General features: G+C 35.4%; 110 protein-coding genes, 2 tRNA genes, 1 other RNA gene, 1 riboswitch and 1 other annotated feature. Of the genes, 24 read left to right on the forward strand and 89 right to left on the reverse strand.

What is annotated here, in order from left to right:
* The first annotated feature begins 103 nt into the window (after positions 1 to 103).
* Positions 104 to 1,522: a DUF4368 domain-containing protein gene (locus JOD07_RS15815; protein WP_204613349.1), complete on the forward strand. Its 1,419-nt coding sequence runs from the start codon at positions 104 to 106 to the stop codon at positions 1,520 to 1,522.
* 92 nt (positions 1,523 to 1,614) lie between these two features.
* On the opposite strand, the gene JOD07_RS07590 is transcribed toward JOD07_RS15815, so the two are convergent.
* The 3 genes from JOD07_RS07590 to helD all read right to left on the reverse strand — a co-directional run bounded on the left by JOD07_RS07590 (position 1,615) and on the right by helD (position 7,915).
* Positions 1,615 to 2,844 carry an MFS transporter gene (locus JOD07_RS07590; protein ID WP_158740369.1) on the reverse strand — a complete coding sequence of 410 codons (1,230 nt, stop codon included), beginning with the start codon at positions 2,842 to 2,844 and terminating at the stop codon, positions 1,615 to 1,617.
* A 408-nt stretch (positions 2,845 to 3,252) separates the two neighbouring features.
* Positions 3,253 to 5,256, reverse strand: a complete 2,004-nt coding sequence (locus JOD07_RS07595) for a methyl-accepting chemotaxis protein (RefSeq protein ID WP_204613221.1) — start codon at positions 5,254 to 5,256, stop codon at positions 3,253 to 3,255.
* 388 nt (positions 5,257 to 5,644) lie between these two features.
* Positions 5,645 to 7,915 carry an RNA polymerase recycling motor HelD gene (gene helD / locus JOD07_RS07600; protein ID WP_204613223.1) on the reverse strand — a complete coding sequence of 757 codons (2,271 nt, stop codon included), beginning with the start codon at positions 7,913 to 7,915 and terminating at the stop codon, positions 5,645 to 5,647.
* A gap of 419 nt (positions 7,916 to 8,334) precedes the next feature.
* On the opposite strand from helD, the gene JOD07_RS07605 reads away from it, so the two are divergent.
* Entirely contained in the window at positions 8,335 to 8,775 is a 441-nt protein-coding gene (locus JOD07_RS07605) for a GNAT family N-acetyltransferase (protein ID WP_204613225.1), read from the forward strand.
* A 20-nt stretch (positions 8,776 to 8,795) separates the two neighbouring features.
* Here the strand turns inward: JOD07_RS07605 and sdaAA are convergent, their stop codons facing one another.
* The 4 genes from sdaAA to JOD07_RS07625 form a co-directional block, all read right to left on the reverse strand.
* A complete protein-coding gene (gene sdaAA / locus JOD07_RS07610; protein ID WP_204613227.1) occupies positions 8,796 to 9,704 on the reverse strand; it encodes an L-serine ammonia-lyase, iron-sulfur-dependent, subunit alpha in 909 nt (302 codons plus the stop codon).
* A 12-nt stretch (positions 9,705 to 9,716) separates the two neighbouring features.
* Positions 9,717 to 10,394: an L-serine ammonia-lyase, iron-sulfur-dependent subunit beta gene (sdaAB, locus tag JOD07_RS07615; protein WP_204613230.1), complete on the reverse strand. Its 678-nt coding sequence runs from the start codon at positions 10,392 to 10,394 to the stop codon at positions 9,717 to 9,719.
* Between the two features lie 137 nt (positions 10,395 to 10,531).
* The gene (locus JOD07_RS07620) at positions 10,532 to 10,690 is read right to left on the reverse strand and encodes a hypothetical protein (protein ID WP_204613232.1); all 159 of its coding nucleotides are present in this window, start codon (positions 10,688 to 10,690) and stop codon (positions 10,532 to 10,534) included.
* A 78-nt stretch (positions 10,691 to 10,768) separates the two neighbouring features.
* On the reverse strand, positions 10,769 to 11,380 hold the full coding sequence (locus JOD07_RS07625) for a hypothetical protein (RefSeq protein WP_204613233.1): 612 nt from the start codon (positions 11,378 to 11,380) through the stop codon (positions 10,769 to 10,771).
* A 235-nt stretch (positions 11,381 to 11,615) separates the two neighbouring features.
* Positions 11,616 to 11,851 (forward strand) — a binding site (T-box leader).
* A gap of 48 nt (positions 11,852 to 11,899) precedes the next feature.
* On the opposite strand from JOD07_RS07625, the gene JOD07_RS07630 reads away from it, so the two are divergent.
* Positions 11,900 to 13,117: an aminotransferase class I/II-fold pyridoxal phosphate-dependent enzyme gene (locus tag JOD07_RS07630; RefSeq protein WP_204613241.1), complete on the forward strand. Its 1,218-nt coding sequence runs from the start codon at positions 11,900 to 11,902 to the stop codon at positions 13,115 to 13,117.
* 184 nt (positions 13,118 to 13,301) lie between these two features.
* Here the strand turns inward: JOD07_RS07630 and JOD07_RS07635 are convergent, their stop codons facing one another.
* Both JOD07_RS07635 and JOD07_RS07640 read right to left on the reverse strand, forming a co-directional pair.
* Positions 13,302 to 13,961, reverse strand: a complete 660-nt coding sequence (locus JOD07_RS07635) for a YczE/YyaS/YitT family protein (protein WP_330636196.1) — start codon at positions 13,959 to 13,961, stop codon at positions 13,302 to 13,304.
* Positions 13,962 to 14,037: 76 nt separating this feature from the next.
* Positions 14,038 to 14,355, reverse strand: coding sequence for a glutaredoxin family protein (locus JOD07_RS07640; protein ID WP_158740361.1), 318 nt, complete (start codon positions 14,353 to 14,355; stop codon positions 14,038 to 14,040).
* Positions 14,356 to 14,609: 254 nt separating this feature from the next.
* Between JOD07_RS07640 and ahpC the strand changes: the two genes are divergently transcribed.
* The 3 genes from ahpC (at position 14,610) to JOD07_RS07655 (ending at position 17,520) form a co-directional block, all read left to right on the forward strand.
* Positions 14,610 to 15,173, forward strand: a complete 564-nt coding sequence (ahpC, locus tag JOD07_RS07645; RefSeq protein WP_158740360.1) for an alkyl hydroperoxide reductase subunit C — start codon at positions 14,610 to 14,612, stop codon at positions 15,171 to 15,173.
* Between the two features lie 15 nt (positions 15,174 to 15,188).
* Complete coding sequence (gene ahpF, locus JOD07_RS07650; protein ID WP_204613243.1) at positions 15,189 to 16,718, forward strand: alkyl hydroperoxide reductase subunit F; 1,530 nt, start codon at positions 15,189 to 15,191, stop codon at positions 16,716 to 16,718.
* A gap of 205 nt (positions 16,719 to 16,923) precedes the next feature.
* Positions 16,924 to 17,520, forward strand: a complete 597-nt coding sequence (locus JOD07_RS07655; RefSeq protein WP_204613245.1) for a methyltransferase family protein — start codon at positions 16,924 to 16,926, stop codon at positions 17,518 to 17,520.
* Between the two features lie 100 nt (positions 17,521 to 17,620).
* Here the strand turns inward: JOD07_RS07655 and JOD07_RS07660 are convergent, their stop codons facing one another.
* The 5 genes from JOD07_RS07660 to JOD07_RS07680 form a co-directional block, all read right to left on the reverse strand.
* On the reverse strand, positions 17,621 to 18,433 hold the full coding sequence (locus tag JOD07_RS07660) for an ABC transporter ATP-binding protein (protein ID WP_204613247.1): 813 nt from the start codon (positions 18,431 to 18,433) through the stop codon (positions 17,621 to 17,623).
* The gene (locus tag JOD07_RS07665) at positions 18,430 to 19,467 is read right to left on the reverse strand and encodes a FecCD family ABC transporter permease (protein ID WP_158740356.1); all 1,038 of its coding nucleotides are present in this window, start codon (positions 19,465 to 19,467) and stop codon (positions 18,430 to 18,432) included. The genes JOD07_RS07660 and JOD07_RS07665 overlap by 4 nt, the downstream gene beginning before the upstream one ends.
* Complete coding sequence (locus tag JOD07_RS07670; RefSeq protein ID WP_158740355.1) at positions 19,464 to 20,462, reverse strand: FecCD family ABC transporter permease; 999 nt, start codon at positions 20,460 to 20,462, stop codon at positions 19,464 to 19,466. The genes JOD07_RS07665 and JOD07_RS07670 overlap by 4 nt, the downstream gene beginning before the upstream one ends.
* Positions 20,459 to 21,502: an iron-siderophore ABC transporter substrate-binding protein gene (locus JOD07_RS07675; RefSeq protein WP_204613249.1), complete on the reverse strand. Its 1,044-nt coding sequence runs from the start codon at positions 21,500 to 21,502 to the stop codon at positions 20,459 to 20,461. Before JOD07_RS07675 ends, JOD07_RS07670 begins: the two co-directional genes overlap by 4 nt.
* Positions 21,503 to 21,738: 236 nt before the next feature.
* Positions 21,739 to 22,968 carry a mechanosensitive ion channel family protein gene (locus tag JOD07_RS07680; RefSeq protein ID WP_204613251.1) on the reverse strand — a complete coding sequence of 410 codons (1,230 nt, stop codon included), beginning with the start codon at positions 22,966 to 22,968 and terminating at the stop codon, positions 21,739 to 21,741.
* Between the two features lie 120 nt (positions 22,969 to 23,088).
* Here JOD07_RS07680 and JOD07_RS07685 point away from each other — a divergent pair, with 120 nt between their 5' ends.
* Positions 23,089 to 23,829, forward strand: a complete 741-nt coding sequence (locus JOD07_RS07685; RefSeq protein ID WP_243429279.1) for a VCBS repeat-containing protein — start codon at positions 23,089 to 23,091, stop codon at positions 23,827 to 23,829.
* Between the two features lie 84 nt (positions 23,830 to 23,913).
* On the opposite strand, the gene JOD07_RS07690 is transcribed toward JOD07_RS07685, so the two are convergent.
* The 3 genes from JOD07_RS07690 to JOD07_RS07700 form a co-directional block, all read right to left on the reverse strand.
* Complete coding sequence (locus JOD07_RS07690) at positions 23,914 to 24,657, reverse strand: SDR family oxidoreductase (protein ID WP_158740352.1); 744 nt, start codon at positions 24,655 to 24,657, stop codon at positions 23,914 to 23,916.
* Between the two features lie 129 nt (positions 24,658 to 24,786).
* Positions 24,787 to 25,551: a MerR family transcriptional regulator gene (locus tag JOD07_RS07695; RefSeq protein WP_158740351.1), complete on the reverse strand. Its 765-nt coding sequence runs from the start codon at positions 25,549 to 25,551 to the stop codon at positions 24,787 to 24,789.
* Positions 25,552 to 25,611: 60 nt separating this feature from the next.
* Positions 25,612 to 25,986, reverse strand: a complete 375-nt coding sequence (locus tag JOD07_RS07700) for a zinc ribbon domain-containing protein (RefSeq protein WP_158740350.1) — start codon at positions 25,984 to 25,986, stop codon at positions 25,612 to 25,614.
* A gap of 194 nt (positions 25,987 to 26,180) precedes the next feature.
* Here JOD07_RS07700 and JOD07_RS07705 point away from each other — a divergent pair, with 194 nt between their 5' ends.
* From JOD07_RS07705 to JOD07_RS07715, 3 genes are all read left to right on the forward strand, one after another.
* Positions 26,181 to 26,537: an encapsulin-associated ferritin-like protein gene (locus tag JOD07_RS07705; protein ID WP_158740349.1), complete on the forward strand. Its 357-nt coding sequence runs from the start codon at positions 26,181 to 26,183 to the stop codon at positions 26,535 to 26,537.
* A gap of 33 nt (positions 26,538 to 26,570) precedes the next feature.
* Positions 26,571 to 27,365, forward strand: a complete 795-nt coding sequence (locus tag JOD07_RS07710) for a family 1 encapsulin nanocompartment shell protein (RefSeq protein WP_158740348.1) — start codon at positions 26,571 to 26,573, stop codon at positions 27,363 to 27,365.
* 135 nt (positions 27,366 to 27,500) lie between these two features.
* The gene (locus JOD07_RS07715; RefSeq protein WP_158740347.1) at positions 27,501 to 28,457 is read left to right on the forward strand and encodes a D-2-hydroxyacid dehydrogenase; all 957 of its coding nucleotides are present in this window, start codon (positions 27,501 to 27,503) and stop codon (positions 28,455 to 28,457) included.
* A 98-nt stretch (positions 28,458 to 28,555) separates the two neighbouring features.
* Here the strand turns inward: JOD07_RS07715 and JOD07_RS07720 are convergent, their stop codons facing one another.
* On the reverse strand, positions 28,556 to 29,746 hold the full coding sequence (locus JOD07_RS07720; RefSeq protein WP_158740346.1) for a pyridoxal phosphate-dependent aminotransferase: 1,191 nt from the start codon (positions 29,744 to 29,746) through the stop codon (positions 28,556 to 28,558).
* 230 nt (positions 29,747 to 29,976) lie between these two features.
* On the opposite strand from JOD07_RS07720, the gene JOD07_RS07725 reads away from it, so the two are divergent.
* Entirely contained in the window at positions 29,977 to 30,174 is a 198-nt protein-coding gene (locus JOD07_RS07725) for a YjfB family protein (RefSeq protein WP_158740345.1), read from the forward strand.
* Positions 30,175 to 30,206: 32 nt separating this feature from the next.
* On the opposite strand, the gene JOD07_RS07730 is transcribed toward JOD07_RS07725, so the two are convergent.
* The 8 genes from JOD07_RS07730 to JOD07_RS07765 form a co-directional block, all read right to left on the reverse strand.
* Positions 30,207 to 30,878 (reverse strand): DUF6873 family GME fold protein, encoded by a 672-nt coding sequence (locus tag JOD07_RS07730; protein ID WP_204613253.1) that lies wholly within the window; start codon positions 30,876 to 30,878, stop codon positions 30,207 to 30,209.
* Positions 30,853 to 31,911: an elongator complex protein 3 gene (locus tag JOD07_RS07735; RefSeq protein WP_204613261.1), complete on the reverse strand. Its 1,059-nt coding sequence runs from the start codon at positions 31,909 to 31,911 to the stop codon at positions 30,853 to 30,855. The genes JOD07_RS07730 and JOD07_RS07735 overlap by 26 nt, the downstream gene beginning before the upstream one ends.
* Positions 31,912 to 32,071: 160 nt before the next feature.
* The gene (locus tag JOD07_RS07740; RefSeq protein WP_204613262.1) at positions 32,072 to 32,575 is read right to left on the reverse strand and encodes a VanZ family protein; all 504 of its coding nucleotides are present in this window, start codon (positions 32,573 to 32,575) and stop codon (positions 32,072 to 32,074) included.
* 13 nt (positions 32,576 to 32,588) lie between these two features.
* Positions 32,589 to 33,236: an acetyltransferase gene (locus JOD07_RS07745; RefSeq protein ID WP_204613263.1), complete on the reverse strand. Its 648-nt coding sequence runs from the start codon at positions 33,234 to 33,236 to the stop codon at positions 32,589 to 32,591.
* Complete coding sequence (locus tag JOD07_RS07750) at positions 33,233 to 33,832, reverse strand: sugar transferase (protein ID WP_158740340.1); 600 nt, start codon at positions 33,830 to 33,832, stop codon at positions 33,233 to 33,235. The genes JOD07_RS07745 and JOD07_RS07750 overlap by 4 nt, the downstream gene beginning before the upstream one ends.
* Before the next feature lie 35 nt (positions 33,833 to 33,867).
* Positions 33,868 to 34,974, reverse strand: coding sequence for a DegT/DnrJ/EryC1/StrS family aminotransferase (locus JOD07_RS07755; protein ID WP_158740339.1), 1,107 nt, complete (start codon positions 34,972 to 34,974; stop codon positions 33,868 to 33,870).
* Positions 34,975 to 35,014: 40 nt separating this feature from the next.
* Positions 35,015 to 35,542, reverse strand: a complete 528-nt coding sequence (locus tag JOD07_RS07760; RefSeq protein ID WP_158740338.1) for a winged helix-turn-helix transcriptional regulator — start codon at positions 35,540 to 35,542, stop codon at positions 35,015 to 35,017.
* Between the two features lie 156 nt (positions 35,543 to 35,698).
* Entirely contained in the window at positions 35,699 to 38,194 is a 2,496-nt protein-coding gene (locus JOD07_RS07765) for a SpoIID/LytB domain-containing protein (protein ID WP_204613264.1), read from the reverse strand.
* Positions 38,195 to 38,399: 205 nt separating this feature from the next.
* Here JOD07_RS07765 and JOD07_RS07770 point away from each other — a divergent pair, with 205 nt between their 5' ends.
* A complete protein-coding gene (locus JOD07_RS07770) occupies positions 38,400 to 39,998 on the forward strand; it encodes a FapA family protein (RefSeq protein ID WP_158740336.1) in 1,599 nt (532 codons plus the stop codon).
* Positions 39,999 to 40,037: 39 nt separating this feature from the next.
* On the forward strand, positions 40,038 to 41,969 hold the full coding sequence (locus tag JOD07_RS07775; RefSeq protein WP_204613265.1) for a GAF domain-containing protein: 1,932 nt from the start codon (positions 40,038 to 40,040) through the stop codon (positions 41,967 to 41,969).
* Positions 41,970 to 42,089: 120 nt separating this feature from the next.
* Here JOD07_RS07775 and ssrS read toward each other — a convergent pair.
* The 14 genes from ssrS to JOD07_RS07845 form a co-directional block, all read right to left on the reverse strand.
* Positions 42,090 to 42,283, reverse strand: a non-coding RNA gene (gene ssrS, locus JOD07_RS07780) — 6S RNA.
* A gap of 88 nt (positions 42,284 to 42,371) precedes the next feature.
* Positions 42,372 to 43,460: an HD-GYP domain-containing protein gene (locus JOD07_RS07785; RefSeq protein ID WP_158740334.1), complete on the reverse strand. Its 1,089-nt coding sequence runs from the start codon at positions 43,458 to 43,460 to the stop codon at positions 42,372 to 42,374.
* A gap of 23 nt (positions 43,461 to 43,483) precedes the next feature.
* The gene (gene lspA, locus JOD07_RS07790) at positions 43,484 to 43,939 is read right to left on the reverse strand and encodes a signal peptidase II (RefSeq protein ID WP_158740333.1); all 456 of its coding nucleotides are present in this window, start codon (positions 43,937 to 43,939) and stop codon (positions 43,484 to 43,486) included.
* 5 nt (positions 43,940 to 43,944) lie between these two features.
* Positions 43,945 to 44,553, reverse strand: a complete 609-nt coding sequence (locus JOD07_RS07795) for a V-type ATP synthase subunit D (protein ID WP_158740332.1) — start codon at positions 44,551 to 44,553, stop codon at positions 43,945 to 43,947.
* Between the two features lie 48 nt (positions 44,554 to 44,601).
* Positions 44,602 to 45,975, reverse strand: coding sequence for a V-type ATP synthase subunit B (locus JOD07_RS07800; protein ID WP_158740331.1), 1,374 nt, complete (start codon positions 45,973 to 45,975; stop codon positions 44,602 to 44,604).
* A gap of 58 nt (positions 45,976 to 46,033) precedes the next feature.
* The gene (locus tag JOD07_RS07805) at positions 46,034 to 47,809 is read right to left on the reverse strand and encodes a V-type ATP synthase subunit A (RefSeq protein WP_158740330.1); all 1,776 of its coding nucleotides are present in this window, start codon (positions 47,807 to 47,809) and stop codon (positions 46,034 to 46,036) included.
* Positions 47,806 to 48,444, reverse strand: coding sequence for a V-type ATP synthase subunit E family protein (locus JOD07_RS07810; RefSeq protein ID WP_158740329.1), 639 nt, complete (start codon positions 48,442 to 48,444; stop codon positions 47,806 to 47,808). The genes JOD07_RS07805 and JOD07_RS07810 overlap by 4 nt, the downstream gene beginning before the upstream one ends.
* Before the next feature lie 10 nt (positions 48,445 to 48,454).
* Positions 48,455 to 48,763: a V-type ATP synthase subunit F gene (locus tag JOD07_RS07815; protein WP_158740328.1), complete on the reverse strand. Its 309-nt coding sequence runs from the start codon at positions 48,761 to 48,763 to the stop codon at positions 48,455 to 48,457.
* Between the two features lies 1 nt (position 48,764).
* Positions 48,765 to 49,199, reverse strand: a complete 435-nt coding sequence (locus JOD07_RS07820; protein ID WP_158740327.1) for an ATP synthase subunit C — start codon at positions 49,197 to 49,199, stop codon at positions 48,765 to 48,767.
* Positions 49,200 to 49,216: 17 nt separating this feature from the next.
* Positions 49,217 to 51,223 carry a V-type ATP synthase subunit I gene (locus tag JOD07_RS07825; RefSeq protein ID WP_158740326.1) on the reverse strand — a complete coding sequence of 669 codons (2,007 nt, stop codon included), beginning with the start codon at positions 51,221 to 51,223 and terminating at the stop codon, positions 49,217 to 49,219.
* Positions 51,224 to 51,244: 21 nt separating this feature from the next.
* Positions 51,245 to 52,285, reverse strand: a complete 1,041-nt coding sequence (locus JOD07_RS07830; RefSeq protein ID WP_158740325.1) for a V-type ATPase subunit — start codon at positions 52,283 to 52,285, stop codon at positions 51,245 to 51,247.
* Between the two features lie 13 nt (positions 52,286 to 52,298).
* Complete coding sequence (locus tag JOD07_RS07835) at positions 52,299 to 52,613, reverse strand: hypothetical protein (protein ID WP_158740324.1); 315 nt, start codon at positions 52,611 to 52,613, stop codon at positions 52,299 to 52,301.
* Positions 52,614 to 52,698: 85 nt separating this feature from the next.
* Positions 52,699 to 53,655, reverse strand: coding sequence for an inorganic phosphate transporter (locus JOD07_RS07840; RefSeq protein ID WP_204613266.1), 957 nt, complete (start codon positions 53,653 to 53,655; stop codon positions 52,699 to 52,701).
* The gene (locus tag JOD07_RS07845; protein WP_158740322.1) at positions 53,652 to 54,305 is read right to left on the reverse strand and encodes a DUF47 domain-containing protein; all 654 of its coding nucleotides are present in this window, start codon (positions 54,303 to 54,305) and stop codon (positions 53,652 to 53,654) included. Before JOD07_RS07845 ends, JOD07_RS07840 begins: the two co-directional genes overlap by 4 nt.
* Positions 54,306 to 54,523: 218 nt before the next feature.
* On the opposite strand from JOD07_RS07845, the gene fba reads away from it, so the two are divergent.
* Complete coding sequence (gene fba, locus JOD07_RS07850; protein WP_204613268.1) at positions 54,524 to 55,465, forward strand: class II fructose-1,6-bisphosphate aldolase; 942 nt, start codon at positions 54,524 to 54,526, stop codon at positions 55,463 to 55,465.
* A gap of 49 nt (positions 55,466 to 55,514) precedes the next feature.
* Here the strand turns inward: fba and JOD07_RS07855 are convergent, their stop codons facing one another.
* The 4 genes from JOD07_RS07855 to JOD07_RS07870 form a co-directional block, all read right to left on the reverse strand.
* A complete protein-coding gene (locus JOD07_RS07855; RefSeq protein WP_158740320.1) occupies positions 55,515 to 56,018 on the reverse strand; it encodes an SEC-C metal-binding domain-containing protein in 504 nt (167 codons plus the stop codon).
* Positions 56,019 to 56,051: 33 nt separating this feature from the next.
* The gene (locus tag JOD07_RS07860) at positions 56,052 to 56,561 is read right to left on the reverse strand and encodes a flavin reductase family protein (RefSeq protein ID WP_204613270.1); all 510 of its coding nucleotides are present in this window, start codon (positions 56,559 to 56,561) and stop codon (positions 56,052 to 56,054) included.
* Positions 56,562 to 56,659: 98 nt separating this feature from the next.
* Complete coding sequence (locus tag JOD07_RS15405; RefSeq protein ID WP_243429280.1) at positions 56,660 to 57,865, reverse strand: ATP-binding protein; 1,206 nt, start codon at positions 57,863 to 57,865, stop codon at positions 56,660 to 56,662.
* Between the two features lie 71 nt (positions 57,866 to 57,936).
* A complete protein-coding gene (locus JOD07_RS07870; protein WP_158740318.1) occupies positions 57,937 to 58,662 on the reverse strand; it encodes a folate family ECF transporter S component in 726 nt (241 codons plus the stop codon).
* A gap of 79 nt (positions 58,663 to 58,741) precedes the next feature.
* A riboswitch (THF riboswitch) is annotated at positions 58,742 to 58,835 on the reverse strand.
* A 174-nt stretch (positions 58,836 to 59,009) separates the two neighbouring features.
* On the opposite strand from JOD07_RS07870, the gene JOD07_RS07875 reads away from it, so the two are divergent.
* The 7 genes from JOD07_RS07875 (at position 59,010) to JOD07_RS07905 (ending at position 65,393) form a co-directional block, all read left to right on the forward strand.
* A complete protein-coding gene (locus JOD07_RS07875; RefSeq protein WP_158740317.1) occupies positions 59,010 to 59,549 on the forward strand; it encodes a helix-turn-helix domain-containing protein in 540 nt (179 codons plus the stop codon).
* A 30-nt stretch (positions 59,550 to 59,579) separates the two neighbouring features.
* A complete protein-coding gene (gene potA / locus JOD07_RS07880; RefSeq protein WP_158740316.1) occupies positions 59,580 to 60,623 on the forward strand; it encodes a spermidine/putrescine ABC transporter ATP-binding protein in 1,044 nt (347 codons plus the stop codon).
* Positions 60,623 to 61,453 carry an ABC transporter permease gene (locus tag JOD07_RS07885; protein WP_158740315.1) on the forward strand — a complete coding sequence of 277 codons (831 nt, stop codon included), beginning with the start codon at positions 60,623 to 60,625 and terminating at the stop codon, positions 61,451 to 61,453. The genes potA and JOD07_RS07885 overlap by 1 nt, the downstream gene beginning before the upstream one ends.
* Positions 61,447 to 62,223 carry an ABC transporter permease gene (locus tag JOD07_RS07890; RefSeq protein WP_204613272.1) on the forward strand — a complete coding sequence of 259 codons (777 nt, stop codon included), beginning with the start codon at positions 61,447 to 61,449 and terminating at the stop codon, positions 62,221 to 62,223. The genes JOD07_RS07885 and JOD07_RS07890 overlap by 7 nt, the downstream gene beginning before the upstream one ends.
* A 14-nt stretch (positions 62,224 to 62,237) precedes the next feature.
* Positions 62,238 to 63,278 carry an ABC transporter substrate-binding protein gene (locus JOD07_RS07895; RefSeq protein ID WP_204613274.1) on the forward strand — a complete coding sequence of 347 codons (1,041 nt, stop codon included), beginning with the start codon at positions 62,238 to 62,240 and terminating at the stop codon, positions 63,276 to 63,278.
* 170 nt (positions 63,279 to 63,448) lie between these two features.
* Positions 63,449 to 64,708, forward strand: coding sequence for a peptidoglycan-binding protein (locus JOD07_RS07900; protein WP_204613289.1), 1,260 nt, complete (start codon positions 63,449 to 63,451; stop codon positions 64,706 to 64,708).
* A 124-nt stretch (positions 64,709 to 64,832) separates the two neighbouring features.
* Entirely contained in the window at positions 64,833 to 65,393 is a 561-nt protein-coding gene (locus JOD07_RS07905) for a hemerythrin domain-containing protein (protein ID WP_204613291.1), read from the forward strand.
* Between the two features lie 92 nt (positions 65,394 to 65,485).
* On the opposite strand, the gene JOD07_RS07910 is transcribed toward JOD07_RS07905, so the two are convergent.
* Positions 65,486 to 66,478, reverse strand: a complete 993-nt coding sequence (locus JOD07_RS07910) for an asparaginase (RefSeq protein WP_204613292.1) — start codon at positions 66,476 to 66,478, stop codon at positions 65,486 to 65,488.
* 196 nt (positions 66,479 to 66,674) lie between these two features.
* Between JOD07_RS07910 and rbr the strand changes: the two genes are divergently transcribed.
* Entirely contained in the window at positions 66,675 to 67,265 is a 591-nt protein-coding gene (gene rbr, locus JOD07_RS07915; RefSeq protein WP_204613293.1) for a rubrerythrin, read from the forward strand.
* Between the two features lie 340 nt (positions 67,266 to 67,605).
* Here rbr and JOD07_RS07920 read toward each other — a convergent pair whose 3' ends face one another.
* From JOD07_RS07920 to JOD07_RS07935, 4 genes are all read right to left on the reverse strand, one after another.
* Positions 67,606 to 68,319 (reverse strand): GntR family transcriptional regulator, encoded by a 714-nt coding sequence (locus JOD07_RS07920; RefSeq protein ID WP_158740308.1) that lies wholly within the window; start codon positions 68,317 to 68,319, stop codon positions 67,606 to 67,608.
* Positions 68,320 to 68,451: 132 nt separating this feature from the next.
* A complete protein-coding gene (locus JOD07_RS07925) occupies positions 68,452 to 69,732 on the reverse strand; it encodes a TRAP transporter large permease (RefSeq protein WP_204613294.1) in 1,281 nt (426 codons plus the stop codon).
* A complete protein-coding gene (locus JOD07_RS07930; protein ID WP_204613295.1) occupies positions 69,726 to 70,226 on the reverse strand; it encodes a TRAP transporter small permease in 501 nt (166 codons plus the stop codon). Before JOD07_RS07930 ends, JOD07_RS07925 begins: the two co-directional genes overlap by 7 nt.
* A 109-nt stretch (positions 70,227 to 70,335) precedes the next feature.
* Positions 70,336 to 71,361 carry a C4-dicarboxylate TRAP transporter substrate-binding protein gene (locus tag JOD07_RS07935; RefSeq protein ID WP_204613296.1) on the reverse strand — a complete coding sequence of 342 codons (1,026 nt, stop codon included), beginning with the start codon at positions 71,359 to 71,361 and terminating at the stop codon, positions 70,336 to 70,338.
* 299 nt (positions 71,362 to 71,660) lie between these two features.
* Between JOD07_RS07935 and uxuA the strand changes: the two genes are divergently transcribed.
* The gene (gene uxuA, locus JOD07_RS07940) at positions 71,661 to 72,740 is read left to right on the forward strand and encodes a mannonate dehydratase (RefSeq protein ID WP_158740304.1); all 1,080 of its coding nucleotides are present in this window, start codon (positions 71,661 to 71,663) and stop codon (positions 72,738 to 72,740) included.
* Position 72,741: 1 nt separating this feature from the next.
* On the forward strand, positions 72,742 to 74,358 hold the full coding sequence (locus tag JOD07_RS07945) for a mannitol dehydrogenase family protein (protein ID WP_158740303.1): 1,617 nt from the start codon (positions 72,742 to 72,744) through the stop codon (positions 74,356 to 74,358).
* A 97-nt stretch (positions 74,359 to 74,455) separates the two neighbouring features.
* Here the strand turns inward: JOD07_RS07945 and JOD07_RS15660 are convergent, their stop codons facing one another.
* The 40 genes from JOD07_RS15660 to JOD07_RS08145 form a co-directional block, all read right to left on the reverse strand.
* A complete protein-coding gene (locus JOD07_RS15660; RefSeq protein ID WP_204613297.1) occupies positions 74,456 to 77,977 on the reverse strand; it encodes a S8 family serine peptidase in 3,522 nt (1,173 codons plus the stop codon).
* A 65-nt stretch (positions 77,978 to 78,042) separates the two neighbouring features.
* Positions 78,043 to 78,879 carry an alpha/beta hydrolase gene (locus tag JOD07_RS07955; RefSeq protein WP_204613298.1) on the reverse strand — a complete coding sequence of 279 codons (837 nt, stop codon included), beginning with the start codon at positions 78,877 to 78,879 and terminating at the stop codon, positions 78,043 to 78,045.
* A 16-nt stretch (positions 78,880 to 78,895) separates the two neighbouring features.
* Positions 78,896 to 79,621 (reverse strand): 3'-5' exonuclease, encoded by a 726-nt coding sequence (locus tag JOD07_RS07960; RefSeq protein WP_204613299.1) that lies wholly within the window; start codon positions 79,619 to 79,621, stop codon positions 78,896 to 78,898.
* Positions 79,622 to 79,769: 148 nt separating this feature from the next.
* Positions 79,770 to 80,393 carry an aspartate/glutamate racemase family protein gene (locus JOD07_RS07965; RefSeq protein ID WP_207756876.1) on the reverse strand — a complete coding sequence of 208 codons (624 nt, stop codon included), beginning with the start codon at positions 80,391 to 80,393 and terminating at the stop codon, positions 79,770 to 79,772.
* A gap of 69 nt (positions 80,394 to 80,462) precedes the next feature.
* Positions 80,463 to 80,873 carry a cupin domain-containing protein gene (locus tag JOD07_RS07970; protein WP_158740299.1) on the reverse strand — a complete coding sequence of 137 codons (411 nt, stop codon included), beginning with the start codon at positions 80,871 to 80,873 and terminating at the stop codon, positions 80,463 to 80,465.
* A 26-nt stretch (positions 80,874 to 80,899) separates the two neighbouring features.
* The gene (locus JOD07_RS07975) at positions 80,900 to 82,282 is read right to left on the reverse strand and encodes an MATE family efflux transporter (RefSeq protein WP_158740298.1); all 1,383 of its coding nucleotides are present in this window, start codon (positions 82,280 to 82,282) and stop codon (positions 80,900 to 80,902) included.
* Between the two features lie 157 nt (positions 82,283 to 82,439).
* Positions 82,440 to 83,453, reverse strand: coding sequence for a PdxA family dehydrogenase (locus JOD07_RS07980; protein ID WP_204613304.1), 1,014 nt, complete (start codon positions 83,451 to 83,453; stop codon positions 82,440 to 82,442).
* Positions 83,454 to 83,619: 166 nt separating this feature from the next.
* Positions 83,620 to 84,609, reverse strand: coding sequence for a Bug family tripartite tricarboxylate transporter substrate binding protein (locus JOD07_RS07985; protein ID WP_204613305.1), 990 nt, complete (start codon positions 84,607 to 84,609; stop codon positions 83,620 to 83,622).
* A 65-nt stretch (positions 84,610 to 84,674) separates the two neighbouring features.
* Positions 84,675 to 86,195 (reverse strand): tripartite tricarboxylate transporter permease, encoded by a 1,521-nt coding sequence (locus JOD07_RS07990; protein ID WP_204613310.1) that lies wholly within the window; start codon positions 86,193 to 86,195, stop codon positions 84,675 to 84,677.
* Positions 86,196 to 86,213: 18 nt separating this feature from the next.
* On the reverse strand, positions 86,214 to 86,663 hold the full coding sequence (locus tag JOD07_RS07995) for a tripartite tricarboxylate transporter TctB family protein (protein WP_158740294.1): 450 nt from the start codon (positions 86,661 to 86,663) through the stop codon (positions 86,214 to 86,216).
* A 48-nt stretch (positions 86,664 to 86,711) separates the two neighbouring features.
* Positions 86,712 to 87,671: a D-2-hydroxyacid dehydrogenase gene (locus JOD07_RS08000; RefSeq protein ID WP_158740293.1), complete on the reverse strand. Its 960-nt coding sequence runs from the start codon at positions 87,669 to 87,671 to the stop codon at positions 86,712 to 86,714.
* Positions 87,672 to 87,698: 27 nt separating this feature from the next.
* Complete coding sequence (locus JOD07_RS08005; RefSeq protein WP_158740292.1) at positions 87,699 to 88,595, reverse strand: sugar phosphate isomerase/epimerase family protein; 897 nt, start codon at positions 88,593 to 88,595, stop codon at positions 87,699 to 87,701.
* A gap of 20 nt (positions 88,596 to 88,615) precedes the next feature.
* Complete coding sequence (locus JOD07_RS08010) at positions 88,616 to 89,551, reverse strand: transketolase family protein (RefSeq protein ID WP_204613312.1); 936 nt, start codon at positions 89,549 to 89,551, stop codon at positions 88,616 to 88,618.
* Positions 89,551 to 90,378 carry a transketolase gene (locus JOD07_RS08015; RefSeq protein ID WP_158740290.1) on the reverse strand — a complete coding sequence of 276 codons (828 nt, stop codon included), beginning with the start codon at positions 90,376 to 90,378 and terminating at the stop codon, positions 89,551 to 89,553. Before JOD07_RS08015 ends, JOD07_RS08010 begins: the two co-directional genes overlap by 1 nt.
* A 14-nt stretch (positions 90,379 to 90,392) precedes the next feature.
* Complete coding sequence (locus JOD07_RS08020) at positions 90,393 to 91,235, reverse strand: sugar phosphate isomerase/epimerase family protein (protein ID WP_158740289.1); 843 nt, start codon at positions 91,233 to 91,235, stop codon at positions 90,393 to 90,395.
* A 118-nt stretch (positions 91,236 to 91,353) separates the two neighbouring features.
* Positions 91,354 to 92,010, reverse strand: a complete 657-nt coding sequence (locus JOD07_RS08025) for a GntR family transcriptional regulator (RefSeq protein ID WP_204613314.1) — start codon at positions 92,008 to 92,010, stop codon at positions 91,354 to 91,356.
* Between the two features lie 373 nt (positions 92,011 to 92,383).
* Positions 92,384 to 93,013 (reverse strand): GntR family transcriptional regulator, encoded by a 630-nt coding sequence (locus JOD07_RS08030; RefSeq protein WP_204613316.1) that lies wholly within the window; start codon positions 93,011 to 93,013, stop codon positions 92,384 to 92,386.
* A 171-nt stretch (positions 93,014 to 93,184) separates the two neighbouring features.
* Entirely contained in the window at positions 93,185 to 94,258 is a 1,074-nt protein-coding gene (locus tag JOD07_RS08035) for a glycosyltransferase family 4 protein (RefSeq protein ID WP_330636207.1), read from the reverse strand.
* A gap of 93 nt (positions 94,259 to 94,351) precedes the next feature.
* Positions 94,352 to 95,266, reverse strand: coding sequence for a homoserine O-acetyltransferase MetA (metA, locus tag JOD07_RS08040; RefSeq protein ID WP_158740285.1), 915 nt, complete (start codon positions 95,264 to 95,266; stop codon positions 94,352 to 94,354).
* A 126-nt stretch (positions 95,267 to 95,392) separates the two neighbouring features.
* The gene (locus JOD07_RS08045) at positions 95,393 to 97,030 is read right to left on the reverse strand and encodes a TolB-like translocation protein (protein WP_204613319.1); all 1,638 of its coding nucleotides are present in this window, start codon (positions 97,028 to 97,030) and stop codon (positions 95,393 to 95,395) included.
* Between the two features lie 153 nt (positions 97,031 to 97,183).
* Complete coding sequence (locus JOD07_RS08050) at positions 97,184 to 97,450, reverse strand: hypothetical protein (RefSeq protein WP_204613321.1); 267 nt, start codon at positions 97,448 to 97,450, stop codon at positions 97,184 to 97,186.
* A 208-nt stretch (positions 97,451 to 97,658) separates the two neighbouring features.
* Entirely contained in the window at positions 97,659 to 97,943 is a 285-nt protein-coding gene (locus JOD07_RS08055) for a hypothetical protein (RefSeq protein ID WP_158740282.1), read from the reverse strand.
* A 255-nt stretch (positions 97,944 to 98,198) separates the two neighbouring features.
* Positions 98,199 to 98,272: transfer RNA gene (locus JOD07_RS08060), tRNA-Met, on the reverse strand.
* 10 nt (positions 98,273 to 98,282) lie between these two features.
* A tRNA-Gly gene (locus JOD07_RS08065) sits at positions 98,283 to 98,353 on the reverse strand.
* Between the two features lie 82 nt (positions 98,354 to 98,435).
* Positions 98,436 to 101,969: an SbcC/MukB-like Walker B domain-containing protein gene (locus JOD07_RS08070; protein ID WP_204613323.1), complete on the reverse strand. Its 3,534-nt coding sequence runs from the start codon at positions 101,967 to 101,969 to the stop codon at positions 98,436 to 98,438.
* Positions 101,950 to 103,173: an exonuclease SbcCD subunit D gene (locus JOD07_RS08075; RefSeq protein ID WP_158740280.1), complete on the reverse strand. Its 1,224-nt coding sequence runs from the start codon at positions 103,171 to 103,173 to the stop codon at positions 101,950 to 101,952. The genes JOD07_RS08070 and JOD07_RS08075 overlap by 20 nt, the downstream gene beginning before the upstream one ends.
* A gap of 75 nt (positions 103,174 to 103,248) precedes the next feature.
* The gene (locus JOD07_RS08080) at positions 103,249 to 103,977 is read right to left on the reverse strand and encodes an NAD-dependent protein deacylase (protein ID WP_158740279.1); all 729 of its coding nucleotides are present in this window, start codon (positions 103,975 to 103,977) and stop codon (positions 103,249 to 103,251) included.
* 181 nt (positions 103,978 to 104,158) lie between these two features.
* Positions 104,159 to 104,995, reverse strand: coding sequence for a response regulator transcription factor (locus tag JOD07_RS08085; RefSeq protein ID WP_204613325.1), 837 nt, complete (start codon positions 104,993 to 104,995; stop codon positions 104,159 to 104,161).
* Positions 104,988 to 106,709, reverse strand: a complete 1,722-nt coding sequence (locus tag JOD07_RS08090; RefSeq protein ID WP_204613327.1) for a sensor histidine kinase — start codon at positions 106,707 to 106,709, stop codon at positions 104,988 to 104,990. The genes JOD07_RS08085 and JOD07_RS08090 overlap by 8 nt, the downstream gene beginning before the upstream one ends.
* A 71-nt stretch (positions 106,710 to 106,780) precedes the next feature.
* Positions 106,781 to 108,436, reverse strand: coding sequence for an ABC transporter permease (locus tag JOD07_RS08095; RefSeq protein ID WP_204613329.1), 1,656 nt, complete (start codon positions 108,434 to 108,436; stop codon positions 106,781 to 106,783).
* The gene (locus JOD07_RS08100; protein ID WP_204613331.1) at positions 108,429 to 109,547 is read right to left on the reverse strand and encodes an ABC transporter ATP-binding protein; all 1,119 of its coding nucleotides are present in this window, start codon (positions 109,545 to 109,547) and stop codon (positions 108,429 to 108,431) included. The genes JOD07_RS08095 and JOD07_RS08100 overlap by 8 nt, the downstream gene beginning before the upstream one ends.
* Before the next feature lie 75 nt (positions 109,548 to 109,622).
* Complete coding sequence (locus JOD07_RS08105) at positions 109,623 to 110,591, reverse strand: ABC transporter substrate-binding protein (RefSeq protein WP_243429283.1); 969 nt, start codon at positions 110,589 to 110,591, stop codon at positions 109,623 to 109,625.
* A gap of 506 nt (positions 110,592 to 111,097) precedes the next feature.
* The gene (locus tag JOD07_RS08110; protein ID WP_204613335.1) at positions 111,098 to 111,259 is read right to left on the reverse strand and encodes a hypothetical protein; all 162 of its coding nucleotides are present in this window, start codon (positions 111,257 to 111,259) and stop codon (positions 111,098 to 111,100) included.
* On the reverse strand, positions 111,256 to 112,188 hold the full coding sequence (locus JOD07_RS08115; protein WP_204613337.1) for a hypothetical protein: 933 nt from the start codon (positions 112,186 to 112,188) through the stop codon (positions 111,256 to 111,258). The genes JOD07_RS08110 and JOD07_RS08115 overlap by 4 nt, the downstream gene beginning before the upstream one ends.
* Positions 112,189 to 112,280: 92 nt before the next feature.
* The gene (locus JOD07_RS08120; protein ID WP_204613339.1) at positions 112,281 to 112,697 is read right to left on the reverse strand and encodes a hypothetical protein; all 417 of its coding nucleotides are present in this window, start codon (positions 112,695 to 112,697) and stop codon (positions 112,281 to 112,283) included.
* A 29-nt stretch (positions 112,698 to 112,726) separates the two neighbouring features.
* The gene (locus JOD07_RS08125; protein WP_204613341.1) at positions 112,727 to 113,080 is read right to left on the reverse strand and encodes a hypothetical protein; all 354 of its coding nucleotides are present in this window, start codon (positions 113,078 to 113,080) and stop codon (positions 112,727 to 112,729) included.
* Between the two features lie 86 nt (positions 113,081 to 113,166).
* Positions 113,167 to 113,607, reverse strand: coding sequence for a hypothetical protein (locus JOD07_RS08130; RefSeq protein ID WP_204613343.1), 441 nt, complete (start codon positions 113,605 to 113,607; stop codon positions 113,167 to 113,169).
* Between the two features lie 119 nt (positions 113,608 to 113,726).
* Positions 113,727 to 113,939 (reverse strand): hypothetical protein, encoded by a 213-nt coding sequence (locus JOD07_RS08135; RefSeq protein ID WP_204613345.1) that lies wholly within the window; start codon positions 113,937 to 113,939, stop codon positions 113,727 to 113,729.
* Between the two features lie 126 nt (positions 113,940 to 114,065).
* On the reverse strand, positions 114,066 to 114,284 hold the full coding sequence (locus JOD07_RS08140; RefSeq protein WP_204613347.1) for a hypothetical protein: 219 nt from the start codon (positions 114,282 to 114,284) through the stop codon (positions 114,066 to 114,068).
* A 236-nt stretch (positions 114,285 to 114,520) separates the two neighbouring features.
* The gene (locus JOD07_RS08145; protein ID WP_158740278.1) at positions 114,521 to 114,835 is read right to left on the reverse strand and encodes a hypothetical protein; all 315 of its coding nucleotides are present in this window, start codon (positions 114,833 to 114,835) and stop codon (positions 114,521 to 114,523) included.
* Between the last annotated feature and the right edge of the window lie 223 nt (positions 114,836 to 115,058).

Below are 115,058 nucleotides of genomic sequence, written 5' to 3' on the forward strand. Positions count from 1 at the left end.
AATACTTTTGCCCTTTTGCCATTGTAGACACTTCCTTCCCTTTTTATATTTTAAGGTGTTCGGCTTTTTGTGTCTACACTAATATACTAACACCAAAGGCAGGATTGGCACCATCATTGTCAAGGACATGAGCCGTCTCGGAAGAGATTATCTAAAGGTCGGCTACTATACCGAAGTGCTCTTTCCCGCATCCGACATTCGCTTCATAGCAATAAACAATAATGTTGACAGTGCCAATCAGCAGGACAGCGATTTTACTCCGTTTCTTAATATCATCAACGAATGGTATGCCAAGGATACGAGCAAGAAGATACGCGCCGTTTTTAAGTCGAAAGGGCAGTCCGGCAAACCACTCTGCACCAATCCGCCTTACGGTTATATCAAAGACCCGGAGGACAAGACACGCTGGATAGTCGATGAAGAAGCCGCCAAAGTGGTACGCGAGGCATTCCACTTGTGTATGCAAGGGTATGGTCCTTCGCAGATAGCCAAGGAATTCACCAAGCGCAGAATTATGAATCCAACGGCTCACGCCAGGAAAAACGGAATCAATATTCCGGACAACAGAGGCCATGACGATGATTATGTCTGGCGAGGCAGCACAATAGTTCATATGCTTTCAAGGCAGGAGTATTTGGGACATACGGTTAATTTCAAAACTTACCGCAAGTCCTATAAGCAGAAAAAGCAGATGAAAAATGACCCGTCGGAGTGGATGATCTTCAAGAATACCCACGAAGCTATTATAGAGGAATCTGTATTTGAAGTAGTGCAGAGAATCAGGGATGGTAGACGAAGGCTTACTCCGATGGGTGAAATGCCGCTTCTCTCCGGCATGATGTTCTGTGCAGATTGCGGGAACAAGCTGTATCAAGTGCGTGGGCGCGGTTGGGAACATGAAAAGGAGTATTTTGTTTGTGCTACCTATCGCAAGATAAAAGGTGGCTGTAGTTCTCATCAGATACGCAATGTGGTGGTTGAGGAACTGCTACTTGACGGTATCCGCCGCGTAACGGCTTTTGCCAGAAACTTTGAGGAAGAATTCGTGGAGATGGTAACTAAGAAAACAAGGTCAGAGCTTGACAAAAGTATGAGAGATAGCAAACGTGAATTGGAACAGGCACAGGCCCGCATCGCCAAGCTGGACGAGATTATCCAAAGACTCTATGAAGATAATATCGGGGGTAAGATATCCGACGAGCGATTCGCCAAGATGACCGCAAACTATGAAGCGGAGCAGCAGGCTCTTGAGAAGCGAGTAACGGAACTGAAATCCATTATGACAGAGGATAAGGAAAGCACTCTCAATGTTGACCACTTCCTCTCACTGGTAAGAAAGTATACGGACATTAAGGAACTCACAGCGGAAATTATCCGGGAATTCGTTGAAAAGATCTATGTTTACAAGGCAGAGTGCATTGATGGCAGGCGGGTACAGCGTATCAAAATTGTATGGAACTGCATTGGCGAGTTTGATCCACCGGTTTCTACATCCACCACAAAGAATGAAAAATCGGCATAGCCGGTAAATACATACCAAACTATGCCGATATTTTCCTGAATTGAAAATCCCTAAGACGCACCCTCAAAAGCCCGGTTTTTTTATTTTACTGCTTAATGAATCGAATCCGATCTTCTTATATTTTTCTGTGCATGGCTATATAGGATACCAACCAAAGCTAAAAGTATTCCAGATACAATCATAATAGACTCAACGGATATAATATCTGCCAGGGGACCAAAAAATAAGATTGCAATGGGCATGGCACTGGAAGAAATAATCTGAACAATGGAAAAGACCCGTCCCATCATAGCAGGCTGGGTATTTTCCTGTATAAAAACCGTTTCTGCCGTAGTAATAACAGGCATAAAGAAGCCAGAAACCCCTATAATGATTAAATATACTACAAAGTTGCCTGCTACCCCCAATAAAGCAAATGTTATCCCAAAAGCCACAAGGCACATGGCGATGGTACGAGTTTTATCTTTGAACTCTCCATACAATGAAACAAACACACCACCAATTATGGTTCCTACTGTCCAAACAATCTCATTGGCAGTAAGCCTCCATACATCGCCCCCAAAACTTCTTTCAATCATAAGTGGCGTCATTACCGCTGCCGGAGTAATTAAAAAGAATGAAAATAAATAGCAAATTATGATGCCTTTTAAAAACGGATTAGAAAATGTATAATGAATGCCTTCTTTTAGTTCTGTGAACACAGAAGTAGACGGATCCATTCTTTGAATTTTTTCTACTTTAATAAAACTAAAAATCAAGATCGCCAGAGCGGCCGTAGCCACATCTATCATAAAAGCCCATGCAATATCCACAGAATCTAATACTATGCCCCCTACTGCAGGTGCAAGCAATGTCAACAGAGAATTTAGCGTTTGGTTGATTCCCTGTACTTTCGTAAGCTTGTCCTTGCCCACAAGCTGAGGAAATACTGCGTTCACTGCTGGAGTCTGAATACCAGCTCCAATAGAACGAACTGCTGATACTGCAAGTAACAGTTCCATACGCCTAAAACCGGCCCAAAAAGCAATCGCCAGTCCAAGAGTGGACAAAGCAATAAAACCATCGGAAAGCATGATTAAGTATTTGCGATTATAACGATCTGCCCAGACTCCGCCCCATAAAGATACCACCACTTGGGGAAGCATAGAGCAAATGGTGGATAACATCAACCATATTCCAGAAGATGTTTCCAGAGTAATATACCAAATAATAGCAAAGGCAACAACGGAGGAACCAAATAATGATATATTTTGACTTAGCAAAAATAAAGCTGCTTTTTTGTTAAGCAATGAAGTTGCTTGTTGCTTATTCTCTTGATGCATAATTTTTATCCTTTCAAAAATACTAATATCTAGCCTCAAAAAACGGCAGTCACATAATCCTTGTCGGTTGATCATAAAAATTTTGTGTCATATAATATCATAAGAAAAACTAAAATTCAAGATCCTAACAATTCTATTTTTGATTACCTATAATTCAAATCAATCTCTAAAAGATCATATCCGTTAATTCTAATATATGGTAATACCCCAAACCATAATCGCCAATCAAACAGATGTTTTTTCTTTATCACCACCCATAATAAAAAATTCACCTTTATATACTATATACAAAGGCGAATTATATAAATTATTTAACTTTTTTCTCTTGCACCGGTTTACTTGTGATTGACACGTCTGTACTTCTTTCGGTCCAAAAAAATCTCATTTTTTTACAGATCCAATAATGACTTATAAATGTGCTTCTGTATTATTTTCAATATGAAATACAGATACCAAGTCCTGCAATTGCTTTGCACACATAAATAAATTTTCTGAACTGGATGCAACTTCCTGGCTTCCCGTTGATACTTGCCCGGATAATCTATCCACATCCTCTACTTTTGACAATACAGATACCGTTAAATCATTTACATGAACAACAGAATCTGTGACGGAAGCAATTGACTTTTCCTGTTCTTGGGTATGAGTGGCAATTTTTTCAATAGCATTCTTTGTTTCCTGTAATGCTAAGAAGATTTCTTTAAATAGCTTTCCGGTCTCTTTAATCAAAATCCTTCCTTTTTTAACTTCTTCTACTCCTTCATCGGTAACTCTTATTGTTCTCTCTGAAATCTGTTTTTCTTCCTGAATTAAAGTCTCAATAGATTTTGTAGCTTCTCTGCATTGGTCTGCAAGTTTTCGTATTTCTTCTGCTACCACAGCAAATCCTTTGCCTGATTCACCTGCTCTTGCAGCTTCAATGGCAGCATTGAGCGCCAATAAATTTGTTTGTTCTGCAATGTTATTAATCAGCTGAATGGTTTCCCCAACCTTCAAAGAAGACTCTGTAAGCACTGTAACATTATCTTTAATCTCATTCATCACTTCGCCAATATGATCCATTTCAACAATAGTATTTTCAACTTTTTCTTTTCCTCTTTCAGAGATTTCATATGTGTTTTCAGCCTGCTCATTTGTTTTTATTGCATTTTCTGCTACTGTAATAATAGATGCATTCATTTCCTCCATCAAACTCATAATTTCTTCGATAGAATGGGCTGTTGAACGCATGTCTTCTGTTAACTGCTCCACAGACTCAAATTGCTTTTCCACCGAATGGGACATTTGTTCAGAAATACTGCTTGTCTGTTTTGAAAGCTCATTAACCTGGTCTGAAGCAATTAAAATATTTGAGATGACATTACTCTGCATAGAAACCATTTTATTCAATGATCTTGCCAGTACCCCTATCTCATCTTTTTTTGAAAGATATTTTTCTTTAATTTTAACCCGATAATTTCCTTCTGCAATTTCATTGGTAACAGAAGCCATTTCACTCAGCGGATTACTGAGAACATTTGAAAAAAGTATGCTAAAAACAATTCCTGCAATTATTGCAACAAATATTATTGATAAATATATATTTTTCAAAGCATTAATTTCTCTTAAAAGAACTGTTTTCTCCAACGCCAAACCTAATACCCATCCAGTAGAAGGAATTTTTTTATAAAAAATTAACTTGGATGTTCCATTATCTTTATATTCGATAGAACCAGTTTCATTATTTAATAATTCTTGTGCATAAGTTTGCATTTTTTTATTATTTGATATATTCGTTGCAAGCAACACAGAATCAGGGTGGGCAATATATGTACCGTTTTTGTCCAATAAAAATCCGTAGCCGTTACCGTCTATTAAATCTATTTGATTAACCGTATCCGTAACCGTAGTGAGCAATATATCTCCAGCGACAGCGCCTTTAAAATTTCCATTCTTATCTTTTAGAGGTATACAAGGTGTTACAACATATTCACCTGTATCCGCATCTAAGTAAGGGTCGGTAAAAAGGAATCGATCCAATTCCTGAGCCTTAAGATACCATTCTCTTGTCCTTACATCATAATCACTCGGAGGAATCCAACCACTTCCAGCTATAAGTTCTCCATTAGAAAGTCCAGTATATATATCTATAATATCATCATCTAAAAGATGTGATTTTAAAAATTCAACTGAAATATTTTGAGCATCTAATAAATTAGTAGTATTCTCTGTAACAATTTCTATAACTTTTTGCTTCCCATTTAACCAACCTTCTATATTCTCAATATTTTTATCTAAAGTCACATTCATCAACTCATGGGCATTATTTATAATTCTCTGTTTACTGTTAAAATAACTGAACCATACAATGATGTTCAAAAAAACAGCGATAATACCTATCATACCAAGCATCAGTTTCCACTTAATTTTCATACTCACACCCCAATTATATTTTTCCTGATAAAAAATGTTTAATATACATTTTAATACAAAAATACAGTTGATTCAACACGATATTTCGACAGCATGTGAGTATGTATCAATCAAAAAAATCTAAATTATATAATCAAATAAAAGGATCAAAAAAATAAGAGCAATGGATCTCCTCCCAAACCATTGCTCTTAATAACTTTAGTACCTCAAAGCATTTTCGCTTCTGACTATACAGCTCCAGATATATCTATAATTTAAAAATAGTTCATCCAAAAAATAACTTAATTTCTATGTTATCAACAAAAGCAGATCGTTGCTTTGCATCAGAAATCACTTCTTTTGATTATTTCATAAAAGAAAGTTTTTAAAATGCCAAGAATTTATTTACTTAAGACAAAAATTCTGCCTCCTGAATCTCGACTTCTCTCAATAATGGAGTAAGTTTTCCCGTATAATAAATATGCAAAACATGAAGGGCTCTGGTGCACGCTGTATAAAGCAATAACCGTTCTTCTTCGCAATTATAATTCTCATTCCCTGCATTATAGATCAGAACCACATCAAATTCTAGTCCTTTTGCAAGATAAGAAGGTATGATTACTGCACCACTTATATATTCATCATCATCTTTCTGTATAACATGAACATCGGCTTTATCTTTCAGAAATTCATATACTTCCTTTGCTTCTTTTACTGTCCTTGTAATAATACCAATGGATTTATAACCTCTTTCTTTATAGTCTTCTATATCCTGAATAAGTCGTTTTCTGATCTCTTCTGTATCGAAAAATCCAATTACTTTAGGTTGATCTCCGCTTCTCTCTATCCATTCATGGGTAATGTTTTTATTAAGCAATCTGCTTGTAAACTGTGCAATCTCCATGGTAGATCTGTAGCTTTTCGTTAAGTCAATCCTGCAAGTGTCTTCTTTTGCAAATATATGGACTAGATTTTCATAATCTCCAACATTCATATAAGGATTAATGGATTGGTTTAAATCCCCTAATATGGTTATATTGGCAGATTTAAAAAGTTGATGAAAAATTTCATACTGCAGTGGTGTATAATCCTGCGCCTCATCAATGATCACATATTTTATGTCAGAGGTTTCAGGCAAATCTCCCAGTGCTCCTTTCAAATACAAAAGAGGGGGTTGGTCTTCATAATAAAGCACCTTCGCCTGCAAGTTTTCAAGAGTGTACTTCTTAATTTCATTCAGTTTAATGTCGGAGCCATGATCTATTAATCCTGCCGAAAAAAACTCCAGGTTTTCAAAAAGGTTTTTATAAATTTCTATTAAATCAAATGCTGTCATTTTATCAATTTCATCATATATTTCTTTCATTTCATCTTTTACAAGGGCTGTACTGCGTTTCATACTTTCGGCCTGGTTCATGGAAGAATCTGATTCATGCATTTCTTTTGAAAGAGTTTCTATAAGCTTCTTTTCATAAGGTTCTATAAGAAACAGAATTCTATTTTTTAATTTTTGAAGTCTTCTTTTTAATGGCAGATGAGCATAGTCTTTAAAAAATAATTCTTTCATGTCATCAGATGAAGCAATTAACTGTCCTTTAATTACGAGATCTTTAAATCTTCCATATTCTTTTTCTAAATGAAATACATAACGTTTTAATATATGAATAAATGTTACAGAGGACTTAAATTTAATATTGTTAATTCTTCTTCGATAAGCCTGTTTATTTTTAGCCTCCAAAATATATTCCATCATTTCAGAATAGCTTTCTTTTCTAAAATCATTTCCTAATGCTTTATTCATATACTGCCTAAAGGTAGTCTGAAGCATATTTTCCTCTCCAAGTTCTGGAAGCACATTAGAAATGTAATCATTAAAAACATCATTGGGAGAAAATATGACGATATTTTCTGGTTTAATTGTGTCTCGATGTTTGTATAAAAGATAGGCGACTCTATGAAGAGCAACAGATGTTTTACCACTTCCGGCAGGCCCTTGAACAATCAGATTCCTGTATTCTTCATTACGAATGACTTTATTCTGTTCTCTTTGAATCGTTGTTACAATCGTCTTCATTTTACTGTCCGTACTTTTGCCCAATAGAGCCTGTAAAATCTCATCGTCAATCTTAAGACTGCTGTCAAACATATACTCGATCTTTCCATTATGAATTTTATAATGCCTTTTTAAAGTAAGTTTCCCACGAATGATACCTTCCGGAGACTCATAACTGGCATCTCCAATTTCACATTCATAATACATGCTGGAAATAGGTGCTCTCCAATCGTACACCAAAAATTCATAGTCATCCGTTATAAGATTAGAAATGCCTATATAGCACATTTCAACATTTTCTTCCCCATCTTCAATGAAATCCATTCTTCCGAAATAAGGCGACAGCAAAATCTTCTCAAATTTATCTTCCTGTCTTTTTATAAACTCATGACTGCTTTTTTGTATTTTCATTGTATCAATCAACTGCATAAAATCTACAAGCTGATCAAGACCATTATCTTTGGCAACAGAACCTATATCTTGCCACATCTCTTTTTGAGTTTCGATGCCATCTCTTTTTAAACGCTCTTTTAAAGCACGATTTTCCTCTAACTGTCTTCGTGCCTCTTTCAGAACTTTTTGCAGACGTTCATTTTCAAATCTCCATTCCTCTTCGCTGATACTCATGGCATACTCACTCCTTTTATAAATTAAATAAGATTTTTAACAAAAGCCTATTGACATTGCTGTTTTAATAATGTATAATTAAGATGTGATATTTTAATCTAAATTTAAGGTAGCAAAGTCTTATTTATATTATCATTTCTACTTTATTATGTCAATATCAAAGACATTTGTCTTAAGACAAATGTCTTTTTTATTACATAAGAAATTCCTCCGGATTTCCTATGCAATAAAAACTTTCGGGCAGAATGGAAACTTTCGCGTATTGTATTTTGTCGGCTTTGACGACCGCACTCGGCGCCAGAGTTTCGTGAGTAAAACTTTTTCTTGTATTCAAAATATGCATATTTATAGCCAGATTACTTCATATATACTGGTTTCAATATATTTACTCAAGTAATTCAAGAAAGGACTGAGAATCCATGAAAGCAAAAAGAATAACGGATCATACGGACTTTCAAAAAGCACTGCAAATCAGAAAAGAAATTTTTGTTCAGGAGCAAGGGGTCCCTATAGAAGATGAATTTGATGAATATGACACCCTGGATGGACAGTGTGAACATGTTCTGGTCTATTATAACGAAGAACCAGTCGGAACCGGAAGAATCAGGATCATCGACAGTTTTGCCAAGGCAGAAAGAATATGCGTCTTAAAACCCTACCGCAAGCTTGGTTTAGGCAAAATTATTCTGAATACACTAGAAGAAATTGCCAAAGAAAAAGGAATTGTTCAGATTCGATTGCATGGTCAGACTCAGGCTGAAAGTTTTTATAAAAAACTTGGATACAGAACTTTGTCAGATGTATTTATAGAAGCCAATATTCCTCATGTATTAATGGTTAAGGATTTATCTACAAAATAGGAATAATCCTATGGATATTCCTATTTTGTAACTGTTTTGTCTGATTCAATTTTTTCAAATATTTCTTTTTGAATTCTTATTCCCGTAGGCGTAGCAGCCAATCCTCCCTGTGCAGTTTCTTTCAAAGAACAGGGTAATGCTCTTCCTACCTTATACATAGCCTCTATCACTTCATCAAATGGAATAATACTTTTTATACCTGCAAGAGCCATGTCTGCAGAAATTAAGGCATTGGCTACTCCGATGGCATTGCGTTTCATACATGGAGCTTCCACTAAACCTGCAATGGGGTCACAAACCATGCCCAATATATTTTTTATAGCCATGGAAGCTGCATGCAACGCCTCTTCGGGAGTGCCTCCTAACATCTCTACGATTGCCGCTGCTGCCATAGCTGCTGCAGAACCTGTTTCTGCCTGGCAACCCCCTTCAGCTCCTGATACAGTTGCATTTTTTGTAATGATGTATCCAACTGCTCCGGCGGCAAACAATCCATGAATCATTTCCTCTTCTCCAAGCTTAAAGTCTTCTCCTACTGTTATTATAGCTCCCGGCAATATCCCACTGGCTCCGGCAGTAGGAGCAGCAACAATCAATCCCATAGAAGCATTGACTTCCAGGACTGCCATGGCACTGGCCACTGCTTTATTTACTTGCTTCCCACAGACAGTCTTTGTCGTCTCATATCTGCTTTTTAGTTTTTTGGCATCCCCACCGATTAATCCGCTGACAGATTTTATATCCTTGGTCAATCCTTTTTCAATAGCATCTTTCATAGTCTTCAAACTATCTTTCATTGCTTCAATAATCTCATCTCTGGTTTTCCCTGATAGATACATTTCTCGTTCTATCATAACTTCGGATATTTTTTTACTATTGGCATTACATATTTGAATTAATTCAGTTCCATTGCGAAAATCTTTGCTCATCCGCTCGTCCTCCTACAAAGCTTCTACCATATAAACGCTCATAATTTTATCTTTTAGTCCACAGATTTCATCCACAATCTTTTCAGAAACCACGTGGTCTGTTTCAATGATCATAAATGCATCTTCGCCTTTATGCTGTCTGAATACATTCATGGATGCAATATTAATATTGTGATGACTCATAATCTTTGTGACTTCAGCAATCACTCCGGGACGATCTATGTGTCTGATCACTAAAGTAGGATATTCAGCACTAAATTCAACATCCAAACCATTAATCTGAATGATTTTTATACTTCCTCCCCCAATGGATGAGCCTACAAGTTCAGAATGTTTCCCATCATTATATTCCAGCACAATTTTCACGGTGTTAGGATGGACATCTCCCAAATCCGTTTCAATAAATGAATATTCCATTCCCTGCTCTTTTGCAATCTCCATGGATCGGCTGATATTTTCATCATTGGGCTGCAGGCCTAAAACTCCGGCAATTAATGCGCGATCCGTACCATGCCCTCTATATGTAGACGCAAAGGAACCATGAAGATAAAAACTTACTTTCTTTATCTTATCTCTGCTGATTTTTCTTGCCACCCTTCCAATCCTTGCAGCCCCTGCTGTATGTGAACTGGAAGGGCCAATCATTTTAGGGCCAATGATATCAAAAACACTGTATATTTTATTGTTCATTCTCAATCCTCCGACATAAAAAATGATCGCTTGTGTAAATTTATGAAAAACCAATTTCTATTATCTGTAGTATAACATTCACATATTCTTTTTCACAAGGAGAAAGCATCTTTACATATCTGAATATCTCTAATTAATCAACAAGTCTTTTTCAGAATATCAACTTTTCCTATAACTTTTAAAAATAAAATGATATTTCTCATATCTATATATGCTAATAACAGCTGCCTGTCACCAAATAAAATAACATTACTTTTTCCATTTAAATAATCTTTAAAAAACTGCCTGTCATTCATATTTCAGATTTGCTTTAAAGAAATATAAATGACAGGCAGTATCAAATTGTTGCTTTTATCTGGCTGAAATTATCTTTTTTAGTTTGAAGTTTTTATTTTACGTCTTGCAAGTAAAAATCCGCCTATTACAATAATACCACCACCATAGATTGCTAAAGACTTTACTTGTTTTTCCTTTTGCACATCATCTTCATTTACCATTGTCGCTTGGGTCTCTAAAACGGTTGAGTCAGCTGCATTGGAATCATAGAGTTCAGCCAATTCACCTTCTACCACTTTAACCTGTTCTTTTCCAAATATACTGTAAAGATACTGCGCATTTTCCTCAGTGTAAGGAGTAATACCTATTTCAACATACTCTTCTGTAGGAACTGTGTGGCTAACTGTGAAGCCTTTTTCTTCAATATCCTTCATATAGTCTCCAAAAAGATATTGATCAATTTCCTTTTGCTTATTCAATATATCTTCAGTGATCGCAGGTTCTTCTGCCATATGTGAGACGGCTGCGTCCGGGGCATCTTCTTCCATGATCTGAATAAATACATCTCCCTCTGCTTCTTCCATTTTTACTGTATCAACAGGCAGAGATTTCTGCATTGGTTCCACACTTTGGTCGTTTGCAAAAACTGCTCCTGAGAACACTACTGTAAAACTTAATCCTAATATAATATTTTTAATGAATTTACTCATTTATAATTCCTCCCGGTTATTTTTTATAATCATTACAGAATCGCAAGTATCTCCTCAGGTACCATCAAGAAATACATCAATTCTTATTTCCTGTTTCAATTCATTAGACGCGTTTTTCAGGATTTTCGTTGCAGATAAGATAGAGAAAAAAATGGAAATTAAATAATTTTTCATATCCTACTTATAAATACCTTATTGACAAAATTTATCCTCTGTGCTATGCTATGAAAAATGTTAAAAGGCTATGAAAAGAAGTAGTAAGTATTGATGAAATTTCAGAGAGAAGATGGATGGTGCGAATCTTCATGTAGTCAATACTGAAGCAGTCTTGGAGCTTTGAACCGAACGGCTTATGGGCTAAGTAGACTTCAACGGTTTCCCCCGTTACAGGGAGACAGTATGTTAGTACTGGTAGAGTGCAGAGTTATTCTGAATTTAGGTGGTAACGCGGATTATATATTCGCCCTAAGCATATTTATGCTTAGGGCGTTTTTTAATATAAAAAAAGGTGGGGTAAGTATGAGGATATTTGAAAAATCAACGAAGCTTAATAATGTATGTTACGATATCAGAGGTCCTGTAATGGACGAAGCAAATAGAATGATTGCAGAGGGGATCAACATTCTTAAACTGAATATTGGTAATCCTGCACCCTTTGGATTTCAGGCTCCCAGTATACTACTGGAGAAAATGTCAGAAAACTTAAGCAAAACGGAAGGTTATTCAGATTCAAAAGGTATTCTTTCTGCAAGAGAAGCTATTGTGAAATACTGCAAAAAGAAAGGGATACCAAATGTTACCGTTGATGATGTCTATACCGGAAATGGTGTAAGTGAACTGATTACTCTGTCCTTGCAAGGCCTTCTAAATTATGGGGATGAGATCTTGGTCCCTGCGCCGGATTATCCTCTATGGACTGCTTCTGTTACCCTTGCCGGAGGGAAAGCAGTACATTATATATGTGACGAAAAAGCAAACTGGTATCCTGATATTAAAGATATTAAGAGTAAAATCTCCGACAGAACCAAAGGAATTGTAATCATAAATCCAAATAATCCAACTGGTTCTTTATATCCAAAAGAACTTCTGGAGGAAATTGTAGAAATAGCACGCCAAAACGATCTAGTCCTGTTTGCAGATGAAATATATGACAGACTGGTTATGGATGGGTTAGAACATGTATCTGTTGCATCCCTGGCTGAGGACCTTTTAACCGTAACGTTCAACGGTTTGTCAAAATCTCATCTCATAGCAGGCTATCGATGCGGCTGGATGTGCTTATCCGGAGACAAGTCAAATGCCAAAGGCTACATTGAAGGCATTAATTTACTGTCCTCTATGCGCCTCTGCTCCAACGTACCTGCTCAGTCCATTATTGATATTGCCTTGGAACTTGAAGAAGAAACCAAAGAACTTCTAAGACCTGGCGGAAGAATCTATGAACAAAGGGAATTCATATATAATGCTATCAATAATATACCAGGACTTAGTGCAGTGAAACCTCAAGCAGCTTTTTATATATTCCCTAAGATTGATACAGAAAGACTTCATATTGTGGATGACGAACGTTTCGTTCTTGATTTTCTAAAAGACAAAAAGATTCTACTTACCCATGGAGGAGGTTTCCACTGGGAAAAACCAGATCATTTCAGAATTGTTTATTTGCCGGAGATCTCTCAACTAAAAATGGCAACCGATGCACTGGCAGATTTTATGTCTTATTATACACAGGAATAGTTTATAAAAAGTATTTAAGCATGTATTCTTGGAATAATCCTATCTATAAAGAAGTTCACTCTAAAAAGATGAAGGTTAATAGTCAGATCAGCAAAAAGGCAAGGCGTTTTTTCGCCTTGCCTTTTTGATCAGTATAAATACGAATTACAAAAGCAATTCATTATAAGAGAACTCTCTTAAAATATTATTGGTTCTTGCTATACAAACTCATAAAATATTTTCTTGTGGCATTTAGGGTTTCATGTTTCACTGAAGTTGCATCAAACTTCATGATGACAAAAACAGTCTGTATACAAAACCCGATTCCAAAAGCCGCAAGTACTGTTCCGAGTCCTACAGGCCCTCCTAATAACCAACCTATCAAAACAACAGTCCCTTCCAGAAAGCCGCGGCATAAACCTACCGGAAGCCCAGTTTTTCGCTGCAAAGCAACCATAAGACTATCTCTGGGTCCTGCTCCAAATCCTGAAGCGATGTAGAAATAAGAACCAAAAGAAATAATAAAAAGACCTGTGATTATCATAATGATCCCCATAATCAATCCGTTTACTTCAGGAATAAAGGAAAGCATTAATAACAAATCCATAAAAACGCCAATCAATATCATATTTAGTATGGTACCTAATCCAATTTTTTCTCCCATCCATACTGCACACAAGCAAATGATAAGGCCCACAAGAATAGAAACAGTGCCAATCGTTAAACCTATGGTTTTTCCCAATCCATAATGAAAAACTTCCCATGGAGCAAATCCCAGATTCGCTTTCATAGAAACTACAATTCCTAAAGCATATAAAAAAAGGCCTAACAGCAATTTCATCAATCTTTTCAAATAATGAGGCACATTTTATCCCCCCTAATTCTGCAAACCCTTGATATCCAAATCACCCATTCAAGTTTAATGATATTTTCGTATTTTGTCAGCAATTGCCCTTTCCATCAATTGAGCATGCAATTACTCCTGATTCTGCATCAGAGCTCTTTATATCAAGATACTCCTCTATTTCAAAAGTTTTCGTCCCATCTTCCAAAATAAAAAATGGAATACCGATCTTTCCCTTTTCTTTAATTGGAATAAATATTTCTTCATGATCTCTGTAAGCTAAGAATTCTTTTAATAATGCCGTATTTTTTGTGATGTTTCTGTAGTCTAATTCTATATTTGGATATTTTTCCAGCTGAGCTTTGGCTCTTACACAGCCCGGACAAATCTCAGCACCATACATAATAAGTTTCATAATTTTTCCCCTTCCTTCTTGTATTCTTTCGTTGAAATAAGCACAACACATTAAGTGCTTTTTACATTATACCATATTTCTCACAAACTTTTGGGGATAAAAATTTTTATAAAAAATTTACTATATATTTCTTGACAAATAAAATTTTCCATATATAATTATAACTAAGTAATAATTATTATTACTTAGTTATAATTCAACTTACATATTCAATTCATAATAATTTAAAATAAATTTTTAGGAGGTAATGTATTATGTCATTAATTGGAACTGAAGTAAAACCATTTAAAGCTCAAGCTTATCACAATGGAAAATTCATCGAAGTAACTGAAGCAGATTTTAAAGGAAAATGGAGTGTAGTTTTCTTCTACCCCGCTGACTTTACATTTGTATGTCCGACAGAATTAGAAGACTTGCAAAACAATTATGAAACCTTAAAATCTCTAGGCGTTGAAGTTTACGCTGTATCAACAGACACTCATTATACTCATAAAGCATGGCATGACAGTTCAGAAACTATTAAGAAAATTACTTATGTGATGATCGGCGATCCTTCCCATACTCTATCCAGAAACTTTGATGTTCTCATCGAAGCAGATGGGCTTGCAGATCGCGGAACTTTCATCATTGACCCAGATGGGGTTATTCAGGCAGTAGAAATTAATGCTGGTAATATAGGCCGTGATGCTAATGTTCTTATTAATAAAATCAAAGCTGCTCAATACGTAAGAAATAATCCAGATGAAGTTTGCCCTGCTAAATGGAAAGAAGGAGCTGCAACACTTAAACCAAGTCTTGATTTAGTAGGAAAAATCTAAAAAAAGAGGCGGATTATGATATTAGATTCAGATATAAAAGCACAATTAACTCAATATCTTCAATTAATGGAAAATGATATACTGATTAAAGTCAGTGCAGGGCCTGACGATGTATCCAAAGACATGTTAGCCCTTATAAACGAAATTTCTCACATCTCTCCCAAAATTAAAGTTGAGGAAGCTAAGCTGGGACGAACTCCCAGCTTTAGCGTCAACCGCATTGGAGAAGATACAGGGATCATCTTTGCAGGAATCCCTTTAGGGCATGAATTCACTTCTTTAGTATTAGCACTGCTGCAGGTCAGTGGAAGACCTCCAAAAGTGGATGAAAATTTAATCGATCAGATTAAAAATATTAAAGGGGAATACCACTTTGAAACCTATATCAGTTTAAGCTGCCACAATTGTCCTGATGTTGTTCAGTCTCTTAATTTGATGAGTCTTTTAAATCCAAACATTACACACACCATGATTGATGGATCTGTGTTTAAAGAAGAAGTTGAAAGCAAAGACATTATGGCAGTTCCATCAGTTTTCCTAAATGGTGAGTTCTTCGGCGGCGGCCGAATGAGCCTGGAAACTATTTTGTCTAAGCTGGGTACTGAAGTAAATACTGCCAAATTAAACAATAAAGAGCCTTTCGATATGCTCATTATCGGAGGTGGCCCAGCTGGCGCCAGTGCAGCCATATACGGAGCCCGTAAAGGCATTCGTACAGGTATTGTTGCTGAGCGATTCGGTGGTCAGGTACAGGACACAATGGGTATTGAAAACTTTATAAGTGTAAAATACACAGAAGGTCCAAAACTGGCTGCAAGCCTCGAAGAACACGTTAAAAGCTACAATATCGATATTATAAATGGGCAAAAAGCTGTTGCTTTAAAAAAGAAAGAATTCGTAGAAGTTGAACTGGAAAGCGGCGCTGTTTTAAGAAGCAAAACTGTAATTCTTTCTACAGGGGCTCGTTGGAGAAATGTCGGAGTACCTGGAGAAATGGAATTCAAGAACAAAGGTGTAGCCTACTGCCCCCACTGTGATGGTCCTTTATACAAAGGAAAAAATGTTGCCGTAATTGGCGGGGGAAACTCAGGGATCGAAGCTGCAATTGATCTTGCAGGTATTGTAAACCATGTAACTGTTCTTGAATTCATGCCCACTCTAAAAGCCGATGCCGTTTTACAGGAATCTCTTTTCAACCTTCCTAATGTCACTATCCTTACAAACGTTCAAACAAAAGAAATCACCGGAACCAATAGAGTTGATGGTATTACTTATGTTGAACGGGACACAGGCATAGAAAAGCATCTCGATCTTCAGGGTGTTTTTGTTCAAATAGGTCTTGTACCTAATACAGATTGGCTCAGAGATATCGTTGAATGCAATAATTTTGGCGAAATTATCGTTGACGCCCACGGGGCCACAAACATCCCTGGAGTATTTGCTGCAGGAGACTGTACGAATACCTCCTATAAGCAAATTATAATTGCAATGGGCTCAGGTGCCACTGCTGCCCTGGGAGCCTTTGACTACTTAATACGAAATTGATTTCTATAAAAGAGAATTGCTATACTGCTTTCAGCAGGATGCAATTCTTTTTTTATTGATCAAATTTATAAAAATTTCTCATAAAATCTTGACACAGGAGAATATAATGGATTATAATTCAAGTAAATATATGAACATATATTCATATGTTTGTTGGGATACTGCTTCTGCTCTTCCAAAATCTTGTAACCAAGGAGGTATTTTTATGAATATGCTTCAGATCTTCGCCATAATAATACTTCTCATTTTTTATGGAGTAAGTATGATTAAGTTGATTGCACAAAGGCGAAAAGGAATCCAAACAATTCAACTGGGTATTGGCAGTAAAGACAAAAAAACATTATTGGTTGAGAAGTTGTTAAAATTTGCTTTTATTTTGATTGCACTCATAGAATTGGCAAGTATTCTGCTCAATACCAACAGCTTTTTTCCGGGAAACATAAGAATAGTAGGTCTAGCCCTGACGTTTACTGGAACTTTAGTATTTATTATAGCCATGCTAACAATGAGGGACAGCTGGAGAGCCGGAATACCTGCTGGAGACAAAACTGAGATAGTAACATCGGGAATCTATAGCATTAGCAGAAATCCTGCATTTTTCGGATTTGACCTCACATACATAGGTTTTTATTTGGCCTTTGACAATCTCCTGCTTCTAGTGGCTACCCTATTCGTTATAACTATAATACATCTGCAGATATTGGAAGAAGAAAAGTTTCTCACTTACAGATTCGGTGAAAAATATTTAGAATATAAAAAGCGTGTTGGAAGATACTTGAAATTGTCTCCATTTCGTTTATGAAAAGAGTACTGCATACATATATATAGCGCTCCCACTCAGAACAGCAAAAGTCTTGAATTATTACTCAATAATCCAAGACTTTGCTTAAATGATTATTTTACTAAGAAGCGTTTAATTTCACATGATGCCTTCCCTTTGGCACGACAAACGGAGAGCCTGAAACGGGATCTTTGATCACTGTGCAATCCAGATTGAAAACCTGCTTAATTAATTCTTCTGTTATAATTTCAGAAGGGGCTCCCTGTGCGATAAGTCTCCCTTTACGAAGGGCAAAAATATAATCAGCATAACGGGCTGAAAGATTAATGTCATGAAGAACCATGACGATTGTGGTTCCTCGTTTTCGATTTAAATCTGTTAACAGGTCAAGAATTTCAACTTGATAAGTGATGTCCAGGTATGTTGTAGGCTCATCTAAAAGAAGAATATCCGTCTGTTGGGCAAGCGCCATGGCAATCCATACTCTTTGCCGTTGTCCACCAGATAACTCATCTACACAACGATTCGCCAAATCTGTAATTCCCATAATTTCTAAAGCTTCTCCCACTGCTTCATAATCCTTGGCACTCAGTCCTTTTAAAAAAGACTGATACGGAAATCTGCCTCTTGCAACCAAATCAGCCACAGTTATACCTTCAGGTACAATCGGAGATTGAGGCAAAAGCCCTAAAGATTGTGCCAGCTGTTTAGGAGGAATTTCACCGATTCTTTTTCCGTCAAGAAGGATTTCGCCTGAGCTTGGTTTGATGAGTCGTGCAAGCGTCTTAAGTAAAGTCGATTTCCCACAGGCATTCGCACCTATGATCACACTAATTTTATTATCAGGAATCCTGACATCTATACCATCAATAATAATTTTTTTATCATATCCTGCAACGATATGATGCGCTTTTAAGGATTTTACGCCTTTCATGCTGCCCCTCCTGTTCGGTTCATACGAATGAGTAGTACGATTAAATACGGTGACCCTAAAATACCTGTAATAACCCCCACTGGAAATCGAGTATTAAAAGCAAACTGGCCAATGAGATCAGCGGCTAAAACTAAAATAGCACCTATAAACCCTGCCGGAAATTCATTGGGAGCACCCGTGCCTGCAAGCTTTGATGCAATGGGACCAGCCAAAAAAGCTACAAAGGAAATAGGTCCTGTAACTGCAGTAGCACAAGCTATTAAAACCACAGAGCTTGAAACCAGTAAAAGCCGTACCAGGTCAGTTCTGATACCCAAAGTGGTTGCAGATTGTTCCCCTAATTCTAGAATCCTAAGATGCCTGCCCAGTAAAATAATGATGAGGCCAAAAAAAATGAGAGCAAAAAAGAGTTTGGGAATATTGGTCATCTGTACTCCGTTAAGACTTCCACTAAGCCATCTGTAAGCAGCAGGAATATCATGTTGCGGAGCCTTAAGTAATAAAAAGGATATCACAGCATTAAGCATTGCCTGTATGCCTATCCCAATAAGTATTAATTTTCCTCCAGAAAATTTACCTATCTTAGAAAGCATATAAATCAAAAACGCAAAGAAAAGCCCGGAAATCGCAGCAACAATAGAAGCAACAGCCCCACTCATTTTTAATAAAAGTATGCAAACCATTGCTCCTACACTGGAACCAGATGTCACTCCTATGATATCGGGACTGGCTAAAGGATTTCGTAACATTGTTTGAAAGGTACTTCCCGCCATCCCAAAAGCTATCCCAGCAAAAAGTCCAGATAACATTCTGGGCAAGCGTAAAGTCCGTATGGCAAAAGAAGCTCCCTGAATCTGTTCCCCCATCAATACTTTTATCATAACAGGAATTGGATATATACTGTTCCCCATAATCAATATAGATATACATAGCGCTAAAGTCAGAACACCTAAACAAAGAGTCACGATCCTCCAACGATACTGCCTTCGTCTATATCCTACTTGAATACTGCTAAGGTTGTTTCTACCAATCATAACGCTCGCCCCTTCGCTCTCATAGCAATAATAATAAGTATTGGAGCCCCTATAAATGCTGTCACAATGCCCGCTTCCAATTCTCCTGGACTACCAATCAGTCTTCCAAAAACATCTGAAAGAGTCAATAGAATTGCTCCGCCTAAAGCCGACATAGGTACAATCCATCGCAAACTGGGACCGCAAATAAGACGCATAGTGTGGGGAACCATGAGACCTACAAAACCGATAGGACCTGCAAGAGCTGTGATCGCACCACAAAGAAGAACTCCGGATAATGCCCCTGTAAGTCTTACAATTCCAACGCGAACACCTAAACCGGTTGCCATCTCATCTCCCATTGCAAGCACATCCAATGCAGGTGTAGAGATCAATCCCAAAAATAATCCAATCAAAAGAATTGGCAATACAGAAATAATTCCTTCCCATGTAGCACCGCTGATGCTTCCGATCTGCCAGAAACGAACAGCATTCATCACTTGCTCTCTGGGCATAATAATTGCATTGACCAATGAGGATAAAGCTGCACTGGTAGCCGCACCAGCCAGAGCAAGTTTAATAGGTGTCGCACCCCCAGGACCCATGGAACCTATTCCATAGACAAATATTGCTGTTATTACAGCACCAAGCAGAGCAAGAAGTATATATTCCTCTGGAGAACTAATCCCAAGAAAAGCAATGCCTCCCACTACAAACAATGACGCTCCAGTATTAACACCCAAAATACTTGGATCTGCGATTGGATTGCGGGTAATAGCCTGCATAAGGGCACCGGATATCCCCAGTGATCCTCCGGCTATGAGCCCCAAAACAGTCCTTGGAATCCGTTCATGAACCACAATCTCATTGATTGATGTCATCCGGGAATGTATTAAGGTATCCCATACTTCATGAAAACTGACAAATCGGGCACCAAATGATAAAGATATTAAAACACATAATAGCAAACTAAATAAACTGATCATCATCAACAGGATTTTATTATAAAGCTTCATTCTACTTGATCAGCTGCCTCTCCAATAACCTTAAGGTATTCATCGATTGTTGCAGGAATGGAAAGTGCACTGGGTGTAGCAGATGCAGCCAAAGGTGAACCATCTTCAATCAATACTACAGAACCTCTTTTAATCGCTGGAAGACTTCCCAGCAATGGATCTGCTTTAATTTCTTCTAGCAATTTGTCATTGCCGTAGGTAATGATCACCTCAACATCTTCAAGCAAATCCACATTTTCTGAACTCAATTCAATGTAAAAACTATTGGTTTCTTGAGCTAACTTTTTAATGCTCTCTGGCAATGCCATACCTAAATCCAAAAGATACGCTGTACGAGGATCGTTAGGATGATATATGTAAAACTTCCCTAAATCTAACGGATCAAAAGCAAAGAAAGCTACTTTTTTACCTTTTATGCTCGGATATTTATTAACTTTTTCTTTTATCAGAATTTCTAAATCCTGAACCAATTTTTGACCTTCAGCTTGCATGCCGATACTAGTTGCATTGATTGTAATCTGTGCTCGCCAAAAAGTTTGCCATGGATACTCTGGATATGCCACAACAGGGGCTATTTGACTTAATAAATCGTATTCTTCCTGAGTAATTCCTGAGTAAGCTGCAAGAATCACATCAGGCTGAATATCACTGATTGCTTCGTAATCCAAGCCATCTGTATCCTTAAAAACAACAGGTTCTTCAACACCCAATTCTTTAAACTTGTCTAAAGTCCAAGGCAAAAGATTATTACCATCAAGAACTCCATAATTTGCCTCTGAAACACCTACTGGAACAACGCCCAATGCCAAAGGTACATCTTGATTCCCCCATGCAATGGTGGCAACCCGTTCCGGTTTACTTGCTATAACCGTTTCTCCAAAAGCATGTTGAATAACTATGGGATAATCAGTAGAAACTTCTGACTGCTGAGTATTTTCTTCTGGAACAGGTAGTGCAGTTTCTGAGCTTCCGCATCCTGTTAATACAACACTAAGTAAAAATATAATCATAAAAATTGATTTAGCCTTCTGATAACACATATTCCTTCTTCCTTTCTTGTAGATAAAATCATAAACCACTTAGTTTTATTGTTTGTGTTGATAATGATTATCGTTATTATACTATAATAATAATCATTGTCTGTCAACTGTTATAGTATAATCCAATCTAAAATCCCTATGACTCCCTTCCTAGCTTTGGAGAATTAAGCAAAAAAACGTGCAAGCTGCACGTTTTTCTTTCAATTTTAATTCAGCGATAAAAGTACCAAATTACATCAGACAGCATGGCTGACATCATATCCCGAGGGTTTTTGATAAATTCTTAAATCAAATTCAGGTACAACAGCCAGCAAATGTTCAAATATATCTGATTGAATTCGTTCATAGTCTGACCATGCAATTTCATTTGTGAATGCATATATTTCAACAGGCAATCCATTTTCACCCGGAGGAAGCTGCCTTACAACCTGCGTCATATCTTTACTTACTTTGGGATGATTTTTTAAATAATTTTCTATATAGATTCTAAAGATCCCTATATTTGTTAAGTGACTTCCTTCCGTAATATACGAATGATCTCCGTTATAGTCCTTATGATATTCCGTAATTTCCTTTCTTTTATCCTTAATATATTTATGAATATGAGGAATATTCTCCAGTCTGCTTAACAAAGCTTCATCACAGAGTTTTATACTCGTCACATCAATATGAATCGCTCTTTTAATTCTTCTTCCCCCTGATTCCATCATTCCCCGCCAGTTTTTAAATGATTCCTGCATAAATGCATGGGTTGGAATATATGTAATGGTCTTATCAGAATTTTGTATCTTCACAGTATGAAGTGTTATTTCCAGAACATTCCCATCAGCTCCGTATTTGGGCATTTCGATCCAATCCCCTATTTGCAGCATGTTATTGGATGTAAGTTGTATGCTGGCGACAAGTCCCAAAATAGAGTTTTGAAAGATGAGCATTACCACTGCTGTGGCTGCTCCAATGCCACTTAGTAAAATCCACGGTGACCTGTCAATGAATACACTGATCACCACTATAATGCCTACGGTATAGGAAAGAATGTTAACGACCTGAAGATATCCCTTGATAGGCCTTATTTTAGAGATTTCAAACTTAGAATAAATATCATTTACCCCATCTAAAAGTCCATCAACGGCTAATAGGAGAAAAAAAATCATGCTGGAATAAGCGATTCGCTGGATCCATTCTGTATATGGAGGAAATAATGGAGCAAATGCGTGTATAATTCCGATGGGTATAATACGCACCAATCGGTCAAAAATCCTTCTCTCTGTAAAAACAGTATGCCAGTTAGCTTTACTTTTCTCAGCGTATGACTCCAAAACCCTGAACAGGATTTTACGAACAACTGAGGCTGCAGTCAAACTAATGACCATAACGGCCGTAAGGGTTATGATATTGGATAAAAAGGGTGCTAAATTTTCATTCACTCCATAATTTATCATCAAACTTTTAACTTTTTCAATCAAATATGAATCCCTCCCGGAAACAAAAGTTATCACTCCAATATTAAATATATCCTTTCAGAAATCAATTAGAACACTGAAACATATATATTAATATAGATAAAATGATTTGGAGGAATAATCATGTTTATGAATCCCTATCCCTATTCTAGAACAGATGCCAATCCCCCTCATATTGTGTCTTCAGCCCAGGGGGATGTAACCGGGGATGGAATACCGGATACGGTTTATCTCACAGGGATAAGAACCGAAGACAGTCCTTTTATCCAAAAAATTACGCTTGTCATACGGGATGGTCGAACCGGCAGGATAACTTCTGTTCCACTTAAATCTGATGCAGGCTATAATCCTTCAATTTTTTTGGGGGATTTTACCGGGAACAGAGTGAAGGACATCTTAATCAGTATTGCATCGGGAGGCAGCGGAGGCATTATGTATTATTACATTTACTCCGATATTGGAAATATGCCTAAACTGCTCTTTGATTATGAAGTCTTCAATGAAAGCTATAAATATGAGATAATTTACCGAGACCAATATAAAGTCGATGTAATCAATCTCACAAATCAACTCAAATACATCATAGATATCTCTAATAAAGGAAAGGATTATTTACAGGAGATATATAATGCAGACGGCACCTTAAAAGAGCCCATAGAAGGATTTGTCAGTCCCTTAAGCGGCCTTTATCCAATTGATTATGATTCCAATGGTGTGTATGAACTTCTGGGATTTCAGAGAATTTCAGGAAGATTTGCTGCTGATGCTTTAGGTTATATTCAAACCTCATTGGAATGGGACAAAGAAAAATTCAGATTCAGAGATCAATTTGCAGCCATCTATGGATTCCCATATAATCAATAATACACACGTATTAAAAAGCCATCTTCTGTGATCACAGAAGATGGCTTTTTAATATGTAGAAATATAAAAACAGACACCTATTTATTAATCGTTCACTCTATAATACCAATTCCAGTCCCCATGATAAATCATTCTTTTATTCATTCCACCATCTACAGTAATGGTTTCTCCTGTAATGAAATCCTGCTCGCATAAAAAGAGAACCATATTTGAAATATCTTTTGGTGTTCCGATCTTTCCTGCTGGTATGGCAGCACGATCTTCACAGCTGAAATTTTGCTCGCCGGTGACATTGATCCAACCTGGCGCAATGCAATTCACAAGTACATTGGGAGCCAGAGACATTGCCAAAGCATGCGTCAGGGCAACTATTCCGCCTTTCACACTGGTATATGCTTCTGTATCAGGCTCGGATTGAAATGCTCTGGAAGATGCTATGTTAATGATTCTCCCTTTGTTTTTTATCAATTCATCTTTGCATAAACGACTTAGTTCATAGGGGGCTTTTAATCCAATAGATAACATGTAGTCAAACTCTTCATAACTTAATGAGGATAAAATACCTTTGCTGCCACGACAAGCATTATTAACCACGACATCGATTCTTCCCATTTTTTCCATTGCAAATTCAACAAACTCTTTTAAAGTCAGGGGATTCGCAATATCGCCATGGAAAAAGAAAAGTTCTGAGTGCTCTTTTGCAAATTCAGCTGATCGCTTTTCGTCTATGTCTATAAAACATACTTTATCCCCTGCCTGGATAAAATCCTCACAGATCTGTTTTCCTATACCATGGCCGCCTCCGGTAACAATAATTCCTCGCTTCATCGTATTCTCCTTTCATGCGCACAGTATAAACATGCACTTTGGTTTGAATAGCTGCGTATATGATTATTAATTTTTCATTAGTGAGAATGGGTGAGTGCCTATTCACCCACCCTTGTTATTTTTATTATATTATTTTTCTTTACCTGTGTAAATCAAAATCGCATCTTTTAAAAACTCTGCCATTCCTGGCTGTTCCTTATCATAATATGCTTTAAATCGCTCATCGCACACATACATCTGTGCTACACCTGCATGAGCTTCTTTGTTATAGGTTCCCCATGCCAAAGTAATCCATTGGCGATGTAGGTCAGCTGCTTTTTGCGCCGTTTCTCCTCCTGGATCTCCAGTGGCCATGGCTTCTTTTAAAGTGTCAAACATTTCCCTCTCTAAATCTTGGAATTTATCGTATTGATCCCGGGTCATATTTTTAAATTGCTGGTTAGATTTTTCTACTTGTTCATCCCCATATTTTTCTCTTATTTCTTTACCGTATTTTCTTTCATTTTCATCTATGAGTTTCTGTTTAAATCCTTCAAATTTCTCTTTGTCAGACATTACAATTCTCCCTTCTTGTGCTGCAATGGTTTTCTCAACATTGCTAATCAATAAATCCAGTTGCTTTCTTTTCTCGAGGAGTTTTTGACGATGTTCTATCAGTGCCGCAGTAGCATTAAACGTAGGAGACGATAAAATCTCCTTGATCTGCTCCAGACTTACCCCTAATTCTCTGTAAAATAGTATTTGCTGCAATCTGTCAACTTCCTCCTGACCATAAATACGGTATCCAGATGCATTGATTCTTGCCGGCTTAAGAATCCCTATTTCATCATAATATCTCAGGGTTCTGGTGCTTACACCTGCTAATTTCCCAAGCTTTTGCACTGTATATTCCATCCTGCTACCTCCTCACACCATGAGCATACACCTTAACGTAACGTCAATGTCAATAACTTTTTATTTTAAAGAATTTCCGCAATAGGGACAAAAACGATAGCGGGGATCAACTGTCGTACCACAGTAATGACATATATTGGACATATCCGTATCCCCTAACGATTTCAGATCGCTGGATTTAAGTTCCACCAATTCGCCCCCCTCTATTCTTTTTCCTAAGTCAGAATTGATTTCAAATATTTTTTGACAACAGGCTGTTTTTACATAATAACGAATATTCCACTTAAATAAGGGAATAAAAAATATATGGAAATAATCATAAACCTTAATCAAACGGTAACTGCCTAAAGCTTCACATGAGGGGCAAATAATATTGCGCCTGTCTGATATTTCTTGCTGTTTTTGCTCAATACCAAATACACCAATAAAAAACATATACTCATCTCCCTTTTAAAATCATATCTCAATAACTATTTTAAAATGCTTTAAATATCATTTGAATTAATTTAATTTCACTACTCATTATTCTATCATTAAATTCTATAAACATAAATCAAGCATATGAATAATTCATATCATTTTACATACAATATTCAAGATTAAAAGATTTAAGTAAGGAGGATTGTAACATGGATTATCATGAACCGGTAGAATTGCTTGATGAAAAAGCCAGAGATATTGCCAGAGTGCTTCATAGTTTACAAGAAGAAGTGGAAGCAGTGAATTGGTATCATCAAAGGGTTTCAGCTACCCGAGATCCTCAGGTCAAAGCAATTTTGGCCCATAATCGTGACGAAGAAATCGAGCATGCAGTAATGGCAATCGAGTGGCTTAGAAGAAATCTTCCTGCATGGGATAAAGAACTTCGTACATACTTATTTACGGAAGGCCCAATTACAAATATTGAAGAAGAAGGAAACGAAGATCATTCCTCTATAAGTAAAACCACTTCATCTTATTTATCCATTGGAAATATGAAGAAATAATGATTCTACAGGTATTTAAAGGAGGTTGTCCCTATGGATATTCTAAAGAGAAGTTTAGCTCCCCTGACGGACGAAGCTTGGAAAGAAATAGAAACAAGAGCTCAAGAAGTCTTTGAATCCTATCTGTCTGCCAGAAAATTCATCCATGTAGAAGGCCCTTTAGGCTGGAATTACACCGTTCTTGCTGAAGGACGTTTAACCAATATAGAAGGAAAAGATGGAGAAGTTTATACAGGAATCTATGAAGCTAAACCTCTCATCGAAACAAGAATTAATTTTGAACTGAGCAGATGGGAAATGGATAATCTCATCCGGGGAGCAAAAGACATCGATTTGTCTCCTCTTGAAGAAGCAGCCAGAAAATCTGCACTATTCGAAGAAAATGTATTATACAACGGTCATGCTTCGGCCAATATTCAGGGTTTGCAAAATGCCTCGTCTCATAAACCTCTTCCTTTTGGAAACAATGGTTCGGAAATTATGGATGCCATTACCGAAGGAATGTTGCTTTTAAAACGTTCTTTTACCAAAAAACCTTATACCCTGGTCGTTGGGAAAGAAGCTTTAAAGAGAATTCAAAGAGAAATACAAGGGGATTCCTTAAATAAACGCATCACTGAATTACTGGGAGGCGACATTGTATATAGTGAAGTCGCGGATGGAGCCCTTTTAGTACCTTATGACCATGAAGATTTAGAAATGACCATAGGAAGGGATTTTTCCATCGGTTACGAAACCGCTGATGAAAAAAGAGTTCAGCTCTTTATAACCGAATCTTTTACTTTCAGAATTCTGGATCCCGACCTCATTGTTAAATTTACAATTTAACTATATATCTCTGTATAAAAGTCCTACATAAACCTTTAGCTTATGTAGGACTTTCTTGATATTGACCAAAAAATGTTATAATATGAATCTATAATATTTTATGATCCAATTAAACCATTTGCACGGGAGGCACTTATGAGTAAAATATGTATTTTAGATTCTAAAACGCTGGGAAACGATATTGATTTATCCCTGTTTAAAGAGTTTGGAACCCTCACTGTATATGACACAACTGCACCTCATGAAGTTGTAGACAGAATTGCAGACCAGGATATTATTATAACAAATAAAGTACGACTTCATTCAGAAAATCTGCCTGCTGCCAAAAATCTTAAATTAATCTGCATTACTGCTACTGGTACAAATAATGTAGATTTAAATTATACCAGAGAACATGGTATTGCCGTTACCAATGTTGCCGGATATTCTACAAACACCGTTGCTCAACATACCTTTGCAATGGCCTTTTACCTTATGGAACATTTACCTTATTACGATCAGTATGTAAAATCCGGAGACTACTGCAAAAGTGATATTTTCACCCATCTGGACAAACCTTTTCATGAACTAGAAGGAAAAACCTGGGGTATTATCGGCTTAGGTGCTATTGGTCAAAAAGTAGCCCAATTAGCCGATGCTTTTGGCTGTAATGTAATCTATTACTCTACATCAGGCAAAAATACTAACCCAAATTACAAACAGGTAGACTTGGATACCTTACTGAGTAACTCAGATATTGTTTCTATCCATGCGCCTTTAAATGAAAACACTAAAAATCTGATTACTTATGAAAAATTGTCCAAAATGAAAGCAAGCGCCATTTTATTAAATCTAGGCCGTGGCAGTATCGTAAATGAAGAAGACCTTGCCAGGGCATTAGATGCTCAACTTATTGCTGGTGCTGCCCTGGATGTGCTGGAACATGAACCTATGGAAGAGAATAACCCTCTCCTAAAAATTCAAAATAAAGACAGACTACTCATTACGCCCCATATTGCCTGGGCAAGTATAGAAGCAAGACGTCGACTCGTTCATGAAGTTGCAGAGAATATTCGCGCCTTCTTAAACGGCATAAATAGAAACCGAGTGTAAAAAACCTGCCTGACCGGGAAAATCGGTCAGGCAGGTTTTTCTTTAATTCCTGGAATATTGATCTTTATTAATGGATCACTACACGATCAAACCATTTATTATTTCATATTATACAATTTCGCCAGCTTACTAAAAGCAGGTAAGGAATTTTTGATTTTCTCATAAGAAATGCAATAAGACAATCGAATATGCCCAGGGCAGCCAAAAGTTGAACCAGGGACTAATAGTAAATTGAATTGCTTTGCATCTTCACAGAACTTCTTATCATCCTCAATAGGCGTTCTGGGAAACAAATAGAAAGCTCCTTCCGGTTTAATACACTTAAAGCCGATCTCAATTAAATGATTATACAGTAAGTCTCTGTTACGTTTGTATATATTTACATCTACTTCAGCATCAAGGCAGTCAGCAATGACTCTTTGGAACAGAGATGGGGCATTGACAAAGCCTAAAATTCTGTTGGCAACATTGAGTGCAGCCATTATATCTTCAAAATCATCCATCTTAGGATTCGCCACAATATACCCTATTCTCTCTCCCGGAAGAGACAGAGATTTACTATAAGAATAACCAATAAATGCATTTTTATAGTATTTTAAAATATACGGCACTTCTACGCCATCGTATACGATTTCTCTGTAAGGCTCATCTGAGATCAGATATATACTGATTCCTAACTCTTCTTCTTTTTCTGATAAAGTTTTTGCCAGTTCTTTAATCGCTTTCTCTGAGTATACAACACCTGTTGGATTATTAGGAGAATTGATGATTACTGCTTTTGTCTTGCTGGTTATTTTTTTCTTTAATTCTTCTATGTTTGGTTCAAAGGTATCAATATCCGGTGGAACAGTAACAAGCTTTCCGTCAAAATTATTAACATAGTTGTTATATTCCCCAAAGAAAGGTGCAAAAACGATGACTTCTTCTCCAGGATTTAAAAGAACTTTTAAAAGAATATTCAGTCCCCCTGCTGCACCACAGGTCATAACAATGCTCTCATAGGACAAATCTAAACCATGTTTTTTGTTAATAAACTCAGCAATCTTACTTCTCACATCTTCGTATCCGGAATTGTTCATATAACCGTGTACTAAATTTGGAGATTCTTCATTTAATATTTTCAGGATGGATGCTTTAATGTGCTCCGGTGGTTCTACATTAGGATTGCCCAAGCTAAAGTCAAATACATTTTCTTCTCCATGAATCTTTGCTAATCGCTTTCCTTCTTCAAACATTGCCCGAATAACAGAGCTGTTTGCTACTAAAGTTTTCATTTTATTGGATATCATTTTACGCTCTCCTTTATATTTCATTTATTTGAATAGGATAATGTTATAATTTCAAAAATATTTGAATTATATTTTACTACTTTAACGTGAGAAAATCAATTAAATATATTATGATTCTATAATCTTAGAATTTTTCTTATAGATAACCTATCATAAAATGTCGATATTCATTATAGAATGCTTTCCTTTGGATTTACTGCATTCATAACTCATTATAAAGGAGGCAGCTTATGGATATCGCAGCATTATCCTCTAACATGGCAATGCAGCAATTAGGATTAAAGGTTTCAGTGGCGGTTATGAATCTCGCAAAAGATCAAATAACGGCACAATCTCAGCAAATGGTTCAAATGCTCCAAACCAGTGCACCAGTAATGGAGCAGTCTGTTAATCCCCATATCGGCGGAAACATCGACATTAAGCTTTAATACAGAATAAGAGCTGAACCTCAAAACACGGTTCAGCTCTTATTTGCTTGAGAAAAAGTTAAAATAGAACCCACATCCATCAAAGGACGATCGGGAACATATGCAATATGCAATCCTTTAGCATAAATAAAACTTTTTATTTTTTCATAATCAGGATGTTTTGAAATGTCCCCGATAAAGTAGATGGTATCCTTTACTCTTCCTGCAGTACCACCAATAAAACCATATAATTGGCCGGGTAATGAAACAAAACCCGGTCGAATCAAACATACATCTATACCGTGGGGAACAACTGCTTTAGCAATCCCTGCATCCGATGTAATAAGACTTGAATCATCGATGGGAAGGGCTGAACATCGGGTATAACCTTGCCTGACATGAATTAAAATTTTCTTCTTTTTTTTCATATCTTCCAAAATAGCTGATGCGGTATAATTCAAATTATGAATAAAATATTTGCCCAACATTACTCCGTTAAAACTGACAGTATAAGGATATCGATGCCCCAGCTGATTTTCCAAAACTTCTATGGGCAAAGAAGAACTAATATGATCTTTTATACATTGGTACTGCTCAGCTGATATATATATTTTTTCATCTCCACAAAAAAGGAAGATATCAGGATGATGATTAATGCTTTCATAGACAGTGCCCAAAGAGTGAATTTCTATTACTTCATCATTCTGACGAAGAATGCTTTTCAAATGATCGTAAGTATTTGGGGATAGGAATATCATTTAGCTTTCTTCCCTCGCTTTCCAACAGTAGAGAACATCTTTCCCCGTTTGCTCGTTTAAATTGAATGGGTAACCCTTGTTTTTTTATATCATTCAGATATTTTCTCTTATGCCCGATCAAACTTTGATATATTCTCTGATTAGCATAAACAACGAGCGGTTTTTCTCCATTATCCTCATATACCTTTAAAATAAATTCATGCAGCATCTTTTCTTCTACCAATTGTCTAAATGCTGGATGATAAGGTCCTGCCACAATTCCTTTTCCGAGATCCACTTCTTCCGAAGCCTGAAGCCCTACACGAAGTACGGTAATTCCCGCTTCATAAAACAAAGGGAGAATTTGGCTTGTCCATTCTATTCCCTCATCTAAACTTAAGGGTTCATAAGTTCCCTGATGATACATGTTTTCCAGTTCTGTATCTTTCATAATGATTGTAGGGTAAATCCTGGTGGTATGAGGCTTTAAAGCTATAATTTTTTTAGCGGTTTGCAAGCTCTTTATCAGCGTATCTTTTGGCAAACCAATCATCATTTGAAGACCCAATTCTATGGAAGTATTCTTTATATAATGGACAGCTTTATATACATCTTCCGCTGTGTGATTTCTCTGACTGGCCTCCAATACTTCCGGATCAAGGGACTGAACGCCCAGTTCTATTGCTTTTACTGGATAATAGGATAAAAGCTTCAGAATGTGTTCATCAATATAATCCGGCCGAGTAGATAGCCTTATGCCATCCAGTTGGTATTTCCTTATATATTCTGTGGCCAATTTCAAATACTGCTTTTGAATTTCAGGATGAATTCCTGTAAAACTTCCTCCGAAAAATGCTATTTCAACAGTCTTATCTCCCTTAAAACCTTCTAAATAGCTTTCGATATGGTGTCGTATTTGCCTTTCATCAAATACATCTTTTACACCGGTTATTCTTTTTTGATTACAAAATACGCAGTCATTAGGACACCCTTGATGGGATACAAATATGGGAATAATCATTTTCTTTTCATATCTACCTCTGCATTTTAAAGTATGATAGGATTACAGAAAACAAATCACTCTGTACGAGTGAAATTATGAAAGGTTCTTTAGCAACTCAAGCATTTTATTTTATAGCAAAACGTAGGGTTGCTGTACCCTACGTTATATTTTATACTTCTTAACTTATCTCTACATTTAAATTGTAAATTCTGTTGATGAACTTATTTATAGATGGCACCTTTTCTATCAGAAGAAAAATAATAACCATAATCAGACATCCAATGAGAGCTCCCTTTCCATCTCTGATCACATCTTGGATCTGAGAGCCTCTGCCCGGAACAAATAATTGATGGATTTCATCAGTAATACCATAGATGACTGTTGCAATCCAGGACCATATTCCTGTCTTAATTGCCTTACCGACATATCCATAAAAAGAAGCATAGAATAGCATGCATAAACCTCCAAAAATAATGACATGAGCCATCTTTCGAATCCACATTTGCAAACTCATTGCCTCTATATTATCTGTATCCATTGCTTCTTCCTGAGAAATAATTTTAGTTTTATCCAACAGCCACGCAGAGTCTTTGCGAGACAAATCTCCAGGTCGTGACGACAAAAGAAATATAACTGCCATCCACAAAATTGTTAATATCCAAATGATTTTTCTAAGTCTCATAGGTAAACCTCTCTTATGATGAAATCTTTCTGGCAGGCACACCTACAGCAGTCACTCCACTTTCAACAGAATGAATTACCACAGCCCCTGCACCAATTACAGAATCCTTTTGTATGGTTAAACCTTGTTTAATAAAAGCTTTACTTCCTATTTCTACCTGTTCTTCTATGATAACATTTCCGGAGACATTTACATTCCAATAAAGGGTAGAATAATCGCCTATTGATGTATCATGGCCTATTCCACATTGAGGATTGATATGAACATAATTCCCAATAGTAATATTGGTTGTAAGAACACAATAAGGACTGATTAAAACCCCTTCTCCTATTTGAACCTCCGGAGAAATATATGCCATAGGATGAATAATATTGATTGGCTCAATATGGTATTCTTCCATCTTAAGTGCTAAACGTCTTTTAACACTGGGTTTGGCAACAGCACAAAATCCGTATAACTTTTCATCGGGTTCTGATAAAGAACTCAAATCATCAAAGTCTCCCAGAACAGGTACCCCAAAATATTCTATGCCTTTTTTTTCAGGATCACTGTCAACAAATCCTATGAGTTGATAAGTAGGATGGATCTGATTGATATCCTTTATATAACGTGCTACCTCTTTTCCCAGTCCTCCGGCACCGACAATTACCAGCTTTTTCACATCATTTCATCTCTTTCCCCGTAAACTCCTTCTGCCGTTAATACCACTTTAACGGTTTTAATCATAATCTTCAAATCTAACCATAAAGAATAGTTATTAACATATTCTATATCATACTCTATTCTCTTTGACCAGGGCAGGGAATTTCTACCGTTAACCTGGGCAAGTCCCGTGACTCCAGGCCGCATTTTAAGCCGCCCCATTTGGTACTCATTATACTTGTCCACTTGGTATCTTAAGGTAGGTCTTGGTCCTATAATACTCATATCCCCTTTTAAAATATTAATTAATTGGGGAAGCTCATCCAGACTGGTCTTTCTTAAAAATCTTCCTATTTTAGTGATTCTGGGATCATTTTCTTCTGTATAAATACCGCTTCCTATATGCTCTGCATTTTGCACCATAGTTCTGAATTTGTAAATCTTAAAATCTTTCCCATCTTTCCCTACACGGTCTTGTATAAAGAAAATTGGCCCCTTTGAGGTTAGTTTAATACCTAAAGCAATAATTAAGAATACGGGACTTACTGCAATGAGTAAAATAAAAGCAATTAGTTTATCCAGTCCATGTTTGATCATTATTTGGATTTCTCTCATAAGTACACCTCAAATTTCATATCTAGTATCCATTCTTATTTAAAGCTCTTTATGGTATCTACAACGTAGTCAATTTCTTCCCTTGTCAAATTAGTATAAAAGGGAATTGCAATACACTCATTGCCTGCTTTTTCCGTTACAGGAAAGTCTCCTGGTTTATACCCGAATTCTTCTTTATAGAAAGGTTGAAGATGAATAGGTGTAAAATAGGGTTTTGAGCTTATTCCATTTTCCTTTAAATAATCTATTAAATCATTCCTGATTTCTTCAGGAACACGGATAACGTATACAAACCAACTCATTCGGCTTACATCAGGATCAATGAAAGGTGCCCTAACCCATGGAATCTCTTTTAATCTTTCTGTATAGTAGCTGGCTGCTGTATTTCTTTTTTCTATGATTTCGTCAATTCTTTCCATTTGGGCAATGCCTAAAGCAGCATGTAGTTCGCTTAGACGATAATTGAATCCTAATCGTTCATGATAGAGCCATAGGCCTGTAATCGCTCTTCCCTGGCTTCTCATGCTCCTGCATAATTCGGCTACTTTATCATTATTGGTGACAATCATGCCTCCTTCTGCAGTTGTGATTTGCTTATTGGGATAAAATGCAAAAGCAGCAGCATCCGCACTGCTTCCGGCTTTAGTGTTTTGATAAATACTTCCAAGGGCTTCACAGGAATCTTCTATCACATAAAGATTGTGTTTATTGGCAATTTCTTTTACCCTACTTATATTCAAAGGTTGGCCAAAAACATCAACCACCAAAATGGCTTTCGTTTGATCAGTAATTTTTTCTTCTATCTGATCTATATCAATATTGAGGGTTTTTTCATCAATATCAACAAATACAGGCACTGCTTTTTCAAATAAAGCACAGTTAGCCGAAGCCACAAAACTAAAAGGGGTAGTGATGACTTCGTCCCCTTCTTTTATTCCTAATGATTTAATAATAAGATGAAGTGCACTGGTTCCGCTGTTCACCGCAACAGCATGCTTGACACCCACATAACCAGCGATCATTGACTCAAATTCTTCTATTTTCGGTCCAATGCTTAAAATTCCTGAACGGAGCACTTGATTCACATATTCAATTTCTTTATCTGTAATATCAGGTTTTGCTAGAGCTATTTGTCTTTTCAATTTTATCACTCTCAATAATTATCTTTTTTTAATCAAACTATCATAAATTACACAAAATATTAATATAAGGGATCTGATTTTCTTTTAGAATGACTTCACTTTCCTCATTCCAAATGAGTACAATAAAATCCTTTGTTTCCTTAATATAATCTATATTATTGATTAACTCATAGTGCATATCCAGGTTTCCTACAACATCACTCATAGTAATCCGAAGAACATTATATACTTCATCTTGATTTCCGTAAAGATATATGGTCTTTATTCCTTTATTCTTCTGCTTTTCCAAAATGACTTTGGATACTGCCTGTATACGGGTAATGGTTTCATAGGTTCTGACTATGTAGTGATAGGTTTTCGCTGTTTTTTCCTTTAAGCCTTCAGGCGTCAGTATGTACTTTAAAGTTCTGGCATTTAACTTTTCAATCTTTATAAGCCCTGTCTTGATCATCTTCTTTAACAGCAAGTTAACAGCACCCAAAGAAAGACCAGTTTTTTCTGCAATTTCTCTCTGGGTAATATGCTCATTTTCCTGAATATGAGTTAGTATTTCTAGTTCTTTTTCCATTTATAACGCTCCTTGTTCATCATTTGAACGGTTTTATTGTACTGCATTTTTAAAGCCCTTGTCAATGTAAATGTATACATAAATAAACACTACAATAAATAGCTATAATGAATCAGGGCGGACAATGCCCGCCCATATAAATAATCCATATGACATTTAATAAATTTTTGTAATTTCCGTTCCAGGATAATAATGCTGAAGAATCTGTTTATAGTTATATCCCTTATCCACCATCCCTTTTACACCATTCTGACTCATCCCTGCTCCATGGCCATTTCCTCCTCCATAGAAAGTATATCCTATGAGCTTTCCGTCTTTGCTATTGGGTTCGATTACGAAAAAAGCACTGGGCATAATACTGTAATCTTTCACTGTACTTCCATTGGATAAGTTGATAATAATGGGGTCTTTCCCTTCAATATACTGCTTTGGCTGCAGAAGAAAACGAATATTGTATTCCGTCAAAACTTTTATGGTTGCCTTAGACCCCACTAATACCATTTCCATAATATTGCCTCCCTGTCCCCTCTTTACAATGTCAATCTTCTTTAGGTTCCCGATATTTTCTACAGGACGGCTTCTAAAAATATTATTTTCATCCAATACTTTAATAAGCTTTGGATTGGCTTCATAACGCTGCTTTAAATGGGCATTTATTGAAGCACTAAGTTCTTCCAGGCTCATCGTAACATTCCACCTGAACCAGCCAAATTCCTTATCATAACCATCTATATTGCTTGCTTTAAAAAATCTTTTAGCATTCTCTTCTTTCGTGAGATCTCCGAAACTTTCGCCTTCAAATTGCTTTTTGGATATCATATAAGGTGGTGTATAACTGGGAAAAGATTTATCGTTATAATCTGCCCATACTTCCCCTGAATTGGCGGTATATCCGGAAGATGTTGAGAAAAAGTTGGCACTGATCACACTTCCATTATATTTGATCCCTTCATTTTGTGTGGCCTTAACTGCCTGTATGGAAATGTCGGTTTCAGGCGTGTTATTATATACCTGGCACTGAACAGAATCGTCTACATTGCCTCCATAGGAATGAAACCGATTGGAATAAAACTGGACATAAGCATAACTTCTCGCCGTCACCGCTTGTACTTTTGCTGCCTCCAATCCATGAGACGTTGGCATTTCACTGGGAATTACAGCATACAGATATTCTTCAACAGGTAATTCGTTTACAATGCTGTAACCCTGATCTAGTTTAACAATGTCTAAAGTGCCTCGGTATTTAGGATGTTGGCCGTTTCTCTGGATGGACAAGATCTTTAATTTTCCATTGCCTGATTGAGTCCTTATATTTACTCTGGGCGTTTTGTCCGATAATTTTTCTGCTACCTGCTTAATATTGAAACTTTCCCCGCTTTTGTAAATCTGCTCTTCATCGCCTATTTTAACGATAAAACTCTCATCACTTGTAACGCTCACTTCTTGATGAACTAGTCCTGTAAACCCTGTTTTATGAAGGGCTACTCTGATTTTATTAGGAACCGGTTTTTTCTCGATGATTGCGGCACATATTTTATTATTCTTTAAGATAAATCGTCCAAGATCTTCTCCTATAGTCAAATTACTCAAACTGCACCACTGGGGCTTTTCTCCTGCAATGCTGTATAATTTATAATCATTGGAGAGCTCTATGTTTCCTATCCCCTCTAATTCTATTTTTTTTGAATCTACTAAAAGGATTCTTCCCATAACAGTTTCTTCACAGGTTTGTAGATCAAGCAATGTTCCCCCTTGAACCTGTATATCTCCAATCTTTCCTTTTTCCCCACTGTAATCTTTAAAAGTTTTATAGGTTCGATGTACCCCTCCAACAAAAATAGTGATTTCGTCTTTTGATGTATCTGCGATATATGTATTCGTAATTACAGGATTTTCATCTTCAACCCGTAAAAATGCAAAAACTTCATTGTCTTTTATCAACACTCTTATTTGCTTGTCGATATAGGCATCCATAGGAAGTCCTGCAAATCCGTATATGCCTTTATCCGTGCCCATTTCCCATGCATCCAGCTCTGTACTGTTAGCAGGGGTGGCCACCAATACAAATTCTCTTTCTCTGATTCCATATGCCTCTTCTAAACTTTTTTCTCCGCTTAATTTGCTTAAAAGGCGCATATAAATATTTACCCAGTCATTGTAAGTGATATAACTTTTTTGTAATTCCTTGCTTAAATTCATCTTGACCTTAAACTTGCCTTTTGAAATTCTTTCCAGCAAGGTTTGAGCATTGGCATAGGTTAATGGTTCTAATGGATTAAACATCTTTCCGCTGCCATTCATGAATCCTTGAACTGTTACTGCATTAACATATATATCATACCAATCGCTCGGGGTTACATCTTCATATTGTATTTCCCTGTCCATGGTCTTAATATCTGCATAATCATTATAGGTTAAAGCGATCATTTTAGCTGCTAACGCTCTTGAAACAGGAATACTGGTATCTACTTTATAAAGGTCTGTTTCAGTCTTATCCGATGCTGTTTCATGGTTTTTTTGATCTAGTAAATTAGTCCCATCTGTTGCCTTTGGAATTTCTTCTTGAACGGCCATAGTATTCAAACAGCCGGATAAAAATATCACCATGGCTGTAAGAGTTACAAAAACTTTAATTTTTTCTGACGTATTCATAGATTTTTATCTCTCCTCTAATGCTTTTTTGGTGCTTTTTATACTAATATATGTACATACTCCCATAAATATCTTTCATAATTATATTTGCAATATTCTTACATTATGCATTTAAAATATCCACAATTCACACTTTTCGATATTTATTTATTATTCATTTTAGAGTATAATAAAGGAAAATAACATATCGCTGAGGGTGATACTAATGATTTATGAAATTTTATATTCTAATTCATATATTCAACTGATCCGAAAAGACGATGGCTTCTATATTGAATCCTTTAGGCAGGGTTACACATTGGACGAATTCAATCAGGTATTGATGGATTTTCCTCAAGTGAAAATTACCAATTTTTTAGCCTTAAAAAAGGCCATTACGAATGCACCGCAATATTTAATTAAATTTGGAGATGTACGGGATCGGGTAGAAGTTGAAATCAGCAGCGACCATTTAAAAGGATACATTACCCTTTATGTAAAAGAATCTGAATTGGTAGGGGCAGGACTGAAGCAAATCATATCAGAAATTTCTGAAGCCTTACAGAAAAAAGGGATCGTATATGGTATCAAGCAAGATGTTTTAATAATGGATTTAAAACCGAAAGTAAAAATACTCATTGCTGAGGGCAAGCTTCCTGTTAATGGCGAAAATTCTAAAATAAGGATGTATGAAATCAAAGAACCCAAGCCAGAAATTACAGAAGATGGTACAGTAAATCATTATGAACTAAACTTAATCAATAAAGTAAACAAAGGGGACTGGCTTGGAGAACGAATTGATGCAACTCCTGGAGAGCCTGGAAAATCTATTCTGGGAGAAATCATTCCTGCAAAACCAGGTAAGCAATTTCCTCTGTTATACGATAAACAGTCTGTTGAAGAAGTATATGATCCCGAAAAAGGTATTACAACTTTAATAGCCAAAAAAACAGGAGCTGTATTTTATCGTCAGGATGTCATATACGTATATGATTGTCTCGAAATTGAAGGAAATGTATCCTTTGATACAGGCAATATTAATTTTGATGGTTTTGTAAACATCAGAGGTTCTATTGATGACAATTTTTCAGTAGAAGCCAAAAATGATATTCAAGTATTGGGTGCAATGGGCGTTGGAAGCGTAGATAAAATTTACAGCAGAGACGGCTGTATCTATATCCGTGGTGGAATTGCCGGAAAAAATAAAGCTCGTCTTTATTGTAAACAAGATTTATATACCAAATTTGCTTCTGAATGTACTATTGAATGCGAAGAAACAGTACATATTGGATTTTATGCTATCAATTGTAATATTAAGGCAAAACAAGTTATTTTTGAATCAGCTCACAGTCGAATCATAGGTGGAAATATAGACGCAGAAATTAAAGTAATTGCCCATGAAGTAGGAAATCTCGCCGAAACTCCAACCAATATTACTGTACAGGGATTTAACAGAAAAGAATTAAAGGAAAAATTTGATGCAATCAATAAGTCTATTGAAGAAATCAACGAGCAACTGGTTGAATTTAAGCATAAAATTGCTGTTTATGCCGGAAGTGAAAAGTTAACTGAACAGCAGGAATTTGATTACAGAAAAATAACAAGACAGTTCCAAGAAGTTAAAGAAACACTTAGGCAGCTTCAAAGCGACCGAAAAAAATATCTTTCTTATCTTCGTACTAAAGGAGATGGAGAAATTTCTATAAGTGGCCGCATCCACGGAAATACAACTCTTACGATCAAAAAAATCAGTAAAAGAATTATGAACGACATAAGAGGACCGGTTACCTATTACCTCATGGATAACGAATTGATTTGCGAATAATTCACCGAGGGAATATTGTATCTTAGGGAGGAAATAGAAATGAATTATGAAGATGTTTTATCAAGGATTGATGAGCAAAAGAAAAGTAACAATATTACGAGCCAATTGTACCGTTATACAGGATTACTTCAAGCTATAGAATTCTTTTCTCAGAGATTTAGTGCCAGCCAAATCCTAGAATATACCTATGATTTTGTAACTGAACTTCTGATTGTAGATCAAATTGCAGTATTTTCAAAGCAAGAAGATCGATATGTATTAATTAAGTCCAAAGGATATAAGTTCAGTACTTATATTCTGCCTTTTGATGAAAGCTTTGATATGATTGCCAAATTCCATGGACATATAATGAATACAGAAGATATGGAGCGCTTCCTTCCCTCTGATCTTCTTAAAGTATTTCCATCCAATCTCTGTATTCCACTCATTATAGAAGACCAGTTATATGGTTTTATATTAGTAAACCGAATGAATAAAAAAGCGCTGTTTAACGAAGACGATTATATCATTGCAGAAGCATTAATGCAGCTCTCTAATACATCACTGTCCAATTATAAAAGTTATCAGGATCTTCATAATGCAAAAGCAGAGCTAGATGAAAAAATCTTTAATCTCTTTGCAATCAATCATTCTTCAAAAGTGCTTCTTAGTGAACTTAACTTATCTAATCTTTATACTCTTTCAATTGACGTCTTTTCTGAGTTGACCCAAAGTTCTGTTACGGCTTTTTTCCTGTATGATGAAATTTCAGAGTCATTCAAACTTAGAGCAATGAAAGATGCTTTTCACCCTTCTAAAATGCTCAATATTTCATTATACTTAACCCCAAATGCTGAAATTAAACCTTCCAAAACTATATTGGACATGCAGAATCCAGAGGACATAGATTATTTCAACAGCCTTTATCATAATGGATATGAAACAGTTCAAGCCCTTGACCCTCTATATATAGTTATGGTGACAAAGAATACAGAATTATTGGCCTTTGTAACACTAGGAAAAAATTTGGCAGACAGACCTTATCACAAAGGGATTTTTGAATTAATCGAAAGTTTATCTTCTTCCAGTTATATTGCCTTATCCAATGCCAAATACTTTAAACAAGCAAATGAGCAAAAGCAATTATTGCAGAAAAAATTCGACCGCCTTATGTCACTTAACAGCCTTATGAAAAACATTAATAGTGCCAAAACCATTGAAGAATTATCTCAACTGACACTCAATACTTTAGAGATTTCTTTTGGTATGAAGACAGGATTATTTGCATTATATAATCCAAAAAAGAATGCTTTTGAAGTTTTAAACTCCATTAATATAGACAACTGTCCTTCCGAATTTTCTCTTTCAGAAGATTTAAGCTGCCTCCTCGAAGGTGAGAATTTTATACTCAACAGTAAAGATGAAATCCCTCTCTATCTTCCTGCTGAACTGTCTAATACCTTGAGTGACGCATCTGGTTCCCTATTTGTACCCATTGTCATTGAAAATGTTGAAAATGAATTACTTGGCGTTATAGGCGTATTTGATTTTGCTGAAAGCATTATTGCAGAATCTGAAAATGTTCTTACTGTAAATAGCATTGCTAATCATATCGCTCCAGTGTTATACCACTTACATCAATTAAAAGAGCAAGTAGAACTGTTATGCCCGAATTATGAGAATATATTCATTAAATCTTTAGAAAAATACATCGAAGAAGCTGAAGAATTGTTTATGAATTTAGAGGTTATTCATATCCATTATCCTAAATTTTCCTTTACTCCAATTCGATTATCCGATAAAGCTTTGGAAAAGTTTAGTAAAGTGTATACCCTCACCAACAGCGATCTGTTTATCATAGATTTTGATTCATATACGGAAGAAGACTTAAAAAATATTATTTCTACTGAATCTGAAGCAGAGATAACGATATACAAATATAAGAAAGATTTCACATCAGTGAATGAGTTTATGAAATGCTTTGCAAAATAATGACCTAGTTCACAAGGGGACCCTCTCCTTGCTGAACCAGGTCATTTGATTTTTAAATAAAACAAGCCTTACAAAAACACAAAAAACACACCTGTACAACGCAGGTGTGTTTACTTCATCTCAAAACCCAAAATGTCGTTTCCCTGCATTTTGACGCCCTAGCTCAAGCTAGGTGGGTGTTCTCATTAGAATTTCTGCCTTCCTCCGCCCAAAAGGGAATTAACTTGAGGCCCGACATCCATTCTAGAATATTGAACTCCCTATCAATATCTGTAGGTTCAAAATAGCAGGTTCGTCGATCATTCCAGGAAATGAGATCGCTTAATTTATGATAATTATATCATATCCATATGAAAAATCAAGTGCCTATAATATCCATTTTAATTTTAAACTATAAAATAATTAAATAATTTCTTCAATAAACAAATCCTTTTCTTCACTCATATCGATTAAAGTATTATCTACCCGAACAATGGGACGAGAAAGGTGATGGGAATTAATAAAAACAATTTCTCCTTCTTCTCCGGTAGATAGTCTCACCCAACAATTCAAATAATTATAAGCAATGTTTTTCAAAAATTCCAGCAGAAATCTTGTATCCAACTTACCATAAGACTCTTGCTCAAAAGATTCGATAACTCTGAAAGGGCAAAACTTTTCTCTGTAAGATCGATTTGAAGTCATTGCATCGTAAATATCTGCTATTGACACAATTTTGGCATACTCATTAATTTGCTCGCCTTTTGCGCCTAAAGGATAACCCGATCCGTCAAATTTTTCATGATGCATCAGTACTGCCATTTTTATATTCTTGTCGATATTTTGCTTCTCTACCATTCTGAAGCCATAAACTGTATGTTTTTTTATTTCTTCAAACTCTTCAGGGGTTAATTTCCCAGGCTTATTCAATATTGCAGGATCAATTTTCGTTTTTCCGATATCATGTATTAACCCAGCTACAGTAATATTCTTAAGATCTTCTCCACTTAACCCAACCCATTGACCAAATATATTGCATAAAAGAGAAACATTAATAGAATGAGTATAAGTATAGTCATCGACCATTCTCAAGTTATGAAGAAAAGCAAACAGATCTCTTTTAGATTCCATTGTTGCCATCATATCTTCACTTATTGAAAACAATTCAGATATATTAATACTTTTACCTTCTCCTATGTCAACAATATGATTATGCAATTGGTTTACACCGTGATTATAAGATTTTTCAAAAGCTTTAAAGGTTTTTAACTTTCTAATACTCTGGCTTTTAAGAACTTCATGTTCATTTTTCCTTGCATACTCAATAGAAAATTCTTCAACAATGTGGACATAATCTATTCCATACATATGAAGCTTAGCAATATTCTTATCATTTAATACTGTTCCACTGGTTAATAGCCTTAACCCTACAGAATTAAAAACATCTTCTCCTAAAATCATACCAGGCTTTAAATCACTAACAGATACAATTTGAACTAGCTTTTCAGACATATTAATCCCCCAATTATTATAGTTTAATCAATAGGAGTTTTTTTAAAAAGGAGTAAAAACTGCAACAGTATTGCTCCAAAAATGATGAATAAATCTGCTATATTAAATATAGGACATTTTTTAAAATTGAAGTAAAAAAAATCGACCACATACCCCTTTTTAATTCTATCAATTAAATTACCTGCTCCTCCTCCTGCTATGAATGCAATAGCAATTTTAGTTAAAGTAAAGCCTTTATTCTTGATGATTTTTAATAAATATATTATAGCAAATAAAATAGTGGGAGCTGTAACTATTTTTATAAATCCAGAATGATTTTCAAATAAATTCAACGCAGCTCCTTTATTTTTATGAAGTGTTAATCTCATTATATTATTTAATATCGGCCTGGATTCTCCAGATTTTAGATTTTTTTCTGCGAGCTTTTTTGTCCATTGGTCAAGGATTATTATACTTATAAAAATAATTAGAAAAATCATGGAATTTATCCTTTCTTTAATCGCTTTAATCTGAAAAAGTCTTCTCTTTCTTTTTCCTCCAATACTTCCTGGATATATTTTACCTGTTCTTTATACTTAGGAATTTGAATACTCTCTAAAGCATTGGCTCTTTTGCTGGTTTTCTTTATTTCTTTTGCTAATCTGTAAATTGAATTTTCAATCTCTGTAAGCTCATAGATTAAATATTTAACTTCATTAAACCTGATCACAGCAAAATCAAGGGCAGAATTCGTGCGATAAAAACCATAAGAAGGCTCTACATCCTTTTTTACATATTTAATTGAAGGAATTTCTACTCCCATTACACTTTTAAGTAGAATCTCAAACTCTTCATCTTTTGGAATAGACAGAGCAATTTCTTCAACATTTTGAATTCCCAGTGTGATGTTTACTACTTGAAGCGCCTTATAAGCTTCTTCAAAAATAGTATTGATTTTCCCTTGGATTTCTTGCGCTTTATCCATCAGTTCCATCATTTCACGAATGAGAACATTTCTTTTCTTATCTAATAACTCAAATCCTTTCTGTGAAAGCTCTAGAGCACTTTTTGCTTTTATTAAATTGGATTTGGTCGGTGCGACGAGTACTGCCATCAAAATCACCCTTTTATAAATGTTTTCGGGCGAACAGTGTTCGCCCCTTTAATTTATATAAAATTTTTCTATTAACTTCGGATTAAGTCTGTCAAGTTCTTCCTTCGGAAGAATAGAGATTAATTTCCATCCGAGATTAAGTGTATCTTCTATAGAACGGTTTTCATCCATGCTTTGACTTAAGAATTCCTCTTCAAATCTTTGCCCAAACTCCAGATACTTTTTATCTATCTCTGACAAATCGTCTTCTCCGATAATTTGTGCCAACGCTCTGATATCCTGAACTTTTGAATAGGATGAGAATATTTGGTTTGCTAAATCTCCATGATCTTCTCTTGTATAGTCCTCACCAATTCCATCCTTCATAAGTCTGGACAAAGAAGGCAATACAGAAATAGGTGGATAAATATTACTTTGATACAGTTCTCTGCTTAATACAATTTGTCCTTCTGTAATATACCCCGTCAAGTCTGGAATGGGATGGGTAATATCATCATTCGGCATAGTCAGTATAGGAAGAAGTGTGATGGACCCTTCCGTTTCTTTTAACATGCCAGCCCTTTCATATATTGTAGCCAGGTCACTGTACAAATATCCAGGATACCCTTTTCTGCTGGGTACTTCCTCCCTTGCAGCTGAAAGTTCACGCAATGCCTCACAATAACTTGTCATGTCTGTCAAAATGACAAGAATATGCATACCACATTCAAAAGCCAAATATTCTGCTGCCGTTAAAGCACATCTGGGAGTAGAAATTCTCTCAATGATCGGATCATCTGCTAAGTTGAGATACATTACTACCCGCTCTAATACTCCTGATTCTTTAAAACTTCTGATGAAATAATCCGCATCATCATGACGAACCCCCATAGCACCAAATACAATAGCAAAATTTCCATCTTCCGCTCCTCTGATTTTTGCCTGCTTTACAATTTGAACAGCCAATTCATTATGGGGTAGTCCATTCCCGGAAAAAATAGGAAGTTTCTGCCCCCTGATCAGGGTCATTAAGGCATCTATTGCAGATATTCCTGTATTGATATAATCTCTCGGGTATTGTCTTGAAACTGGATTGATCGGCCTTCCATTTATATTGTAACGTTTATCAGAATAAATCGGAAAATCAGAGTCAATCGGATTACCCACTCCATTAAAAGTTCTCCCCAAAATATCCTTTGATAAAGGAATTTCCAATGGAGTTCCTGTAAACCTTACAGAAGTATTTTGGGTGGATAAGCCTGATGTTCCTTCGAAGACCTGAGCTACGATTTTATCATTATCAATTTTTACAACCTTACCTTTTCTATGGGTCTTACCATCTACTGTAATATCTATTATTTCTCCATAGGCAACATCTTCAACTTTTGAAAGTATAATCAGAGGACCTTCTATTTTATTCAAGCTAAGAAATTCTTTCCTCACATTATCCTCCTTTCCGCCAACTTCCGGCAAAGGTTTTCAATTCATCGTTAATATACATTTAGTCTTTATATTTGCTTTCTAATTGCTCATAATACTGATCAATTTTTTCTATAACATCATCAATTAAATCTATTTGATCATTGGGTACACTATATTTTATTTTAATGACTTCATCAAACAGTCTTTCTTTTCTTATTTGCGAAATTGGTATGCCTGACTTAACACATTTGTATGCGCGATCATATAAATGATTTATTGTCTTTATCATTTTGTACTGTTTTGCCAGTTCAACATATGTATCCTCCGGATGCAAAGCATTTTGCTGAAGAAAGCCTTTCTTAAGTACTTTTGCAATCTCAAGGATCAGTCTTTGATCGTCAGGAAGTACATCTTCACCTACCAGTTGTACAATTTCCATAAGCTTATTTTCTTCTTGTAAAATTTTTAACATTTTTGCTCTAAGTTCTATAATATCTTCACCGACATTCTCACGGTACCATTCCTCTAACATCTTTATGTAACCACTGTAACTGGTTAAATAGTTTATGGCCGGATAATGTCTTGCATATGCCAGCTTTTTATCCAGAGCCAAAAATGCGTTAACAAATCGCTTTGTATTTTCTGTTACCGGCTCAGAAAAATCTCCCCCTGGAGGAGATACAGCCCCTATAATCGTTACGGAAGCTTCTTCGCCATTAAACGTTTCAACCATCCCAGCCCGTTCATAGAATTCTGCTAGCCTTGAAGGAAGGTATGCTGGATATCCTTCTTCTGCTGGCATTTCTTCCAATCTTCCAGCTATTTCTCTTAAAGCTTCAGCCCATCTGGAAGTTGAATCTGCCATAATAGCAACATCATACCCCATATCTCTATAGTATTCAGCCATGGTAATTCCTGTATAAATACTGGCTTCTCTGGCTGCCACAGGCATATTGGAAGTATTGGCTATGAGAATTGTTCTTTCCATAATGGGTTTTCCAGTCCTTGGGTCAATGAGCTCTGGAAATTCCTCCAAAACAGCAGTCATTTCATTGCCCCGTTCGCCACATCCTATATACACAATGATATCAGCATCGGACCATTTGGCAAGCTGATGCTGAGTAACTGTCTTTCCTGTTCCAAATCCTCCGGGTACGGCAGCCGTACCTCCTTTTGCAATAGGAAAAAATATATCCAACACCCTTTGACCTGTCCTTAAAAGTTGTTTAATTGGTATTCTTCTGGCTGAAGGTCTTGGAGTTCTTACCGGCCACTCCTGAACCATTGTTAATTCATGGATTTTTCCATCATCATCTTCTAAAACGATTAAGCATTCCCGAATGGAATACGATCCATTTTCCTTCGCGGAAATCACTTTTCCACTTATGTTCGGAGGCACCATAATTTTATGGGTGATTACAAGGGTTTCTGGTACTTCTGCAAATACCTGACCTTGCTTTAAATAATCACCTTCTTTTACTAACATTTTTACATCCCATTTTTTCTCTTCGTCAATCGATAGAAGTCCTATACCTTCTGGAATAAAATTAGGAGAAATACTTTCTATAGTCTTTAAAGGCCTCTGAATTCCATCGAACATGTTTCCAATAAGTCCTGGCCCTAGTTTTACTGAAAGTGGCATTCCTGTGGAATTTATTTTCTCTCCGGCTTTTAGGCCTTCTGTTTCTTCATAAACCTGAATAGTCGCCTCATCTTTTTCTAAAGATATGATTTCTCCAATTAAACGTTTTTCTCCGATTGTAACCATTTCTCTTACTTTAAAAAAAGACATATTTTTAGCTTTTACTACAGGTCCATTGACAAGGGTTACAATTCCTTCTCTATCTGTTGTCAACCTATATCACCAACTTTTTCTAATTCTTCATACATTCTTTCCATAATAAAAGCTTTTTTATCCTCTAACAAAGAGGAAATAGAAGCATCATAGCGAATGGTTCCTTCCAAATTGGATACGATTATACCTCCGATCATCCCTTTGCTTCCTTCGAGATAGGAGATATTTTCTAAAGGAATGCCTCTGGCCATAGCTGCCTGTTGTATATAGTCCTGAAAAATTTTACGATCACGTTCCAATATTTCGATACGTAATCCTTTAATATCAGTCAATTCATTTAAAATAGCTTCAAAATTTTTTTTAAAAAACAAAACGTAAGCATCAGTACGAATAAACTCTTTTGCCTTATTTTTTTGCTCTTCAATTAAAAGCTCAAGCAGCTCTTCTTTTTTGGACAGTAATTTTTGCTTTGCTTCCATCTTAACTTTACTAAGCATTTCACTTTTCTTCTGTTCAATTTTTCTATCCATGTTTGAAGTGATCTGCTTAGATTTTTCAATGAGCTCTTTTCTGTATTCTTCAATCAATCTTGCATTTTTTTCTTCGATTTCTTTTATCTTTTTTTCGGATTCATTTAGTATGTCCTGATATACCAGTTTAGAAAATAAACTTAATTTCTCTTCTATGGTAACCATTTCGCTCACCTCATATGCCTATCCCAATGGATTCTTTAATATAACTCATAATTCTGTTATCGTTGTTTCTAAATCCATGGCGGTCGGGTATTTCGATCACAAGAGGATAATTGGGTTTCATTTTTAATTCCATGAGCTTTTCTTTTGCAATTTCCATGATTAATTCAGTAACAATAAGTATACCTATTTCTTTATCTTGCAACACTTTATCGATTTCTTTCAATATTTCATCTTTCTCATGAACAACAACCCCGCTGATTCCTGCAAGGCGCATGCCAACCCAAGTATCATGATTATCACTTATTACAAATGATTTCATATTATAACCTTCCTAAAATCATAATAGATATGATCAAACCATAAATTGCAATACCTTCTGCCAATCCAACAAAAATAAGAGTTTTCCCAAGAATTTTGGGATCTTCAGAAACAGCACCTAAAGCAGAAGAACCAACAGCACCTACTGCATAACCTGCTCCTATAGTAGCCATACCGGTACTTAGGGCAGCAGCAATGAATCCAAGACCAGACCCTGAATTAGCTCCCGATGCAGCAGCAGTTTCGGCAGCCATTATAATGTCCGGAACGAGCATTGTAATCGCCCCCAATAATACAGCAGCAAAAGATCCTGCACTAATACCAATAGATTTTTTCAATTGACTTTTTGATGTTTCCTTCTTCTTAAAATAGTCTATGCATCCTAAAATAACCGTAATTCCTGCAATAATACCTGCAATAATTAATAATAAATTCATGTTATCCCTCCTAAAAATTAATCGATAAATTGAATAGGTTTAAATTCAACACCTTCACCTTTGAAATATTTGCCAAATAATTCGTAATATTGAAGACGTAAGCCTTGAATAAATACAATTAACCCTTCCAGTCCTATAATAATGATATTGCCAATGATCATTATTATAATTCCGGCTACCCCTCCATTAGCCATTTCAGCCATTGTTTTAAATGCTAAAAACAATCCAACATGATTCAGAGCAAAAGCCCCCACTCTGATAAAAGAAATTGTATTACTTGCAAGGCTTAAAATAGTCTCTACAATATCAAATCCACTTTCTACATAGTAGCTTGAAACTTCTTCATGATAAAGTGGCAGTTTATTTTGAAGTTTATTGGCCAATGGTTCTCTGATGACCATAAGAATCATAGATATAACTATTAATGTAATCAATATCCCTCTTGGGATAATAATTGGAGCAAAGGCAATATCATAAACTATTAAAAGTAAGGCAATATAAAATACAAGACCAGCTAAACCGTTTCTTCCAAACAATCCATCCTGTATATTACCTTCTTTTAAGCAATTGATCATGCTGTATCCATATCCAAATAGAAGTAAAATCACTCCAAGAACAACTGCAGAAATAAGTATCAGATTCATATTTTCCATAGGATTTATAATAAGTTTTGTCATAATGCTTTCAGAGCCAAATACACTACGGACTATATGCGGAATCCATTCTTCATTTCCAAAGATACTTCCGTAGAAAAAGCCAAATATCGCAGAACTCATTCCAAGTTTCATAGCGATAGGACCAAAGAAAGAATCTTTTTGCTTCTTCGACAGAATGTATCCAGCAAGTACAAAAATCAGTCCTTGCCCCACATCTCCAAACATCGCTCCAAATGTAAGTAAATAAGTAATGGTTAAAAACACTGTAGGATCCAACTCCGTATAACTTGGTGTTCCATACATTTTAACCAAATTCTCAAAGGGTTGAAACCATTTGTGATTTTTTAATTTGGTAGGGGGCATAATGCTTTTCCCTATTTCATTAATATCTTTAAACACTATCATGAACTTATTACTTACAGTCGATATTTGAGTTGTAATCTTCTCTTTTTGGCTTTCCGGAACCCAACCGGATAAAATAAACACACTATTGCCTCTTTCTATGTTTTCTTTAATATTACTTATTTTTTGCGTCATTTTAACTCTGGTAATTGCTTGGCAAATGAAATCCTGGTAAGTATCTTTCATTTCCCTTATTTTTTGATAGAGCTCATTAAGCTTATTTTGTTCCTGTCTTAAAATCTTTTCTATCTGTTCATTCATTTCTATAGGAGTTCCCCTTAACTCCTCTGGAATTTTAACCTCTTCAAAATTAACAGATTTTAAAATCCTTTCTGTTTCCATTTCGAATTTTTGAGGATAAATGATTAAAAAAACTTCTAGTCCGTCGCCTGTCCCAATAGCTTTGGCAATTGCCGTAATGTTTTCATAATTTTTAGCTATTTCCAATTTATCTTCATGGGATATCTTTCCTATTTTATAATTAAAAAAATGGAGTTTTCCCAATCCACTGAAGTCAATATTTTTATCTAAAATATATTTTATGCTTTCCCTGAAAGCCTGATATTTCTTTATAGTTTCCTTTGTTTTCAGGATTTCTTCATAAATTGGGCTAACTTTATGATACATCTCGTCGATACTGTTTTTGCAGGAACCGTATTCAAAGGAACTTTCAAGAAAAGCCTGATCCACTTTAGGCTTAATATCCAAAGCCTTTGATATATATTCAATCCTGCTTAATACTTCGGAATAATTTTCATCATTGGGACCTCTCGTGTTGACCTCTCCATTTTCTCTCATTTCATTTAAACTTTCTTCCAAAACATGGAGAGCAAAATGACTTTCATAAAGTTCACTCAAATCAGTTTGTAAATGTACATTTCCCATTAAAATAATCTGCTCCAGTATTTTATCTTCATCTTCCAGAGCACCGACTAAATTCATCATGACCATTTTTTCTACAGCCATAGTACTGCCCCCGTTTCATTCTTATCCCTTTCTAATCAAATATCGTTTTGAAAGCTCTTTATCTAAATTATATCTGATACATTCAATAATGGATATTATATCCTTTGCTTCATATTTCAAGAAGTAAATATATGAAATGCACTCCATTATATTCATGGAATTTTGCTTTCGTCTCATCCCGTAGAGATTGAATAAATATCTTTCGATTCTTCTTTCAATAAAAACATCCTGATCGTTTGGAAAAATAAACTTATATTGTGTTTGCTTTATTTTTTCTATAAACGCTTCTATATTTTTAGAATAAACCAATTCTTTTAACTTTAAATAATTTAATTTATATCCATTAGAAATACAATAAATAAGTATTTCCTCAGGAGAAATACTATAGTTCTTCATCGCCCTATAAATCCACTGGATATTAATTAAATCTATATTTGTTCCGATACTTTCTTTCACCAGCTGCTGATCTTCCTTTGATAATTTATTTGCTTTTTCAATTAAAATTCCATAAAACATCGTTTCTAATTTCATTTCAATATGAAATACTCTTTTGGTAATATCCTCATCGGTAATGGTTTTTAAGGGATGATAGTAAATAGTATGTTTTAAATTCTCCAGAAACTGTTCAACATTTTTTGATTGAAGCAACTGATCATAATCCAGGTGACTGTATTTTTCTGAATGAACAAGACTGTCTTTTATTTTTGTAATATCTTCGTTTCTGCTGATCATTCTAAGAATCAGTTTTAAATCTTCTATTTCATATTCTATTAAAAGACTTAAAAAAAACTGCCTATAATCTCCTTGGAAATAAGATAGGATCGCTTCTATCTGATGAACAATATTTTTGATCAGTTCTATTTCCAGATCTCCTCTATGAACATCTGATGGATCAAAATTTCTTAACACCTCTTTATAGCCTGGATGCTCTTTGAGATATCTTGTAATCTCACCAACAGAATTTTTAGAAAGTAAAATACGAAAATCCTCGTCAGTCAAGAATTTTCGTTTTTTTACTCTAAGTTTTGTATTAACTGCGGCAAAGCCAGTAACATTCCCCATTTATAAACATCTCCTAAGAAAGCTCAAAAATTTCTTTAAACAAGGACTCTGATAATTTTTCATGAATAACATTAAATTGGGCTTCTAATTTTTTGATTTCCTGATCTCCTTGTTCTTTAATTTCATTGATTACTTTAGTAAATTTAGCCATCTCTTCCTCATATTTTTTTTCTGCTTCTTCTTTAGCTTTTTGCATAATTTCTTTTTCCATATCAGCATAAACTTCTTTAAGCTTTCTTTCATTCTCTTTTATTCTCTTTTCAGTGGCTAGCTTCTGTTCAAATGCTCTATTATCAATCTCAATGATTTTCTTGATCATATCTTCCATAGGGTCATCTCCCATAATTCATTACATATTTTCAATATATTCTTTACAATTTTGTGCATTATTCTACTCCTTTTTTTTTATAAATTCAAGTAGAAAATAAATTAAAAAACAGCAGGCTAATTACCCCGGAAATTGCCGGAGTTCCAAACCATCCGAATAAAATGTTGCGAATCGCTTTAATGCTAATAGTATTTACTCCTTTTACTAATCCAATGCCAATAACTGACCCCACAATAGCATGAGAAGCAGATACGGGAATACCAATTTGTGTATAAATATACACTACAATCGCTCCCGTAAATACGGAAATAAGTCCTGAAACAGGAGAAAGTGTAACCAAACTTTCGCCTACCGTTTTCATAACTCCCTTGCTATATGTAAGTACTCCAAGAGCTATCGTTAAACCTCCGATGAATACAGCCTGCTTAGTAGTAAGCAAATTGATTTTTCCGGCATAAACAGAAGTTACATTGGCTACATTATTACCACCTAAAGAATACGCTGAAAAAATCCCAGAAATGTAATACCCTGCTTTAATAATTTGATCATATATTACATAATCTTTTATTCTTTTTTCTATAAACAGTTCAAAGCTCTTATATAAAATAAAGGCAATGATAATCGCTCCAAAGGGCGTTAAAAACCATGCATAAAAAAACTTGAACAACTCTGAAAAATCTGCCTTCCCTTCTAAAAGAGCTCCTCCAATAATAGCCCCTATCACGGCCTGGGACGTAGATACCGGTAAATGAATGACAGTCATTAATGTGATTGTAATGGCGGCTGCCAACATAACTAAAAATGCTTTCATTGGAGTATTAATGCCACTGTTGTAAGAATAATCACTTATTTTGTGTACTCCTTTGCTTCCTTCCAAACAAGCGCCAAGAATTACGAATACTGCGGTAAGTATAATTGCCGTTCTATATTTTACTATTCTTGTAGAAACTGCAGCAGCAAAGCAATTGGCTGCACCATTGCTTCCTAATGCCCAGCCTAAAATGGCTCCAGAAATGACTGAAGGTGATATCATAATAATCATACCTTTCTTAATACCATAATCATTTCCAGCATATCTGAAATATCTTCTCCAATATCGGATAACTCTGCAATATCAGATATGATCGCTTTAATTTGATTTTTCTTTGCCAATTCTATATCCATATTAAATAACGTACGTATTGCATTATATTCAATCTCATCAATTTCTGATTCCAGCTTTACGATATCAGCAAGCTGGTTATGGTACTCTTCTCCCTGATAAAATTGGCCAAAGATCTTATTAATTAATTCCTGTAAATATTGAAGCTGCAGTTTTGTTTTTAAATTAATTTCTTTGACAGCAGGCTTTAGTTCATCAAAAAACTCAATATTTTGAAGATAAATTTGCTTGATAATTTCTTCACATTTATTAGCAATATCATCCATCTTTTTTATAATATTTAATATTTCTCTTCTTGATTCAGGCAAAAGTACTCCTTTTAAAAGGGAGTGAATGATTTCGTGGCGAATGTGATCTGCCTCAGTTTCAGCTTCTCCTACTTCCTTAGCCATTCTTTCTATTTCAAAGCCCGTGCCTTTTTCATTAAGTACTTCCAATGCCTCAATAAATAACTGGTTACAATAAATTACTGCTTCTATATGCTGATTCATAAGCTCCAAAACTTTTTTTTCCTTTTTAAACAATGGCATTTCTCTCACCTCTTTTACATAAATTTTAATGATTTGACATATTAATAATATTACCTTAATTATTACTTATTCACTATAGCATAAAAAAATATTATGGAAAAGTACTGCCAAAGATGTTGTAATCCGTAACATTAAACATTATAATAATATGGAATAATTTCTCTGATGCATCGTTTTCATCATCAGACGATTAAATTTTTGAAAGGTGGAATAATAAAATGGCATTAGTAACAACAAAAGAAATGTTCCAGAAGGCATACGAAGGAAAATATGCAATTGGTGCTTTTAACATCAACAACATGGAAATCATTCAGGCAATCACCCGAGCTGCAGGAAGATTAGGATCCCCTGTAATCCTTCAAGTTTCCAAAAGTGCTCTGAAATACGCAGGCCCAGGATATTTAAGAAGAATGGTTGAGGCTGCAATCGAAGAAACTGGAATCGATGTTGCTCTTCACTTGGACCATGGTCCTGATTTAGAAACAGTAAAAGAAGTAATTGAAGCTGGATTTACCTCTGTTATGTTTGACGGTTCTCATTACGACTATGAAACCAATGTGGCAAAAACAAAAGAAGTAGTTGATTATGCCCATGCAAGAGGAGTTGTAGTAGAAGCTGAATTAGGTAAACTTGCAGGTGTTGAAGATGAAGTTAAAGTATCTGCTGCTGATGCTACATACACCGATCCTGACCAAGCTGTTGATTTCGTAAAAAGAACAGGCGTTGATTCTTTAGCAGTTGCTATTGGTACAAGCCATGGTGCATATAAATTTAAAGGTGAAGCTAAGTTGGATTTTGATCGTTTGGCAACTATTACTGCCAAATTAGAAGCTGCTGGCATTCATAATTTCCCAATCGTATTACATGGTGCTTCTTCTGTTGATCCAGAATCTGTTGCGCTTTGTAATAAATATGGCGGAGACATTAAAGGCGCTGCCGGAGTTCCAAATGAAATGTTAAGAAAAGCAGCTTCTATGGCAGTATGTAAAATTAATATGGATACAGACATCAGACTTGCTATGACAGCTGCTATCCGTGAAGTATTTGGGGAACAGCCAGCTGAATTCGATCCAAGAAAATATCTTGGCGCTGCTAGAGATAGAATTGAAAAATTAGTAGAAGATAAAATTAAAAACGTTTTAGGATCTAATACAAAATAATAAAAGCCACCTAAGGTGGCTTTTATTATTTACAAATATTTTGGAATAGTTACTTTCCACAACACTTTTTATACTTTAATCCACTACCGCATGGACAGGGTTCATTTCGTCCAACTTTTTTAGGTTTTACAACAATCTTGGATTGTTTATAGTCTTTTGTGATTTCTTCTCTTCTTTCCTCTGTTAAAATATTCTCCCATGCCGGAAGAGTATATAACCATTCTGCTTGAGCATCCAACATGTTCCAATATAATTTTTCATAATCGATATCAAGCGTTACATGGGTATCTTCAGTTAATTCTTCCAGATTGATTTCTTCTTTTAAGCTGGTATTAATCCCATCTATGAAACCTGCAAATTCAGGAGCGGACATACCGAATTTCTTAGCCAACTCACTGCAAGTTCCACTTACTGTTTGAGTATGATCCGCCAAAATCTGTTCATAGACTTCTTTCTCTTTTTGAAGATATTCTTCAATAAATTTGTTGTAGTCTACTTTCTTACTTCTGCCTTGTTCTTCGATCATTTTTTCCCATTGTTGATACAAATTCATTTGTCTTACTCCTTTTCTTCTAAAACTTTCAGTCTATTTTTCTTTAATATAAGATGAGACAATCTCCCCATAGTATAACACATGATAATCATGATTGGAATAACATTTTTCATCAATTATTTGATCTAATGTTGCAGGTTCCATTGCCTGCTTATATACAACCTTACATTCGTAAAAAAGGTCACATTCTCCAATAACAGGTGTATCCACTTCTCTTCCTTTTACTGCAGAAAGTCCACATTCTTTAAATTTATCAACATCTCTTCCCGACTTCGTTCCGCAGTATCCTAATTCCTTTTTGAGCTGACCATTAAGTGGAATACTGATGGTAAATTCATCGCTGTGATTGATAAAATCATATGTATACCTGGAATAACGCACTGCAACAGTAATAATAGGCTTACTCCAGATCACTCCTATATTACCCCATCCAATTGTCATAGTATTGATTTTTTCACCATCTTTTACTGTCAGAAAGACTCCTTTAGGTAACTGTTCCAAAAATTCTTTAGTATATTCATTGTAATGAATATCTTTAAACATAGTATACCCTCCCAAAATTTTTATAAATTTAACATTATTTAATATAACATATTCAAAGCCTGAATACAAAATACTAAACATATATAATGTAAAAGGATTTATTGCTGCCCTAACATATAATCAATAAATTGCTGTGCAGTTCTTCCTGAACGACCGTTATGCCACATTTCCCATTGAAGGGCCTTTCGTTGCAGTTCCTCCGGAGGCATATCAATACCATGCTTTTTTGCTAATCCTTCTACAATTTCCAAATATTCTTTTTGATTTGGTGATGTATAGGTTAAAGTAATTCCAAATCGATCGGCCAATGAAATTTTTTCTTGAATAGAATCTGAAATATGTACTTCTCCATCAGAATTTTGCCTGTCATTCCAGGTTTCTTTAATCAAATGCCTTCGGTTGGAGGTAGCATAGATCAGTACATTATCAGGTTTTTTCTCTATTCCCCCTTCTATAGCTGCTTTCATGTATTTATATTCCGTTTCAAATTCTTCAAAAGACAAATCATCCATAAAAATAATGAAATATCTGTTCCTGTCTTTAATTTGCGATATGATCTTATTAAAATCAATCAACTGATGCTTTGACAGTTCTATTAATCTGAGACCTCTATGGGCATACTCATTTAAAAGTGCTTTAACAGAAGACGATTTTCCTGTCCCTCTGTCTCCAAACAGTAGAATATTATTTGCTTTTTTTCCTTGTAAAAAAGCCTCGGTATTCTCAATCAAGGTTTTCTTTTGATCTTCATAGCCAATTAAATCTTCCAGTCTTACGGAATCAGGTTTTTCTATTCCCTTTAATCCATTATCCCATCTGAAAGCTTGGTATTTCCCCATTATTCCACAGCCATTTTTATAATAGTAGTCAGCGAGTTTAAAGATTTCGTCATCAATATTGATCTTTTTTTCTTCCTTCGTACTTAAAAAAGTTAAAGGCTCTATTCCAATCTTGGATGCAATTACATCCCAATCTAAGCAGGAAAAATCATTTAAAATTATCAAATCTCTTTTTAAGGCTTCCTTAATAGTTGAATCAGTACAATGATTGCTCTTTTCGCAGGAAAGGCTAAAAATATTTTCATCCTGAAGAATCAAATGCTTAATATAATTTTCCCACAAAGCATCTTTTACATTTTCTTCAAATCCAAATTTAAGCAGCGATGCAGCTATTTCAGAATACTGATTCTGTAAGGAACAATGGTCTTTCTCGCCGGATTGATCCAGTTCTTTAAGAAAATTTAACACCTTTTGCACCAAGTCATCTTTTAACAGATTTCTGTATATGAGTAGTCTGTTTAACAATTCGATTCCCCCATTTTTTAAAAAGCTGCCTGTAGCTTTCAGCTCTAAAACTGAAAGCTATAATAGGCAGCTTAAGAAATCTTAATATATTTAAACCATCTTGATAAAACAAAAATCATAATGGAATGAAGCGGTATGATCACAAACCCGGCTAATATTCTTCCCGGTAAAAAGGCTAAAAATCCTTTTTCATAGGTGATTGCCAGAAAAAAAGTATTTAAGCCTAAAGAAAGAATAAAGTATGCGACTGTAACTACAAATAATATCTTATCAAAAGAATACAAGCTGTCTTCAGTTTTAATGATTCTGCCAAGCACAACAGGAAGCATGATAAATGCCAATGCAATAACACAATAAAGCATCATGAGCATTTTAGGTAATTCTGCATCCTGTGACATAAAAACGAACAGAATTCCTATTGTTAAAAGAATACTGAAAGCAATGTTCGCAATGTGAAAATTAAACTTGATATTTTTTGATTGAATCAACCAGTAAATCAGTCCAGGAATCACTCCTCTTAAAATAGCAGTGATCGTAAGTCCTGGAATATAAGGTCCTCCCATTGGATTAAGCATAAATCCCAAGGTGTCACTTACTCCTCCGGTTAATCCTCCGGCAATAGGTCCAAAAAGAATACCTGAAATGATTACAGGTATATCACCAAATCCAATACGAAGAGCCGGAAGTCCTGCCAATGGAATCGTGTATGAAAATACTCTTGTAAGCACGATGCTGATTGACGCCAACAATCCACATGCAACCAAAACTCTAGTAGTAAATCTTTTTTTCGTCTTCAACATTTTCCCTCCTTTCCTTAGTATGATGACATTTCCGCTCACCATACTCTCACCATACTAAAGAAAGAAGTACTTTAATGGCAGCGGAAGCGATAAAGTACCGCAGCTAAATAGCTTTCGTTTAAGGGCAACTTCCCATCCCTTAACACTTAACGCACTTTACCTACTCTGTCATTTTATATGACATTCTATAACATTCTTCATTCTTGCGCAAGAGTTTTTTAGATAAATTTCGTTAAACCCATTGACTTTATATTAAAAATATGTATATAATAAACCGTTTCATTTGTTTAGCAACTCTAAACAAAAAGTTTAGTTAATCAAAACAAGAATAGGGTGCTTTTGTTATGAATATAGGTGAAAAAATTAAATTGCTAAGAGTTACCAATGGTCTCACACAGGAAGAATTGGCAAATCGTTGTGAATTAACCAAAGGATTTATTTCTCAACTGGAAAGAGATCTTACATCTCCTTCAATTGCGACATTAGTAGATATTCTGGAATGTTTGGGAACGAACTTAAAAGATTTTTTCAATGAAAGCATCGAAGAAAAAATTGTATTTGAAAAAGAAGACACCTTTATTCAGGAAGATCTTGAAAATAAGAATGAAATTCATTGGATCGTTCCTAATGCTCAAAAAAATCTCATGGAACCGATTATGATCGTTTTAGAACCTGAAGGACAATCAAGTCCTCAAGATCCCCATGAGGGAGAAGAATTTGGGTACGTGTTGTCGGGAACTATTTTTGTGCATATTGGGAATAAAAAATATAAAGCTAAAAAGGGAGAATCTTTTTATTTCAAGCCTTCTATGACCCATTATATATCCAACGCAGGTAATTCAAAGGCAAAAGTTTTATGGCTCTGTACACCACCAAGTTTCTAATTTAATTATTATAAAAAGGAGGAAATGGAAATGTCAGAAAATATTATCGAACTTGTAGATGTTTCTAAAAGCTATGGTTCTACAGAAGTTCTGAAAAACATCAACTTATACATCAGAAGAAATGAATTCTTAACTCTACTCGGTCCAAGTGGATGTGGCAAAACGACAACTTTAAGACTCATCGGAGGCTTTGAACAACCTACAAAAGGAAATATTTTGTTTGAAGGAAAAAATATCAATTCCCTTCCTCCTTATAAACGAAGAGTAAATACAGTATTCCAGAAATATGCACTATTTTCTCATATGACTGTAGAAGAAAATATTGCTTTTGGATTAAAAATAAAAAAACTTGATCCTAAAGTAATCAAAGAAAAAGTTCATAATATCTTAAACCTCGTTAACTTATCGGGTTATGAAAAGAGATCCATCGATTCTTTAAGCGGAGGTCAGCAACAAAGAATTGCTATTGCAAGAGCACTTGTCAATGAACCCGACGTACTTTTACTTGACGAACCTCTTGGGGCCCTGGATTTAAAATTAAGACAGGACATGCAGGTTGAGTTAAAAAGAATGCAAAAGCAACTGGGAATCACATTTATATATGTGACCCATGACCAGGAAGAAGCTTTAACCATGTCGGATACCATAGTGGTTATGAAAGATGGGGTTATTCAGCAAATTGGTACGCCTGAAGATATATACAATGAACCTAAAAACGCCTTTGTTGCAGATTTTATTGGTGAAAGTAATATTATACCCGGTTTAATGAAAAAAGATTATCTCGTTGAGTTTGCCAATACAACTTTTGAATGTGTTGACAAAGGTTTTGGCACTAATCAGCCAGTAGATGTAGTGATCCGACCGGAAGATATCGAAGTAGGTGACGAAAACACCGGAATGCTTCAAGGAGTAGTAGAATCTGTAACTTTTAAAGGTGTTCATTATGAAATGATGATCAAAACAGATACATTTAGCTGGATGGTTCACAGTACTTCAATGCGTCCTCCAAAATCTCAAGTAGGACTTACGATATTGCCTTATAATATCCACATAATGAAAAAGGCGGTGGACTAATGAAAAAGAAATGGATTTCTTATTCATATGTTTTGTGGATGACTGTTTTCATCGTTGTTCCATTAGTTCTTGTGCTGTTCTTCAGCTTCATGAGTTCTACCGATGGAGATTTTTCATTCACCCTGGAACATTACCGCCGTTTCATGGATTTTAAGGAACCTTACATTAAAGTATTATGGCGTTCTGTTTTACTTGCGGGAATCAGTACAATTATTTGCCTTGTATTAGGTTATCCTGTAGCTATGATTCTGGCCAGTAAAAAAATGAGCAAGAAAAGTTTCCTTATGTTTTTATTCGTTCTTCCCATGTGGATGAATTTTCTGCTCAGAACATACGCCTGGATGACCTTATTAGAAAAAAATGGGTTTATCAATATGATTTTATCCTTCTTCAATATCGGCCCTCTTCAACTGCTTTATAATGAAGGGGCAGTGATATTGGGTATGGTATATAATTTTCTGCCTTTTATGGTACTTCCCATTTATTCAGTATTGAGAAAAATCGATCATAGTGTTATTGAAGCTGCTGAAGATTTAGGTGCTGATCAATTCACTGTATTTAGAAAAATCATTTTCCCCTTAAGTTTGCCTGGGGTTTTTTCAGGTATATCCATGGTATTTATGCCTGCCGTAACAACTTTTGTAATCTCAAGGCTTCTTGGCGGGGGGCAATTTATGCTGATTGGAAACCTTATAGAACGTCAATTCCTTTTAGCTGGAGACTGGAATTTCGGCTCAGCAGTGTCCATTGTCATGATGCTTATTATTCTTATCAGCATGGCAGTTATGTCAAAATATGATAAAGAGCATGAGGGGGGCGGATTATGGTAAAAGATATATTTAATCGAATCTATTTATTTTTAATATTTGTATTTTTGTACGCCCCTATTGCTGTATTGATTATTTTTTCATTCAATAATTCAAAATCCAGAGCCAACTGGAATGGATTCACACTGAAATGGTATTTACAGTTGTTTAAAGATCCAGATATTAAAAAAGCTCTATATTATACAGTAATTATTGCTATAATTTCTTCTATTATTTCAACCATCATAGGGACAGCAGCGGCAATAGGTATACACAATATGTCCAAATGGAAAAAAACCTTAGTAATGAATATTACCTATCTGCCAATTCTTAATCCAGATATTGTTACCGGAATATCTCTTATGATTTTATTTATATTTTTTAAAGTGCGATTAGGATTTGTTTCGATGCTTTTAGCACATATTACATTTAACATCCCTTATGTAATTTTATCGGTAATGCCAAAGCTAAAGCAGCTGAACAAACATCTGTATGAAGCTGCCCTGGATTTGGGCGCTACGCCGGCTTATGCATTTTTTAAAGTAATTATTCCAGAAATTATGCCGGGGATTATTACAGGAGCTCTGCTCGCTTTCACATTATCTTTGGATGATTTTGTTATAAGCTTTTTTACCGCTGGTTCAGGGGTAACAAATTTATCCATAACCATTTATTCTATGGCAAGACGCGGAGTAAATCCAACAATCAATGCATTATCCACTTTAATGTTCCTTTGTGTTCTGATTCTACTCTTTATTGTTAACAAGAGAACATCAAAAGATGCTAATGAGTAAGGAGGAAAAAATCAATGAAAAAATGGAATTTAGCTGCTTTTTTGTTAATCCTTTTGACCGTTTTGGGGATCTCTGGATGCGGCCAACAAAATAAGGTTGTACTCAATGTTTACAATTGGGGCGATTATATTGATGAAAGTGTGATAGAAGATTTTGAAAAACAGTATAACATCAAAGTAAACTATGAAACCTTTGCTACGAATGAAGATATGTATGTTAAGATCAAATCGGGTGGAACGGATTATGATGTTATATTTCCTTCTGAATATATGATCGAAAAAATGATTAACGAAAACTTGCTCCAAAAACTGGATTTTAGCAACATTCCCAATTATGCTTTAATCGATGACCAGTTCAAAAACCTCGATTATGATCCAAATAACGAATACTCTGTTCCTTATATGTGGGGAACTGTAGGTATTCTCTATAACAAAACGATGGTAGATGATCCAGTGGATAGTTGGGACATTTTATGGAATGAAAAATATGCCGGACAAATCTTTATGCTGGACAGTCAAAGAGAGTCCATTGGAGTTGCCCTGCAGAAATTAGGTTATTCCTTAAACACAAGAGACGTTAATGAATTACAACAGGCAAAACAGGCATTGATTGAGCAAAAACCTCTTGTTCTGGCTTATGTTGGTGATGAAGTAAAAGATAAAATGATCGGTGGAGAAGCAGCCCTTGCTGTTGTTTGGTCCGGTGATGCAATTTATTGTAAAAGAGAAAATCCTGATTTAGAATATGTCATTCCTAAAGAAGGTTCTAATTATTGGTTTGACGCAATGGCCATTCCTGTAACCTCTAAACACAAAAAGGAAGCAGAGATGTTTATCAATTACCTTTGTGAAACAGAGGTCGCTTTAAAAAATACCGATTACATTGGATATTCCACTCCCCATGCCAAAGCAAAAGAAATGCTTTCTGAAGAGTTGAAAAATGACAGAGCTGCATATCCGCTTCCAGAAGATATTGCAAGATGCGAAGTCTATAAAGACTTAGGTGATTTTGTTACAGAATTCGATAAAGTATGGACTGAGATCATGGCTCAATAATAAATACCTCCAGGCAGAGTTGTCTTATAAATTCATATAAGATAATGAGTCTGGAGTTTTTTTATGACATTTTAAGAATCAGTGCCTTTTTTGAATAAAACATCATATACTATTAATGGAAATTAATAGTATAGAGAGGGGATGCCATGTTTAGACGATATCCTGCTACAATGGCGCGCCAATCGACCGGCAAGCTTGTTGTAGATGTTTTTACAAGGGGCCAAAACAAAACTCTTTCCCCTGTTCCCGATGCAACTGTAGTCATCCGTGAAAGATCAAATGGCACAAGGCAAAGACAGCCTGTAGAAGTACTTAGAACCAATGAATCCGGAAAAACAGAAACCATATCCCTCAGCAGCCCTCCCATGGAACTAACTCAGGAACCTCCTCAGGAGCAACCTTATTCAACTTATGATATTGAAATACAAGCACCCGGATATACCACATTATTAATAGAAGGTACTCAAATTTTTGCTGATACCACTGCAATCCAAAATGTAACCTTAGAGCCGGCAGGCGAAATGGAAAGACAATTGAATGAAATCTTTATCCAACCCCATACCCTTTGGGGATCCTATCCGCCTAAAATCCCGGAAGCCGAAATTAAACCAGAACCTCCGCCAACCGGCTTTATTGTATTGGATCAGCCGGTTATCCCCCAATATGTTATTGTGCATGCCGGAGTTCCCGATGACCCTTCAGCACCTAATTATTATGTAGGCTTTAAAGATTATATAAAAAATGTAGCTTCCAGCGAAATCTTCCCTACATGGCCTGAGAATACAATTCGCTCCAATGTTCTTGCGATTTTATCTTTCACTCTTAACCGAGTATTTACTGAATGGTACAGGGGAAAAGGAAAGAATTTTACAATTACCTCTTCTACTGCTTATGATCATGCATTCTTCTACGGAAGAAATATTTATGATTCAGTATCGGCCATTGTAGATGAATTGTTTGTAAATTACATTAAACGTCCCAACATCCGACAACCTCTTTTAACTCAATACTGTGACGGTGTAAAAGTAGAATGCCCTAACTGGATGACTCAATGGGGGTCCAAGAATTTAGGCGATCAAGGATTGGATGCTATAAGCATTCTTAGAAGTTTTTACGGTCAAGACATTTATCTTGATACAGCAGTCAAAGTGTCCGGTATTCCTTCTTCCTTCCCAGGATACAATCTGACCATAGGTTCCAGTGGTGCACCTGTCAGAACCATACAAGAACAGCTCAATGCCATCTCAAATAGCTTCCCGGCAATCCCCAAGGTAAGAGTGGACGGAAGTTATGGCCAGCAAACTGCCGATGCCGTCAAAAAATTTCAAGAAGTATTTAATATGCCCGTTAATGGAATAGTAGACCAGCCTACATGGTACAGAATATCCGATATATACGTTGGCGTTACAAGAATGGCTGAATTGGTATAAGAAAGAGTTTCGCTTGCGAAACTCTTTTCTGTTAATGTGACTTAAATCATATTAAATGCTTATACTATACCCTATAATACAAATATAAAGATTATGAGCCTGGAATATTTAAGGAGGAATTACAATGGATGCAATTACACTTCTAATGGAAGAACACAAGAATATTAAAAGAGCCTTAACCTGTATAAGAAAACTATGTATAGCCATTTTAAATGGTAAAGCAGTGGATACTACTCTATTCTATCAAATAATCGATTTTGTGAGAAATTATGCAGACAGGCATCACCATAGCAAAGAAGAAACCATACTTTTTAAGAAAATGTCTGACGAGTTGGGTGAAAGAATTGCTAATGGTCCTATTTATGGAATGCTTGCTGAACATGACCTTGGGAGATTATTCATGATGAATTTAGAAAATGCTCTAAAAGAAATTGAAAAAGACAATCTTGACGCCAGAGTGGATGTCATCGCCAATGCCATTGCCTATACCGATTTACTTCACCGACATATTCAGAAAGAAGATACTGCCATATATACCTTTGCCCAAAAGCAACTTTCTGATGAAGCCCTGTCTGAAGTGGAAGCAAAATGCAAAAAAGCTGAACAAGCGGCAAAAGAAAAAAATATTCAAAATAAATATCTCGAATTCTTAGATCATTTAGAAGAAATCACAGCCAATCTGTAAAAGTTATATAGAACTGCTCGTATTATATAGTCTAGTACAAAATTTAAAAATTTAACTGAATAAACACAAAAAAGAGCGATCATTCGCTCCTTTTATATTGTGCTGTATAATCCTTTTTCAAACAGATTTTTTACTTCGTTCATATCATTGGTTATACCTAAAATAAGCATAAGCTTTATTCTTGCCTTCTGTCCTGACATATTATCTCCAAGGATCACCCCTAAATCTCTTAACTCTTTTCCCCCTCCAGGATAACCGTATGAATCCAATACTCTGCCCTTCGGACATCTGGATACCAGTACCACTGGAATATTCTTCGAAATAGCATATTGTATACCTTCTACCATCTGAGGGGGTACGTTACCCCGTCCCATACCTTCAATCACAATGCCTTTCATACCGGAATCTACGCTGAATTTTATAAAAGAAGAATCCATTCCTGCTCCTGCTTTAATAAGAGCAATTCTAGGCTCAATAGTATCGGTCAAAATATGCTGTCTGCTTTTTCTCTTTCGATAATAAATTACTTTATCCTGGTCCACTATACCCAAGGGGCCAAAATCCATACTTTGAAAGGTATCCAAAGCCAAGGTATGGGTTTTTGTCACCTCGTCCGCTGAATTTACCTGATTATTCATGACAACCAATACGCCTTTGTTCATTGATTCGCTGGAACATACTGTACAAATGGAAGCTGCCAAGTTAGCAGGACCATCATAGCCAAGCTCAGAACTGTTTCTCATCGCCCCAGTTACGACCACGGGCTTTTGCTCATGTAAAATTAAATCCAGAAAATAAGCTGTTTCTTCCAAGCTATCCGTACCATGGGTAATAATTACTCCAGCGATATCTGGACGATCTATAAACTCTTTTGTAATTTTTGATAATTCCAGCATCATTTCAGGAGTGATATGAGGTCCCGGATAATTCCCATATACAAATGGTTCAATATGAGCCATTTTTTCAATACCAGTTACCTTTGCCAAAATTTCTTCACCGGATAGAGCGGGAATGGCTGCCTTTAACCGCTCATCCGCTTTCATGGATATCGTTCCGCCAGTAAAAATTACAGCTACTTTTTTCAATTTCTCACCTCATTGTAGAATAATCTAGAATTGTAGCATATTATGTATGATTTTATTATACTTCTTTATATAAAGATATATCAATTAAAAAAATTAAATTGTTGATTCTGAAGACTGGTATAATTTACTTTTTATCTTTTTATGCTATAATAGTATATGTAATTAACTATCTACAATTTAAGAGGGGGTAATAAGAATGAAATCACTAAAAGGCACCAGAACGGCTGAAAACTTACTTAAATCTTTTGCTGGAGAATCTCAGGCAAGAAACCGTTATACATATTATGCATCTGTTGCGAAAAAAGAAGGTTATGTGCAAATTGCAAATATCTTTACTGAAACTGCTGACAACGAAAAAGAACACGCAAAAAGATTTTTTAAATTCTTAAGTGCTGATCCTGAATTAAACGGAACGGCTCTTCAAATCACTGCAGACTATCCTATTGCATTAGGAAATACCTTAGAAAATCTCAAAGCTGCTGCATCCGGAGAAAATGAGGAATGGTCAGATCTTTATCCTGCTTTTGCAGATATAGCTGCTGAAGAAGGCTTCTCTGAAATCGCTGCAGTATACAGAAAAATAGCAGATGCAGAAAAAAGACATGAAACAAGATTTAATAAATTAGCAGCAAATCTTGAAAATGGTACTGTATTCAAGAAAGATGAAGTTGTTTTATGGAAATGCAATAACTGCGGATATATCCATGAAGGAACAGAAGCTCCAAAGCTTTGCCCGGCTTGTGCTCATCCTCAATCTTACTTTGAAGTATTCGTTGAAACATATTAAAACTACAGCACTATAAAAATATGAAATGCTAATATAATGCCTCCAAAGTAAACCGGTTAGTTAATAAAAAGCTAAATGCCTGCCTGGAGGCATTTTTTTGTGGAAAAAATTAAACCATCCTTAGAAATGAACCCGAAAGCTTGTGCCTCTCAATGTAAAAACTATCTTTCACATAATAAAAAAACAGGATGAATAGTTCTGTTAGAATACAGAAACCATGCATCCCAATATGAATGATATTTTGATTATGCCTATCCTGTTAACAATAATTAATTTCACGATTCTATTCAGCCTTAATGATCAATAATTATCTTTAATTATGGCATGAATTATTTCTATATCACCTGAAACTTCTACCTAAAAAGCTATCATTGAAATTTTGTTTAAAATAGCTCGGATATTTTTCAACAATATTATCTTTTTGAGATATAATTCGGGCGAAATGCTGACGGATTGACTGAAGGATCATATCGATATTCTTCTCTTTTATATAATGGATAATCTGTCTATGTTGCTTTATCACATCTTCTGAAATTTCTAAATCCCACAATGTAATTAACCGCAGTCTTCTATAATGACCGGAAATACTCTCAATTAAATTCCATGACATTTCCTTTTCCGCAACATTAAAAAATATCGAATGAAACTCATCATCATAATCTAAGAAAGAAATATAATCCTGATTCTGTAAGCTTATATTTTGCATCTCAATTAAGCTTTCTAATTTAATAATAGAGCTATCATCATAACAGTTCATGAATAGTAAAATTGCTTTCTCTTCCAAACTGCTTCTGATAAATTTTTCTTCTTCAACTCTTTTCAAATCTATTTTAGAAACATAAGTGCCTCTTTGTGCAAAAATATCAACTAGTCCTTCTTTACCCAATTTAATAATGCTATCACGAACGGGGGAACGGCTTACTCCCAACTTTTGTGCGATCTCTTTAATAACAAGTGGTTCTCCCGGTTCTAAGTTCAGTTCAATAATTTCTTTTCTTAAACTATAATAGATGCTGTCTCCTATATTCGAAATTTGATTTAATGTTAAGTTCATTCCATCCCCTCCTTTCTCAATTATAAAATATTCTAATATACTATATCAACCAATTCAATTCATTCTTATAGAAAAAGCACATTATCTTCAAATAAATAAGTATAATGTGCTTTTTGGTTATTTTATTTATACTTAACTTCCATATACCAAATTTGGCAACAGTAAAATTAAGTCAGGGAAGAATGCTATGATCAAAACAACAGCTAAAATTGCAATATAAAATGGTATAGCTTCTTTTACTGTTTCTTCCGGAGTACAGTCCATTATATCAGAAACTGTATACAGAGCAATTCCAACCGGTGGTGTCATAATCCCTGCTGTTACAACAGTCATCATAAGGACTCCGAAGTGAACCGGATCTACTCCAACACTGGTAACAATCGGCAATAAAATAGGTGTTAATAATAAAGCACATACAGTTGTTTCAACAAACATTCCCGCAATAATTAAGAATAAAATAATGATGAGAAGCATAATTTCCTTACTGGATGTAATACCAACCAATAAAGATGCTAAAGTCTGAGGAACTCTGTCAAAAACAATACCATATCCAAAGATACCGGAAATTGCAACAATTAGCATGATCACTCCAATATCTCTTACGCTATCCTTTAATGTTTGAATAAATGTTTTAAGCGTCAATTCTTTGTGAATAAATGCACCAACAATAATTGCATAAAATGCTGCAAAAGCTCCTGCTTCTGATGGAGTCATTAATCCAAAACGAATTCCTACAATTAAAATAACAGGGAATAAAAGTGCCCAAATACAATCCGCAAAAGCTTTAGCTATTTCACCAAATGAAGCTCTATTTGTTCTTTCTGGTTTATAATTTCTTTTCTTTGCACTAACATCTACTGCTATCATTAATGCTATTGCCATTATAATACCAGGTACGATTCCTGCAACGAATAATCGTCCTATTGAAACTTCTCCGACAGATCCATAAATGATTAATCCCATGCTGGGAGGTATGGTAGCAGTAATCAAAGAAGATAAACCATTTATCGCCGCACCCCAACCTCTTGAATATCCTCTTTTTACCATGTCAGGGCCAAGAATTCTGGATTCCATAGCTGCATCCGCATTGGCACTACCGGATACTCCACCCATCAGGGTACTCATAACAATACTTACTTGTCCGATATGTCCATGCATATGACCAACTAAAACATTTGACAGTTTAATCATTCTGGAGGTAATACCCGTATGATTCATCAAATTACCAGCAAAAATAAATAACGGAATTGCCAAAAGAGTGAACGATTGGGTACCTGACACTACTTTTTGAACTACAATAGAATAAGGTACGTCATTAGTAAAAAAGAATGTCGCTCCTGATATCCCTATGGCAAATGCTACAGGCATACCGAGAATCAATAAAGCAAAGAATACTATAACAACTGTTAACACAGATCTTTACCTCCTTCTTCGGCGTATGTTCCATCTTCTGACCTAAACATCTTAACCAAATTCATTACTGATGTAATAGTAAGCAATATACTTCCTACTGGAACACTGGCAGTTGCCCAGGAATAACTTAAATTCATGTTAGAAAACTTTCTGTCGATACTGTTAATACACAAGGGAATTCCATAAACAATTAATGAAATTAAAAAAACTATAATAACAATTTGCCATAAAATCTGCAGATATTTTCTTGTCTTAACCGGTAACTTTTGAAGCAACATATCAACTTTAATTAAGCTTTTTTCTCTCATCGACAGATCTACACCGAAGAAAATAGACCAGGCAAATAAAAGCTGTGCAACATCACTGGCCCAGTTTAACGGATGACCTGCAGTTCTGAATAAAGCTGAAGCAAATACCAGCGTTACAACTGACATAAGCATTAAGCAAGCTAAAAATTCCTCTACTTTAGAAAAGTAGTAATAAGCTTTTTTCATGGAGCTCCTCCTTATTTAAGGTTTTCTTTTCAATGATAAAATCTTACCTAAAATTACCTCTGATAGAATCGAACTTCTATCAGAGGTATATTTCATAATAGTTTATTAATTATTTTCCAATCTCTTCATAAATTTTTTGTCTTAATTCAACATAACCAAGATCTTCATAAGCTTTTTCTGCTGCTTCTTTGAATGCTGCAATATCAATCTCATCTGCTTCAATAATAGTCATACCATTCTTAGCCATTTCAGCTTCATATTCTGATGCTTTTTCCATAACTACTTTAGATGCTTCAGCTGCAGCTTTTGCACATTCTTCTTTTAAAATGGTCTGATATTCTTCTGGAAGTGTGCTAAACCATTTTTCTCCAACGATAATACCGTTCATCAATTGAATGTGACCTGTTTTGCTCATATACTTTAAAACTTCATAAAGTCTTGCAGGATAAGAAGCAGATGTTTGCCCTTCTGCACCGTCGATTACTTTTGTTTGAACACCATTATATACATCGTTCCAGCCAAGAGATGCAGGAGTAGCACCTAAAGCCGCAATAGATTTAGACCAAACATCCGCTCCAGGAGTTCTAATCAACATATTTGTTAAATCTGCTGGAGATTTAATAGGTTTATTGGTCAAGAAATGACGTGGTCCATCATACCATCCAAAGTTTAAAACCTCAATTCCGTGTTGGGAGGATAACTCATCCACCCATCCTTTGAATGTTTCAGATTCTGTGATTTTAATCATTTCTTCATAGTTATCACCAATATAAGCTGCATTGATGATCCCAATATCAGACACATAGTTTGCCATACGACCGCCATCGGTTAATACGGCAACATTTACGCCTTCTAAAGCTTGTTCAATAACGTCTTCGTCACTACCTAATGCTGCACTTGGATAAACTTCAATAAGTAATTTCCCATCTGTTCTTTCTTTTACAGCTTCAGCCCATGCTTTAAAGCCTTCAACAAAAGGACTTCCATCATTTAACTGTGTGGACATCTTCAAAGTGTAAACCTTATCATTACTCTTATTAGAAGAAGATGTACCCGTTGAACCTCCTGAACTACAACCTGCCAATACTGATACTGACATCATAGCAGTCAGTAAAATTGATAATAATTTTTTCATAGACTTTTCCTCCATTCCAAATATGCAATACTAAATATGCAATACTAAGCGTTGCTAGTTAATATGAATCTTATGTTCTAAGGATATCAGTTAATGCAAAAAGTGTCAACTAATATATTAGTATCCTTGTATTTTTTGTTGATTTTTTATAATTTTAATATTTGATTTATGTAAGAAATGCATAAAACATTTCTTTTTATTGGTTTTAATACCATATTGACATATGTTTTTTTTCGAACTAATATATTAGTACGCTAGTTTGATATGATCTTAAAATATAAACACAGGAGGAAATTTCTATGAAGATGATCCTACGTTGGTTTCCAGAAGGAAACGATAGTGTCACTCTGGAGCAAATCCGGCAAATACCTGGCGTATCTGGAGTTGCCGCTTGCCTGATTGATATTCCTGTTGGGGATGTCTGGCCTTTAGAGCGATTACAAGCTATGAAAAAGGAAATAAACGATGCTGGTTTAGAAGTAGAAGTTATTGAAAGTGTTAACATCCATGAAGACATCAAAAAAGGATTGCCTACCAGAGATCAATATATTGAAAATTATATAAAAACACTCGAAAACTTGTCCAAAATAGGCATCAAATGTCTTTGCTACAACTTTATGCCCGTACTGGACTGGGCACGAAGTGAATTAGCTTTACCTTTAGAAGATGGCTCATATGCAATGGCTTATCGCCATGAAACAGTTTTAAAAATGAATCCTAATAATATGGCTGATGTCATGCAAAGCCAATCCTTAGGTTATGCTCTTCCCGGCTGGGAACCCGAACGTCTCAGCGTAATGCAGAAAGATATTGAGTTTTATCAATCAATGTCTACAGAAACCTACTGGGAAAATATGAAATACTTTTTAGATGCCGTAATTCCTTATGCAGAAAAATATGATATCAAAATGGCTATCCATCCGGATGATCCACCGTGGCCACTTTATGGATTGCCAAAAGTAATCTCCAATGCTGAAAATATTAGAAAGTTTTTATCTTTAAATGATAGCCCATATAACGGCCTGACTTTATGCACTGGCTCCCTTGGTGCTGACTTAAATAATGATATCCCTGCAATCTGTCGTGAATTTTCTTCTCAAGGCAGAGTCCATTTTGCCCATATTCGTAATATTAAACATCTCTCTGAAAAAGATTTTAACGAAACAGCTCATTTAAGCGAATGTGGAGATTTAGATTTATTTGAAATAGTAAAGGCATTTCATGATACTGATTTTAATGGATATATCAGACCAGATCATGGAAGAATGATATGGGGAGAGAAAGCAAGACCCGGATATGGTTTATATGACAGAGCATTAGGTGCTAACTATATTTTAGGTCTTTGGGAAGCCATCACTAAAATGAAAGAAGGTAAATAACATGAAACTATCGATCGAAAGCATAAAAAACGAAAAAGATTCATGGAAATTAGCTGATGTAACTCTTCCTACTTTTGATCTTGAAACTGTAATTTCTAATACCAAGGCAAATCCTACATGGGTTCATTTTGGTGCAGGCAATATTTTCAGAGGATTTATTGCCAGATTACAACATGACTTACTTTGCTCCGGCAAAGCTAACACAGGAATTGTAGCTGTAGATACTTTTGACTATGATATTATTGATAAAATTTATAAAGACTATGACAACTTGACACTATTAGTGCTGATGAAAGCCGATGGCACTTTAGAAAAAAGTATTGTTGCTTCTGTTACTGAATCCTTAAAGGGAGACAGTAAAGATGCTTCCTCTATGAATCGTCTTAAAGAAATCTTTTGCAATCCTGAATTGCAAATGGTCAGCTTCACTATTACAGAAAAGGGTTATGCGCTGACAAATATTGACGGCAATTATCTGCCTGTAGTTCACGAAGATATTGCCAATGGTCCCAAAAATGCTAAACATGCTATGAGCATCGTAGCATCTCTTTTATACGAAAGATATCAATCAACTAAAGCTCCAATCGCTTTAGTAAGTATGGATAATTGCTCACACAACGGAGATAAACTAAAATCATCTATTATTACTATTTCTAAAGAATGGCAAAATAAAGGTTTTGTCGATCAAGATTTCATTGCTTACTTGGAAGATGATTCAAAAGTTTCTTTTCCATGGTCAATGATTGATAAAATTACCCCCCGTCCTTCAGAATTCGTTCAAAAACATTTGGAGGAATGTGGAATTGAAGATATGGCGCCTGTTTTAACATCTAAAAACACCTTTATCGCGCCTTTTGTAAATGCAGAAGTCACTCAGTATTTAGTTATAGAAGATAAATTCCCCAACGGTCGTCCTCCTTTGGAATTGGCAGGAGTTTATTTTACAGACAGAGATACTGTGAACAATACAGAACGTATGAAGGTTACTACATGTTTAAATCCTCTTCATACAGCTTTAGCAGTTTATGGCTGTCTTCTTGGATATACTTCTATCGCTTCTGAAATGAAAGATCCTCAATTAAAGAGTTTGGTTGAGAAAATCGGTTATAATGAAGGCATGGCTGTTGTAGTGGATCCTAAGATCATCAACCCAATGGATTTTATTAATGAAGTTATTAACGAAAGACTTCCAAATCCATTTATTCCAGATGCACCTCAACGAATTGCCACCGATACTTCTCAAAAAATTGCCATTCGTTTTGGTGAAACAATTAAGTCCTATGCAGAAAGAGAGGACTTAAACCCTGCAGACTTAACTTATATTCCTCTGGCTTTGGCTGGTTGGTGCCGTTATCTTATGGCTATTGATGATGAAGGCAATCCAATGGAACTTAGCAGTGACCCAATGCTTCCAGAATTAACTGCCGCCCTGAAAAGCGTAGAATTCGGAAATCCTTCCAGTTACAAGGGACAATTAAAATCCATATTAAGCAATCCTGTTTTATTTGGTATAAATCTATACGAAGTGGGACTAGGAGATAAAGTTGAAAACTTATTCTTAGAATTAATCTCTGGGAAAGGCGCTGTGCGCAAAACTTTAATGAAATACTTAGATTAATAAAAAAAGTATCTTAAAATAATACCTCCGGGGAGACAGTCTAATTTATGAAAATTAGATCATCTACCCGGAGGTATTTTTGTATCCTTTTTACGGTCTAATTTATATCTCTTAAAAATTGAAAAGCATTGAGTAAGTTAAGCTCTCCATATCCCCACGAATTATCAGGATATCTTATAGAAGGTCTTCTCTTGGCCCCTCTGATCAAATAGGTTCTTACTTTCCTTGTGGTCAAGGTAGGATCATTGCCCTTTATGATTCCCCATTCCAAGATCAAGGCCGCTGCCCCTGCCGTAAGGGCTGCAGCAATACTTGTTCCCGTCATCCGTCCATATCTTCCACCGGGAAGAGGTCCTTCTATATTTACTCCTGGAGCCACTAGATCGGGTTTAATTTCATCATCTCTGGTTGGCCCTCTGCCGGATGCGCTATAGAGGCTATTATCCACATGATTATAAGCTCCAACGGTTATAGTCCCTTCTCCCGTTCCCGGAACTGTTACAGTAGTTTGAGGAACCGGTCTTAAGAAAACAGTTTCTGGATCTACCCATCCCTCTCTGGGAAGCCATGCATGGTATCTGCCATCCACGATGAAATCTCCATGAAGAGTTATAATCCAGTTTCCAGGAGTCGGATCTTCAAAGCGCAGCATGGTTAATTGGTCTCCCGTTCTGGGTTCTGGATAAATATAATCCACCCAAACTTTCGTTCTTTCCAAAGTAAAGTTAATTCTCTCCTGTTCTCCAAATCTGGAGGGAATCCTTTCAATATATTCTCCTGTGGGTGATCTCATAGAAACAGACATCCTGTCCGGAGCATTATTCCATATGGCAAGAGTAAAGCCGCTTTCTCCTTCTCCAACTTTAATTTCTATATCTTCCAATTGGCCGCTTGATAAATTACCACTGGTATGATGGGCTGTGTTGCCTTCATTCCCTGCACTGGTAACCATCACAACTCCTCTTCTTCCTCCCAGTTCCCCCATATATGCTTCAGTAAAGGCAGTTCCATCATGGGCCCCTTCATTGCTGCCTATTCCTAAGACGACTGCAATGGGACTGCCCAGTTCTCTGGCCGTTTCAACGATATATTTTAACGCCATAACTACATCATTGCTTTGATAAACCGAAGTTCCCGGATCTCCTATGAGATAATAATCTCTTAAGTACTGTTTAGCTGGTTTAAGCTTTACAACCAAAAGCTGCGCATCGGGGGCCGCGCCTATATATTCTCCATTAATCCTGTCATAGCCTGCAGCCACTCCTGCTAAAAATGTTCCATGACCTGCTTCATCCACATGGGGAACGACCGCCCTTGGATTTTCACTTCTTAGGGCATTGTTAATTTCTTCTTCAGTAAATTCCGTTCCATAGTCAAATCCTTGTGGCGGGTCGCCCTCTAGGGTTTGATCCCATATTCTTAATATCCTGGTTGTATTGTCTTCATATAAAAATGCTGGATGGGCATAGTCGATCCCTGAATCTATAATCCCAATCAATACGCCATTTCCCCTCAATTCACCATACGGATAATTGTGAAACACCAATATATCTGACGTTTCCAAAGCTTCTCTGGCATAATGCCCAAAAAGAAGAGGCATAGAATGCTGCACAATTTCTGTTGTTTTTTCAAAAAACGCGGTTTCCTGTCCCCTAGGAATTTGAATAATTGCATGATTTTCATTGATAATCGTTACATGAGCTGCTCCATTTTTAAGTGCAGCCGCCACGATATCCCCATTGTACTCAACAATATAGTCCAAATAGTCCTCTGACTTAATCGCCTGTGGATTCATGTCAGAAACATCTTCTTCCTGCCTTATATATTCCATATCTTGATTCGAGTTTTCCCTTTCTATATCGCCTATTTCCCCTCTGTTTAACCCTTCAAATACATTGGCTAAACATAAAGTCCCATATCCCCAGGAGGAGTTGGGGTAACTTAAAGACGGACGGTCTCTTACGGCTCCTCTTATGAGATAAGATTTTAACCTTTCTCCATATAAAAAAGGATCATTACCTCTTACAATCCCCCATTCCATAAGCAATGCCGCTGCTCCAGTGACATGAGGAGCAGCCATACTGGTACCACTTAGTGAATCATAGCCTCCTCCAGGAAAAGGAGCCATAATATTAACTCCCGGTGCTACGATCTCCGGCTTAATAAATCGGTTTCTCCTAGTATATCCTCTTCCTGAAAATGGTGCAATCTGATTCGTCGTCCCATTGTAAGCCCCCACCGTAATCATTCTCTCAGCTGTTGAAGGAATGGTTTGGGTATGTTCCAAGATAGGCTCCACAAAAGCTGTTTCCCTTCCTACTTCTTCAGTGATGGGAAGCCAAAGATCATAGATTCCTTCAACAATATCCATTCCATATAAATTAAGTTGCCAAATGCCGCTGTCTATAAACTGATTCCTGGGTGTAAGGGCAATAAATATTTCTTCATCACCATTAAGAGGCGAAGGCCCTCCGAAATAAGCCAGTATTTTTGTATTTCCCAAAGTAATTCTTTGAATTCCTTCTTTTGCAGAAATTCTTCCTGTACTTTCTCCATTGGGCGCTGTCAGAGAAAACTCCAGTACATCAGCAAAAGATTTCCATAAAGTCAAAGATAAACCACCAGTACCCTGATCCACTGTAAATTGGATAGGGATCTCTTCTCCCTCCCTGATGATGCCTCCTACGTGATGACCTGTATCTCCTTCATTTCCAGTAGCCACTATAATGCTGGTTTTCCACCGATTCGCCATTTCATCCATATAAGCTTCTACGATAGAATTTCCATCGTGGGGACCTTCATTGGTCCCAAAACTTATATTTATCGCAACAGGCCTTTCCAGTTCTTCTGCTTTTTCTACGACATACTTTAATGCCCGCATCAGTTCCGTCGTTCTGGGAAATGATTCAATTCCTGTCCTTCCTAATTTGACAATGATGTATTCTGCTTCCGGGGCTACACCTGTATAGGTGCCTCTGCTTGCTCTTCCATTACCTCCTGCAATACCTGCCACATGGGTTCCATGGCCAATCTGATCCACATGGGGTACCCGTGCAATTCTCTCCATAGGTGTAGGCAGAGAAAGCGCTTCATCTAAGTCTTCTCTGGTGAACTCGACACCTCTGGCAAATCCTTGCGGAGGCTGCCCTTCCAAAGTCTGGTCCCATATGTATAAAATTCTGCTGCTGCCGTCTTCATTTCTAAAATCAGGATGAGTGTAGTCAATGCCCGAATCTATGATTCCCAGTAAAACTCCTCGTCCTCTCAAATCATAAGGTGGTCTTTGAACAGAAGTAATGCAAGCCTCACGAAGGCTATTGTCAAGGGCAATACCCAGTCTCTTAGGTCTTTCAATAAATTCTATCTGAGTATATTTTGAAAGCTCTGGAATCTTAGATTCTTCCAATGTAATAATGCCGTAGCCTTCTGTCAAAATTTCCACTTCTGCACCAAGCTGCTCGCCAACTGCATTTAAATCTCCATGGTATTTTACAATAACTTCCCATTGCTTTGATTCCGTATCCACAGCACCCTGCAAGGCTGGAACTTTTTGTCGTTCTTCCTCATCCAGATTAAGTATTAATTCCAGGCTACTATCTATTTTATTGTTCTCAGGCATACCATTCCTCCCTAAAAAAATATAGAGAGATTTTAAACTCTCTCTATATATTTATGCATGCCTGTTTAATTCATTCTCTTTTCCAGCCAATCCAGGATATCCGACAGGATAACCTCTCTTTCTGGTTCATGGACCAGTTCATGATAGCAATGATCATATAGTTTTAATGTCTTATCCAGTGACTGAATCTTATCATAGATCTCTGAGGTTCTATAATACGGAATCACTTTATCGCTTTTTCCATGGAGAAAAAGGCAGGGTAAATTATAATTCCCGGCATTTTGCTGTGCCCAGCTGATTCCCCTGTACAGAAATTCCGTCAGATAACTTACCGTAGTATACTTAAGATCAAAAGGATCTGCTTCAAATTCCTTTAAATACTGCTGGTTTCTTGAAGCTCTCTTTCTGATTACCCGATAGATCTTTGCTTTTGGAATAGTCTTGCCAAGCAATTCGTAAAGCTTCAAAGGAACTTTATACATTCCCCAGGGTGCACCCAATGCAGGTCCTGAGAAAATTTGCCCTTTTATGTCATATTCTGAATGCATCAATCCGTAAATAAATGTAATAAGCCCTCCCATACTATGTCCAAAAGTAAAAATATCATCTTGGGGATGCTTACTTCTTACAATAGACATAAGTTCATGAAAATCCGAAATGAATTCAAAAAAGGATTCTATATGTCCTCTCTGTCCTTCTGATTGTCCATGGCTTCTATGGTCAATAATATATACCCCATACCCATTCTGGACTAAAAAATTTGCCAAGTCTAAATAATGCCCTGAATGTTCTCCGTATCCATGACTGATCACAATAATCCCCTTGGGATTATAAGGAACTTCTTTCCGGTAAAAAATACGAAGGCCATCTGAATTAATAAAGTACCTATGCAGCAAATTCATAAATACGCTCCTTTTTTTATTTCTGTCCGGATCTTACTTGAACAAGGATTTTATCGATCATCCTGCTGGCTTCCGACTTTGTTAAAGTTTCAATATCTTCATTGACTACTAATCTATGCATCCTGATCAAATCTGCCAGATATTTCTTCTGTCTTGAGGTAATCATCTCTTGTTTGGGTGGATCCCATGTAATTTCTTTTGCTATAAAAGCACTAGCATCTACATCCATAAAGTCCTTCTTTAAGCATTGGAAAAGCCTGTAAGTAGCCTCTGCATCATGAATGGCCCGATGGGCATTTCTTAAATCTATACCATAGTATTCACACAGAGGGCCCAAGCTTCTGCTGGGAAGATGTTTCAAAAACTTTCTTGCAATCGTCAAAGTATCTAAAGCTTTCTTGTTGAACGTATATCCAAGACTACTGCACTTTGATTTTATAAAACGATAATCAAAAGATATATTATGCCCCAGAATATAATCGGTATCGCAAAAATCTAAAAATGAAGGAAGTGCCTCGGAAATATAAGGAGCATCGGATACCATATCATCCGTAATCCCGGTAATTTCTGTAATAAAGTAAGGGATAGGAATGCCAGGATTGACCATTTGATGATATTTTGAAACGATTTCTCCGTCTTTAATTTTAATTGCCCCAATTTCAATAATATAATCCTGTACAGGATTACAGCCTGTGGTTTCTAAATCAAAAACAATTAAATGGTCGATGTACTCATTTCTCATAATATTGCCTTTCTAATTTATATTATAAATTCTAATGGTTGCATAATATGAATAAAGAGAACCAATATGATGATTTAATATAGCAAAACATCACTATTGATTCTCTTTATTTTATCAGAAAAGCAAAAAATTTAACAGAACATAATATCTATTTTTTAATGGTTTTTAAAACTTCATTAATCTGTTGAATACATAAATCAGGACTCGATAAAACAGGACAATGACAAATATTACGGATTTCATCTTCTAAATGAGCCATAGAGGCTTGGGCTAAAATGATGCAGTCATATCCTCTTACTTCTCTTGCCATTTCTTTTAAAAGCCGATCATGCTGATCCATATCCATAGCTTTCATCGCCCTAAATGCTTCATGGCATACCTTCGCAGAAATCTCAATCTTAACATTGGCCTTGGCAGCTTCTTTTGCTAATTTTGATTTTGTTGGTTCTACAGTACTTTCTGCTGTAGCCATAACCAGAACTTTTTCTCCAAACGTAACCCCTAATCTGGCCATTTCATCATCAATGGCGATCACAGGCACACTAATAAACGGACGAATCATTTCTACAACAGGAGTTAAAGTAGAACAAGTGGTAACAATGAGATCTGCTCCGGTGAACTCTGCATTTTTAATATCCTGAAATAAACGATTTCTGTTATTTATAGTAAATTCCCCGATTTCATTAGGATTGATCGCCAAAAACTCATCCCAGAGATTATAAATCTTTACTTCTTCATCAATATTTTTACGAAGTTTTTCATCAAAATTCATTGCTACACTTTTTACTGTATGAATTAGAGCAATCGTTCTAATAATTATTCACCTCACTTACTTAAAATCTTAATCTTTTTTGCATTTTCTAGCTTCTTCTACAGCTGCCAATGCCCGCTTCCTTAAATCTTCTCCTGTAACTGGCGGAGAAAACACACAAAAAACCCGCAACATTTCTTGTCCTGTATTCTGGATTTCATGAGTAATATTGGGAGGCGCAACGATCATAGCCCCCGGAACAAAAGGATATTCTTTCCCATTAATCGTTACTCTGCCTTCTCCTGACATGCAATACATGGCTTCCGTTGCATCCGGATGCGCATGAAGGTCAATTTTACATCCTGGTTCCCATTCCGTAATGTGCAGTGAAAAATTGCTTTCTGTAATTATTGGATCATCCGCCATAAAAAGAGGCGTGATATATCTTTTAAATGGTTCCGGTACAGCAATAGTATTTTCTTTCCTATACTGATAATACATCGTACAGCATCCTCCTGTTTTAGGATTTAACTTTCAAAAGTTTTACTTTCTTTTGATGCTTCAGATTTAAATTCTTTATGTACAATACAAAGCATTGTTGTAAAAGAAGCAATGCCTCCAATAATATTTGAAATAGGCTCAGCCAAGAAAAGCCCATAAATACCCAGATTAAATAATTTTGGTAAGATTAGGGTCAATGGTACAACAATAATAATTTTTCTAAAGATCGAAAAGAATACTGCCTGTTTTGACTTTCCTAACGCGACAAATACGGATTGCCCGGAAAATTGCAAAGCCATCATAAAAAAACCGATAAAATAAATTTTCAATGAGATAAGCCCTGCATGAATGAGCTCTGCATTGCTGTTAAAAATACTAATAAAGAATGAAGGAAAGGTATACAGTATTGCCCATGAGATCACCATCTCTGTAACACATGTTATAGACATGAATTTGATCGCTGAACTCACTCTTTTATAATCTCCAGCGCCATAATTATAACTGATAATCGGTTGTGCTCCATCCGTTAAACCTTTTGCAGGCAAAGTAAGGATTTCACGAATCGAATTAAGTACCGTCATTACCCCTACATAAAGGTCTCCTCCATAAAACTGCAAACTTGCATTGCACATAATCTGAACAGCACTGTTTGTCATAGCCATCATAAAACCGGATAATCCTAACCCCGTAATCTTGCATACCAAGTTTTTATCCAGCTTTAAATTGCATAATTTTAATTTCAATATGGTTTTCTTTCCTCTTAGAAAAATTAGAATCCAAGCTGCAGATAAAAATTGGGAAATAACAGTAGCAATTGCAGCCCCTTTGACACCCATATTTAAAGTAAAAATAAAAATAGGGTCCAAAATCATATTCGTCACTGCACCCAGTAATACAGTGGTCATTCCTATTTTTCCAAAGCCCTGAGAATTGATAAAACTATTCATACCAAGTCCGATCATAACAAAGATACTTCCTAAAAGATAAATAGTTATATATTCATTGGCATAAGGAAAAGTTGCATCACTGGCCCCGAATAAATATAGCATAGGCTTCTTAAGTAAAAGCCCAAGAAGGGTAAGCATTACTCCAAATATGAAAAGCAACATAAACGAATTTCCCATAATGTGCTCTGCTTCCTCATGGTCTCCCCTTCCCCTGGCTATGGCACTTAGGGGCGCGCCCCCCATCCCAAACAGATTGGCAAATGCCGTGATAATGGTTATTATAGGAAGAGCCAGTCCAAGCCCAGTGAGGGACAAAGTCGCATTTTCCGGAATTCTCCCTATAAAAATTCTGTCAACAATATTATAAAGAAGATTAATTAATTGTGCCAAAGTCATCGGAAGTGCAAGATTTAAAATATTTTTCGCAATACTTCCTTTAGTAAAATCATTTTTCAATGTCATTCTTCTTTCTATATCTTTTACCCGTTTCTTATGATGATTTATAAGCTACCATATCCATCTATTAATAACAGATAAAGTATGGTAGCCTCAAATTCTCGTTTTCTTCTATACTAAGTTGCTTCTATACAAAACAGTGGTTATTCCTTGAATTCTTAATTTACATATTCTCGCTTTTCCTAATATGTTTAGCCATTTTTGAAGCCATCTTTACAGCATTTTCAAATGCAGAGGTTTTCACCATCCCTTTTCCTGCAATATCATAAGCTGTACCATGGGCACAGGTAACGATCGGCGCCGGAAGTCCACCTGCAATGGTAATGCCCTGTTCAAAACCTTTAAGCTTTAAAGCAATTTGACCCTGGTCATGGTACATGGTTACCACACCATCAAATTCCCCGTTAAATGCCTTAATAAACAGAATGTCAGAAGGATATGGGCCTCTTGCATCAATTCCCATCTCATTAGCTTTCTTAATAGCCGGTGCTATCACATCTATTTCCTCTCTGCCACATTCACCGTTTTCTCCGCAATGGGGATTAAGGGCAGCCAGAGCAAGTACTGGTTTTTCGATTCCTGAATTTTTTAAGGTAGTATTTGCTAAACGCACTGCTCTTAAAATCGTATCCGCGGTTAAATGAGCACTGACATCTTTTAATGGAATATGACTAGTAGCTCGCGTTGTCCAAAGATTTCCTACTACATTAATTTCTCCGAAAGGTTCTTTGTGGTTAAATAAATGGGCTAAATAATGATGTTCACTTTCAAAAGGACATCCTGCCAAAATCATTGCTGATTTGTTTAATGGTGCAAAGCAAAATCCGTCTATTTTCTTCGCCTGAAATAATTCTACTCCAAGCTTTAACAAACCAAGACATGATTTTCCGCTTTCACTGCTTAATACTCCATAAGGTATATTTGCAGGATCTAAGTCTTTTTGATCCAAAACAGGAATTCCTTCTGCCCAGTTTGCATCTTCTACACTTTCAATAATTTGCATCGGAAATGTGACTCCTGCAGCCTTTGCACCTCTTTCGAGGACGCGTACATCCCCTAAAACAATAGGCTTGCAATACTCATCATAGAAATTATTAGCAGCCAACTTTGCAATAATTTCTGGTCCTACACCTGCAGCATCTCCTAAAATCAATCCAATAATTGGTTTATCGTTCATTCCTTTTCCTCCTAAATGCCAATGTCCTTTTTATTTCAAGTATTCTTCCATATTACACTTCTGTTATTGAATCTTTTATCAAAACGAAGTACTATCCAGTAAAATATTTTGATAGTACTTCATTTTAAATGAACAATAAATCTGTTAAACTTTTATCCTCATAAAATTATTGAATTCCATTTGCTTCCATATAAGCTTTTTCATATGCTGTTATGTATTCAGTAGCTTCTGCTGCCCCTTTAAACTCAGGCACTAATTTATACTTATCAATGTACTCTGTCTTCCATCTTTCGGATTCAGATACTTTCTTTAATGCTTCTGACCAAAATGCTACTGCTTCATCACTCATATTCGCAGGGCCTACAACACCACGCCAAACAGGAACTTCAACATTTTCATAGTCTCCAATTTCACTTAAGGTTGGTGCATCAAATTTTCCAGAATATCTTTCTGTAGCCAGTGCCAGTACAGGAATTAAAGAACCTGCTTCAACATATTCAGAAGCCGCTGCCGGTTTTGAAATCACAAAGTCAACATGTCCTCCCAATCCTGCAGTAATTGCATCAGAAGTTGAATCATAAGTAATATATTTCATATTATCTGATGTAACACCAATCTCTTTAATCATGGCTTCATAAGTTGCAACGTCATCACCTTTTGAACCACCAATAACAATGGTTTCTCCATTTTTTGCTGCTTGGATAGCTTCTGCGAAATCTGCCTGCTTTGTATGCTCTGTTTTAAAAATTAATTGCTTATCTAAGGCCATAACAGCCAGTATTTTGAAATTCTTAGAACGATTTTTGGTATTTAGAACCATTGGCATTAAATCTCCACTGTTAAAGGTCAGTAAAGTATTACTTGCTTTATCTCCTTTTAAATTGGCAACTTCATTACGGCCAACTTCACCGCCACCATCCGTTTTATTGGTAACAACAAAGGTTGAATCAACTATGCCTTCCGTTTTCATAATGTCTGTGATCATTCTTGTAAATATATCACTACCGCCTCCTGGACTGCTTGTTACCATCCAATCAATAGATGAAGCTGGTGCATAGGATTTTGAAGATCCCCCTTTTCCTTGACATCCTGCCAAAAGTGTTGATAATGCTAATACTCCTGTCAATAATACTGCTAATTGCTTTTTGATTTTCATTATAAACCCCTCCTCCAGTAATGTTTAAACATGTATAATTTATTAATTATAAATTATATTTTTGATTAGGCCATTCGGCTGCGTTGCTTATAGTTTTTTGCCTTGCTTACTGCTCCTCTTATAATTGGGAATGTAATAAAGAAAAGGAATATAAGCATTAATACAAGTGTAATTGGTCTTGTAAAGAAGATACTTAAGCTGCCTCCGGAAATAATAAATGCTTTTCTCATATTGGATTCTAATAATGGTGACAATACGAAAGATAATAACATAGGTGCTGTCGGATAATCATTCTTTTGCATGAAATATCCTAAAATCCCTGATAACAGCATAACTAATACGCCATACATGGAATAAGTAGTACTATATGAACCTACAACACAAACAACGGTTATAATTGGTATCATGTACTTTGTAGGAACAGATAAAATCTTGGTCAAAAACGGAATAATACCTATTGCAACAATCAACGTTAAAATATTGGATAAGAATAAAGATGAAATCAATCCCCATGCAAAATCTGGCTCATTTTGGAACAGTAAAGGTCCTGGGTTAAGTCCCCACATCATAAGTCCTCCAAGCAATACCGCTCCTGTTCCGGAACCGGGAATTCCAAGAGCTAAAAGTGGCGCAAAGGCTCCGGCCGCTGCTGCGTTATTGGCTGCTTCGCAGGCCGCAATACCTTCAACTGCTCCAGTCCCTAATTCTTCTTCACTTTTGAACCTCTTCTGAACGGCATATCCCATAAAAGAACCGGTAGTAGCTCCTGCTCCCGGTAATACTCCGACAAAAGTCCCCAAAAGCCCAGATCTGATAGCGGGAGGAAGAAGTCTTTTAAATTCTCTTTTAGTTAATATACTTCCTTTAATTGATAGCTTCGCGTCAATTTTTTCAGTTTTAACATCTCTCTCATTGATCAGGCTAATAACCTGCGAAAATCCTACTGTTCCGATTACAAATGGAGTAAATGGTATACCCCCTAATAAATACATATTGCCAAAATCATATCTTGGAGATCCGGATAAAGTATCCATCCCCATGCTTGCAAGCAAAATTCCCAGCATAGTTATTACAACACCCTTAATTGGATTTTCACCAACAAGCCAACTGATCGAAGTCATTGCAATAAGTAAAACTGCTGTCATTTCTGATGGCCCAAACTTTAATCCAAAATTGGCAAGGGCAGGTCCTGCAAAGGTTAGGATTATGATCCCTATTGTACCGCCAATAAAGGATGCCATATTGGCAGTAAACAATGCTTGTCCAGGTCTCTTCCTTTTCTTAGCCATGGGATAACCGTCAAGGGCTGTCATAACTGCCGGTGAATCCCCCGGAATATTCAACAATATTGCACTAAAGCTTCCCCCATACATATTGGAGTAATAAAGAGCCCCAAGCATAATAATTGCAGTAGTTGGATTAAACTTATAAGTTAATGGAAGAAGCAATGCAACTCCTGCTAAACTTCCAATTCCCGGCATAGCTCCAACTATAAGACCTAATATTGCTCCAAGAAATGCTGCCCCTATGTTTGCTGGTGTCAGTGAAACTGAAAATCCTCTTAACAGCAGCTCAAAATTTTCCATACTTTTTCTCCCCCCTGCTTACAGGATGTTTTCGAATATGCCCATTGGAAATTGGATTCCGAGCCACATTCCAAATACGCCAATGGTTATGAATGCAACTATTGCCAGCACTATTAAAATAGGTTTCCAACTACTTTTTTCAACCAGCTTAAGCCAAAGAATAACATATAGAAATATAGTAGGAACCAAACCAATAATAAAAGTTGCGACAAAAATTCCAATTCCACCGGCAATCACCAGAAATTCATCCGGCTTATATTCCACTGCTTCCGTATCTTTTAAAGATTGAATAAAGGATGCTATCCCAGATAAAACCATAACAATCGCCATAATGGACGGGAAGAATCCTGGCATCGGTCCGTTTGCGTCACTCCAAAAGCCAAATTGGGTAAACCCTAAGACTGCAAAGATTAATCCCATAACCACAAATATAAGTGGTAAAATACGCTTTGTTATAGAACTCGTCATGTCCATACCTCCCACACTTACAAGATTTAGTGGATGTGGTTAATAAATTTACTTATTAACCACATTAATTGGTGCACCCGCCGCATATGCTTTTAAGTTCTCAACGGCAATATCCATCAGTCTTTGTCTGGATTCTTTGGGAGCCCATGCAATGTGTGGAGTAATAATCATATTCTTTGCTTGTAATAATGGATTGTCCATTTTAATAGGCTCTGAAGATACTACGTCTACTGCTGCTCCGGCAACTTTTCCACTGTTTAAAGCATCTCTTAAATCTTCTTCAACAATTAAAGGTCCTCGGGAAGTATTGATGATCATAACCCCATCTTTCATCTTTGCTATGGTAGATTTGTTAATAATCCCTTCCGTTTCGGAAAATAATGGACAATGTAGAGAAATCACATCTGAATTTGCAAGCAATTCATCTAGCTCTGCATACTTACAGGTTTCTGATTCAAGTGCAGGGTTTTTGAATGAATCATAAGCTAAGATTTTCATTCCAAGAGCTTGTGCAATTTTTGCAGTGGCTTGTCCAATTCGTCCAAATCCTATAACTCCCATAGTCTTTCCGGCAAGCTCTACCAATGGATAGTTCCAGAAGCACCAGTCCGGGTTATTGGTCCAATCCCCTCTTTTTACACACTCAGAATGTTCACCTATATGATGGCACAATTCTAATAATAGAGCGATCGCAAACTGAGCTACGGCCATAGTTCCATACGTTGGGATATTGGATACGGGAATTCCCTTTTCTTTTGCAGCATTTACATCTACCACATTATATCCTGTAGCAAGTACTCCAATAAATTTTATATTGGGACATGCATCTAAAGTTTCTCTTGTTATTGGTGTTTTATTGGTATAAACTACTTCTGCATCTCCGATTCTTTCAATAATTTTGTCACTGGGTGTTCGGTCATAAACCGTCAAGTCCCCTAACTTTTCAAACCCTTCCCAGGATAAATCTCCCGGATTTTCAGTGTATCCATCTAAAATAACTATTTTCATATTTTTCCTCCTTTCTAAATTAAAGTTCTAATCTTCCAGAAGCGCCCATGCTCTGTTGATCACTCTTTTTGTATTTGCTACTATAACATCTGGATCTTCATCGCCCCATGGTTTTACCTCAAAAGAAAGTACATATGGATTTTGTGCATCAAAAAATCCTTCTGCTTTTAAAACCCTGAAGAATTCTAATAGTTCTTCTAAACCGTTGGCACTATTGGGAAAACCAAATCTTGGATGTTGATCTCCATATGCTTCACAACCTTTTTCTACAACCGCATTTCCGATATGGAAATGATTAATATACGGTCTTAAGGTCTGAATAACAAATTTAGAAGTTTCATAGGTGGTTGGGAAATGAGAAAGATCCACCATAAGCCCAAAATTACTATGGGTCGTTCTCATATCAGCAGCAAACTTTGCTGCATAAGGTGCTGGTCCAATTAATGCTGCCTTATCCATGTCATAGTCAAATACTTCTAAATTAACCGTCACACCTTTTATTGCTGCATAATCGCATATATTTCTTGTGGTTTTTAATAGCTGTGCATACGCTAAGTCTTTTGTTTCTTCTTCCCATTTTCCAGCCAAAAATCCTATTCTCTTTGCACCTAAATATTCTGCTTCATCTATTGATTCCATAAGCAAGGCTTCTGCAGCTTTTCTTCCCTCTTCATTAATATCATTTGGATTTAATTTTGCCCCAAGTAATCTTGGTTGAGCACTATAGCAAACTGTTAAACCAGATTCTTCTAACATCTTCTTAACTTTTGCCCTTTTTTCATCATCAGGAATATGTGTTACTTCAATCGCATCAAAATAATCATCACACGCAATCTTTTTAATAGATTCAAGTGGATCTACCCCTGGATAACTCATTGGAACAATGGTCCCCATTTTAAAATACTTGTGGATAGATTCTTTCATAGTATCATTTCCTTTCTATTTTATTTATTTTTTATTACTAATTTAGCTTTCTCTGCTATTGACTTTGGACCATAACCATATTTTTCAAGCAATTCGTTATAGTCTCCTGACTCAGCAAATTTTGTAGCTCCGACAAATTCTATTGGCGTTGGACAAGCTTTTGATAATACTTCCGCAACGGCACTGCCCAAACCGCCATGAATACTATGTTCTTCTACTGTAAGAACCGTGCCTGTACGTTTTGCAGCATCAATGATCAGTTCTTCATCTATTGGTTTGATTGTATGAATATTAATCACTGTTGCTTCTATTCCTTCTTCTTTTAATAAATCTGCTGCTTTCAAGGCATTATGCAGAATTGTCCCTGTAGCAATGATCGCAACATCTTTTCCTGTTTTTAACTCGACACCTTTTCCAATTCTAAAATCATAGTTCTCATCAAATATTACCGGTGCAGGCGCACGACTTAGTCTTAAATAAACCGGGCCGTCATATTCTGCTATTGCTTCCACAGCTTTTGCTGTTTCTACTGCATCACTTACAGAGACTACTGTCATATTAGGCATGGAACGGACAACAGCAATATCGGTAATGGCCTGGTGACTTGCTCCATCATATGAATCCGATAATCCGGCATAGTTTCCTGCAATTTTAACATTTAATTTATCATAAGCGATTAAACTCTGAATCGGATCTGATCCTCTGGTAGTCATAAAAACTGCAAATGTATTTACAAAAGGAATTAAATCTTGTGTTGCAAATCCTGCAGACATGGCTACCATATTAAATTCGCTGATCCCAACATTAAAATATCGCTCAGGAAACTCCTTGCCAAAAAGAATACTTTTGGTCGAAGCTCCCACGTCTGCTTCCAAAACCACAACTTTATCGTTTTTTTTCCCTAAGTTTAATAATGCTTCTCCATATGCGTCTCTTATCGCAATGTTATTTCCCATTAAACTACACCTCCCAGCTCAGCTTTAGCTAGTTTATATTCCTCAAGATCAATTGGTTTTCCATGCCATGAATTTTTCCCTTCCATAAAAGATATGCCTTTGCCTTTTACGGTTTTGGCAATAATGATTGAAGGCTGAGTGCTGCAATTTTTTGCTTCATCTATGGCATTCGCTATATCCTCAACGTCATGGCCGTCGCAATATAGAACATTCCATCCAAAGGATTCAAATTTCTTTCCGATATCTCCCATCGGCATAATTTCTTCCAAGGTGCCGTCTAATTGCACTCCATTATAATCTAAAATTGCAATGAGGTTGTTCGCCTTAAATTTTGAAGCTGCCATTGCCGCTTCCCAAATGCCCCCTTCCTGTATTTCTCCATCCCCCAGTAGAACATAAATAGTGGCATCACTGTTTTTTAACTTCTCTCCCAACGCCATCCCTAGTCCTGCGCCAAGTCCCATTCCTAAAGGTCCTGTAGATAGTTCAACTCCCGGAGTCGTGTGTGCACAGGGATGCCCCTGAAGATGGCTGCCTACCTGTCTTAGGGTTTTTAAATCCTCTCTAGGGAAATAGCCTTTTTCAGCCATATTTAAATAAAGCATAGGTGCCGCATGGCCTTTTGACATAATAAATCTATCTCTGCCTTCTTTATTAGGATTTTTAGGATCAATATTCATTTTCTCAAAGAAAAGTGTAGTAACTATTTCAGTACAGGACAGAGAACCACCCGGATGACCTGTCTGAATGCTGTAAAGAAGATCAATTAATTCATTTCTAAAACGTAAACATATCTTTTGAAGCTCTTCTTTTCTTTCCTTTGTCATATAACCTTCCTCCTTTATGAATTATTCTTATCACCATATACTTTATTGAGTATTGGCCTTAGATGAGCAATTGCACCCTTAGCTGCCTCTTCCTGGCTAGGAATTTGAAAAATTTCAGTGCAGAAGTTTCCATAATATCCACATTCTTCGAAGGTACTTAAAATTTTCTCAAAGTCCAAACCGCAATGCCCAGGATAGCGTCTGTTATTATCTGCTAAATGAACGTGTATATTGTATTTGCTATACTCCCGGATTGCCTGGCAAATATCTTTTTCTTCCAAATTCAGATGAAATACATCCATCATAAGTTTAAAATACGGATGATCAACTGCTTTGATCATCTTTGCGGCTTCCTGCAGTGTGTTAATGAAATTGGTCTGCATGATTGTCACAGTTTCTAAGGCAATCTCTACTTTTTTCTTCCCACCGTATTCACTTAAATCCTTAAAAGCATCTATAGCCAATTGCTCTGTCTGCTCTTTTGAAAGCTGACTACAGTATTGTCCCCGAATTCTTCCAATATTGATATTGGCACCTAATGCTGAAGCAAAATCAATAATTTCTTTTGTTCGTCTGATCGCCTCTTTCCTGACTTCTTCTTTTGGATGCGTATAACTTAATCCCAACTGTCCAAATATTTCTCCGGTACATACCAATACAACAGATAACTTGTTCTTTTCTGCTTCTTTTCTCACAAAATCCCAATTCAGCTCTGAAGGATTTAATGTCATCAGTTCTACCCCATCATATCCAAAAGATGCTAAATCATAAAAACTTTTTTCTAAAGGACCTTGATAAGCTGTAACCGAGTCTGCAATTGCCACATCAGGAGTAGCTACTTGGTAACATAATTTCATCTTTTTATCTCTCCAATCTTAAGGATATTTACGGAATTTATAACTTAAAGTTAATAAATTATAAATTATTAAATATAAATTATAAATTATAAATTATAATTTGTGATTTATTAATTGCTTAGTATTTATTATGTAAATTATTATTTTCACTTAGTAAATCTATCATTGCTTCTATATCTACTCTTACCGATTCGACCGCCTGATCTGCATCCCTGTTACAGATCGCTTGAATAAGATTCATATGATCCCGTAAAGATCGATTAATTTTTGACTCTGTCCATTTCACATTACATGCTCTGGTATAGGCGACGACATCTTGGATATCATTGATATAAGCTGCCAGTTTTTTATTGCCTGCTATTTTAGCAATTTGTCTGTGGATTTGGCTGTCTAATTGGCTTGCTTCTCTATATTCCCCATTGGATAATTTATTTTTATATCTTTCATATGTTTTGATGAGTTCCCGTTTTCCATCATCAGTAATGAATTCACAGCATTGACGAACTGAAAGTATTTCTAATACAATTCTTACGTCCAACATTTTTATTAAGTCATCTTTTGATATCTCTGCGGCAAAAATACCTTTACGAGGTCTGTTCTCTATGAATTCTTCTGCAATTAACCGATTTATTGCTTCTCGCACAGGAGTTCTGCTCACACCTAGTTCTTCTGCAATACTATCTTCCCAAATTCGTTCTCCTGGCTGAATAATATTGTTGATTAATTTTTCTTTTACTTTATGATAAACATATTCTTTTAAGTCCGAATATCTCATATGGGCTTCCACCTTATCAGAAGACTTTTATTATTTGTCACTATATATTATAAATTATAATTTATAATCTTATACTAATTATACAACACATTTTTTATTTTTCAAGAGTTTTTTATAAATTTTATCCTAATCAGTATTCCAATTAAACCATAAAAATATTTAAGTCATACAGGAAAGAGTTTCACAAGCACACCTCTCGCGCTGAGCGCAGTCGGCAAGCCGTCAAAATACAACAGGCGCGAGTGTGCATCCTGCCCTGAGGATTTTTTACTATACAGGAAATCCTTAAGGATTTCCTATAAAATAAAAATGGCCATTGCCAACAAACTTCCAGGTCTGTTATGCAATGGCCTTATGTATATTCCCTTGTATTTTAATCCAATAATTTTCTCATAGCTTCTATGTCTTCCTTAATCAAATTCATTGCACGCTCTTGATCTTTATCACAAATTGCGTCAATTAGAGTCTTGTGATCCTTAAGAGATTTCTCTATCTTTTTCTCTGTCCATTTGACATTACATGCTCTGGTATAGGCAAAAAAATCTTGAATATCATTTATATATGCTATCAATTTCTTGTTGTCAGATATTCCCGCAATATATCTATGAATTTGGCTGTCTAACTGACTTGCCTCTGCATATTCTCCATTGGTTAATTTTATCTTATAATCATCATATATTTTCTTCAGCTCAGACATTTCTTCTTCTGTAATTAACTTGCAGCATTCACTAACCGAGAGGGTTTCCAAAGCAATTCTTACATCCAGCATTTTCTTTAAATCTTCTTTTGAAATTTCTGCTGCAAATATTCCTTTGCGCGGTCTATTTTCTACAAATCCTTCAGCAATTAATCTATTGATTGCTTCTCTCACCGGAGTTCTGCTTACTTCCAGTTCTTCTGCAATGTTTTCTTCCCAAATTCGTTCTCCAGGTTTAATCGTATTATTGATCAATCTTTTTTTTACTTCATGATAAACATATTCCTTCAATCCTGAAAATTTCATACTCATCCACCTCCTTTATATAGTATAGAATATAAATTATAATTTATATAGTAGCAAATTATAATTTATAATTTATTATATAACATTTAGCCATATTTTCAATATCGTTATAATCTTTATATTTATATTCAACAGAAATATCCATAGTTTTAGACTATGGATACCGTAAATTTACTTATTTTTTGCATAATAAATATCAAATTTCATCTCTTTACGAAACGCCAGGGCATTTTCATAGAATTCTTTCCACATTCTTAAAACATGTTCTTTTGAGTAAAACTCTTTTCCCAGACAAGATTTATTCTTCCACAATTCATAAAAATCCTGGTCATCCTTAAGTTTTGTGATTAACTGAATAAACTCGGCATTGGTTTTCCCTTTTAAGTACAAATCGAACAATATCTTATCATATACTGGTAAGTCTCTGAGAAGAAGGGGCAGCTTACAGTTCATTGCCTCTAAAACAGTCATTGGGAAAAGTTCATTATAAGAAGGCAAAAACAATATATCTGCCATATTGTATATATCATTCATTTCTTTTCTGTCTACAATTCCTAAGAACTTCACATTTTCAGGAGGATTGCTGACCATCTCACTTAAGGTTTTATATCCATCCGTGATGCGTCCAAAAGAAAAGCCTCCTGCCCAGGCAAACTGGATCTGGGGCAGCTGCCGTGCTATTTCAATAAAGTCTTTTACACCTTTTCTGGTTTGAATTTGTCCCACGCCTAAAACCACAAAATCATCTTCGCTTAATTTCATCTTTCTGCGAATTTCTTTTCTTCTGTCTTTGTCATAAGCAAAAAAATCTTGATCCGATACAAAATTAGGAATATAGATGATCTTATCTTTTTCAATACCATATTCCTCTAATTTATCTATAAAGTAAGGATTTACAGTTACTAAATAATCCATCTTATTGTAAAAATCAATTAAATACTTGTAAAAAACTTTTCTGCAAAACCAGGGAAGCTGTAAACTGTCGTCAATGGTTTCAGGTAAAAAATGCACATACCCTACAGTGATTCCCTTTCTTTTAGCCAAAGGAAGCGTTAAATAATATTTTAAATCCACTGTATGATAATGGTTGATATCACAAAAGCCTATTTTATTGACATGTATCCTGTAATCACTTAACCCTTCTTTTACCAGGCGAACCTGTTCTAAATATGCCGATGCTACTCCCTGTCCTTTGACTTTTTCTGCCGATGAGAGCATGTTGATTGTAGGCATCTTAAGATTCACTCCCGTCATTTTTTCATGTCAGTCTTCATTTATTTAGTATGGACTTAATGAAAAATAAAAATACCACAATAAAGTGGTATTAAGAAGAGTTTTTTAAAGAGCTTCGAGATCATAGGGTGTTTCTTGATATACATAGTAATTGAGCCAATTGGAAAATAATAGGTTTGCATGGCCCCTCCAGGTAACAACAGGATCTTTGGCTGGATCATCCTGTGGAAAATAGTTTTTTGGTATTTGAATATCCAATCCCTTAGCCAAATCTCTTTCATATTCCAATTTTAAAGTATTAGGATCATACTCCGAATGTCCGGTGACAAAAATCTGTCTGCCATCTTTAGAGATCACGATGTAAACTCCTGCCTCATCAGAAAAAGATAAGAGTTCTAATTCTTCTATCTTTTCTATATCTTCTCTTAGTACTGTTGTATGCCTTGATTGAGGAACATAGAAAACATCATCGAAGCCTTGTAAAAGCTTTACATTTTTCTTTAAATTATAATGCGGAAAAATCCCGAACATTTTCTGTGGCAATAGATATTTAGGCACGCCATAATGATAATATAAACCTGCCTGTGCGCCCCAACAAATATGTAATGTAGACGTAACATGTGTCTTTGTCCACTCCATGATTTCTTTCAGTTCTTCCCAATAGGTTACTTCTTCAAATGGGAGGTTTTCTATGGGGGCTCCTGTAATAATCATGCCGTCAAATTTTCTGTGTTTTATTTCATCAAAGGTATTATAAAAAGTAATGAGATATTCCTCTGAAGTATTTTTAGATACATGGGTTTTTGGATGCAAAAGGGTAACCTCTATCTGCAAAGGTGTATTACTTAGAACTCTCAATAACTGTGTCTCTGTTACCTGCTTAAGAGGCATAAGGTTTAAAATGACAATCTTTAATTCTCTGATGTCTTGATGAATCGCTCTGTGTTCATCCATAATGAATATGTTCTCATTGGTTAAAATCTGCTTCGCAGGAAGGTCATTGGGTATTTTAATAGGCATTTCTTCCCTCTTTTCCAGTTATTTTGTAAAGTATATTATATATAAATTATCCAATAATTGCAATGACTTTCATCATAAGATGAAAGCCATTTTAAGCAACTAAAAAACATCTTCATTATTTAATATTTAATGAACTGTAAGAATACTAAAAACGTCTTCATCTATTTTTTCTGGTTCATCCTGCCCTTTATGGATATAAAGATTTCCCTTCCACTCTAAAGAATAATCTTTTAAATATACAATCCCATTAAAATCATAAGTATAAAATCTAAAAACATCAGAATCTACTTTATATTTTCCTTTTCCCGCTTCAAATTTCCATAAATCCCATTTGTAATCATTGCCTCGTGCTAAAAATATAATTGCGTTTCCTTCATTATTTATTAAATAGTCATAATCAACATCATCAGATATTTTTTCTGACTTTCCTTCTTCTGTATATAAATATAAGTCCACTTCATAATCTACTCTGTTTCTAAGATAGGCTATGCGTCCTCCTTTATTACTAACCGCAAAATCAAAAACATTGTCTGAGATCTTTTCTCTTTCTTTCCATTTGCCATTTTTAAATCGATGGACATAAAGAGATTTATACCTATTATTTGTGTCATAGACCGTATATGCGATCAAATTTCCATCAAGATCACATTGAAGATCATATTCTAGTTCTGCTTCATTAGGAGTTATTAATTTTTCTTTTTCCCTTCCTATTCTCTTAATATATATATCATTGAGTTTTAGCTTATTTTCATTCAACTTATAATAAAAAACAGTTAAATCATTCATTGGCCTGTCATTTTCCATGATATAACTTACCTTGTTATCAACCATCTCTTCTGCAGACTTCTTTCCAAACGTTTTAAAATATAAATCTCCATAACCTTTATCCACTTGATAATTCGCTAAATAAGCAATTTGTGTCCCGTCTTTATTATAAATATTTATAAATACATCATCAGCGATTTTTTGCGGTTCTTTATCTTTTTCCTTAACAAACAATGTGTAAATATAAGGATTTTTTATATCAGTTAGTTTTTGATAAGTAATTATATTTCCATCATCTGATATAGATGAAACATGGTATACATCTGAATCGATCTTAACTTTCTCCTTGCTTTTTTCCTTTATATACAGTTCACTCTTCGCATAAGTATGTTTATGATTTTCCAAGAATATGAACTTATTGCCTTCAGATGTAATAAAATAACGATCACGCGATACTTCATCAGCTATTTTTTCTATCTTTTGTCCTTTTGAATACGCATACAACTCGCCAGTATCATTTTCAAAATCATAATTTTTCAAAAATAAAACTGTACTGCCATCTTCAGAGATCGTAAAATACTTGCTTACCTCAGAGGCAATTTTTTCTTTCTCTTTTCTACTTTCTTTTATATATAGTTCTCCCACTCTGCGGTCTAAATCATAGCTTTCAATAAAATAGACTGTATTCCCATCTTTACTTGCCTGGGCAAAATCATTCTGATATTGCCTATAAACATCTTCATCATTATTTACTCCTAAAAAAACTGTGTCTGAAAGCTTTTGATTTTCACCGCTCTTTTCGAACATGTAAAATTGATTGTTTTTAAAATATATTACGGAATACGAATTTGGGTCTTCTTTCATAGTATTGCTTCCATGAACCGTTCCTGGAATAAATGCTAATAAAAATATGATGACAGATATCAAACGGTTTAATTTCAATCTTTTTATATTCTTTAATACTTTTCTGCTATTTTCATTACCTCTATCACTATACATTAAACCCCTCCATTGATTTTATCAGTTTATCATTTTCATAAGAATCTATTGCAACCAATCACAAAAATGTATATATATCAAATTATTGGTTAATTAATCTATAGTGATTCTTCTCCTCAAATCTCTTGTGCATCGATGATCAAAAATGCTTAACTATTCGAGAATGGTCCTATAAAAACTGCCTAAGTAATTAATATTGATATTACTGGATCTTTTGGCATAGTGAAATTCATGTGCTGCTACATGCAGAATTAGCTCATCTAAAATAAGTAAAAGCTTATCTTTACATGAATATAGGGCAAAGTCAATAAGGCAGGATTTGATCAAATCCTGCCCTTTATGGATATAAAGATTTCCCTTCCATTCTTGTCCAGAACGATCTTTCATTTGCCGACTGAGTGTTGTTTTTATTGCTTCCATAGACTGTCCCTGAAGCTAATATTAATACTGCAATTACTAACATTGCTGATTTAATTTTTTTGCATGCTTTAGCATACTTCTTGTATTTTGGTTTTCATTTCTACAATACATAAAATATCTCCTTCATCTTTAGTATTTTATATTTGATAGCAATATATTACAGCTAAGTATAAAAAACGTCTATATGTTTTAAACTTGATATTTTAATTTATTTCATTACTTTTTTATGGCTATGGCCTAAAAAATTATGAACATAATTTGCTCCCCGGCTGGCAATTAATCCACTTAAGATGTATCCGGTATACGGAATAGAAAATTCCATATCCAGCATACTAAAAAAATCAATCTTATAGCCTGTTGCAAAAAAAATTGCAACCACTACTGGAATGTATTTTTTTGTTTTATCCCATACATTTTTAGGTAGTATATCTTTGATGATTTCAACTACACTTTCTGTAAGAAATGAAACCATCAATAAGCCAATTGGATTCATACAGATAACTCCTTAAAATAAACTTTACTCTATTTTATTTTAAATGCATCAAAAAAGTGCAAAGATCTATATAAGGATGAAAGTGAATCAAAATAATGAAAATATAAATCCGTAGACCATAAAAAAAGCAGACTACCTTACTATTCGCGGTTAGTCTGCTTTGGCTTAATTCATTATTTTTTTGCTCATTAACCATTAAACTTTAATATTCAGACATAATAAAAACCGCAATACCTGCGGTTTTCATTTCATTAATTGCGGAGGCAGGATTTGAACCTGCGACCTTCGGGTTATGAGCCCGACGAGCTACCAGGCTGCTCCACTCCGCGCCATTGCCACAGCGAGTGATGGGAATCGAACCCACGTAACCAGCTTGGGAAGCTGGTGTTCTGCCATTGAACTACACTCGCACCCTTACTAAAAATTATATCATATGCAATATATTATGTCAACAACTTTCCAAAAATATACAAAGCCGCACAAATGCGGCTTTTAACTATACTCTATTCTTACTTTGCTTCCGTTTAATCCTTGTCTCGCCGGTTCTACAATCAGTTTAACCGGTATTCTGTTTTTTAATTCCTCCACATGACTAATGATTCCAACACAAAGTTGTTGGGAATGAAGCTTTTCCAGTGCTGTCATAACGGTATCCAGCAGATTGCTGTCCAATGTGCCAAATCCTTCATCCAGGAAGAAGAATTCCAAAGGGGAACTGTTATTTAATTGAATTTGAGAAGAAAGGGCCAGGGCTAAAGAAAGAGATGTAAGGAATGTCTCTCCCCCGGATAAAGTACTGGGTGAACGCCTTATGCCTCCATTAAAATCATCTCTTACGATGAAATTTCCAGATCCGTCTAATTCAATCGCATATCTTCCTCTTGTAATATTCTTTAAAGTTTTGGAAGCTTCTTTTGCAATATATTTTAGTCTGCTTGCGGCTACAAATTCAACAAATTTATTGCCTTGTACCAGCTTGTATAAATCATCCAAAAGGCTAAAAGTGTATTCCAGCTTAGTTTTCTGTTTATTCAATTCCAGGACTGTATTTAAATTTTTCTCCATAATCTTTAGTTTTTCCTGCATGACAGCAAGGTATTTGGCCTTCATTTCAAGTTCTTCAGTTTTGGTCTGTTTTTTCTGCTTTAAAACTTCCCATTCTTCAGAAGATATTCTTTCTTCCTTGAGTTTTGACTGAATACGATGCAGATTATTTTGAACTTCCTTAACTTCTTCCTCAAAAGCCTTTATGGCATTCTCTAAAATTTCTCGCTTTTCTTTAGGCATCCATGCTGCGATCACATCCTCTGGAGTTAAGAAGTCATGTTCTTTAAGCAATGCATCCAGTTTTTTTCTTATCTCTTCATAATGATTTAAAAGGGTTAAGTTATAAGTGTTTAATCTGATTTCCTCCTGTTCTAAGTTTGACTTTTCATTTTTAGCTTTTTCAAAAGCTCTTTTTAATTTTTCTTCGCTTTCCAGTAAAATTCTTATTTGATTTCTTACTTCTTCTCTATATATGTATGGATCTTTATCTTCCGATAACCTTTTAATCTGTTCGCTCCACTGCTCAATCATTCGGCTCTTTTCTATGCCGCTTTGCTTAATCTTGGCATTTTCTTGTTCACACTGCCTGATGATATCGGAAATCTGCTCTTTTTCCTGTTCTTTTAACTTTAAACTTTCCCGGAGAATTTTCTCTTTTTTTTCTAAATCCACTTTCAGCTTGTCCCATTCTCTGATTTCCTTCATCTTATCTTCTATGGCACCCAGTTTATACTTTTCTTTAACATGAAAATATTGTTGGACGATATCTTCCAGATTGGTTTTGATTTCATGATATTGCTCAGAGATTTCCTTATGCTGGTTCTTATCTTTTATAAGGCCTTCCTGAATCCTGATTTCATCCCGTTCCAGAAGGTTGATTACATCCTTAAGTTCTGCCACATATTGATCGGCTTTTAATACATCCTTTTCCCATGTATCGATTTGAATTTGAAGATTTTTAAACTTTTCTTCTTCCTGGGATAGACGTATATCAATATTTTTTATATCTTCATTTTCAATATCCGAAAGTATGCGATCGATTTCCTGTTGAATCTGCTCAATTTCTTTATTCATTCCTGAACATTCTAAGGAGATCGCATAATATTTATCCTCCAGTTCCTGAAGCTGTCTGCTTAATTGATTTTCGTCATTCAGCACATCTTGATAAAGCTTTTGGTCAAATTCAAAAGCGATATGAATATGGTGAGTTGAGCCACAAACAGGGCAGCTTTCACCTTCCTTAAGATCTTGCGCTAAGATCGCAGCCATATTTTGCCTCTGGAGTTTTTCTATTTCTTTCTTTTTCAATTCTAAAGCATGTTTAATGCTTTCTTTTTCATCCAATATTTTTTTCTTTTCTTCTTCCTTTGGCTGAATCTTAGCAAGAAGATTTTTTAATGATTCTTCTCTAAGTTTCTTCTGATGAAGCTTGTCCTGGTAATAGACATACTTATGCTTTAATTCTTCTATACATTTATGCTGTTCAAAAAGTAAATCCCTGTTCCCAGGAGCATTTTCTTTTAAATTCTCCAATGCTTTCTGAGCTTCTGTAAACAGAACATTTTTTTCCTGCTTTTTGCTTTTGATCTCTTCAAAGATCCTTTCCGTTTTTTCTATATGGGACTGAAATTGGTAAAGTTTCTCCTGTAATTCTTTTTCCTTCTGGATTAATCTATTGTATTCTTTTTCAATTTCATAAGCTCTCTGTATTTCTTCACGATAAGCTGGATCCACAAAAATTTTTTGCTTTTTATTTTCTATTTCTTTCAGATCTTTTTCAAAGGCTAAAAGCTGATATTTTATTTCCTCTTCCTTTTTAATATTTTTATTGATATTTTCTTTATTTTTACTGAAAAGCACTCTAAGCTGGTCTCTTTCTTTTTCCATATTCTTTTTTTGCTCTAACATTTCAACTGCTTGATTCAAATTGGTTTCCTTCTGAACAAGAATTGGATGCTCTGCATTTTTTCTCTGAAGTGCATCAGAATAATCTTTTTCTAATTTCTCTAATATTTCCGCAATGGATTTTAGTTTTCCTCGCAGTTCTTCCAGCTTATGCATATTTTCTGTTTTATCTTTTTGAATTTGATCCATTTCACCAATGACTGGCTTTATAATATCTGCCTTTTGTGCCCTTTGGAATGCTTCTTTTTGCTTAAGATAATCTTTTTCCTGTTCCCCAAGTATTTCTTGCTTGTTTTTATAAAGTTGAAGTTCCTGCTGCAGTTCCCAGATGATTTGATATTTCTCGTATTCCCTGCAGATTATTTCCAGCTCTTCTCTTAATTCCTGTTCTTCTTTTATAAGGAGTTCATAAAGTTTTTGCTGTTCTTCATATTGTTCCTTGGTTAAATTTTCATATACCATTAATTGCGATTCGATATTTTCAATTTCCTTGCTCTTTTTATTCTTGGCCATTTTGATCTTTTCTGTCAGTTCTCTTCCATACTTTTCTAAGCCAAAAATTCTTTCTAACATATTTCTTCTGTCGGTTCCGGTCAGTTTTAAAAATTCATTGAACTTCCCCTGGGGCAGGACAACAGAACGGGTAAAATCATCCACATTAAGGCCCAAAATTCTTTGAATCTCATTAGTGACATTGGTAATGCCTTCTTCTATGATGTTAATATTGCTTTCCCCAGTCTTCATGTATAGTCTGGCATCTTTCGATTTTCTTATACCGTCTTCACCTTTCTTAAAAGTTCGGTTGACAACATAAATCGTAGTTTCTCCTCCATTACGAATAGAAAACTCATATTCAATCGTCAGTAAATCCACCTCAGAATTTACAAATTCTTTTGTATTCCTTGGGATTTCTCCATATAGCGCCAATATTATCGCATCCAGGATCGTGGATTTTCCACTGCCGGTAGGTCCAAAAATTCCAAACAAACCTCTTTCCGCCAGTTTAATAAAATCAATTGTCTGTTCTTCTATAAAACTGTTGAGTCCTTTAATTCTAAGCTTCCTCGGCTGCATCTTCATCCTCCTCTCCCATCATTACAGAAAGAAAGAGTTCCATCATTTCCTCAGTGGGTTCTACCTGCCTGTGCTGAATATAAAATTCTTTAAACAATGTATCAATGCTTTTGTCTTTAATATTTTCAATTTCTTCTTCGTTTTCCTGATTGGTATAAACGGGAAGGATTTCAACAATATCCTGCTTTAAGCGTTTCAATTCTTTAATTTCAGATTGAAGCAAAACTCTGTCCGTCTTGACTTCTAAATAAACCCATAGATTTCTCTGGCTATTTTCTCTGCATTTTTCCATGGCTTCCTCTATATTTTCACATCTCCACACTTCTATGGGTTTATAATTTTTAAGATAAACTTCTTCTATCTTTGCTTTTTCACCGGCAGAAATATCCACAATATAGAGACATTTGGAATAGGATATCTCACTTTTGCTGTATTGAATGGGGGAACCAGAATAATAAGCTTCAACTTCTGTACCCTTTACCTTCTGAGGTCGGTGGAGATGCCCAAGAGCAACATATTGGGCCTTTTTAGGCAGAACGCTGGGGTCTACAGCCAGACTCCCTCCCAACTGAATCGGCCTTTCTGAATCTGTCTCTTCTCCACCAATCATAAATAAATGGCTTACGGCAATATTAATGGTATCATCCCTATATTTAGATGAAAGGCTTTCAAATAATTTTCCTATTCTTTTGGAGTAACTGCTCTGCATCTCCTCTTCATCCATATCAAAACTGATGATCTCGTTTAATCTTTTTTCGCTGGGATAAGGAAGCGTTATGGCAACTACTTTTTCTCCCTTAAGTTCTATCTCTACATACCCTTCCCCTGCATCTACAATACGATAATGGGGATAATCTCCCACCTGTGCAACACTCTTAGGGGTTCCAAGGAGAATAATTCCCTGCTCATAGGCAAGAGGACTGGGCGCTGAGAGACGTTCCGGATTGTCATGATTCCCTGCAATGACCAGCACAGGCCTTTTTCCTCCATTGGCGATGCGCTGCATGGCTGAATAAAATAATTTCTCTGCTTTTGCCGGAGGATTCCCTGTATCGTATACATCCCCCGATATAATGACCATATCGACCTGTTTATTATCTATAATTTCAATCAATTCTTCTATAAATTCTGCTTGCTCATCCAATCGGCTATAATTTTCCAAGTTTTTTCCCAAATGCCAGTCGGATGTATGTAAAATTCTCATACTATTGCCCCCTTTCTCTGGTATAGCAGAAGTATATCATATTTTGTCAAAAAGTCGTATTTTTGTATGGCACAATTATTGAATATCTTCAATAAGCTGACTGAGTACTTTTCCGATACTATCATGGATCACATAATCCGCCTGGGTATCATATGGTGTAGAAGATTTATTAATCAGAATCAAATGCTTTCCTTTATAGTAATCTACAAGCCCCGCTGCAGGATATACTACTAAAGAAGTACCGCCTACAATTAAAACTTCTGCATTGGAAATATAATGAATAGATTTATGGAGAATCTGTGAATCCAATGGTTCTTCATATAGCACTACATCCGGCTTAATCATCCCTCCGCATGCTTTACAGTAAGGAATGATTCCCTCGCTGTTTATAACATCTTCTAAAGAATATGCTTTATTACATTTCATACAGTAGTTTCTGTGGACGGAACCATGGAGTTCCAGAACCTTTTTGCTTCCTGCCAGTTGGTGCAATCCATCAATGTTTTGCGTAATAACAGCCTTTAATTTTCCCTTCTCTTCTATCTTTGCCAAAGCCAGATGGGCTTTATTGGGTTTGGCTTCTTTATAAATCATTTTGCTTTTATAAAATGAATAAAATAAATCCGGGTGTTTCATAAAAAAAGAATGGCTCAATATAACTTCCGGGGGATATTTTTCTTTGCTATTGTATAGACCTTCCTCACTTCTAAAATCAGGGATATTGCTTTCTGTAGATACCCCCGCTCCACCTAAAAAGACGATATTGTCACTTTTCTGAATAATGGATTTTAATTCATTGATCATAAAAATACCCTCCCTTTTATTGTACTAATTTTAATATATTCCTTTTTAAGATAACTTACAATGATGACAGTCAATAGTGAAAACACTCAAATAAACCGTCGCACTTAATAGTTAGTATACAATTCTATTTTACCCTAAAAAATCTCAGCCTTTAATAGACTGAGATTTAAATATTAAAGTTTTAATTAAGTTCCGCACTATATGCCGTATTACTTTCTGAATCCCCTCCTCTTACGAGGACATTAGCTTTCAAAAATTCCATAGGTGAACAGCACATATAAGATTTAAACACATAGGAAAAATATTTATAATCACTAAAGCCTACCATCTCTGCAATCTCATATACTTTATATTTCCCTTCAGTAAGTAAATTGATTGCCTTTTGGATTCTATAACTGTTTAGAAAATCATTAAATGTATGGCAGGTATCATCCTTAAATTTCTTGCTTAAATAGCTGGGACTAACCTCTAACTGGTCTGCAATATCTTCTATACTGATCTTATTGGCATAATTATGAACGATATAATCTATTACGACGGGTGTATTTTTATATTTATAAGAAGATTTTTGGCAATATATTTCTGTATCTATAAGCTTTATATTTTCTATATCCTTAACAGTATTTTTTAGTTTACGTAGAATCTCTTTTTCAGAAATTCTCTTAGTTACTTCTCCAACGACTTCATAAAGTTTATCTTCATCAATTGGCTTAAGAAGATAGTCGAATACATCCAACTCTATTGCCTTTTTGGCATATTCAAATTCCCCATAACCAGTTATAATAATAGCTTCAAATTCTCTCTCTTTAAAATTTTGAAGCATTTGAAGTCCATCCATAATCGGCATTTTTATATCCGTTATAACCAAATCCGGCGAAAGCTCTTCAATCTTTTTAATACCCTCTTCACCGTTGGAAGCTTCTCCAACAACCATACATCCCATTTTTGCCCAGTCAATCGTATAAGCCAGCCCTTTTCTAATTAAATCCTCATCTTCAGCAATTAATACCTTAAACATTATCCTCACCTCTTAATACTGGTAAATCAATAGTCACCTTAGTTCCTTCATTATAAACACTATCAATATGTATTCCATAATCAGTTCCATATAGTAATTGTATTCTTCTATGAACATTATAAAGACCTATATGTTTAGATTCTAAATTTTCCTGTTTTAAAGCAGTTAGTATTTCTTCTAACCTTTCTTTCGGGATCCCATCTCCATTATCTGCAATTTCCAGAATTAGTTTATTGCTTTTAATAAATATTTTAAGGATTATTTCCAGCTTTTCTTTCTTAGAATATCCGTGATTAATAGAATTTTCAATTATAGGCTGAATAATTAATTTAGGAACAGCACAATTCTTAGCTTCCTCCTGAATATCAACGGTATATTCCAGTCTTTTATTAAATCTGTATTTTTGGATCATTAAATAATCTTCTATATACTTAATATCTTTTTGAATAGATACATTTCCATCTTCATAATTTATGCTGTACCTTAAAAGATTCGCCAGCCCTACAACGATTTGCACCGCTTTTTGTGTATCAATTTTAATCATATATTTTAGAGTTTCCAGGGTATTAAATAAGAAATGAGGATTAAACTGAGCTTCCAACTGCATGATTTCTGACATACGATTTCTATTCACCAACTCATTATTCTTACTAATCAGTTCTTTCAATTTTATAAGCATATCATTAAAACAATTCCCTATTAATTCAAATTCGTCATTAGAATCAATATGAACACAAAAATCCAGATCCCCTTCTTGAACTTTCTTTATAGCATAAAGCAATTCATCAATGGATTTGGTCTTACTTGCGGATATTCCCTTCGAAATACAAACAATGACTATAGATAACAGAACGAAAAGGATGAGCAGAAATATAAGACCAACCAAATAAAATCCATTCATAAATCTCATAGAAGTAAGCGTAAAAATCAATATATTCCCATTAACCCGTTTCGATTGATGAATATAATATTTTTCTGTGTCTCTTATATAAATATATTTATTCTTATGTATTTTAAATTTAAATTTTCCCAGGCTGTCTAGTATTAAATTATTAGTAGATATAATGGCATTTTTATGTTTATCTGTAATTACAACGATATCCAGATCGTAGTTATGTATGATATTATTCCAATCCTTTTCTAATAAATCGAATATAATATATCCAATAATTTCTCCTTTATGAACGATTGCTTTTCCAATGGAGTATACTGTTCTGATATTACTATCTAATTGAACACGGTTAATCATTACTATGATCTCATCCGGTCTTTGCTTCATTTGTTTAAATATCCCTGATAAGAAAATCTCATAGTTATTATAAGGAGATTCACAAAAACTATTGTCAATAATTGTGTTACCCTTATTATCCGTTATGTAAAAAACACTTCTTATTTTTTGACTATTAATGAAATTATACAGCATTTCATAAATACTGGATTGAGTATTGATTTGATCTGGATGATTAATATAATTTATGATTAATGGCGAAGAAGATAATTGCTCAACTTGATCAATATAATGGGTAATTTCTTTTTCAATCACTTTAGAAATATCGTAGTTTATATCTATGTTTTGTCTTTTGATCAACATTTCTCCATAAAACATAAGGAAGTTATAAGAAAGAATTGAAAAAATTAGAATAGGAGTGACTGCATATAGAATAAAAGTTTTTCTAATCTCTTCTTTGAAAACTTTTCGCTTAATTTCTCCCATATACAGCACTCCTTATATAAAGATTAAAATTATTAAAATATTGCTTTAAATATACAATATTTAGCTTATATTTACAAACTGATTTCACCATTTCCGGTAAATTTATAAAAAATCAGTAAGGATATGATTGTAGTCAATGTTAAAATAGAGGATAATGCTGCTGCGGTTCCATAGCTTGCTCTGATAACTTCTGTATAAATGGCAACGGACATTGTCTTTGTCGAGCCTGTATAAAGTATAACTGAAGCACTTAATTCATTGATCACAGTAATCCAGCTAAGAATTGCTCCTGCCAGCACACCAGGCATCATCATAATAGCTGTTGCTTTAAAAAAGGTTTTAACCGGAGATGAGCCTAAACTGATCGAAGCCTCTTCTATGCTGGGGCTAATCTGATAAAGTATGGCTGCACTGGAACGAAGGGTATAAGGTAATCTTCTGATTACAAAAGCAATAATGATAATAGCTGCTGTACCACTTAATAATAATGGCTTCTTATTAAAAGCAAGAAGCAGGGTAATTCCTAATACAGATCCCGGAATAATATAAGGGAACATCGTAATCGTATCAATAATACCCGTTAAATAATTCTTTCTTCTCGTGGAAAGATAAGCAATAAACATTCCTAACAAAATAATCATTACAATGGCTACTATTCCGAATATATAAGTGTTCGCTATGGACTTTCCTGCGGTTTTAAATATTTTTTGATAGCTTTCAAATGAAAATCCGGAAGCAAACATGGAACCTCTGGTCTTTAAGAATGAAGTATATATTACTGTAATCTGAGGTATTATAGATAAAAATACTATAATGTATATAAATCCATGAACCAATATACTTTTAATACCCTGTATTTCTTTTGGCTTTATAGGTCTTAAAGAACTCATGGTGAAGGACTTTTTGTTAACAACATATTTTTGAGCCATAAATAGAATTGCTGTAATGAGCACCATAATGGCTGCCATCGCTGCAGCAAAATTTGCCTGACCACCAACTTCACTGATGAATTCTGAATAGATAATAACCGGCATAACACTAAACCCTTCACCAATTAGCATTGGCGTACCGAAATCCGCAAGGGCATTCATAAATACCAGCAAAGAGCCTGCTAATACAGTAGGAAGTATTAAGGGCAATATAACGGTTATAACTTTTTTGGCTGAACTGCATCCTAAACTTTCAGCTGCTTCACTTAAAGATACATCGATTTTTTTAAGTGCTCCTGATACATATAAATAAATAAAAGAATAAAGTTTTAAAGTAAAAACAAGTAAAATTCCGCCAAAACCATAAATAGACGGTATCTTAATCCCAAACAGATTGGATAAAAATTGTGTAATAACTCCACTTCTGCCTAAAAGTAAAATCCATGAATATGCTCCTATAAAAGGCGGTGAAAGCATTGAAATAATAATCAGTCCCTCAACCAATGCTTTCCCTTTGATCTTGTAAACCGTCATGAAATAGGCCAAAGGAGCTCCTATGACAATTGCAAGGATTGTAACACAGATCGTTACTGTAAAACTGTTAATCATAGATTGGTAATAGTATTTTTTCTGGAAAAACTGAGCAAAATTAGACAATGTAAAAGCACCCGTATCAGGATCCTGAAATCCACTTATAAATAAAGCAAATAAAGGGTAAACCAAGAAGAGAGCGAATACCAGTGCAATAATAATTGTTGCAATCCCCCAAAAGTCTAATTTCAATCTTGTCTTATTCATATTTTTTCACATCCTTAATGAGACTTTGGCTTCCGTCTTCTGTAAATACGTTAATCTTATTTTTATTTGGTTTTAAAATAATTTCCTCTCCTACTTCATATACTTTTTCAGCATGACCAACATCCTGTGAAAATTCTATAGATGGTTGATCGGGAAAAATCATTTGATTTTCAAACTCTAATTCGTAGGTGATATATTTCCCCAAGAAAGTTTTATTTTTAATTCTAGCCTTTAATCCTTCTATATTCACAGAAAACTCTTCTGGTCTTACGGCAATACAAACTTCCATTTGATCATGTACTTGCTCTGTTAAATGATCCATCTGAACTTTGTAGCCATTTCTAAATTCAATATATTTTTCCTGCCCTATTATTAAAATCTTTCCTTTAAATAAATTCGAATGGCCTATAAAAGTGGAAACGAAAACATTGACTGGTCGGGTATATATGGTATGAGGTTTTCCTACCTGCTGAATCACTCCGTCTTTCATAACTGCTATTCTGTCTGATATGGCAAGAGCTTCTTCCTGATCGTGCGTAACATAAACTGTTGTGATTCCTACCTTTTTTTGAACTTCTCTTATGGCGCTGCGCATTTCTACACGAAGCTTGGCATCCAGATTGGAAAGGGGTTCATCCATTAAAAGTACACTTGGATGAATTACTATTGCCCTGGCAAGGGCAACTCTTTGCTGTTGTCCCCCTGAGAGTCTTTCCGGAAGCCTGTCTTGATATTGATCTATTTTTACAACTTTCAATATTTCATCTACTTTTTTGTCCATCTCCTCTTTTTTTACTTTGCGAAGTTTTAAACCATATTCTACATTTTGTCTTACTGTAAGATGGGGAAAGATTGCATAATTCTGGAACACCATACCAATATTACGTTTATGAGCCGGTATATCGTTGATAATAGTGTCATCGAACTTTATATATCCTCCCTCTATACTGTTAAATCCTACAATCATTCTTAAAAGAGTGGTTTTACCACAACCCGAAGGTCCCAGTAAAGTAAAGAATTCACCATTTTTTATATTGACCGATAAATCGGGTATAATTGTTACATCTCCATATTTCTTTTCAACATTTTCTATATTGATCGCTACACTCATTTCAAAAGCCTCCTTACAAAATAAGCTCACAAGGAAGCAATCTTTGTGAGCTTCTAAATATATGCTATTGTCGTATTACTGTGCGTTTGTGAATATCTCTTTAAATCTGTCTAACCATTCTTGCTTTTTTGCAATAACAACCTCTTCATCATCATAAATCAAATTTATATTTTCGAGTTTTTCAAGTCCTTTAGGTGCCGGAACGTCTTTTCTGACAGAACGTCTGTTCAGCTTTTCAATAATAATGGTTTGGGCATCTTTCCCTGTTATAAAATCGATAAACTTCTTAGCATTTTCCATGTTTTTAGCATTTTTTATAATGTAAACACCATCTGGTTTTGCAATAACCCCTTCTTTCATATATACAATTTTTATAGGGGCGCCATCGGATACGTACTTTGCTGCTGCTTCTTCAAAAGTAAGACCTACTGTATATTCACCGTCAGCTACACCTTTATAAACCGCTGAAGAACCGCTGAGCAATTTACTGTCAAGATTGCTGCATAACTTTTCAACATAATCCCAACCTTTTTCTGGATCTCCATTTCCCATGGCATAAAGCATATTAATCAAATGTTCATAAGAAGATGATGATTTTGCAGGATCACTGAACGCAATCTTTCCTTTTAACTCTGGATTAAGTAAATCCTCATAGCCTTCTACTTTGATATCTCCTATCAAATCTGTATTCACCATAATAACACTTGGTATATTGGTAAATCTTGTTAAGGGTCCTTCTACATTTTTCATATCATCATATACATACTCTTCATTGGCAGATTGATAATTTTCAAATAAATCCTGCTGAGGTTTTATTGTAGAAAGGGAACCACCCCAGAAAATATCTCCTAATGGATTGTCTTTTTCTGATTCAACCCTTTTTAAAAGTTCCCCGGTACCAGCAGCTACTACCTCCACAGAAATACCTGTTTGTGCTTCAAACTCACTTACAAGAGGATTAATAAATTCTAATGGGTGAGGACAATATATAACTAAATTATTGGATTCCTCTGTTTTATCCCCACAGCCTACAGCAGATACCATTAATGCAAGTAACAATACAAATGATAAGACTTTTTTCATTTCTAATTCCCCCTTGATTTATCAATTATAAATAAAGTATAATTTAATACTTTATTCCAAACAATCCAAAAATAAAGCAATATTATCAGAAATACTGAACTCAGCAATACATTTATTGTAGAACATAACTATCCGTCTGTGTTAATTCTTAATACCTTATTGACAAGAAGAGTTTCTAAAGTAAAGCTCTCACACCGAGTGTAGTCAGCAAAACGGACAAAATATACAGGGGCGAGTGTAAATGGTGTGCATGGTGCCCAGAAGGCTTTTTATTACATAGAAAACTTAGAGAAATTTCCCATGCAAAAAAGGCTGCTGACAATTTATGTACGTCAACAGCCTTTTAACAAATTCTAAGAGAGGATATTGAGGACCTACATATTCTCCTGAAGGAAGACTGGCTACTGGCATATTTAATACGGGTTCATTTCCTTCATATTCTTCCACATAAACCATACACTCTGATTTTAAACATTGTTATTTAAATCTTTCACTTCGACTGTAATCTTAGTGCTTCCCTTTTTTTCTGCTGTCAGCTCATTATGAAATACGCTTACAACATCTGGATCTTCTACTGTAAAAGCAATATCTTTAATATTAGCCTCTTCCGGATAAATTTTTGGTATCAATTTTTTAAATCTCCAACTTTCATATTTATTTTACTATCGTCTAATGTTACGCTTTCTATATTGATTACTTTACCATCAACAGGCTTAACTGTAATCAGACACTTCTTTTTAGTGGATTCCGGGGCTCTGACATCATACATATTAAGTGTATAAGTACCTGCTTTCTTTGCAACAATCTTACATTCTGTCCCATTGGGACTAATAATCAGATTGTCTTCCTGACCATCTTCTACTTCCCACATTATATCTAACGAAGATCCTTCTTCGATACGAAATCTGACAACTCGTCCTTTTAAAGGCTTATCCAGAAAGATATATAACAGATTGTCATCAATAAACCCTATGTGATCATTTTCCGTTAAAGCCTTGTATTCTTGCCCATCAATGGAATAAGTTGTTGTTTTTCGCAAATCTGAATAATAAGGACATTCTACTTTTCTGTCAAATTCTAAGTAAATTTCTGCCGCTTTCTTAAGGACACGATCAACTTCATTGGATGATTTTCCTATTACTTGTATATTAAAATCATAACTAAAGCCACCATCTTTGATTCGTACTGTTACTGTTTTGTCATTTGCGGCATTTTTTATGCAATCAGGCATAGGAAGCTTAATCAATTTCTCTGAAACAACATCGGATTGGCATTGATTTGCATCACTTCCATCTATTATTTCCACAGTAGTATTTTGATCAAATCCATTACCATTAATCTCAATATATTTACCAATATTTCCCCTTAAGTCAACTGTGGCAGGTGTAACCGATTTTACAACAAACGGATTGATTATTTTAATTTTCTCTCTTGATGTTGTTTCCAATAAGTTACCATATTCATCATATGCATTAAGATAATACTCATATTCTCCTGTTTTAAATTCTTTTGGATTAATACAGTATGTGATTGGTTCATCTACTCCACTCTCGGACACTTGAATATTTTCATCTACAATTCCTATTACTAATTTGATTTTTTTAACTGTTTTAGAGTGCTTTTTAATTGAAAATTTGTAATTATCTTTACTTATATAAAAGAGATTAATTTCTCCACATCAACACATAAGCTGTAAGATTTTTCTATCACTTCATTTTTTGAATCTAAAATTAATATTCTAAACTCTCTTTTCCCAGTTGTTGTAAATGTCAGCGTCTTTTGATAAGTATAAAACTCATTACTTTCATCATAATCTACTAAATCCATAATAAATTTATTATCATTCTTGATACTGTTTAAGCGTAACCAGTTTCCATTTTGTGGATTTTCGTACTGTATTACTGCCTTTGCTATTTTGCTTTTTGAGCTTAGATTGATTTGATAAACAGCATCTTTGATATGTGAAAAAGTAACATCAAATTCTCCAATAAGATTAGGTATAGTAATTTCTTTTTCCAAAATGTTTAAATCCGTATGATCCGCTGTAACTGTGGCACTATATTTCAAGACTTTTTCGGATGAGCTTGGATACACCTTTACTTCCCAATATTTTGAACATATGCTGTAACTATAAAAGGATTGGGAGAGTATTCTGCAATCCCATTTTCATCTTTTATCACCCCAATTTTTGTTGTTCCTACCAATCCTACTGTCAAATATGCGCTTAAGGCTCGTTGTAATGGGCCCAGTCCGCAAAAAGTCTTGCACTCAAGCACTTCGCCTTGATCAAGGCTTCTTTCATTCCAATATAAACATACTGCACTATCCCCATTGGATTGACCAGGTGGTACCTCATAATCCCAAATATTGTTGGTTGCCCTGGTCCAATTTGTAAACCGTATTCTGTCAGGAGTAGATGCCCTGTCTACTTTTAAAATACCTTGTGTCACCGCTGAAGGATTGGTCAGTGAATCAAAAATCTGCCAAAATTCAGGTATATCACTTCCTGATAAATCTACTTCCGTACTGGATTCTCCTACCCAGGTATTTTAAATGGTACCAGATCATTATTACCTGATACTACATCAAACAGAATACGTACACCGACAGTATGAGGCGTATCACTTGTATTTTCAACAGTATAGAAAGTCTCAACAAGATCATCTCTATTGGTATATGGATTAGCTACAATACTAATATGCTGTGCTACGATAATATCACCATATCGTTTAGTAACAATAACTTTGTTGCCATATCTTTTTACTGAATCTACTTTTTCAAATCTATGACTTTCCTCATCTATCCGGATTGCTGTAAAGGATGAATGCCCGTCACCATACAATAAGCGTTGATTGTCATCTTTAGGATTATCAGGATCTCCTTCTGTAGTAATTATTCCATATGCACCATCTATATAGTTGAATTTTATGTATTCATTGCTTATAGAGCCTTCTTTTGGTTCTGGTTCTTCAGCCAATAAGCTGATAGATTTACTCGTTTTGCTGTTCTGCTTTTTTAATACTTGTTCTTTCCATATTTTATAGTCCGTTTCATCTTCCGAATAGTTTTCAAAATCAATTAATTTTTCCTTCTAATTTATAGAAAACTTAGAAATTTAATATCTTCATCAAATTTAGATTTAAAAACCACACGCCTACTTTCACCTGTATAAAAATATGATGAAGAATCTATTCCTTTAATAATATATTTGTGATCACCGACTTTTAAAATTTGGGCATTATCAATATTAATGATTTCTTGATTAAAATCAAATTCTAATTCCCAGTCTTCATAATTTATTAATGTCAAATTTTCTATTGTTATTTCTTGTTATTTCTCCTGTAAATGAATCCATTGATCGTTCCAATACAGTAAAAGTTACTTTGAAATTCTCACCATTAAAAATAACTGGTTGATTTAGTATTTTTGAGTCCTTTATAAGCTCATATACACTTTCAGTAACAGTAGATCTTCTCCATTTATTTCCTTTAAATCATCCTCAATTTCCACATCTTGAGTTGTATCTCTGTTGACTTCCAATTGTTCATTGTTGAAAGAAGATAGTACATCTTGCGCATATGTAATGTGTGGGAAAGAAGTAATCAAAAATGTCAAAGTAAAAGCAATCGATAAAAACTTATCAATTTTCTTCACTTTTAACTCCTCCTAATTATCTATTTTTTCATAATAATTTTACATTTTTTTCATGGGGGCAATAGTTCAATCGACTGGTTTTTACTTGAATGCATTTTATAAATAATAATGGATCAATTTTCATACCCGTAAGGTTTTTATTGCTTAGGAAATCCAGAGAAGCTTCCTTTACAATAAAAAAAGCTGCTGACAGTTTATGTATGTCAACAGCTTAGGCGAGACTTAAAGTCCCGCCTTTATCTTATGGATAAATAAGCTGATAATATTTCCTTCATCTTTTGACTTTGTTCATCGGTTCCTATAACAATGCTGTTTCCTTCAACATTGAATTGAAAATTATTAAAACCGTAATCATTAAGGATATCTTTTATATCTTCAGGCTTTTCTACCTGAGTTACCAGCACTTTCTCTCCTACTTTATCTCCATTTACGAATACTTCGTAAACATCGCTTGACATTTTTACATCGCTCATCACAGAATTAGATACTGGTACTCCGATAAGTCCATTAAACCCTTCACTAACTGGAAAGGTTGGATATATACGCTCCATATATACTCCTCCTTTTGAATAAAAAACTAGTAGCATGGAAGCATATATATAGTATGCGCATATTCCTGAAAATAATCCACAGAGTACCAATATTCTTTGTCAAAATATGTGATTATCTTATAAGCTTTTTAACTTTATTCACAACATTGTCAACAGTAAATCCAAATTCTTCAAACAGCACACTGGCTGGACCGGATGCTCCAAAGGTATCGATGGTTAAAAC

The organism is Defluviitalea raffinosedens, assembly GCF_016908775.1.
In the GTDB taxonomy this organism is placed as follows: domain Bacteria; phylum Bacillota; class Clostridia; order Lachnospirales; family Defluviitaleaceae; genus Defluviitalea; species Defluviitalea raffinosedens.

Excerpts from the sequence above, each read along its gene's own strand:
- JOD07_RS07590 (WP_158740369.1), bottom strand. The coding sequence starts at position 2,844 with ATGCATCAAGAGAATAAGCAACAAGCAACTTCATTGCTTAACAAAAAA.
- JOD07_RS07595 (WP_204613221.1), bottom strand. The coding sequence starts at position 5,256 with ATGAAAATTAAGTGGAAACTGATGCTTGGTATGATAGGTATTATCGCT.
- helD (WP_204613223.1), bottom strand. The coding sequence starts at position 7,915 with ATGAGTATCAGCGAAGAGGAATGGAGATTTGAAAATGAACGTCTGCAA.
- JOD07_RS07605 (WP_204613225.1), top strand. The coding sequence starts at position 8,335 with ATGAAAGCAAAAAGAATAACGGATCATACGGACTTTCAAAAAGCACTG.
- sdaAA (WP_204613227.1), bottom strand. The coding sequence starts at position 9,704 with ATGAGCAAAGATTTTCGCAATGGAACTGAATTAATTCAAATATGTAAT.
- sdaAB (WP_204613230.1), bottom strand. The coding sequence starts at position 10,394 with ATGAACAATAAAATATACAGTGTTTTTGATATCATTGGCCCTAAAATG.
- JOD07_RS07620 (WP_204613232.1), bottom strand. The coding sequence starts at position 10,690 with ATGAATGACAGGCAGTTTTTTAAAGATTATTTAAATGGAAAAAGTAAT.
- JOD07_RS07625 (WP_204613233.1), bottom strand. The coding sequence starts at position 11,380 with ATGAGTAAATTCATTAAAAATATTATATTAGGATTAAGTTTTACAGTA.
- JOD07_RS07630 (WP_204613241.1), top strand. The coding sequence starts at position 11,900 with ATGAGGATATTTGAAAAATCAACGAAGCTTAATAATGTATGTTACGAT.
- JOD07_RS07640 (WP_158740361.1), bottom strand. The coding sequence starts at position 14,355 with ATGAAACTTATTATGTATGGTGCTGAGATTTGTCCGGGCTGTGTAAGA.
- ahpC (WP_158740360.1), top strand. The coding sequence starts at position 14,610 with ATGTCATTAATTGGAACTGAAGTAAAACCATTTAAAGCTCAAGCTTAT.
- ahpF (WP_204613243.1), top strand. The coding sequence starts at position 15,189 with ATGATATTAGATTCAGATATAAAAGCACAATTAACTCAATATCTTCAA.
- JOD07_RS07655 (WP_204613245.1), top strand. The coding sequence starts at position 16,924 with ATGAATATGCTTCAGATCTTCGCCATAATAATACTTCTCATTTTTTAT.
- JOD07_RS07660 (WP_204613247.1), bottom strand. The coding sequence starts at position 18,433 with ATGAAAGGCGTAAAATCCTTAAAAGCGCATCATATCGTTGCAGGATAT.
- JOD07_RS07665 (WP_158740356.1), bottom strand. The coding sequence starts at position 19,467 with ATGATTGGTAGAAACAACCTTAGCAGTATTCAAGTAGGATATAGACGA.
- JOD07_RS07670 (WP_158740355.1), bottom strand. The coding sequence starts at position 20,462 with ATGAAGCTTTATAATAAAATCCTGTTGATGATGATCAGTTTATTTAGT.
- JOD07_RS07675 (WP_204613249.1), bottom strand. The coding sequence starts at position 21,502 with ATGTGTTATCAGAAGGCTAAATCAATTTTTATGATTATATTTTTACTT.
- JOD07_RS07685 (WP_243429279.1), top strand. The coding sequence starts at position 23,089 with ATGTTTATGAATCCCTATCCCTATTCTAGAACAGATGCCAATCCCCCT.
- JOD07_RS07690 (WP_158740352.1), bottom strand. The coding sequence starts at position 24,657 with ATGAAGCGAGGAATTATTGTTACCGGAGGCGGCCATGGTATAGGAAAA.
- JOD07_RS07695 (WP_158740351.1), bottom strand. The coding sequence starts at position 25,551 with ATGGAATATACAGTGCAAAAGCTTGGGAAATTAGCAGGTGTAAGCACC.
- JOD07_RS07700 (WP_158740350.1), bottom strand. The coding sequence starts at position 25,986 with ATGTTTTTTATTGGTGTATTTGGTATTGAGCAAAAACAGCAAGAAATA.
- JOD07_RS07705 (WP_158740349.1), top strand. The coding sequence starts at position 26,181 with ATGGATTATCATGAACCGGTAGAATTGCTTGATGAAAAAGCCAGAGAT.
- JOD07_RS07710 (WP_158740348.1), top strand. The coding sequence starts at position 26,571 with ATGGATATTCTAAAGAGAAGTTTAGCTCCCCTGACGGACGAAGCTTGG.
- JOD07_RS07715 (WP_158740347.1), top strand. The coding sequence starts at position 27,501 with ATGAGTAAAATATGTATTTTAGATTCTAAAACGCTGGGAAACGATATT.
- JOD07_RS07720 (WP_158740346.1), bottom strand. The coding sequence starts at position 29,746 with ATGATATCCAATAAAATGAAAACTTTAGTAGCAAACAGCTCTGTTATT.
- JOD07_RS07725 (WP_158740345.1), top strand. The coding sequence starts at position 29,977 with ATGGATATCGCAGCATTATCCTCTAACATGGCAATGCAGCAATTAGGA.
- JOD07_RS07735 (WP_204613261.1), bottom strand. The coding sequence starts at position 31,911 with ATGATTATTCCCATATTTGTATCCCATCAAGGGTGTCCTAATGACTGC.
- JOD07_RS07740 (WP_204613262.1), bottom strand. The coding sequence starts at position 32,575 with ATGAGACTTAGAAAAATCATTTGGATATTAACAATTTTGTGGATGGCA.
- JOD07_RS07750 (WP_158740340.1), bottom strand. The coding sequence starts at position 33,832 with ATGAGAGAAATCCAAATAATGATCAAACATGGACTGGATAAACTAATT.
- JOD07_RS07760 (WP_158740338.1), bottom strand. The coding sequence starts at position 35,542 with ATGGAAAAAGAACTAGAAATACTAACTCATATTCAGGAAAATGAGCAT.
- JOD07_RS07765 (WP_204613264.1), bottom strand. The coding sequence starts at position 38,194 with ATGAATACGTCAGAAAAAATTAAAGTTTTTGTAACTCTTACAGCCATG.
- JOD07_RS07770 (WP_158740336.1), top strand. The coding sequence starts at position 38,400 with ATGATTTATGAAATTTTATATTCTAATTCATATATTCAACTGATCCGA.
- JOD07_RS07775 (WP_204613265.1), top strand. The coding sequence starts at position 40,038 with ATGAATTATGAAGATGTTTTATCAAGGATTGATGAGCAAAAGAAAAGT.
- JOD07_RS07785 (WP_158740334.1), bottom strand. The coding sequence starts at position 43,460 with ATGTCTGAAAAGCTAGTTCAAATTGTATCTGTTAGTGATTTAAAGCCT.
- lspA (WP_158740333.1), bottom strand. The coding sequence starts at position 43,939 with ATGATTTTTCTAATTATTTTTATAAGTATAATAATCCTTGACCAATGG.
- JOD07_RS07795 (WP_158740332.1), bottom strand. The coding sequence starts at position 44,553 with ATGGCAGTACTCGTCGCACCGACCAAATCCAATTTAATAAAAGCAAAA.
- JOD07_RS07810 (WP_158740329.1), bottom strand. The coding sequence starts at position 48,444 with ATGGTTACCATAGAAGAGAAATTAAGTTTATTTTCTAAACTGGTATAT.
- JOD07_RS07815 (WP_158740328.1), bottom strand. The coding sequence starts at position 48,763 with ATGAAATCATTTGTAATAAGTGATAATCATGATACTTGGGTTGGCATG.
- JOD07_RS07820 (WP_158740327.1), bottom strand. The coding sequence starts at position 49,199 with ATGAATTTATTATTAATTATTGCAGGTATTATTGCAGGAATTACGGTT.
- JOD07_RS07825 (WP_158740326.1), bottom strand. The coding sequence starts at position 51,223 with ATGGCTGTAGAAAAAATGGTCATGATGAATTTAGTCGGTGCTCTGGAA.
- JOD07_RS07830 (WP_158740325.1), bottom strand. The coding sequence starts at position 52,285 with ATGGGGAATGTTACTGGCTTTGCCGCAGTTAATACAAAACTTAGAGTA.
- JOD07_RS07835 (WP_158740324.1), bottom strand. The coding sequence starts at position 52,613 with ATGGAAGATATGATCAAGAAAATCATTGAGATTGATAATAGAGCATTT.
- JOD07_RS07840 (WP_204613266.1), bottom strand. The coding sequence starts at position 53,655 with ATGATTATTATGATATCACCTTCAGTCATTTCTGGAGCCATTTTAGGC.
- JOD07_RS07845 (WP_158740322.1), bottom strand. The coding sequence starts at position 54,305 with ATGCCATTGTTTAAAAAGGAAAAAAAAGTTTTGGAGCTTATGAATCAG.
- fba (WP_204613268.1), top strand. The coding sequence starts at position 54,524 with ATGGCATTAGTAACAACAAAAGAAATGTTCCAGAAGGCATACGAAGGA.
- JOD07_RS07855 (WP_158740320.1), bottom strand. The coding sequence starts at position 56,018 with ATGAATTTGTATCAACAATGGGAAAAAATGATCGAAGAACAAGGCAGA.
- JOD07_RS07860 (WP_204613270.1), bottom strand. The coding sequence starts at position 56,561 with ATGTTTAAAGATATTCATTACAATGAATATACTAAAGAATTTTTGGAA.
- JOD07_RS07875 (WP_158740317.1), top strand. The coding sequence starts at position 59,010 with ATGAATATAGGTGAAAAAATTAAATTGCTAAGAGTTACCAATGGTCTC.
- potA (WP_158740316.1), top strand. The coding sequence starts at position 59,580 with ATGTCAGAAAATATTATCGAACTTGTAGATGTTTCTAAAAGCTATGGT.
- JOD07_RS07885 (WP_158740315.1), top strand. The coding sequence starts at position 60,623 with ATGAAAAAGAAATGGATTTCTTATTCATATGTTTTGTGGATGACTGTT.
- JOD07_RS07890 (WP_204613272.1), top strand. The coding sequence starts at position 61,447 with ATGGTAAAAGATATATTTAATCGAATCTATTTATTTTTAATATTTGTA.
- JOD07_RS07895 (WP_204613274.1), top strand. The coding sequence starts at position 62,238 with ATGAAAAAATGGAATTTAGCTGCTTTTTTGTTAATCCTTTTGACCGTT.
- JOD07_RS07900 (WP_204613289.1), top strand. The coding sequence starts at position 63,449 with ATGGCGCGCCAATCGACCGGCAAGCTTGTTGTAGATGTTTTTACAAGG.
- JOD07_RS07905 (WP_204613291.1), top strand. The coding sequence starts at position 64,833 with ATGGATGCAATTACACTTCTAATGGAAGAACACAAGAATATTAAAAGA.
- rbr (WP_204613293.1), top strand. The coding sequence starts at position 66,675 with ATGAAATCACTAAAAGGCACCAGAACGGCTGAAAACTTACTTAAATCT.
- JOD07_RS07920 (WP_158740308.1), bottom strand. The coding sequence starts at position 68,319 with ATGAACTTAACATTAAATCAAATTTCGAATATAGGAGACAGCATCTAT.
- JOD07_RS07930 (WP_204613295.1), bottom strand. The coding sequence starts at position 70,226 with ATGAAAAAAGCTTATTACTACTTTTCTAAAGTAGAGGAATTTTTAGCT.
- JOD07_RS07935 (WP_204613296.1), bottom strand. The coding sequence starts at position 71,361 with ATGAAAAAATTATTATCAATTTTACTGACTGCTATGATGTCAGTATCA.
- uxuA (WP_158740304.1), top strand. The coding sequence starts at position 71,661 with ATGAAGATGATCCTACGTTGGTTTCCAGAAGGAAACGATAGTGTCACT.
- JOD07_RS07945 (WP_158740303.1), top strand. The coding sequence starts at position 72,742 with ATGAAACTATCGATCGAAAGCATAAAAAACGAAAAAGATTCATGGAAA.
- JOD07_RS15660 (WP_204613297.1), bottom strand. The coding sequence starts at position 77,977 with ATGCCTGAGAACAATAAAATAGATAGTAGCCTGGAATTAATACTTAAT.
- JOD07_RS07955 (WP_204613298.1), bottom strand. The coding sequence starts at position 78,879 with ATGAATTTGCTGCATAGGTACTTTATTAATTCAGATGGCCTTCGTATT.
- JOD07_RS07960 (WP_204613299.1), bottom strand. The coding sequence starts at position 79,621 with ATGAGAAATGAGTACATCGACCATTTAATTGTTTTTGATTTAGAAACC.
- JOD07_RS07965 (WP_207756876.1), bottom strand. The coding sequence starts at position 80,393 with ATGAATTTTGATGAAAAACTTCGTAAAAATATTGATGAAGAAGTAAAG.
- JOD07_RS07970 (WP_158740299.1), bottom strand. The coding sequence starts at position 80,873 with ATGTATTATCAGTATAGGAAAGAAAATACTATTGCTGTACCGGAACCA.
- JOD07_RS07975 (WP_158740298.1), bottom strand. The coding sequence starts at position 82,282 with ATGACATTGAAAAATGATTTTACTAAAGGAAGTATTGCGAAAAATATT.
- JOD07_RS07980 (WP_204613304.1), bottom strand. The coding sequence starts at position 83,453 with ATGAACGATAAACCAATTATTGGATTGATTTTAGGAGATGCTGCAGGT.
- JOD07_RS07985 (WP_204613305.1), bottom strand. The coding sequence starts at position 84,609 with ATGAAAATCAAAAAGCAATTAGCAGTATTATTGACAGGAGTATTAGCA.
- JOD07_RS07990 (WP_204613310.1), bottom strand. The coding sequence starts at position 86,195 with ATGGAAAATTTTGAGCTGCTGTTAAGAGGATTTTCAGTTTCACTGACA.
- JOD07_RS07995 (WP_158740294.1), bottom strand. The coding sequence starts at position 86,663 with ATGACGAGTTCTATAACAAAGCGTATTTTACCACTTATATTTGTGGTT.
- JOD07_RS08000 (WP_158740293.1), bottom strand. The coding sequence starts at position 87,671 with ATGAAAATAGTTATTTTAGATGGATACACTGAAAATCCGGGAGATTTA.
- JOD07_RS08005 (WP_158740292.1), bottom strand. The coding sequence starts at position 88,595 with ATGAAAGAATCTATCCACAAGTATTTTAAAATGGGGACCATTGTTCCA.
- JOD07_RS08010 (WP_204613312.1), bottom strand. The coding sequence starts at position 89,551 with ATGGGAAATAACATTGCGATAAGAGACGCATATGGAGAAGCATTATTA.
- JOD07_RS08015 (WP_158740290.1), bottom strand. The coding sequence starts at position 90,378 with ATGACAAAGGAAAGAAAAGAAGAGCTTCAAAAGATATGTTTACGTTTT.
- JOD07_RS08020 (WP_158740289.1), bottom strand. The coding sequence starts at position 91,235 with ATGAAATTATGTTACCAAGTAGCTACTCCTGATGTGGCAATTGCAGAC.
- JOD07_RS08025 (WP_204613314.1), bottom strand. The coding sequence starts at position 92,010 with ATGAGATATTCGGACTTAAAAGAATATGTTTATCATAAAGTAAAAGAA.
- JOD07_RS08030 (WP_204613316.1), bottom strand. The coding sequence starts at position 93,013 with ATGAAATTTTCAGGATTGAAGGAATATGTTTATCATGAAGTAAAAAAA.
- metA (WP_158740285.1), bottom strand. The coding sequence starts at position 95,266 with ATGCCTATTAAAATACCCAATGACCTTCCTGCGAAGCAGATTTTAACC.
- JOD07_RS08045 (WP_204613319.1), bottom strand. The coding sequence starts at position 97,030 with ATGTATAGTGATAGAGGTAATGAAAATAGCAGAAAAGTATTAAAGAAT.
- JOD07_RS08050 (WP_204613321.1), bottom strand. The coding sequence starts at position 97,450 with ATGGAAGCAATAAAAACAACACTCAGTCGGCAAATGAAAGATCGTTCT.
- JOD07_RS08055 (WP_158740282.1), bottom strand. The coding sequence starts at position 97,943 with ATGAATCCAATTGGCTTATTGATGGTTTCATTTCTTACAGAAAGTGTA.
- JOD07_RS08070 (WP_204613323.1), bottom strand. The coding sequence starts at position 101,969 with ATGCAGCCGAGGAAGCTTAGAATTAAAGGACTCAACAGTTTTATAGAA.
- JOD07_RS08075 (WP_158740280.1), bottom strand. The coding sequence starts at position 103,173 with ATGAGAATTTTACATACATCCGACTGGCATTTGGGAAAAAACTTGGAA.
- JOD07_RS08080 (WP_158740279.1), bottom strand. The coding sequence starts at position 103,977 with ATGATCAATGAATTAAAATCCATTATTCAGAAAAGTGACAATATCGTC.
- JOD07_RS08085 (WP_204613325.1), bottom strand. The coding sequence starts at position 104,995 with ATGTTTAAGGTATTAATTGCTGAAGATGAGGATTTAATTAGAAAAGGG.
- JOD07_RS08090 (WP_204613327.1), bottom strand. The coding sequence starts at position 106,709 with ATGGGAGAAATTAAGCGAAAAGTTTTCAAAGAAGAGATTAGAAAAACT.
- JOD07_RS08095 (WP_204613329.1), bottom strand. The coding sequence starts at position 108,436 with ATGAATAAGACAAGATTGAAATTAGACTTTTGGGGGATTGCAACAATT.
- JOD07_RS08100 (WP_204613331.1), bottom strand. The coding sequence starts at position 109,547 with ATGAGTGTAGCGATCAATATAGAAAATGTTGAAAAGAAATATGGAGAT.
- JOD07_RS08105 (WP_243429283.1), bottom strand. The coding sequence starts at position 110,591 with ATGGTATCTGCTGTAGGCTGTGGGGATAAAACAGAGGAATCCAATAAT.
- JOD07_RS08145 (WP_158740278.1), bottom strand. The coding sequence starts at position 114,835 with ATGGAGCGTATATATCCAACCTTTCCAGTTAGTGAAGGGTTTAATGGA.